Origin of the sequence: Priestia sp. SIMBA_032 (genome assembly GCF_046535215.1) — a bacterium.
Classification (GTDB): domain Bacteria; phylum Bacillota; class Bacilli; order Bacillales; family Bacillaceae_H; genus Priestia; species Priestia aryabhattai.
On the sequence record NZ_JAWRXD010000007.1, the window covers coordinates 57,672 to 151,465 of the forward strand.

The 93,794-nt window shown below is 38.2% G+C and carries 92 protein-coding genes and 3 riboswitches; of the genes, 65 read left to right on the plus strand and 27 right to left on the minus strand.

Annotated elements, in window-relative coordinates; genetic code table 11:
• Positions 1–17: 17 nt before the first annotated feature.
• Positions 18–200: riboswitch (cobalamin riboswitch) on the plus strand.
• Between the two features lie 133 nt (positions 201–333).
• Complete coding sequence (locus tag SB717_RS21195) at positions 334–1,131, plus strand: HoxN/HupN/NixA family nickel/cobalt transporter (protein ID WP_098622146.1); 798 nt, start codon at positions 334–336, stop codon at positions 1,129–1,131.
• Positions 1,132–1,393: 262 nt separating this feature from the next.
• Entirely contained in the window at positions 1,394–2,524 is a 1,131-nt protein-coding gene (locus SB717_RS21200) for a M20 family metallopeptidase (RefSeq protein ID WP_074682705.1), read from the plus strand.
• A 68-nt stretch (positions 2,525–2,592) separates the two neighbouring features.
• Here the strand turns inward: SB717_RS21200 and SB717_RS21205 are convergent, their stop codons facing one another.
• The gene (locus tag SB717_RS21205) at positions 2,593–3,015 is read right to left on the minus strand and encodes a DoxX family protein (RefSeq protein ID WP_045292014.1); all 423 of its coding nucleotides are present in this window, start codon (positions 3,013–3,015) and stop codon (positions 2,593–2,595) included.
• Between the two features lie 306 nt (positions 3,016–3,321).
• On the opposite strand from SB717_RS21205, the gene SB717_RS21210 reads away from it, so the two are divergent.
• Both SB717_RS21210 and SB717_RS21215 read left to right on the plus strand, forming a co-directional pair.
• The gene (locus SB717_RS21210; protein WP_410904623.1) at positions 3,322–3,846 is read left to right on the plus strand and encodes a type 1 glutamine amidotransferase domain-containing protein; all 525 of its coding nucleotides are present in this window, start codon (positions 3,322–3,324) and stop codon (positions 3,844–3,846) included.
• Positions 3,847–4,481: 635 nt separating this feature from the next.
• On the plus strand, positions 4,482–4,970 hold the full coding sequence (locus SB717_RS21215) for a DinB family protein (protein ID WP_410904624.1): 489 nt from the start codon (positions 4,482–4,484) through the stop codon (positions 4,968–4,970).
• Positions 4,971–4,995: 25 nt separating this feature from the next.
• Here SB717_RS21215 and SB717_RS21220 read toward each other — a convergent pair whose 3' ends face one another.
• Positions 4,996–5,748 carry a lipase family protein gene (locus SB717_RS21220; RefSeq protein ID WP_035335829.1) on the minus strand — a complete coding sequence of 251 codons (753 nt, stop codon included), beginning with the start codon at positions 5,746–5,748 and terminating at the stop codon, positions 4,996–4,998.
• A 254-nt stretch (positions 5,749–6,002) separates the two neighbouring features.
• Between SB717_RS21220 and SB717_RS21225 the strand changes: the two genes are divergently transcribed.
• On the plus strand, positions 6,003–7,457 hold the full coding sequence (locus SB717_RS21225; RefSeq protein WP_025752843.1) for an alanine/glycine:cation symporter family protein: 1,455 nt from the start codon (positions 6,003–6,005) through the stop codon (positions 7,455–7,457).
• Between the two features lie 32 nt (positions 7,458–7,489).
• Here the strand turns inward: SB717_RS21225 and SB717_RS21230 are convergent, their stop codons facing one another.
• Complete coding sequence (locus SB717_RS21230) at positions 7,490–8,545, minus strand: aromatic acid exporter family protein (protein ID WP_410904625.1); 1,056 nt, start codon at positions 8,543–8,545, stop codon at positions 7,490–7,492.
• A 143-nt stretch (positions 8,546–8,688) separates the two neighbouring features.
• On the opposite strand from SB717_RS21230, the gene SB717_RS21235 reads away from it, so the two are divergent.
• A complete protein-coding gene (locus tag SB717_RS21235; RefSeq protein ID WP_410904626.1) occupies positions 8,689–9,855 on the plus strand; it encodes a M20 family metallopeptidase in 1,167 nt (388 codons plus the stop codon).
• A gap of 48 nt (positions 9,856–9,903) precedes the next feature.
• Here SB717_RS21235 and SB717_RS21240 read toward each other — a convergent pair whose 3' ends face one another.
• Complete coding sequence (locus SB717_RS21240) at positions 9,904–10,359, minus strand: ferritin-like domain-containing protein (protein WP_410904627.1); 456 nt, start codon at positions 10,357–10,359, stop codon at positions 9,904–9,906.
• A gap of 151 nt (positions 10,360–10,510) precedes the next feature.
• Between SB717_RS21240 and corA the strand changes: the two genes are divergently transcribed.
• The 16 genes from corA to essA all read left to right on the plus strand — a co-directional run bounded on the left by corA (position 10,511) and on the right by essA (position 30,624).
• A complete protein-coding gene (corA, locus tag SB717_RS21245) occupies positions 10,511–11,476 on the plus strand; it encodes a magnesium/cobalt transporter CorA (protein ID WP_013055095.1) in 966 nt (321 codons plus the stop codon).
• A 154-nt stretch (positions 11,477–11,630) separates the two neighbouring features.
• Complete coding sequence (dcuS, locus tag SB717_RS21250) at positions 11,631–13,217, plus strand: DcuS/MalK family sensor histidine kinase (protein ID WP_410904653.1); 1,587 nt, start codon at positions 11,631–11,633, stop codon at positions 13,215–13,217.
• Positions 13,210–13,935 (plus strand): response regulator, encoded by a 726-nt coding sequence (locus tag SB717_RS21255; RefSeq protein ID WP_074682611.1) that lies wholly within the window; start codon positions 13,210–13,212, stop codon positions 13,933–13,935. The genes dcuS and SB717_RS21255 overlap by 8 nt, the downstream gene beginning before the upstream one ends.
• Before the next feature lie 141 nt (positions 13,936–14,076).
• Positions 14,077–14,736, plus strand: coding sequence for a cobalamin B12-binding domain-containing protein (locus tag SB717_RS21260; RefSeq protein WP_410904628.1), 660 nt, complete (start codon positions 14,077–14,079; stop codon positions 14,734–14,736).
• Positions 14,723–15,475 (plus strand): STAS domain-containing protein, encoded by a 753-nt coding sequence (locus SB717_RS21265; RefSeq protein WP_074682615.1) that lies wholly within the window; start codon positions 14,723–14,725, stop codon positions 15,473–15,475. Before SB717_RS21260 ends, SB717_RS21265 begins: the two co-directional genes overlap by 14 nt.
• A gap of 80 nt (positions 15,476–15,555) precedes the next feature.
• A complete protein-coding gene (locus SB717_RS21270) occupies positions 15,556–16,863 on the plus strand; it encodes an ATP-binding protein (RefSeq protein WP_410904654.1) in 1,308 nt (435 codons plus the stop codon).
• Positions 16,864–17,227: 364 nt separating this feature from the next.
• Entirely contained in the window at positions 17,228–18,433 is a 1,206-nt protein-coding gene (locus tag SB717_RS21275; RefSeq protein WP_074682619.1) for a DEAD/DEAH box helicase, read from the plus strand.
• 252 nt (positions 18,434–18,685) lie between these two features.
• On the plus strand, positions 18,686–19,003 hold the full coding sequence (locus SB717_RS21280; protein WP_013055102.1) for a hypothetical protein: 318 nt from the start codon (positions 18,686–18,688) through the stop codon (positions 19,001–19,003).
• 108 nt (positions 19,004–19,111) lie between these two features.
• Positions 19,112–19,711, plus strand: a complete 600-nt coding sequence (locus SB717_RS21285; protein ID WP_045292001.1) for a WXG100 family type VII secretion target — start codon at positions 19,112–19,114, stop codon at positions 19,709–19,711.
• Between the two features lie 61 nt (positions 19,712–19,772).
• The gene (locus SB717_RS21290; protein ID WP_033580724.1) at positions 19,773–20,165 is read left to right on the plus strand and encodes an SseB family protein; all 393 of its coding nucleotides are present in this window, start codon (positions 19,773–19,775) and stop codon (positions 20,163–20,165) included.
• A gap of 368 nt (positions 20,166–20,533) precedes the next feature.
• Positions 20,534–20,827 (plus strand): WXG100 family type VII secretion target, encoded by a 294-nt coding sequence (locus SB717_RS21295; protein ID WP_013055105.1) that lies wholly within the window; start codon positions 20,534–20,536, stop codon positions 20,825–20,827.
• Between the two features lie 93 nt (positions 20,828–20,920).
• Positions 20,921–21,160 carry an ESX secretion system protein YukD gene (yukD, locus tag SB717_RS21300; RefSeq protein ID WP_410904630.1) on the plus strand — a complete coding sequence of 80 codons (240 nt, stop codon included), beginning with the start codon at positions 20,921–20,923 and terminating at the stop codon, positions 21,158–21,160.
• 14 nt (positions 21,161–21,174) lie between these two features.
• The gene (essB, locus tag SB717_RS21305; RefSeq protein ID WP_410904631.1) at positions 21,175–22,479 is read left to right on the plus strand and encodes a type VII secretion protein EssB; all 1,305 of its coding nucleotides are present in this window, start codon (positions 21,175–21,177) and stop codon (positions 22,477–22,479) included.
• Positions 22,480–22,491: 12 nt separating this feature from the next.
• The gene (gene essC, locus SB717_RS21310; RefSeq protein WP_410904632.1) at positions 22,492–26,970 is read left to right on the plus strand and encodes a type VII secretion protein EssC; all 4,479 of its coding nucleotides are present in this window, start codon (positions 22,492–22,494) and stop codon (positions 26,968–26,970) included.
• On the plus strand, positions 26,967–30,149 hold the full coding sequence (gene esaA, locus SB717_RS21315) for a type VII secretion protein EsaA (RefSeq protein WP_410904633.1): 3,183 nt from the start codon (positions 26,967–26,969) through the stop codon (positions 30,147–30,149). Before essC ends, esaA begins: the two co-directional genes overlap by 4 nt.
• A complete protein-coding gene (gene essA / locus SB717_RS21320; RefSeq protein WP_074682627.1) occupies positions 30,127–30,624 on the plus strand; it encodes a type VII secretion protein EssA in 498 nt (165 codons plus the stop codon). The genes esaA and essA overlap by 23 nt, the downstream gene beginning before the upstream one ends.
• Positions 30,625–30,674: 50 nt before the next feature.
• Here essA and SB717_RS21325 read toward each other — a convergent pair whose 3' ends face one another.
• Positions 30,675–31,151 (minus strand): hypothetical protein, encoded by a 477-nt coding sequence (locus tag SB717_RS21325; RefSeq protein ID WP_013055111.1) that lies wholly within the window; start codon positions 31,149–31,151, stop codon positions 30,675–30,677.
• A gap of 287 nt (positions 31,152–31,438) precedes the next feature.
• Between SB717_RS21325 and SB717_RS21330 the strand changes: the two genes are divergently transcribed.
• Both SB717_RS21330 and SB717_RS21335 read left to right on the plus strand, forming a co-directional pair.
• Positions 31,439–32,593, plus strand: coding sequence for an endonuclease (locus SB717_RS21330; protein WP_074682629.1), 1,155 nt, complete (start codon positions 31,439–31,441; stop codon positions 32,591–32,593).
• 103 nt (positions 32,594–32,696) lie between these two features.
• Positions 32,697–34,334: a family 14 glycosylhydrolase gene (locus SB717_RS21335; RefSeq protein WP_410904634.1), complete on the plus strand. Its 1,638-nt coding sequence runs from the start codon at positions 32,697–32,699 to the stop codon at positions 34,332–34,334.
• A gap of 49 nt (positions 34,335–34,383) precedes the next feature.
• Here the strand turns inward: SB717_RS21335 and msrA are convergent, their stop codons facing one another.
• Entirely contained in the window at positions 34,384–34,899 is a 516-nt protein-coding gene (gene msrA, locus SB717_RS21340; protein ID WP_016762833.1) for a peptide-methionine (S)-S-oxide reductase MsrA, read from the minus strand.
• A 368-nt stretch (positions 34,900–35,267) separates the two neighbouring features.
• On the opposite strand from msrA, the gene SB717_RS21345 reads away from it, so the two are divergent.
• A complete protein-coding gene (locus tag SB717_RS21345) occupies positions 35,268–36,605 on the plus strand; it encodes an ATP-binding protein (RefSeq protein ID WP_410904635.1) in 1,338 nt (445 codons plus the stop codon).
• Between the two features lie 160 nt (positions 36,606–36,765).
• Complete coding sequence (locus SB717_RS21350; protein WP_410904636.1) at positions 36,766–37,662, plus strand: amidase; 897 nt, start codon at positions 36,766–36,768, stop codon at positions 37,660–37,662.
• 194 nt (positions 37,663–37,856) lie between these two features.
• Here the strand turns inward: SB717_RS21350 and SB717_RS21355 are convergent, their stop codons facing one another.
• Positions 37,857–39,413, minus strand: a complete 1,557-nt coding sequence (locus tag SB717_RS21355; protein WP_045291989.1) for an ABC-F family ATP-binding cassette domain-containing protein — start codon at positions 39,411–39,413, stop codon at positions 37,857–37,859.
• Between the two features lie 260 nt (positions 39,414–39,673).
• On the opposite strand from SB717_RS21355, the gene SB717_RS21360 reads away from it, so the two are divergent.
• Both SB717_RS21360 and SB717_RS21365 read left to right on the plus strand, forming a co-directional pair.
• A complete protein-coding gene (locus SB717_RS21360; RefSeq protein WP_410904637.1) occupies positions 39,674–40,606 on the plus strand; it encodes a D-2-hydroxyacid dehydrogenase in 933 nt (310 codons plus the stop codon).
• Positions 40,607–40,705: 99 nt separating this feature from the next.
• Entirely contained in the window at positions 40,706–41,791 is a 1,086-nt protein-coding gene (locus tag SB717_RS21365) for a nitric oxide synthase oxygenase (protein ID WP_045291987.1), read from the plus strand.
• Between the two features lie 48 nt (positions 41,792–41,839).
• On the opposite strand, the gene SB717_RS21370 is transcribed toward SB717_RS21365, so the two are convergent.
• Together SB717_RS21370 and SB717_RS21375 are read right to left on the minus strand one after the other, a co-directional pair.
• Complete coding sequence (locus tag SB717_RS21370; RefSeq protein WP_016762840.1) at positions 41,840–41,971, minus strand: YflJ family protein; 132 nt, start codon at positions 41,969–41,971, stop codon at positions 41,840–41,842.
• Positions 41,972–42,144: 173 nt separating this feature from the next.
• A complete protein-coding gene (locus SB717_RS21375) occupies positions 42,145–42,594 on the minus strand; it encodes an Rrf2 family transcriptional regulator (RefSeq protein WP_410904638.1) in 450 nt (149 codons plus the stop codon).
• 216 nt (positions 42,595–42,810) lie between these two features.
• On the opposite strand from SB717_RS21375, the gene hmpA reads away from it, so the two are divergent.
• The 4 genes from hmpA to SB717_RS21395 all read left to right on the plus strand — a co-directional run bounded on the left by hmpA (position 42,811) and on the right by SB717_RS21395 (position 47,115).
• Positions 42,811–43,992 (plus strand): NO-inducible flavohemoprotein, encoded by a 1,182-nt coding sequence (gene hmpA, locus SB717_RS21380; protein WP_410904639.1) that lies wholly within the window; start codon positions 42,811–42,813, stop codon positions 43,990–43,992.
• A gap of 71 nt (positions 43,993–44,063) precedes the next feature.
• Positions 44,064–45,353 carry a lysine N(6)-hydroxylase/L-ornithine N(5)-oxygenase family protein gene (locus SB717_RS21385; protein WP_098622123.1) on the plus strand — a complete coding sequence of 430 codons (1,290 nt, stop codon included), beginning with the start codon at positions 44,064–44,066 and terminating at the stop codon, positions 45,351–45,353.
• 143 nt (positions 45,354–45,496) lie between these two features.
• A complete protein-coding gene (locus SB717_RS21390; protein WP_013081517.1) occupies positions 45,497–46,009 on the plus strand; it encodes a type 1 glutamine amidotransferase domain-containing protein in 513 nt (170 codons plus the stop codon).
• 359 nt (positions 46,010–46,368) lie between these two features.
• Positions 46,369–47,115, plus strand: coding sequence for a CAP domain-containing protein (locus SB717_RS21395; protein ID WP_074682647.1), 747 nt, complete (start codon positions 46,369–46,371; stop codon positions 47,113–47,115).
• A gap of 238 nt (positions 47,116–47,353) precedes the next feature.
• Here the strand turns inward: SB717_RS21395 and ade are convergent, their stop codons facing one another.
• Together ade and SB717_RS21405 are read right to left on the minus strand one after the other, a co-directional pair.
• Positions 47,354–49,090, minus strand: a complete 1,737-nt coding sequence (gene ade, locus SB717_RS21400) for an adenine deaminase (RefSeq protein WP_410904640.1) — start codon at positions 49,088–49,090, stop codon at positions 47,354–47,356.
• A gap of 83 nt (positions 49,091–49,173) precedes the next feature.
• Positions 49,174–49,275, minus strand: a riboswitch (purine riboswitch).
• A gap of 182 nt (positions 49,276–49,457) precedes the next feature.
• Complete coding sequence (locus SB717_RS21405; protein WP_013055127.1) at positions 49,458–49,685, minus strand: DUF1128 domain-containing protein; 228 nt, start codon at positions 49,683–49,685, stop codon at positions 49,458–49,460.
• Positions 49,686–49,861: 176 nt separating this feature from the next.
• On the opposite strand from SB717_RS21405, the gene SB717_RS21410 reads away from it, so the two are divergent.
• The 4 genes from SB717_RS21410 (at position 49,862) to SB717_RS21425 (ending at position 52,027) form a co-directional block, all read left to right on the plus strand.
• Positions 49,862–50,335: a low molecular weight protein-tyrosine-phosphatase gene (locus tag SB717_RS21410; RefSeq protein ID WP_074682651.1), complete on the plus strand. Its 474-nt coding sequence runs from the start codon at positions 49,862–49,864 to the stop codon at positions 50,333–50,335.
• Between the two features lie 39 nt (positions 50,336–50,374).
• Positions 50,375–50,713, plus strand: a complete 339-nt coding sequence (locus SB717_RS21415) for a hypothetical protein (protein ID WP_045291981.1) — start codon at positions 50,375–50,377, stop codon at positions 50,711–50,713.
• A gap of 14 nt (positions 50,714–50,727) precedes the next feature.
• Positions 50,728–51,567 (plus strand): YihY/virulence factor BrkB family protein, encoded by an 840-nt coding sequence (locus SB717_RS21420; protein WP_045291980.1) that lies wholly within the window; start codon positions 50,728–50,730, stop codon positions 51,565–51,567.
• 322 nt (positions 51,568–51,889) lie between these two features.
• Complete coding sequence (locus SB717_RS21425; protein WP_410904641.1) at positions 51,890–52,027, plus strand: hypothetical protein; 138 nt, start codon at positions 51,890–51,892, stop codon at positions 52,025–52,027.
• Positions 52,028–52,103: 76 nt separating this feature from the next.
• Here SB717_RS21425 and SB717_RS21430 read toward each other — a convergent pair whose 3' ends face one another.
• Together SB717_RS21430 and SB717_RS21435 are read right to left on the minus strand one after the other, a co-directional pair.
• A complete protein-coding gene (locus SB717_RS21430; protein ID WP_335442783.1) occupies positions 52,104–54,023 on the minus strand; it encodes a heavy metal translocating P-type ATPase in 1,920 nt (639 codons plus the stop codon).
• 226 nt (positions 54,024–54,249) lie between these two features.
• Positions 54,250–54,399 carry a BH0509 family protein gene (locus SB717_RS21435; protein ID WP_013055132.1) on the minus strand — a complete coding sequence of 50 codons (150 nt, stop codon included), beginning with the start codon at positions 54,397–54,399 and terminating at the stop codon, positions 54,250–54,252.
• 208 nt (positions 54,400–54,607) lie between these two features.
• On the opposite strand from SB717_RS21435, the gene SB717_RS21440 reads away from it, so the two are divergent.
• Together SB717_RS21440 and SB717_RS21445 are read left to right on the plus strand one after the other, a co-directional pair.
• Positions 54,608–54,925 (plus strand): ArsR/SmtB family transcription factor, encoded by a 318-nt coding sequence (locus tag SB717_RS21440; protein WP_013081523.1) that lies wholly within the window; start codon positions 54,608–54,610, stop codon positions 54,923–54,925.
• A 15-nt stretch (positions 54,926–54,940) separates the two neighbouring features.
• Complete coding sequence (locus SB717_RS21445) at positions 54,941–55,867, plus strand: cation diffusion facilitator family transporter (protein WP_074682655.1); 927 nt, start codon at positions 54,941–54,943, stop codon at positions 55,865–55,867.
• Between the two features lie 15 nt (positions 55,868–55,882).
• Here SB717_RS21445 and SB717_RS21450 read toward each other — a convergent pair whose 3' ends face one another.
• Entirely contained in the window at positions 55,883–57,067 is a 1,185-nt protein-coding gene (locus SB717_RS21450) for an MFS transporter (protein WP_410904642.1), read from the minus strand.
• Between the two features lie 183 nt (positions 57,068–57,250).
• Here SB717_RS21450 and SB717_RS21455 point away from each other — a divergent pair, with 183 nt between their 5' ends.
• The 3 genes from SB717_RS21455 (at position 57,251) to SB717_RS21465 (ending at position 58,810) form a co-directional block, all read left to right on the plus strand.
• Positions 57,251–57,706 carry a DUF3237 domain-containing protein gene (locus SB717_RS21455; RefSeq protein ID WP_410904643.1) on the plus strand — a complete coding sequence of 152 codons (456 nt, stop codon included), beginning with the start codon at positions 57,251–57,253 and terminating at the stop codon, positions 57,704–57,706.
• Between the two features lie 25 nt (positions 57,707–57,731).
• A complete protein-coding gene (locus SB717_RS21460) occupies positions 57,732–58,220 on the plus strand; it encodes a phenolic acid decarboxylase (RefSeq protein WP_045291975.1) in 489 nt (162 codons plus the stop codon).
• A gap of 206 nt (positions 58,221–58,426) precedes the next feature.
• Positions 58,427–58,810 (plus strand): OsmC family protein, encoded by a 384-nt coding sequence (locus SB717_RS21465; protein WP_410904644.1) that lies wholly within the window; start codon positions 58,427–58,429, stop codon positions 58,808–58,810.
• 19 nt (positions 58,811–58,829) lie between these two features.
• Here the strand turns inward: SB717_RS21465 and SB717_RS21470 are convergent, their stop codons facing one another.
• Positions 58,830–59,246, minus strand: a complete 417-nt coding sequence (locus tag SB717_RS21470; RefSeq protein ID WP_074682663.1) for a pyridoxamine 5'-phosphate oxidase family protein — start codon at positions 59,244–59,246, stop codon at positions 58,830–58,832.
• A 200-nt stretch (positions 59,247–59,446) separates the two neighbouring features.
• Here SB717_RS21470 and cax point away from each other — a divergent pair, with 200 nt between their 5' ends.
• Both cax and SB717_RS21480 read left to right on the plus strand, forming a co-directional pair.
• On the plus strand, positions 59,447–60,502 hold the full coding sequence (gene cax / locus SB717_RS21475) for a calcium/proton exchanger (protein WP_074682665.1): 1,056 nt from the start codon (positions 59,447–59,449) through the stop codon (positions 60,500–60,502).
• Positions 60,503–60,642: 140 nt separating this feature from the next.
• Positions 60,643–61,443, plus strand: a complete 801-nt coding sequence (locus tag SB717_RS21480) for a YfkD famly protein (RefSeq protein WP_028412446.1) — start codon at positions 60,643–60,645, stop codon at positions 61,441–61,443.
• Between the two features lie 39 nt (positions 61,444–61,482).
• On the opposite strand, the gene yfkAB is transcribed toward SB717_RS21480, so the two are convergent.
• Positions 61,483–62,601, minus strand: a complete 1,119-nt coding sequence (gene yfkAB / locus SB717_RS21485; RefSeq protein WP_410904645.1) for a radical SAM/CxCxxxxC motif protein YfkAB — start codon at positions 62,599–62,601, stop codon at positions 61,483–61,485.
• 203 nt (positions 62,602–62,804) lie between these two features.
• Here yfkAB and SB717_RS21490 point away from each other — a divergent pair, with 203 nt between their 5' ends.
• The 6 genes from SB717_RS21490 (at position 62,805) to SB717_RS21515 (ending at position 71,399) form a co-directional block, all read left to right on the plus strand.
• On the plus strand, positions 62,805–62,990 hold the full coding sequence (locus tag SB717_RS21490; protein ID WP_013081532.1) for an SE1561 family protein: 186 nt from the start codon (positions 62,805–62,807) through the stop codon (positions 62,988–62,990).
• A 163-nt stretch (positions 62,991–63,153) separates the two neighbouring features.
• Positions 63,154–64,695: a fumarate hydratase gene (locus SB717_RS21495; RefSeq protein WP_410904646.1), complete on the plus strand. Its 1,542-nt coding sequence runs from the start codon at positions 63,154–63,156 to the stop codon at positions 64,693–64,695.
• Positions 64,696–64,789: 94 nt separating this feature from the next.
• Positions 64,790–65,599, plus strand: a complete 810-nt coding sequence (gene pdaA / locus SB717_RS21500; RefSeq protein ID WP_410904647.1) for a delta-lactam-biosynthetic de-N-acetylase — start codon at positions 64,790–64,792, stop codon at positions 65,597–65,599.
• Between the two features lie 162 nt (positions 65,600–65,761).
• Entirely contained in the window at positions 65,762–67,147 is a 1,386-nt protein-coding gene (rlmD, locus tag SB717_RS21505; RefSeq protein ID WP_098622114.1) for a 23S rRNA (uracil(1939)-C(5))-methyltransferase RlmD, read from the plus strand.
• A 252-nt stretch (positions 67,148–67,399) separates the two neighbouring features.
• Positions 67,400–67,480: riboswitch (glycine riboswitch) on the plus strand.
• A gap of 158 nt (positions 67,481–67,638) precedes the next feature.
• Positions 67,639–68,982, plus strand: a complete 1,344-nt coding sequence (locus tag SB717_RS21510) for an amino acid permease (RefSeq protein WP_410904648.1) — start codon at positions 67,639–67,641, stop codon at positions 68,980–68,982.
• A 275-nt stretch (positions 68,983–69,257) separates the two neighbouring features.
• Positions 69,258–71,399: a cache domain-containing protein gene (locus SB717_RS21515; RefSeq protein ID WP_410904649.1), complete on the plus strand. Its 2,142-nt coding sequence runs from the start codon at positions 69,258–69,260 to the stop codon at positions 71,397–71,399.
• 427 nt (positions 71,400–71,826) lie between these two features.
• Here the strand turns inward: SB717_RS21515 and SB717_RS21520 are convergent, their stop codons facing one another.
• The 4 genes from SB717_RS21520 to SB717_RS21535 form a co-directional block, all read right to left on the minus strand.
• Positions 71,827–71,943, minus strand: coding sequence for a YfhE family protein (locus SB717_RS21520; RefSeq protein WP_013055148.1), 117 nt, complete (start codon positions 71,941–71,943; stop codon positions 71,827–71,829).
• Positions 71,944–72,044: 101 nt separating this feature from the next.
• Positions 72,045–72,605: a GNAT family N-acetyltransferase gene (locus SB717_RS21525; protein WP_410904650.1), complete on the minus strand. Its 561-nt coding sequence runs from the start codon at positions 72,603–72,605 to the stop codon at positions 72,045–72,047.
• Positions 72,606–72,860: 255 nt separating this feature from the next.
• Complete coding sequence (locus tag SB717_RS21530; RefSeq protein ID WP_074682679.1) at positions 72,861–73,988, minus strand: amidohydrolase; 1,128 nt, start codon at positions 73,986–73,988, stop codon at positions 72,861–72,863.
• Between the two features lie 60 nt (positions 73,989–74,048).
• A complete protein-coding gene (locus tag SB717_RS21535) occupies positions 74,049–74,951 on the minus strand; it encodes a TIGR01777 family oxidoreductase (protein ID WP_410904651.1) in 903 nt (300 codons plus the stop codon).
• A 98-nt stretch (positions 74,952–75,049) separates the two neighbouring features.
• Between SB717_RS21535 and recX the strand changes: the two genes are divergently transcribed.
• On the plus strand, positions 75,050–75,859 hold the full coding sequence (gene recX / locus SB717_RS21540; RefSeq protein WP_144646508.1) for a recombination regulator RecX: 810 nt from the start codon (positions 75,050–75,052) through the stop codon (positions 75,857–75,859).
• 121 nt (positions 75,860–75,980) lie between these two features.
• Here recX and SB717_RS21545 read toward each other — a convergent pair whose 3' ends face one another.
• Positions 75,981–76,634, minus strand: coding sequence for an SDR family NAD(P)-dependent oxidoreductase (locus tag SB717_RS21545; protein ID WP_182007015.1), 654 nt, complete (start codon positions 76,632–76,634; stop codon positions 75,981–75,983).
• Positions 76,635–76,716: 82 nt separating this feature from the next.
• On the opposite strand from SB717_RS21545, the gene SB717_RS21550 reads away from it, so the two are divergent.
• Positions 76,717–77,031: a YfhH family protein gene (locus SB717_RS21550; RefSeq protein WP_013055154.1), complete on the plus strand. Its 315-nt coding sequence runs from the start codon at positions 76,717–76,719 to the stop codon at positions 77,029–77,031.
• Between the two features lie 83 nt (positions 77,032–77,114).
• Here the strand turns inward: SB717_RS21550 and SB717_RS21555 are convergent, their stop codons facing one another.
• Positions 77,115–77,270: a small, acid-soluble spore protein K gene (locus SB717_RS21555; RefSeq protein WP_013055155.1), complete on the minus strand. Its 156-nt coding sequence runs from the start codon at positions 77,268–77,270 to the stop codon at positions 77,115–77,117.
• Between the two features lie 135 nt (positions 77,271–77,405).
• Here SB717_RS21555 and SB717_RS21560 point away from each other — a divergent pair, with 135 nt between their 5' ends.
• Positions 77,406–77,675, plus strand: a complete 270-nt coding sequence (locus tag SB717_RS21560; RefSeq protein WP_028412432.1) for a YfhJ family protein — start codon at positions 77,406–77,408, stop codon at positions 77,673–77,675.
• A gap of 63 nt (positions 77,676–77,738) precedes the next feature.
• Here the strand turns inward: SB717_RS21560 and SB717_RS21565 are convergent, their stop codons facing one another.
• Positions 77,739–78,719, minus strand: a complete 981-nt coding sequence (locus SB717_RS21565; RefSeq protein WP_074682687.1) for a metal-dependent hydrolase — start codon at positions 78,717–78,719, stop codon at positions 77,739–77,741.
• A gap of 239 nt (positions 78,720–78,958) precedes the next feature.
• Here SB717_RS21565 and mutY point away from each other — a divergent pair, with 239 nt between their 5' ends.
• Positions 78,959–80,053: an A/G-specific adenine glycosylase gene (gene mutY, locus SB717_RS21570; RefSeq protein ID WP_074682689.1), complete on the plus strand. Its 1,095-nt coding sequence runs from the start codon at positions 78,959–78,961 to the stop codon at positions 80,051–80,053.
• Between the two features lie 33 nt (positions 80,054–80,086).
• On the opposite strand, the gene SB717_RS21575 is transcribed toward mutY, so the two are convergent.
• On the minus strand, positions 80,087–80,311 hold the full coding sequence (locus tag SB717_RS21575; protein ID WP_014461827.1) for a hypothetical protein: 225 nt from the start codon (positions 80,309–80,311) through the stop codon (positions 80,087–80,089).
• Between the two features lie 116 nt (positions 80,312–80,427).
• Here SB717_RS21575 and fabL point away from each other — a divergent pair, with 116 nt between their 5' ends.
• The 5 genes from fabL (at position 80,428) to SB717_RS21600 (ending at position 84,671) form a co-directional block, all read left to right on the plus strand.
• On the plus strand, positions 80,428–81,177 hold the full coding sequence (gene fabL, locus SB717_RS21580) for an enoyl-[acyl-carrier-protein] reductase FabL (RefSeq protein WP_016762867.1): 750 nt from the start codon (positions 80,428–80,430) through the stop codon (positions 81,175–81,177).
• Positions 81,178–81,274: 97 nt separating this feature from the next.
• Positions 81,275–81,568 (plus strand): gamma-type small acid-soluble spore protein, encoded by a 294-nt coding sequence (locus tag SB717_RS21585; RefSeq protein ID WP_074682691.1) that lies wholly within the window; start codon positions 81,275–81,277, stop codon positions 81,566–81,568.
• Between the two features lie 189 nt (positions 81,569–81,757).
• The gene (locus SB717_RS21590; RefSeq protein WP_013081548.1) at positions 81,758–82,018 is read left to right on the plus strand and encodes a YgaB family protein; all 261 of its coding nucleotides are present in this window, start codon (positions 81,758–81,760) and stop codon (positions 82,016–82,018) included.
• 195 nt (positions 82,019–82,213) lie between these two features.
• Entirely contained in the window at positions 82,214–82,750 is a 537-nt protein-coding gene (ntdP, locus tag SB717_RS21595; RefSeq protein ID WP_013055163.1) for a nucleoside tri-diphosphate phosphatase, read from the plus strand.
• Between the two features lie 169 nt (positions 82,751–82,919).
• On the plus strand, positions 82,920–84,671 hold the full coding sequence (locus SB717_RS21600) for an ABC transporter ATP-binding protein (RefSeq protein ID WP_074682693.1): 1,752 nt from the start codon (positions 82,920–82,922) through the stop codon (positions 84,669–84,671).
• A 35-nt stretch (positions 84,672–84,706) separates the two neighbouring features.
• Here the strand turns inward: SB717_RS21600 and SB717_RS21605 are convergent, their stop codons facing one another.
• Together SB717_RS21605 and SB717_RS21610 are read right to left on the minus strand one after the other, a co-directional pair.
• Positions 84,707–85,795 (minus strand): FUSC family protein, encoded by a 1,089-nt coding sequence (locus tag SB717_RS21605; protein ID WP_074682695.1) that lies wholly within the window; start codon positions 85,793–85,795, stop codon positions 84,707–84,709.
• 327 nt (positions 85,796–86,122) lie between these two features.
• Positions 86,123–87,421 carry a glutamate-1-semialdehyde 2,1-aminomutase gene (locus SB717_RS21610; protein WP_074682697.1) on the minus strand — a complete coding sequence of 433 codons (1,299 nt, stop codon included), beginning with the start codon at positions 87,419–87,421 and terminating at the stop codon, positions 86,123–86,125.
• A gap of 202 nt (positions 87,422–87,623) precedes the next feature.
• Between SB717_RS21610 and SB717_RS21615 the strand changes: the two genes are divergently transcribed.
• The 6 genes from SB717_RS21615 (at position 87,624) to perR (ending at position 91,930) form a co-directional block, all read left to right on the plus strand.
• Entirely contained in the window at positions 87,624–88,637 is a 1,014-nt protein-coding gene (locus SB717_RS21615) for an ABC transporter ATP-binding protein (protein WP_074682699.1), read from the plus strand.
• Positions 88,630–89,421, plus strand: coding sequence for an ABC transporter permease (locus SB717_RS21620; protein WP_043977886.1), 792 nt, complete (start codon positions 88,630–88,632; stop codon positions 89,419–89,421). Before SB717_RS21615 ends, SB717_RS21620 begins: the two co-directional genes overlap by 8 nt.
• Positions 89,422–89,430: 9 nt before the next feature.
• Positions 89,431–90,216: an ABC transporter permease gene (locus SB717_RS21625; protein ID WP_074682709.1), complete on the plus strand. Its 786-nt coding sequence runs from the start codon at positions 89,431–89,433 to the stop codon at positions 90,214–90,216.
• 92 nt (positions 90,217–90,308) lie between these two features.
• Positions 90,309–90,701 carry an ion channel gene (locus SB717_RS21630; RefSeq protein WP_013081554.1) on the plus strand — a complete coding sequence of 131 codons (393 nt, stop codon included), beginning with the start codon at positions 90,309–90,311 and terminating at the stop codon, positions 90,699–90,701.
• Positions 90,702–90,770: 69 nt separating this feature from the next.
• Entirely contained in the window at positions 90,771–91,241 is a 471-nt protein-coding gene (bcp, locus tag SB717_RS21635) for a thioredoxin-dependent thiol peroxidase (RefSeq protein WP_410904652.1), read from the plus strand.
• 254 nt (positions 91,242–91,495) lie between these two features.
• Entirely contained in the window at positions 91,496–91,930 is a 435-nt protein-coding gene (perR, locus tag SB717_RS21640) for a peroxide-responsive transcriptional repressor PerR (protein WP_013055172.1), read from the plus strand.
• A gap of 22 nt (positions 91,931–91,952) precedes the next feature.
• Here the strand turns inward: perR and SB717_RS21645 are convergent, their stop codons facing one another.
• Positions 91,953–92,312 carry a YgzB family protein gene (locus SB717_RS21645; RefSeq protein ID WP_014461817.1) on the minus strand — a complete coding sequence of 120 codons (360 nt, stop codon included), beginning with the start codon at positions 92,310–92,312 and terminating at the stop codon, positions 91,953–91,955.
• A gap of 222 nt (positions 92,313–92,534) precedes the next feature.
• Here SB717_RS21645 and SB717_RS21650 point away from each other — a divergent pair, with 222 nt between their 5' ends.
• Positions 92,535–93,401, plus strand: coding sequence for a nucleotidyltransferase-like protein (locus tag SB717_RS21650; protein WP_074682701.1), 867 nt, complete (start codon positions 92,535–92,537; stop codon positions 93,399–93,401).
• The last annotated feature ends 393 nt before the right edge of the window (positions 93,402–93,794 follow it).

Here is a 93,794-nt window from a genome sequence, read left to right on the forward strand (position 1 = left end):
TAATGAGGAAGAAAATGAATCATTCGCACAGTTTAGGTGCTCTTACATAGCGTAAGAGGTAACAGGGAATCGAGTGCAAATCTCGAGCGGTCCAGCCACTGTAAGCAGGGAGTTTTCTATCTTATCGTCACTCAAAATGGGGAAGGCGGTAGAAAATGATGATCTCAAGCCAGGAGACCTACCTATTCTGTACACTTGACTCTTCTAGGAAAGAGGCGGTGTATCAAGGTACGCAGTGAGCAATTGCTGTTTATTTTCATATGCCGACACATCCTCAATTTCTATAGAATTGAGGCTTTTTTACGTTTTATTTTAAAAAAAGGAGTGTAGGAAATGGAAGGTTTATCAGTTTTTTTACTTGTCTTTTTATTAGGAATCAGGCACGGATTGGATGCAGATCACTTAGCTTTTATTGATGGCCAGACCCGATATAATTGGCGAATGGGGAGCCGTTTTGCCCCGTGGGTCGGCACGCTGTTTTCACTAGGTCACGGAGGAATGGTGGCCGTCACGGCCGGGGTGCTGGGCGTGGTGATGAAGAATTTTACGTTTCCATCATATTTCGATCATTTTGCATCTTGGGTATCTATTCTCTCTCTCTTTCTGATTGGAACATTAAACACATATCATTTGCTTCGAACTAAAAATAAAGAGGAAGAGTTTCAGCTGAGCGGGTTAAAAGGGAAGTTTATTCCGAAAATAGCAAAAGGAACAACGAATCCTTTTTTAATTATTCTTGTAGGAGCGTTGTTCGCTTTAGCAGCCGAAACAGTCAGTCAAACGGCCGTGTGGTCTCTAGCTGTAGGAAACGCAGGCAAGTATACGCCGCTTTTATTAGGACTAGTATTTATGTTTGGTATGATGCTGACAGATACAATCGATTCACTGATTGTACATAAAATGGTGAATGAATCGAGTAAGTTTGGGCAATCTGCTTCCCGCTTGATGGGCTGGGTTATTGTTGTTCTCGCGTATGGTGTGTCATTCTATTTAGCATTCACTTTCTTTAACCCATGGGCCGAAGTAAACTTTGAAATGGTTGGTGTTATTCTATTTATTTTTTTAGTGTCTATGTTTGTTTTTGTGAGTGTGAAGTCGAAAGGGAAGAATATTAAAATAAATGTCAATTAGTCAAACGAAAGCTTTAATCTGTTGAAGATTGAAGCTTTTTTGTATGAATTTGTTGAAGTTTATGGCTATTTTCGGTCGGTTATGAATAAGTTAAAGTATTATCTGTATTTAAAGGATGGAAAATTGTCTGAAAACCATTATAATTAAGGATAATTTAAGATCGTTATGTGAAACGTAGAACATAGTTATACGTACAATAAATAAAAGCATTTGATGCAAGCAGCAGGGGTTTTCTAGAGGAGGAATTGATTTGAGTCAGGTAATGGTAGAACAAAGTGTATTTAGTTATTTAAAAGAACACGAACAAGAGATGCTCGAAGATCTAGTGGGATTTGTGAAAAAAGAATCACCGTCCTATAGTAAAGATTTAGTAGATCAGTGTGGAATGTATTTAACAGAGCTATTTCAAAAGCGTTTAGGGGTAGGGTATGAAATTATAGAAGAAAAAGAAGTCGGAAACCACTTAAAATTTACGATTGGAGAAGGAGAGAAGCAGCTTTTAATCATCGGTCACTTTGACACGGTATGGGAAAAGGGAAGGCTGAGTCTAAGAACAGAGGGAAACAAGCTGTATGGTCCGGGAATTTTAGATATGAAAGGCGGCATTGTGCAATCTATATGGGCGATCAAAGCGATTCAAGAGCTTGGCTTAGCGCTCGATAAAAAAATTGTGTTTTTCTGCAATTCGGATGAAGAGATTGGGTCAATTTCTTCTAAAAAATATATAGAAGAAGAAGCACAAAGAAGCGAAGCGGTGCTAGTAGCGGAACCGGCGGTGGCGGGTTCAGGTGCGTTAAAAACGTCGCGCAAAGGAGCGGGGATCTTCACCGTAAAAGTATGGGGACGAGCAGCACATGCGGGTAATCATCACAAAGAAGGAATCAATGCGATTGAAGAACTGGCGCGCCAAGTGATTTTTCTGCAGAGCTTAACTGATTATGAAAAAGGTACAACGGTGAACGTTGGGACGTTTACCGGAGGCAGCGGTACAAATGTAGTGCCGGAATATGCAGAAGCGCACGTGGATTTACGTGTTTCTACAGAAGAAGAAGCGGAGCGCATGACGGGTATTATTTTGAATTTAACACCCATTTTAAAAGGGGTTAAGCTAGAAGTAACGGGAGGCATGAACCGTCCTCCAATGGTGAAGTCTAAACAAACGGAAGAGCTATTTGAATGCGCTCAGTCAATCGCAGCCAAACTGGGAATGAAATTAGAAGAAGCAGCTGTTGGCGGGGGAAGCGACGGCAATTTTACAGCGGCCATCGGCGTTCCTACATTAGATGGATTAGGAGCATGCGGAAAAGGAATACATGCGGAGTATGAACATATTCAAATTGATACGTTGTCCGAGCGTTCTTCTTTATTTGCGAATTTGCTGCTGCAAATATAAAAAAAGCCCGCCTCAAAAGGCGGGGACTAATCTGAAAGCTTATATTGGGAGAGTATAAGCTTTCTTTTTTATTTACTGCTTTCTTCTTGAAGAGAAAAGGCAGTTTCTTTCTTTTTGAATACCACTCCATCAAGAGCAAGGAACTGGCTTCCTGCAAGAAATAAGTGAGCAGACATGGCAATTAAAGCGATATCAAACTCAAATCCGCCTACAAATCCGCTTTTAAGCTTGGCTGTGAAAATAGCGCCAAGCATAACGGCCACAAATAAAGCAGCTACAACTCTTGTTGCTAGACCAAGAATAATAAGAACCCCACCTACAAGTTCAATCGTTGCAACAATGTAGGCCATAAAACCAGGGATTCCTAAGCTATCGAAGAATCCTACTGTATTTTCAATCCCGCCTTGCCATTTTTGAAAGCCGTGTACTAAAAATGTAAAACCTAATACTAAACGAATAATAAGTGAACCAATTTCGACGTTTTTATTCACTTTACGTCCTCCTTTAAATGTATTTGAAAAACACTACATTATGTAGTGTGAAAGCCCGAAAAAAGAAATGTAGCAAGTAAATCAGAAACTTTTTCTTATTTGGATAATTTTACAACATTATGAACATCACACTACACATTGTAGTGTGATGTTTGTCCCCAGTCAAGTAAAAATATGAAATTAGATCATTTGGCATACAAAAGATTCCTGAAGAGCACTTGAAAAATCCTTTAATTATGTACAAATTAATCACTCTATTTTCATTCTTATTCTTCAGCGTGCTATACTGATGGCGGAGGTGTTACGATGCGCTTAGAAAACAAAAGAGTTATTGCGCTTGTTAGTGCAGACTTTGAAGATCTAGAACTATGGTATCCAGTGATGCGTCTTCGAGAAGAAGGAGCAGAAGTACATTTAGTTGGAGAAAAAGCAAACGAAACGTACATGGGGAAATACGGTGTTCCAGCCGTATCGGACTACGCGTTTAAAGATGTTGATCCAGCTGAATATGACGCTATTTTAGTACCTGGAGGCTGGGCGCCGGATAAGCTGCGCCGCTACCCTGAAGTAATTGAAATGGTTCGTCATATGGACGAGCAGCAAAAGCCAATCGGCCAAATCTGCCATGCAGGATGGGTATTAATTTCTGCAAAAATCTTAGATGGTCGAAACGTAACAAGTACGCCAGGAATCAAAGATGATATGGAAAACGCGGGAGCTATTTGGCATGATGAAGCAGTCGTAACCGACGGCCACATCATTTCAAGCCGCCGTCCGCCAGACCTTCCTCCTTATGCGAAAGCATTTGCTGATGTACTAGCAGAACAATAAGAAAAAAGCCGAAACCACATTGGTTTTGGCTTTTTTTATAAGATCCGCTAAAAAAAGAAATGATAAAGTAAATAAAAAAGTATCATTAAAAAAGCGAGCAGATGCATCTGCTCGCTTTTGTTCGTGTTTCTTATCAGTAACTTGCTTTTTGCAAGTGTAAAAACAAAATGATTACTTTCTTTATAAAATCCATGATTACGGTTTTTGTATGTTACGTTGTTGTTAGGGCACAATTAGCATTGATTGTGCTTGCATGGATTTCATCCATTGCCGCGGTTTGTTTTTCCACATGATCGATTAACCTAAACGACGCAAGCCCTACCTCTCTTGCATCCTTACGGCTCCGAAGCCGATCCAGTGTGAATAAGTTTTGTTCAAAGACATGTGTCGAATGCCAGTATTTTTACCTTGCATTGTACGATACATCCTTTCAAGTTACTTTCACTATGTCCAGCTCTTAAAGAAAAGCCAGAAATATAAATATAACACCTCAGTTGATCTATGTCAAATAGAAAATGTGATTTTTTCACGTGAAACAATTGCAGCTAAAACATGCTTAAGTAAAGGGATATCTTTTTTATATGGAAGAGTTTTTTGATACGATGAGTTAGAGGAATCCTAGAGGAGGATGAAAAATGAACAAAAACGAACAGTTTCGAAATGATGTATTGAGCAGTGTAGAATCATTAACATATGAGCAATTAAATCAGCAGCCAGCATCTAATACATGGAGTGTTATGCAAGTATTGGAACATTTATATTTAATGGAGCGCATGATTGTTTCACGTGTAAAGGATCAGTTAGAAAACGGTGTAGATCAGCCGACTGAAGATAAGCCGTTTCATTTAGCGGTAGACCGTTCGCGAAAAGTAGATGCACCAGCTCAAGTTACGCCTTCAAATGGAAAGCAGACATTAGAAGAAATGAAGAGTAAGCTGGCGGAATCAAGAGCGGTTTTAGTAGAGTTAGAAAAAACAGCAAGTGAAGACAAGCTAAAGCAAAAATCGTTTCCACATCCTGTGTTTGGGTTAATGGATTTAAAGCAGTGGATTGATTTTATTGGCTATCATGAAAAGCGTCATCAAGAACAAATAGAAGAAATTAAAACAGCAATTGGTGCATAAAAAAACAGGCATTCCGCCTGTTTTTTTATTTTTGGACCAAAATAGGATAGTCCGACATCATCCAAATACCAACACTGTATGTTTGGGGATTATGATTCCCCACGGTAGAGCCTGTTTGAATCGTAAATGAGAGTTGCAGAGGGTCTTGATCGTAATAAATCGTTTGCTTGGTGGAAGGGGAATAAAGTCGTTTCGGAGGGATTTTAGGAACCGTATCGGTCGTATTAACAAAACAGCGGCTATTTGAAACAAGATTTGTGTATGTTTGAACGAATTGAGGATCACCTACTCGGGGAGCTCCGTAGTTGTACATTGTAACTTCCGGAAAGGATGCGTTTGTGGCAACATCTAAGGCATGAAGAGCAGCGAGTGCGCCACCTAGGCTATGCCCTGTTATATAAAGTGGCTTGGGGGTAAGGGACTGATACGTTTCAAAAATTTCATCACGGCATGATTCGTAAACGGCTAAAAAACCTTCGTGGACGAGACCGGCTTGTTGATTGTAGGGGTAAGGGCGCTGCTTAATGCGAGCATCAGCAATCCAATCTGCCTCAGATTGAGTTCCGCGAAAGGCAATGACGATGGAGTCATCAGATTCTAAAATAAAACCAAACCATTCTTGCACCCCTACGGCAGAAGCTTTAAACGATTTAATAAGCCGGTAGCCTTCAGGTACATCAAATGTGCCTCCCTGTGCATATTGCTTATAAGCTAAAACACACGCATAAAGAAGGTCTAGAGCTAAAGAACGATAAAATAAAGGCTCTATTCTCATCATTGTTTTCACACCTTCTAATAGAAAATAACTTCTATAGCCTATGTGTTCGTGAGAAGAAAGGTGCAAATATCTCTTTTTTGAAAACTATAATTATAGAATGTAAACGGTTTATCTTTGGATGTTTTTGAAGATTTTATAACCTTTTTTGTGTATTTTAACTAAAAATAAAGTTTTAATTTAGAGTTTTATTGTTAAAATTTATAATTTAACTTATAATTTAAAATAGTCTGAATGAAAAAAAAGGGGGTTATCGTTTGGAGCAATTTGTAACGAGTTTGAATAATGTGTTATGGAGCACACCTGTTATTTATGGGTGTCTTGCGATTGGCTTGTTTTTCTCAATTTTAACGAGGTTTTTACAGGTGAGACACTTAAAAGACATGATCATGCTGATGTTTCAAGGTAAAAGTTCAGAAGCAGGAGTTTCTTCCTTTCAAGCTTTGTCTTTAGCACTGTCAGGACGAGTTGGAACAGGAAATATTGCTGGAGTTGCGACAGCTATCGCTTTTGGAGGTCCAGGGGCTGTATTTTGGATGTGGGCAGTTGCTTTTATTGGTGCTTCTAGTGCATTCATCGAATCAACACTTGCTCAAATTTATAAAGTTAAGCAAGATGGCCAATATCGAGGTGGTCCAGCGTACTACATTGAAAAAGGAACAGGTATGAAATGGTATGGCATTTTATTTGCTATTGCAGCACTTGTTGCGATGAGTATCTTAATGCCGGGCGTTCAGTCCAATTCCATCGCGCTTGGCATAGACAATGCATTTGGTGTTAGTCCAACGGTTACAGCTGTAGGATTAGTTATTATTCTTGCTTTTATTATTTTTGGAGGCGTTAAGCGTATTGCAGGAGTAGCCCAATTCGTTGTACCTTTTATGGCACTTGGGTATATTATTTTAGCTCTTATTATTATTGCCATGAACATTTCCGAGCTGCCGGGAGTTATCGCTCTTATTTTTAAAAGTGCTTTTGCATTAGATTCTGCGTTTGGAGGAATTGTTGGGTTGGCTGTTTCTTGGGGAGTTAAGCGCGGCATTTATTCAAACGAAGCAGGACAAGGAACAGGCCCTCATGCAGCAGCTGCAGCAGAAGTTTCACATCCGGCGAAACAAGGCCTTGTACAAGCTTTTTCAGTTTATATTGATACATTATTCGTTTGTTCAGCAACAGCATTTATGATTTTATTCACAGGCATGTACAACACGGAAGGACCGGGAGGTTCATTTATTATTTCAAATTTACCGGGTGTAGAAGCAGGGCCTGGATTTACACAAGCTGCTATTGAAACAGTGTTGCCGGGATTTGGAGCTGGCTTCGTGGCAGTTGCTCTATTCTTCTTCGCGTTTACAACAATCATGGCTTATTATTACATTGCTGAAACAAATATTGCTTACCTAACTCGCGGAAAGAATGGAAAGTGGGCTATGTTTGCATTAAAGCTTGTCCTGCTGGGAGCTACGTTCTACGGGTCAGTTAAACAAGCATCATTAGCTTGGGCGTTAGGCGATGCTGGACTTGGTATTATGGTATGGCTAAATTTAATTGCTATCCTAATTTTAGCAAAGCCTGCATTAGTCGCATTAAAAGACTATGAAGCCCAAAAGAAACAGGGAATAGATCCTGTATTTGATCCTGTTAAACTAGGAATTAAAAATGCAGATTACTGGGAGAAAGAATATAAGAAAGATGAGTCACAGGTTTCATAAACAAGAAAATCCTCACATATGTGAGGATTTTTTTATGAAGAAAGCGAGACAGACGAATTGTTTAAGTTATAGCGTTCCTTCAAAAGATAAATACGGTGTAGTTCTTCAAGCAGGTGGTGAATTGCAAGCAGTTCGTAAAGCATTGTTGTTTCCGTTGAAAAAGGGTGATCCACTCTGTTTTCTTCCTGCTTATGTGCCCAAAACCTTTGTTTTAAAGTCAAAACAAGCGTTTGATGCTGCAAAGAGCTTTTATATTGTTCATTTTGTAAGACGTTATGAAAGGAAGTGAATGTATCCCATATTACTTGATGTCTTGCACTTTGCAGCTGATGAGCAGGCAAGTAAATTAAATTACCAATATGGTAGACAAGCTGCCTCATAAGAGAAAGTTTCTTATATTCATAGTGGAATTTTCTCATAGCTGTACGAGTGAAATGATGAAACTTCCATTCTTTTCGCTGATACTCACAAAGCGTTTCAATTTTTTCAATTTCAGCGGAAAGCTGCTGAAATTGAAGCTTTGTTTGTTTATGACAAGCATGTACTTGGGAAAGTTCGCTTCCTCTTTGCTGTAGAACGCTGCTCATTTGTTTTGAGAGATTTTGAATTTTCCTCGTAATAATCGGTGTATAATTAGGAGGAAGAACGATGATATTCACAAGTGAAGAAGTAAGCAGCCCAATACTGGTGGTCGCTAAGCGAATTAAAAACGAGATAAAATAATGATCGTGCACAATCGTCAGCATAGCCACTCCTGTTAGCGTGGCAACGAGTGTTCCTGCATGCAAACGCAATTTAGAACAGGATATAATTGTAGAAACAGCAACAAGCATATAGGTAAACGGCGTCACTCCTAATAGAAATGTGTAAAGCATGGCAAAAGCAGCTCCGATTGCTGAAGCAGGAAAGCGGATGAACGCTTTTTTAATAGAATCGGCAGCTGTTGGTTCAATCGTAACAATAGCTGTAATAACAGCGAGCATATATGGCCAGCCGATAGACTGGCAAATGAGTGCAGTCAAAAAAACGGCAATGCCTGTTTTAATAATACGACCGCCTAAAAAATTGAATTTTTTTATGTAAATCATTATGCATACCTTCTTTAAAACAGTTAGTAGTTTAATTATAAGGCATATTAAGGTGATAGGAAAACACGTCTTAAAAACTAGCTTTTAAAAAACGAATAAATATACTATAATTTGTTTAAATATTTAAAAGAGGAGTAAGACTAATGAAACAATTAATAAATGAAGCAATTAATAAATTACAGGATACATTTTATGATGTAAGCAAATATATTGGACAAAACCCTGAGCTTGGTCACGAAGAATTCAAAGCGTGCAAAGTATTAACAGATGTTTTAAAAGAACAAGGGTTCACAGTTGAAATTGGTACATGTGACTTGCCAACGGCTTTTACCGCTGTTTATGACAGTCAAAAGCCAGGTCCGTCGATTGGGTTTATGGCTGAGTACGATGCTTTGCCGGGTCTCGGACATGCATGCGGACATAACTTAATTGGAACCATGTCGATTGCAGCTGGTATTGGTCTTAGTAAAGCAGTTGCAGAAACAGGCGGTAAAGTATACGTATATGGAACGCCTGCAGAGGAAACACGAGGCGGCAAAGTAACGATGGCCGAGCAAGGCATTTTTAATCATTTAGACGTAGCTATGATGGTACATCCTTATTACTGTCACCAAAAAAGCGGACGTTCTCTTGCCATGGATGCCATTCAGTTTGAGTTCTTCGGAAAATCCGCGCACGCAGCTGCTGCTCCTCATGAAGGAATCAATGCGCTAGACGGTGTATTGCAAACGTTCAATAGCATTAATGCGCTTCGCCAGCATGTGAAGCCGGATGTACGTATTCATGGAGTGATTACCGAGGGCGGCAAGGCGGCCAACGTTGTACCGGATTATGCAGTAGCGCAATTTTATGTCCGCGCTTCAACTCGTGCATATGTAGATGAAGTAACAGATAAGGTAAAAGCATGTGCAAATGGTGCTGCTTTAGCCACAGGAACAAAATTAAAAATCTCAAACTATGAGTTTTCTTATGATGATATGCAAACGAATCAAACATTATCCGAGGTCTATACAAATAATCTCGTCTCATTAGGTGTGAGCGAGCAAAGCATTACAGAAGACCAAGGCGATCATGGATCTTTAGATATGGGGAATGTGAGTCAGGTTGTTCCGGCTATTCATCCGTATATTCAAATTTGTGATGATTATTTTGTTTGTCATACGCACGAATTTAGAGAAGCAGCTTTAAGTGAGCAAGGAAGAGAAGCAATGATACTCGGGGCACAAACAATGGCATTAACAGGGTATGACGTATTAACAAATCCAACGCTGCTCCAAAAAATCAAAGAAGAATTTAATGCTACAAAGTAAGAGATAAAACCATACTAAATAATACGCTTGCGACTGCAAGCGTATTATTTAGTATGAGAAGCGGGACTGAATGGTTCGAAAAATTTGACCGTGGCGCTGTTCATCGCTCGCAGCTCGAACAATGCGGCCTTGAATTCGAGCATTTGTGATTCTTCTAGCGATTGATTGATAAAATGGAACGGTTTCTACTTCATCTTTAATGGATTCAGAGACCCCTTCTTGAAAAGTATTTGGCAGTTTTATGTTTAATGAAATTTGTGGGTAGCTGCCTGATAAATCATAATAGGCTTTAGAAAACCAGTCAAAGTGTTTAATTTCATCCTGCCGAATACCTAATATAGCTTGTTGAAATTGATTATTAGGAGCCAGCTCTGCTAGGCGTGTATAGTAGTGAATAGCGGAAAACTCATCGTTTACAGCTTTGTTTATATCTGTTAGAAGCTGTTCGTCTAGTCTTGTATCATCTTCCCAATATTCTTCATGCCGGGAGTAAAATTCATACATATGGATATACCTCCTCATCGTTTTGTTCTCTTGTTGTCACCATCATCGTATGTATAGACAAGAAAAGGCGTACATTAAAAGAAAAAAGTTTAACAAAATGGTAAAAAGGGTATGTGCAGAGAATAGTATCAAAAAAGACAGAGGTTATCTTATGATTAAAATTGTAGCTAAAACCAAAGAAGGAGCTATTAAAGAAATAGAAATGAATGAGATTCGTTCAAGCCATGACTTTCAATGGTATTGGGTTGATTTTTACAATCCCACCGAGGAAGAAAAAAAGCAGCTTGAACAATTCAATTTTCACCCCTTAGCAGTTGAGGACTGTTTGAATCAAGGTCAGCGGGCTAAATTTGAGTTATATGATGAGCATTATTTTTTAGTCTATTATGCACTTCATAAAGAAGAGCTTGAGCACTTAGAAGTATCTGCGTTTGTAGGAGATAACTTTTTAGTCACTTACCATATGGATAAGCTAACGAGCGTGGCTAGAGTGTGGGAGCTTATTAAAAAAGACCCTGAGGCTACCGAAGATGGAACATGGGATATCATGTATGAACTCTTAGATCATACCGTTGATGAATATTTCCCTGTGCTTTATAAATTTGAAGATCACATAGATGACATTGAAGACAATGCAAAAGACGAACCTATGGATGAATTAATGAGGCAGCTTTATGACATCCGAAGCGATTTATCACGAATGCGCCGCATTTTAAACCCCATGAGAGATTTAATGTATCGTATTATGTCAACTAATGCGTTAAAAGCAAAAGAGCAGGTTCGTTATTTTAATGATATTTATGACCACCTATTAAATATGATTGAAATTATGCAGGCAAGCAGGGATTTGTCAAATGATATTCGAGAAAGTTTTATGTCTATTAACTCGGATCGTATGAATTCAATCATGTTTACGCTAACGCTTATGTCAGCTATTTTCTTACCGTTGACGTTTATTGCTGGCCTCTATGGCATGAACTTTTCATATATGCCGGAACTGACGGGGAAATATAATTATTTTATTGTACTGGGCATTATGATTGGGCTTGTGGGCGTAATGGTCTTTGCCTTTTATAAAATGGGATGGTTCAAATACCGAAAAGGTCCTAAACTATAAAGTAGATTGTTAACCTTCCTGTATAAATGTTAATCAACTCAGTAAAAATGAAATTAAATAAGCGAAGATCTTATCTGGCTCTAGATAAGATCTTTTTCTTGTGCTATAAACAAGAAAAGCAGGGAAGCGAGGGAAGAATGTGAAACACGGAAGAATGGGGCTGCGAAGCATCACGGTGCTGCTTGTATGCATGGTGGTGATTCTATCGCTATTGTTAACGGATTTATTAGTTAGCAATTCAATTGGAAAAAATATTCGAGATCAACAGGCTGAAAAAGCTCGGACTATTGCTACAATTATTTCAGAATCAACGAACGTGAAAGAAGGACTAGAGACAAAAACACCTCAGTCAATTCAGGAATTTACTAAACGAATTCGTAAAAAATCAAGCGTCTTGTTTATCGTTGTTATAGATATGAATGGAATTCGCCAATCTCACCCAGATCCTAAAAAGATAGGAAAGAGGTTTGCCGGAGGCGATGAGCAAAAATCATTGCACGGGAAATCTTATGTATCTGTATCAAAAGGAACGCTTGATAAATCTCTGCGCGCTTTTGCACCTATTTATAATGAAAAAAATCAACAAATTGGCGCAGTAGCTGTGGGGATTTCTTTGAATAATGTAAATGAAGCCATTAGAGATGGGCATCGCCGAATTGTTTTAGGTTCATTAATTGGCTTACTTGTAGGCATTCTTGGTGCTATTTTATTAGCGAATTACATAAAGAAAATTTTATTTGGCTTGGAACCTTCTGAAATTGCTAAAATTCTAGAAGAGAGAAGCACCATGCTACAGTCGGTTCGTGAAGGAGTGATAGCTGTTGATAAAGAAGGTAATATTACACTTGCTAATCGTTCTGCACGCCGCTTATTTGTTAAAGCAGGATTAGCACCAGAGCCAATCGGTTTGTCTATTCGAGAATATATGCCCACCTCCAGGCTGGACGACGTTTTGTCTACGGGGGAATCTCATTATGATGAAGAGCAAGTCATAAATGGAGTAGCCATTGTAGTTAATAGGGTTCCGCTAGTGGTAAACGAAGAGATTGTAGGGGCACTTTCTACGTTTCGGGACAAGACAGAAGTTAATATCTTAGCAGAACAGCTAACAGGTGTTAAAATGTATGTGGAAGCGCTTCGAGCACAATCGCATGAATTTATGAATAAACTTCATGTGATTTTAGGAATGGTCCAGATGAATTATTATGATGAGCTAAAAAAGTATATTCATCAGCTTGTTAATCACCGTGTCGATGAATCTAGTTCAGTGACTAAATCTATTAAAGATCATGCGTTGGCAGGGTTCCTCATGGGCAAAATGAGTTATGCTAGAGAGGAAAGGGTAGAACTGACGTTTTCCGCTGATGAAGTTATTCCAGAACCTTCAGATCCACACGTTACTCATCATCTCATTACCATTATTGGAAATTTAATTGATAATGCAATTGATTCAGTTTGTCATCAAGCCTCTAAAAAAGTGTCCGTTATGCTTGTGTATAAAAACAATAAGCTTACGATTCAAGTCACGGATACAGGCTGCGGCATTCCTTCCGATACAATGAATCAGATTTTCAAAAAAGGCTTTTCTACAAAAGGAACGAGCAGAGGGTTTGGGCTGCATTTAGTGAAGCAAACGATTGATGAACTAGGTGGCCAAATCGTCATTGACTCATTTATAAATAGTGGTACCACATTCTATATTGATATTCCGTACGAAACAAGGAGAGATCAAGTTGATTAAAGTATTAATTGTCGAAGATGACCCAATGGTTGCTCAGTTTAATCAAAAGTACATTGAAGAGATAGAGGGGTTTACAGTAGTCGCTGTTGCTCATTCGGGTCATGAAGCCTTAGTGAAGGTAAATGAATATCAAGTTGATTTAGTGCTGCTTGATATCTTTATGCCTGGGCAAAATGGTTTGAGAGTCTTACAAGAGATTCGAACAAAACAAGAGGAAATAGACGTCATTTTTATCACCGCTGCTTCGGATGCCCAAACGATTCAGCAAGCTCTACGCTACGGAGCGATTGATTATTTGATTAAGCCTTTTACATTTGAACGCTTTTATCAAGCACTTTCGGCTTACAAACAAACATTTCGTACGTTAAAACAGCAACCTCAGCTTAATCAACAGGAATTAGACAGGCTGCTGTCTAATAAAAAAATAAAAGAAGCTTCGGTAGAGCCGTTGCCTAAGGGTCTAACGACAGGAACATTAGAAGTCATCGTAGAAGCCATTGTGAAGCTTAAAGATCACCCTTTTTCGACCGATGATGTAGCTGAAAAAACGGGAATTTCAAGAGTGTCTATTCGAAAATATTTAAAATTTCTAACAGATATAGGCCTTCTTGGAGAAAGAATGACTTACGGCACAATAGGACGTCCTGTGTATGCGTACTTATACAATGAACAAAACCGTCACTTGCTGCATCACTACCTCGTTGACTTTAAAAAATAAAAAGATCGACCTGTCAGAGACGTACGCTGCTATTTTGTCGGTGTGAGAATATTTTACCGTAGAGTGCCAGTGCTTTAAGTGGTATGGTTGGTAATAACAGAGTAAAAAAACAAGTCGTTTGACTGAAAAAGAGGTGGTTTCTTGATCGAAAGTATAGAACGCTTGACTGAACTATTGTTATCAGGGAATCAAGATGAAGCTTGGAATATTGTGTGGAAAAAAAGACAGCAGGGTTTCGACACATTTTATATTTTTCAGCAATTCATTTCAGTATCAATGGCTCAAATCGGTATGATGTGGGAAGAGGATGAAATTTCAGTGGCTGATGAACATTTAGCTACTACTACCTGTGACTATGTTTTGTCACGCTATCAATTGTGTATAAGACAAGAAGTTATTAAAAATGAAAAAAAAGGTCTGTTTTTGTGTATAGAAAATGAACAGCATTTTTTAGGTTTAAAAATGATTTCCATTCTCTTTGAAGAGCACGGATGGCAGACGAAATTTTTAGGAGCAGATTCTCCGCTTTTACATGCAACGCACGCTGTTGAACAATGGAAACCTGATTTAGTAGGAATATCGTTCAGTTTAACTCATCATATAGAAAAAGCAAACGAATATATAGAAGGACTACAAAAGACAAAACATCAGCCGCTTATTTTAGTTGGAGGCCGAGTAGTTTCAAACTATAAGTTTCCTCTTGTTCAAACAAATCAAGTTCGATTTATTGCACAGCTAGAGGAGTTGAAAGAGCTTTTTCATTATCAATCAATTAGGGGGATTAAGGTTGTCGACTATTAAATATGCTCCGCTTCCTGTTTTTATTATGGATGAGGAAATGAATATTCTAGCGCAATCGGATGAAGCGGCCGCTTTATTCGGAGAGGTTCAACATTTTTTAGAAATTGTTGACGAAGATAGTCAGAACAAAGCTAGAAAACGATTAGGGAAGAAGGAAAAAATAAAAACAGAATTAGTCATGCATTCGCGTAAAGCTAAGATATCTCTTTATACAGTGAATTGCAAATGGGAGCAAGATAAGGCGCATGTAATATGTGTAGAGGAAGATTCTCAAATTAAAATTCTCTCAGAAAAAATCGAACAACATACAGCGCGTTTATCTGAAACAGACTTGGAACTGCTGCTGCAAAAAGAACGATTAGAAAAGGCCATGAACCGAGTTATAGAGCTGTCGGGACCGTTTATTCATTTATCGAACAACATGGTGCTTATACCTCTGTTTGGCGATTTGTTTGAGGAAGTCATCATGAAAAATGAACATCGGCTGCTCAGACAAATAGATGAGGAAATGATTGATCGAGTTATCATTGACTTTAATGGAATAGGTCAAATTGATGAACGCGGTGTTGCAGCCCTAGAGCATTTAATACGGGAATTTCAGCTAATGGGCGTACAGATTTATTTAACAGGTGTGACACCCGATCATAGTCAATGGCTTCATCAGTATCATTTTCAAGCAAATGTAAAATCTATTAGTAACCTAGGTCAGGCCATTCATCAATTTTTTACAACGGCATGAAATGGCTACAAAAAGTGAACACTTCATATAAAGGCAATAAGACAGGGGATCAATACTGATAAACAGGTGATTAAAATTTGGTGAAACACGCGCGTAAAGTAGCTTTAAGAATTTCAATTATATATATCATTATTGGCGCTGTATGGATCTTGATATCTGATAATATATCTAGAACATTAGCGCAAGGTCGTTTTGAAGTATATATTTTTTTTCAACAATACAAAGGTTGGTTTTTTATTTTAGCTACGGGGATTACTTTGTATGGGTTGGTATATAGGAGAGCTTATAAACTAGTGGAGTCCCAGCAAGAGCTCGTAGTGAAAGAACATGAACTTCAAACGAGCAATCAGCACTATCAATCTTTGTTCAAACATAATCCGGATGGCGTTTTTGAAATAAGTAAAACGGGTGAAGTTCTTCTTGCTAATCCAGAAGGTGAAGCAATCGTTGGATACTCCAGTGAAGAATTGCAAAAGATGAAACCTTCAGCTCTTATCGCAGCTGAAGAGTTTGATATGTGTAAAGAGTATTTTAAAGAAGTGCTGAATGGAAAAAGTGCTAAGTTCGAAATGAATGTTATCAATAGAAAGCGAGAAAGACGGTTGCTTAGGTGTTCTTTGCTTCCCATTATCGTTCATAAGCAGGTAGTAGGTGTATTTATGATTGCACGCGATATTACTACATACCGTCAAGATGAAGAGCTTATGATAACCTCGGAAAAAATGTCGGTTATTGGACAAATGGCAGGTGCCGTCGCACATGAAATTAGAAACCCGCTTACTTCTTTAAAAGGTTTTGTACAGGTTATGCAAGCCTCTAAGGAAACAAATGACACATATTTAGATATCATGATGTCTGAAATCGACCGCATCAACTTAATCTCCAGTGAAATGCTCATTCTTGGAAAAAAGCAGCATGTATCTTTCGAAAAGACCAATTTATGCGAGATTTTAAAACAAGTTATTACGCTAATGGAAGCGCAGGCCAATTTAAATAATGTTTCTATTTTATTAAAAGAAACAGCAAAAAGGCCTATTTATGTTTCGGCTGATGCAAATCAGTTGAAACAAGTGTTCATCAATGTGATCAAAAACGGTGTAGAAGCTATTATTGAGAAAGGTCATATTACAATAATAGTTGAAGAAAAAGATACACGAGCATTGATTCACTTTGAAGACAATGGGATCGGAATGAGTCAAGAGAGGATTGAACAAGTAGGGACGCCGTTTTATTCTACAAAAGAAGCTGGCACTGGCTTAGGGCTGGCCGTGTGTTACAAAATCATGGAGCGTCATCAAGGTACCATGCATTTTAAAAGCGGTAAAGGAAAAGGGACAACTGTTACTATTGATATGCCAATTATAGAACGAAACGGCCGCCTCTCGTAGTTCAGAGAGGCGGCTGTTTTCTTGAAAAAGAGGAAGTAAGCAGCTGAGCGCTTTGCTTCCGGATCCATATAGGACATAAAACCTCCTTCTTATACAAGTTTTCGCCCATAATAAAGAGGATCATATTGTTTTCTATAGAAGCAATAGTGTATCATAGTTGAAGCTATGTATATTGATGTAGAAAAGTTAAGGCCACAACCGATTTTTCTACTGACGGATTGACAGGGTCCCTTGGGATAAGGAAGGTTTATTTATAAATAGAAATTAAGGTCAGTATTAACGCACATGGCCACTGATACATTCGTTTAATTGAAATGAAAAAATCGTTTATAATATCGAGAAAAGCATGGAAAAGGAGATAGATATGAGTCAGTTTATAGAGACTTTACAGCCTTTTTTACAAGAGGCGTGGAAAAAAGCAGGGTTCAATGAGCCTACTGCCATTCAAACGAAAGCTATTTCAGAGATTTTAGCTAATAAAGATGTAATAGGAGAATCCCCAACGGGAACAGGAAAGACACTGGCATATTTGCTGCCTGTCTTACATCGCATTCAGCCGGGACCATCTCATATTCAAGCGGTTATTTTAGCATCTTCCCATGAATTAGTTATGCAAATTCACGGTGAAATTCAAACTTGGTCGCAGGGAAGCGGTATTTCAAGCGCTGCGTTTATTGGTGGAGCAAATATGAAACGGCAATTAGAAAAACTCAAAAAACGTCCTAATATCATTGTTGGTACGCCAGGACGTTTGAACGAATTAATTAAAATGAAGAAATTAAAAATGCACGAAGTCAAAACAATTGTGATTGATGAAGCGGATCAATTGTTTGTACCTGAGCATGTTCAAACGGTTCAACAGATTGTAAAAATGGCGTTAAGTGATCGTCAAATCCTAGTCTTCTCAGCTACTGTATCAGAACGTACCAAATCGCTGGCGAAAGACATGATGAACCACCCTCTTGAAATAGAGGTAGGAAGAGATGAACTCCCAGCTTCGAAGGTAGAGCATGTATACATTAAAAGTGAAGCTCGAGATAAAGTGGACGTGCTTAGAAAACTAGTTCGTCAAGAACAAATGAAAGCTTTAGCCTTTTTTAAAGGGATCGATACTCTGATCGAGTTTGAAGAAAAATTAACATTTAAGCGTGTAGAAGCAGGCTCTTTACACAGTGAAACGAAAAAAGAAGATCGTGCTACGACGATTAAAGGGTTTCGAAAAGGAGATTTCCCTGTCTTATTAGCAACGGATGTCGCAGCTAGAGGATTGGACATTAAGGGATTGACGCATGTAATTCACATCGATGTTCCTCAAGATGCAGATCAATACGTACATCGCTCAGGTAGAACAGGAAGATCGGGAGCAGAAGGTACAGTCATTTCTCTTGTGACTGAACGGGAAGAACGAAACTTAAAACAAATCGCACGTGAACTTCAACTTACATTAGCGAAAAAAGAGCTTTATATGGGCGAAATCGTCGATGAAGGAACAAAAGAGCAGTCTCGTACAGCTAAAAAACCTTCAAAAAAGCCATTTAACAAGAAAAAGAAACAAAAAGGTCGAATGTAAACTAGGTATTCTGCCTTTTTACAACAGCAGTGTCACACCCTAAAAAGCAACGTCTACTGCTTTATTACAGCAGCCTGGCGTTGTTTATTTTCTCTATTTCACCTGTATAAATAAGTAAAAAAAGAGAAATGTAGATATTTTTTCCTAGGTATGAAAATAGTTTGAATGATGGATTTTGTTTTTTGTAACCTTATTTTAACATTACTTTAAGAGACTTCTAATAAAAGAGGAAGAAGGACGTGGGGACATTTTATGGATGCAATTGATGATCTCTTTGACGACATAGAGCGAAGAAGAAAAAGCAAAGAATATAGTCGAGATGCAGATCAATTAGAATCATATTTACATGAAGTTCAACGTATCATGGAATTTCTTGAAGAAGGTATCTATCTGTTTCAAAATTCGCACCAACAATATGCGTCAGATTGGTCAGGGCGTTCTAAGAGCTCATATGAGGATATTTATAATGATATTACGCAATCCACTTTTCATCTGTACGACGTAAGGGATGAATTGTTTCAAACTTTACGCTTAGAAATTTCACGGTTAAGAGAGTTAGCATCGGCGTAATAAATAACATTATCGACTCACTCCTTTAGAAAGTGAGTCTTTCCGTATAGGCTTAAAAATGTTTGGATGATGACTGAAGGCTTACAAGAGATAGGGGGACGGACATACATGGAGATAAAAGTAAATCCAGAAGTGCTGCAGACATTTGCAGAGCGAATTCAGCAGTCTCACTCACAGACCGCTGATGCACTTCAAAAACTAAGCTGGGAAGCTACAAATCTACATTTCTTGTCTGTTGCAGATATTGATAAAGTGCTGGACTTGCAGGAAGAGTTACAGCATATGATTCGCAAACTTGATTCGCTAACGGAAAATGCACATTTATTAGTAAAAGACACTGCAGAGCAAATGAGAAAAGCAGATGGAGAGCTAGAAGGCTCTTCAGGCTGGACGGAGTTTTGGTCGAGCGTATGGAGTGATGGGAGCGCCCATTCGCAAGATACGTGGAATGACATAAAGAACTTAAAAGAATGGAATACGTATGATAATATGCATAGAACGATTGAAAAACCTCTAGGTACTCTTAATGTTATGTGGAATTCGCTTTCTATGTCTTGGGAAGAAAAAGTAGTGAATGGTTCTACATGCAGTCGAACGGAATTTTTTACTTATGGCGTTATTCAAATGGGATTGGGCATTTTAAGTCAGGAGATGAATTCTTCAAACATTATGTTTAGTGACAGCACAGAGGAAGTGAAGAGAGAATGAATGAAGTATATGATGGCGCTGGAAGTGAAATGGTACAGTTCCTTACAGGGTTGTCTCAGCAATGAAGTATACATTTAACTTATTAGAAAAATCGTTAATTGAAGCAATGAAAGATAATAAAAAAATTGCTCAATTTTATAAAACTTTAATGAATAGCAATTTATGGCTAGTTGTTAGCTCAGAGCATGTAGCATCAGATATATTAATTGCTGAGCACTACGTTCAGACGATGAAAAGTGCAGCGTATCGATATTTACCTGTTTTTTCGTCAAAATATCCGATTGAACAGATGCTAAAAGATGAAAAGACCGTATGCGTATCATTTAAGGATATGCTGCCTGTATTAAATGAAGAAATAGCGATATTACTTAATCCTGACACGCCTCTCTCAAAATTATTCATCCCGGAAGAAATAAGAATGTTAAAAGAAGATCAAAATTATTTTAAGCAGTAGCCAAGGCGATAACAAGCGCATGTGCTTGTTCCAAGCATGTCTAAATCTTAAATAAGTAGGATATATATAGGCAGGGCCTTAAACAGGCTGCTGCTTTTTTATTACTAGTAAATAGTTCTATAGATAATGAGAGTAAATGTAATTTAATAGTCTTATAGTTTTTATTTTCCTTTAAATAGGTACCTATAGATCAGATGGAAAAGATTTAAATGAGAACAAAATCTTGGTTGTACAGGTTTTATTTGCATTTTTAGGGGTATTTGTAGATACATATTCTCATTTTTGGAGGCTTTTGCAAGTAACCTTTGACCTTGTCACTAGAGTTTCTTACAATAATAGTAAATATATAAACCGAAGGAGAGATATGTATGTCAGGAATTATTCGCGTAACACCAGCAGAGCTTCGCGACATGGCAGGACGCTATACTAACGAAAGCGGCCAAGTTCAAGAATTAGTAAGCCGTCTTGATACAATGAAAAATCAACTTCAAGATATGTGGGAAGGTGCTTCAAGCGAAGCGTTTGCTGCTCAATACGAAGAATTAAAACCTTCTTTCGTTGAAATGTCTAACCTACTTACAAAAATCGCTAAGCAATTAGACGACTCTGCAAATGTTCTTGAAGATACAGATAACCAAATCGCTAGCCAAATCCGCGGTTAACTTCATCTAATAATCTAAGTGAAGTAATAAAAGGAGCGCCCCATTCTCAAAAGATGAAGGCGCTTTTTCTATGTTTTGAGGTGATGAAACCCTATGTATATAGAAGTAACAGTAGACTTAAAGCACTATACAGGTGAGCGGTTCAATTTGCGACTATCAAACTATCATTCAATCAAAAAAGTAGTCGAGATCGTTTGGCAAGCTAAAAAGATTACTCAATCACCAAAGGACGGTGCGTGGATACGTATTTCAAATAAAAATCTTATTTTCTCGGGAAATGAGACGATGATTAACTGCGGCATTACCACAGGTGATTGTATCGAAATTCTCTAAAGGAGTCTATTAGAATGTCAGAGAAGAAACCGACTTACTTAGAAGAACAGCTCGAAGCTGTAATGACACGTCATAATAATGAATATACGTTTGTTTTTCAAAAAGAAAAAATTAGACTTGATCGTTCTATTGAAATTGAAATGTTAAAGGATGTAAACACGGCTTTTCAAAAAGAAATCATGATGAGCGATGATGAACTTAAAATAACAATTAAGCCTACCTCTGAATTTCAACCTTTTACAGCATTAAGGGGAAAAGAAGAACAGCAAAAGTGGCTGTTTGCAGATCAGCTTATCAAAAAAGTAAAGCAGCATTCTTTTTCAAGGCTGCATTTGTTGATTTGTCCAGAAAATATCATTTTTGATAAAAGTTTAAGTTCTGCTTTTTTACATTATGGAGTGAAAGAAAGTTTACCTCCTTATGAGCCTAACGAGGAACAAAGCTTTCAGGAGTTAAAGGCTACGATAGCGGCCGCCGTTGACTCATCGCATACATTTGAACAGTATTTTAAGTTATATGAGACCTTGCAATTAAAAGAAGACGCTAAAAAAATAATGCATATCAGCAATGAGGAAGAGTTGAGTCAATTTGTTCAGCATAAGCTAACCCAAATTGAAAAACATCAAAAGACACTTGTTCAACTTCCTCAAAAGCGCTGGACCATTTTTAAGTTTTCGTCTGTCGGTATACTTGTCTTATTAATTCCAGCTCTTATTTATACTTTTTATTCTTACTTTTTTGCTCAGCCGAAACAAGAAGCATTTGTAGAAAGCAACGAATATTTTCTTGAAAAAAACTACAGCAAAGTAGTCGATACACTTGAAGATTACGATATCGAAAGCATGCCTAAAATTGTGCAATACGAAATAGCAACTTCCTATCTTGTTAATGAAAAGTTAGGAGAGGAGCAAAAAGCAAATGCTTTAAAGACTATTACGCTTCAGTCAGATCCTCAGTACTTTGCCTATTGGTTTTACATTGGCCGAGGAGACAACAAAAAAGCGCTAGAAGTTAGCAGGTTGTTAGAAGAACGCTCGTTAATTATTTATGCACTAATGAAATACGAAGGTCAGCTAAAGACAGACAACGATTTAGCGGCTGATAAAAAGCAAGAAGAGCTTGATAAAGTAGCGAATGAACTTGAAGAATTTAAGAAGGAAAATGATCAGCAAGAAGCGGAAGCAGCCAAGCAGCAAGAAGAGAAACAGACTGAGGAAGCACAGGCGGCCAAGCAGGAGGAAGAAGAACAGAAAGCTGCAGAAGCTGAGAAAAAGAAACAAGAAGAGCAAAAAAAACAGCAGGAAAATCAATCGAAGTAGGGAGGTAGTTGTATGAATATGCTTTGGATAGTTAGTGGGCAAACGTATCAGCAGCTGCCTATAGATTTTAAAACCTTTCGCCAAGCAACGGTTGGAAACACTCAGCATCAAAATTTTACTTTTTCCTATCCGTTTGAGAAAGGGCAAATGACGCTGTCATCTGAAAAGAACGGCCGGCTCTTGATTTCTTACGGAGAAGAAAGGATAGCAGAGCTATCTGTTTCTGAGTCGCTTGTATGGCGAGAACAAGGACAGGTTTTAACCTTTGCCCTTACAGAGACGGCTGTTAAAGAAGCTGTCTATTATATTGATTACGGATCAGAAGTCTCGTTTTCCACAAGTGATGAAGCAGCTGATGTGTATCAGCAGAAAGAAAAGTGTGTAGTAGAGCCAAAAGAAGGATTTTACTTATCAAGGATAAATGGAAAGTGGAAGGTCTTTTATAATCAAGAACCGCTTTATCTTAATGGGCACCGACTAAAAGAGAATAAGAACCTTCAGCCCGGAGATCTTATTTTATGGTCTTCTATGACGATTCAATTGATCGAAAAAGATTTGCTGAAGATTCAAAGCTACTATGATTATGCATCTAAGCTTCCAGCTACGGCACAACCTATTTCTGAAATGAAAAAGAAGTACCCGATTTATAGACGGACACCCCGCATGATATATGATTTGCCTAATGATAAGGTGAGCTTGTCCTTTCCGTCCCAAGACAATGATGAAAATAACCGAAGCTTATGGCTTACCATTTTACCGCCATTAGTCATGCTTTTAGTCATGGGTACGGTATCGATTATTCAGCCCAGGGGAATTTTTATTATTATATCTGTCATGATGTTTACGACCACGCTGATTGTATCTACCGTTCAATATTTCAAAGATAAAAAACAGCGCAAGAAGCGCCAAGAGCGTCGTCGTCGAATTTATACAAAGTACTTAGAGAATAAGCGTGAGGAATTACAAGAACTAGTATCAGTTCAACGAGATGTATTATCTTATCATTTTCCAACGTTTGAACGAATGAAATATTTAACAGAACAGATTTCCGATCGAATTTGGGAACGAACTGTTGAAAGCAGTGATTTCTTACAGGTGCGTCTTGGAAAAGGAACAGTTCCTGGAAGCTACCAAATTTCTTTGAATAGCGGAGATATGGCTAATCGAGAAATTGATGATTTGTTGGAGCAGTCTCAGCACATGGAAAAGGTCTATCGAGAAGTCAAAAATGCCCCTGTTACCGCTCATTTAGGTTTAGGCTCTATTGGTCTGGTAGGAAAGATGAAAACGGTGAAGAATGAACTGCACCAGCTTGTAGGACAGCTGGCATTCTCCCACAGTTATCATGATGTGAGATTCGTATTCATTTTTGATGAAGAAGAATATAAAGAGTGGGAATGGATGAAATGGCTTCCTCATTTTCAGCTGCCGCATTCTTTTGCAAAAGGTTTCATTTATAATGAACAAACGAGAGATCAGCTTTTATCTTCTATTTATGAAATGCTGAGAGAACGCGACTTAGATGAAGCAAAAGGGGAAGGGGTTTTCCTGCCTCACTTTGTTTTTATTATTACAAATCAGCAGTTAATCGCAGATCACGTTATCTTAGAGTATTTAGAAGGGTATCACCCTCATCTTGGGTTCTCTACGATATTTGCGGCAGAGACGAAAGAAAGCTTAACGGAGCACGTTCACACACTCGTTCGTTATATTAACGAATCTGAGGGGGATATATTAATTCAAAAGCAAAAAGCTGTGAATATTCCATTTCAGCTTGATAAACACACGCTTGATTATAATGAAAGATTTGCAAGGATGCTGCGGACATTGGATCACCAAGTTGGCATGACCAACTCAATTCCGAATAGCGTTTCATTCTTAGAATTATTTAAAGCAAGAGAAATTGGTGAGCTGGATATCGTGCAAAGGTGGCACAGCAATGAATCAGCTAAGTCGCTAGCCGTTCCAATTGGTTTAAAAGGAAAAGAAGATATTGTTGAACTAAATCTTCACGAAAAAGCTCATGGCCCTCATGGGTTACTTGCAGGTACGACGGGGTCAGGGAAAAGTGAATTTTTACAAACGTACATTCTTTCTCTAGCGGTGAATTTCCACCCCCATGAAGTCGCATTTTTATTGATTGACTATAAGGGCGGAGGAATGGCTCAGCCGTTTAAAAACATGCCTCACCTGCTTGGAACCATTACAAACATTGAAGGAAGTAAGAATTTTAGTACAAGAGCCTTAGCTTCTATTAAAAGTGAATTAAAGCGACGCCAACGCTTGTTTGATAGATATGAAGTCAATCATATTAATGACTATACAGATTTATATAAGCAAGGTATGGCAGAAGAACCTCTGCCTCACTTATTCTTAATCTCGGATGAATTTGCTGAGTTAAAAAGTGAAGAACCAGAGTTCATTCGCGAATTAGTCAGCGCGGCGCGCATTGGACGTAGTCTAGGCGTTCATTTAATTTTAGCAACACAAAAGCCAGGCGGTGTTATTGACGATCAAATTTGGAGTAATGCGCGCTTTAAAGTAGCGTTAAAAGTCCAAGATGCCGCTGATAGTAAAGAAATCTTAAAAAATGCGGACGCTGCTTCCATTACGGTGACGGGTCGAGGCTATCTGCAGGTTGGAAATAATGAAGTGTATGAACTGTTTCAGTCAGCTTGGAGCGGCGCGCCGTACATGGAAGATACGTATGGGGCTGAAGATGAAGTAGCCATTGTAACAGATCTCGGGTTGATTCCTTTATCTGATGTATCTACTCAGCAGACGTCATCTAAACAAGCGGAAGCAGAAATTGATGTTGTGGTGCAAAAAATCGAACAAACGCAGCAGGAATTAGGTATCAAAAAACTAAATAGTCCATGGCTGCCGCCTCTTAAAGAGAGATTGCTTCGCAGTGAGTACAAAGAGAAGCGAGACGGCGTATTCCCAATAGGCTTGATTGATGAACCTGAAAAGCAAAGTCAAACGGTATATAACTATCAGCTGATGGACGATGGAAACATTGGTATATTTGGTTCGTCAGGATACGGTAAATCGTTTACAGTCATGATGTTGCTTCTTAGTCTAGCTGAAAGACAGAGCCCGGAGCAGCTTCATTATTACATTTTTGACTTTGGAAACGGCACGCTGCTGCCGCTTCGTCAGCTGCCTCATACGGCAGAGTATTTCTTAATGGATCAAATACGTAAAATTGAAAAATTCATGACGATTATCAAACAAGAAATCGCAAGGCGAAAGCAGTTATTTCAGCAGCAGGAAGTTAGCAATATCAAAATGTATAATGCTCTAAGTTCAGAAGAGCTTCCTCTAATTTTTATCACGATTGATAATTTTGATCTGGTCAAAGAAGAAATGCAAGATCTAGAAATGCAGTTCACACAGCTTGTGCGTGACGGCCAGTCGTTAGGAATTTATATGATCTTTACCGCGACGCGCGTGAATTCTATTCGTCAGTCACTTATGAATAACTTGAAAACGAAAGTTGTTCATTATTTAATGGATCATTCAGAAGCGTATTCTATTTTAGGACGTACGCCGTATGCGCTAGAGTCTATTCCAGGCCGGGCTATTATCAAAACGGATCAACCTTATTTTGCGCAGCTGTTTTTACCTGCGGAAGGAAAAGATGATTTTGAAATTTTTGATGCAGTTAAGCTGCACATTCAACGATTAAAGAATCAATATGCTGATGCTATTCTTCCGGAGCCGGTGCCAATGCTGTCATCGAAACTTGTACTTGCCGAGTTTATGACGGACAGAAAAGTTATTCGGGAAAAAGGAGTTATTCCTCTTGGGTTAGATGAAGAGTTTGTTCGACCGGTGCATATGAATTTTACGAAAAATAAGCATTGTATCGTCATGGGGCAGACGCAAAAAGGAAAGACAAATGTAGTGAAAGTCATACTGCAAACAGCGCTTGAACAAGGCGTGAAGCAAATCGGACTATTTGATTCGGTTGACCGTGGTTTATCAAGCTATGCAGCTGAAGAGCAAGTCGTTTACATGGAAACAAAAGAACAGATCGTCGACTGGCTTGACCTAACCGAAGAGCGATTGCAGCGACGTGAAAATAAGTATTTGGAAGCGGTGCAGGAAGGAACAGTACACAGCCTTTCATTTGCCCCGATCATGCTTGTAGTAGACGGATTTGTACGATTCCAGCAAAACTTAGACAGTGTCTTGCAAGATCGCATTACAAAATTGATGAAAAATTATAGCCACCTGGGCTTTAACTTGATTGTTGCTGGGAACAACAATGAGTTTTCAAAAGGATTTGACGCGTTAACAACAGAAGTGAAGCAAATTGGCCAAGCCGTGTTGTTGATGAAGAAAACAGAGCAAAGCTTATTTACACTTCCTTATGACCGAAAAGAAGCCGACGTTAATCCTGGCTTCGGTTATTATATTAAAAGTGGAAAAGAAATAAGAATTCAAATCCCGCTATGTGTAAGTGAAAGGAAGATCTTAACATGACCGAACAGCGTAAGTATACACTTAAAGTCATATTAGCTGTTGTTTTAATTTTGGCTCTTCCTTCTTTCTTTTTCCAGTATATTGGAGACAACCCGCTGCAAGTCACAGAAAACTCAACAAGAACGATTGCGGTTGTTAACGAAGATAATGGAGTAAAAGAAAATAGTGAAAAAGCGATAGAATTTGGGGAAAAAGTGACTCCTCTTTTACAGGAGGGGTCGGATTATCAATGGACCGTACTTGGACGAAGCGCAGCTACAAGCGGTTTACAGAATGGGAAATATGATGCGGTTATCTATATTCCCTCGACTTTCTCACAAAATATTTTATCGTATCAGGAAAAAAAGCCAGAAAAAGCTACTTTAGAATATAAAGTTCAAAGTCAGCTTAACGCAGTTAATAAGGAAAAAGTAGTAGGGGAATTAGAAGATGCTACTACAAAGGTTAATAATGAAATGTCCTCTTTGTACTGGAGTTATGTATCACAGGAAGTGGATAAGGTACGCGGACAGTTCGATAAAATTCTAAATAAAGAAATCGCCTTTCAAAAAACAATGGTCGCTTTTTATAAACCGAATTCAAAAGATTTAGCAGGCGAATTAAATGATCAAAAGAAAATTCTTCAGCAAATCCAAGATAATGTAAATAAAGCAGAAAAAGGTTCTAGCGACAGACAAGGTGATGTAGAACAGGTCGAAAAGAATTTAAACAGCTTCATTGAATATGTAAATCAATATCAAACATATCAAGAAACACAGAAACAAATGCTTGAAAAAACGCAGGCTCAAAGCGTTGCTGCGATTCAACAAGAGTTGTCTTCCCTTGAATCTAATCAGCCAAGCTCTAAGCAAAATTTTAATGAGCAGGCCAATCAAGTGTTTAGTGGCTTATCTTCCATTCAACAGCAGCTGGATCAAAATCAAAAAGCCGTTGGAGAACTTGGAGATCAACAAGCAGATAACGTCAGTGAACAAGAAAAAGCTCTGCAAGATTTGAACGGCCAAATAGTCAGTTCATACAAACAGCAGTCTGAGCAAACAACCCTAAACCAAATTGAAAGTAAGCTAAAGCCGCTTCGTGCACAGCTAGAGACAGCTTCATCAAATGAAGGTGGCGGAGGCTCAACGGATTCAGGGGAAAGTGATGGAGCTCAGCCAGACCCTAATCAAGGCGGAGAGACGCCAACAGACCCTGGAGAAGGTGGCGGAACTCAGCCAGATCCTAATCAAGGTGGAGAGACGCCGACGGATCCTGGAGAAGATGATGGAACTCAGCCAGATTCCGGTCAAGGCGAAGGAACGTCAGAACCAATTCAAGTGGATTTATCTCAGCAAACAGCAAAGCTTGATGATATATCAAAAGGGCTTGAAGACCTAGAACAGCAGCTCCAAGGAATGGTAAATGAAACACCTGAAACACCTGAAGCGCCTGAAGCATCTGAAGCACCTGAGGGAACAGAAACGACTGAAACACCGGACACACCGGACACATCAGGTACATCCGATGCTGTGAAAAGCGCGCTTGAAAAAGTGGCTAATCTGAAAACACAGGTACAAGCAGTCAAAGATGAGCTGCAAAATGTAACCGTTCAGCCTGAAACTTCAGGAGAAAATACGGATGCGCTGAAGCAGAAAATTGCCAGCTTGGAAGCAGACATTGAGTCTTTGACAGCACAGAAAAACAAAGCAGAGAAAGACTTAGAAGAAGCAACCAAGTCGTCGAGCAGTCAGATTGCTAAGCTTCAAGAAGAAAATGAACGATTAAAAAAAGAGAATGAAAAGTTGAAAGAAGACGGCAAAAAGCCTTCTAAAGGTAGTGTGGATGTAGAGAATCTCATTACGATGATTAAAAACAAAGAAGATAAAATCTTATCTTCTCCAAACCTTTCAGCTTCTCGAAAGGAAAAGCTGAGCAATACATTCTCAGGTAAGATTCAAAGCAGCAGTGCCGAAGATCTGCTAAAGTACTACGGTGATTTATCGCAGTATGATTTGACTTTAGCTCAAGTAGGAAATACAGACATACAGAACAGCGTCCTTAACAATGACTCTATTAAAGGAAGTTTGCAGCAGGCGTTAGCTGGAACCGTCTCTTCTCAAGACGCGCGTAAGCAAATCCAACAAAACCTGTCTCTAACAAAAGAAGAGTTAGCACAGTTCCAAAATTCAGTGAAAGATTTTGCTGATCAATATGGACAAACAGTTGATGCTGAACAAGCATCTATTATGGAAGAGCTGTCAGCTATTCAAGAAAAAGCAAATGCAATGAATCAAGAGCTTCAATCTAGCGCAGGTGAAGATCAAGCATTAGAAAAGAAAGAAGCTCCGGACGTAACAGGCTTAATGACGCTGCAGCAAAGCATGGGTCAAGAGTTGAAGGGAATGAACGAACTCATTTCATCTTTAGGTGAAAGACAAGCTAATGTTGTCACATACACAGATGAATTGCAGAAGCGTGTAAATGAAGTCCAGGATAAAGCTGACACGCTTAACAGCAAGTGGGCCCAAAACGTGGATTCAACGAAGTTGGTTCGCGGCCAGGTATACCGTTTGTTAAATAATACATTAGTAGATGGACAGAATAATGATTACGTTTATCATTATTTAGCGAATCCTCTTCAAGTAAGCGGTGAAGTGCCGGCTGAAAAAGTAAAAGAGGTTCCACCGGTTGTCATTTTAGTTATTATCTTAATCAGCAGCTTACTAATTGGCTATTTCAGTCAATACTACCGACACGCACCTATGCTTGTAAAAGGTACGCTGTTTGGGTTATTAAATTTGATTGTGGGATTAATGGTAAGTATTTTTAGCCTTAATATTTATTCATTATCGGGAGACCGGGCAATGGAATGGTCAATCTTTACGATCGTCTTATTGCTTGCTTCATCTACACTCGTACGCATTGCTTTCTTATTAGGAAGCTTCGCTGGATGGGTGACGACAGTAGGGTTGATTTTATTTTATATTACCCCGCTTCTTAACTTATCTATGCCAAACTTTAATTACGAAGATCCAGTATCTAAGGTATATATGTCAATTCAATATGATACGCAGTCTCTATTTGGACAGGCGCTTATTGTATTACTGGGGATGACTGCCGTTTTAAGTGTTCTACCATCTATTATTCGTGCTTTAAAGACGACTAAAGAGGTTGAAAATGATGAAACCTATAGTGCTTAATAAGAAGATTGGAAGTATTGTTCTTATTTTTTCACTTCTTTGTTTCCCTATAGCAGCAGCGGCCGAAGCTGATGACGGAAACGTTGAAGAGATTAAACCAAATGTATATAAAGATGATCCGATTAACTTGGACCCCGAATCTTTGCTGGAAAACAAAAAAGAAGTAGGAAATATTCCGGAGGAAATAAAGGATCTTACATTTGAAAAAGAGGAAGATGCAGAGAAAGAGAGCTTAAAAGAAAGTCTTTTTGCGAACGCATCAGCTGAAGATAATACAATTTCTGCGAAAGCAAAAGAATATAACTTGTTTTCTTCTAAAAACACTTCTTACAAGAAAGATCGAACAGAACAAACTGCTCCTGAAAAGTCATCAGACCTACAATGGTTTTATTTATTATTGATTGGTGTGGGGGTTGTTGTATTATTTGCGGTTTTAATACCGCGCATTAGTCCTCAGCCTTCTGTAAAAAAATGAAAAAACCTCGCTGTTAATCAACAGCGAGGTTTTTGCGTATAGACGTAAATTTACAGGCGGCGGAAGCCTTCTTCAAACAAATAATCTTCTGCTTCTTCGTAAGATAGAAATGCTGCCTCTAAATTCAAGCCAGAATAAACATTCCACAGGTCATCTTCATGAACAAGTAAAAGCGTTGCATTGTCTGGGCCGTTCCAGCGCTGTTCATTTCCATTCCCTACAATAGCTTCTTCTCTAGCGGTATCAGGAAGGGTAGACAAAGATTCAATAGAAGCTTCAATAATTGAGCGAAGCTCTTCTTCAGTATAATCACGGATATTCACAAGACCTTTGTCATTTGTTTCATATCCTTTTAAAAACCCTGCATATACAAATCCATTTCCGTTAGGGTGCAGATGATGCACAACAACCGTTTTATCGTACACGCTTTCTTCATAATGAAAATTCACGCGTCCTAAAGATACATCTTTTCGATGCAGCTCTGGAAACGATGAAATAATAGCTAATTTTTCGTCAAAACTAAGCATAGACAATCCTCATTTCTATTTAAATCATTTCATTTTCTGAAATGGTATAAGCTCTTTTACGATTCGGTTGATTATACCATATATAAAGAAAGACACATAATGCTTTTTCCAGTGTGGACTTTTAAAAATATAACCCTTCGCATAAAGTGGTCGTCACTGTAAAGAAGAACACATCTTTTTCACTATAAAACTTAACAAAAAACAGGCAGGGAATTCACAGTGAAAAAATAATATAAAGAGGTGGAAGGAAACGAGTTTTCAAACCTATCATTAGGAGGAATAAAAAAGTGAGATTATATGCTCTGTGTAAAAAAACATGGGTAATGTCCCTGCTTGTTTTTGCTCTTGTAGTGAGCTTAACTCCTGTTAGTCAAGCAGCTGCATCTTTATCTGTGTCACAAGCTCTTGAAAATCAAAACAATAGTGTACAAGCTGTTAAAGGATATGTAGTAGGTCAACCTACAGGCACATCTACAGTTATTACGAGCAATTACCCAAACGATTATGCACTTGCTCTTGCTGACAGTTCAAATGAAACCAATACAGACAAAATGGTATACGTTCAAATTCCTTCGAATTTGCGAAGTACATTTGGACTTCAAAGTCACTCGGAGTTAAAAGGGAAAATTCTTACTGTTACGGGCACACTCACTCCTTATTTTTCACACCCAGGAATAAAATCAGTTACTTCTATCAGTACAGAAACAGGAGGGACTGATCCTACTCCAGACCCCACAGAGCCAACCGTTCCAGTCGAAGACTATTATCGTACCGCAGCTGGAAAAACAGGAAACACCTTAAAAACAGAGCTTCATAACATTATTGATCATCACACAGAACTGTCGTATTCAGCCGTATGGGAAGCGTTAAAGAAAACGGATGAAGATCCAGCTAACGCAAATAACGTTATTTTGCTCTACACGGGGCGTTCACAGGCTAAGAGTACAAATGGAGGCGGAGTGGACGATTGGAATCGTGAGCACGTCTGGGCAAAGTCTCACGGGGATTTTGGAACAGCTATGGGACCTGGAACAGATCTTCATCATTTACGTCCAACCGATGTATCTGTAAATAGTACGAGAGGAAACTTAGATTTTGATAACGGAGGGACGGAACATAGCGAAGCACTCGGAAATTATTTTGACAGTGATTCATGGGAACCTCGAGATGAAGTAAAAGGTGATGTGGCTCGTATGCTGTTTTATATGGCCGTGCGCTATGAAGGTGATGTAAGTGATGAGCCTGACTTAGAACTTAATAACGCGGTGAATAATGGCACTGCTCCTTATCATGGGAAATTATCTGTGCTTCTTCAATGGAACGCCCAAGACCCAGTAGATGATCGAGAACGACGCAGAAATGATATTATTTATTCAGACTATCAGCATAACCGCAATCCATTTATTGATCACCCTGAATGGGTAAACGAGATTTGGAACTAATAAAGATGGCGTCCTGGCAGGGCGTCTTTTTTTATAAAAGAAAAAGGAAAAACCCAAGATCCGCCGAATACCTATAGGTGATTTTGAAAAATGGAGGGAAGATATGAAACAGCTATGTAAAAAAGGATTGGCTTTCGTTTTGATGCTTATTTTTGTTAACGCTTTCATTTTGAATCCGATTAACGGAGCGGCTGCCGTAGATGGTAAATCAATGAATGCGGGTTATAAAACTTACTTAATGGCGCCGTTGAAAAAAGTAACAGACTATACAACATGGGAAGCGTTTGAGAACGATTTGCGCAAAGCGAAACAAAATGGATTTTATGCGGTGACAGTAGACTTCTGGTGGGGAGATATGGAGAAAAACGGCGATCAGCAGTTCGATTTTTCCTATGCTCAGCGCTTTGCTCAAGCTGCTCGTAATGCAGGTATAAAGATTGTTCCAATTATTTCCACTCATCAGTGCGGCGGTAATGTTGGAGATGATTGTAACGTTCCGCTTCCGTCTTGGGTATGGAACTTAAAAAGTGATGACAGCCTTTACTTCAAATCTGAAACAGATACGATAAATAAAGAAACGCTAAGCCCGCTTGCAACCGACGTTATTTCTAAACAATATGGAGAGCTTTATACGGCATTTGCGCAAGCGTTAGCACCTTATAAAGACGTGATTGCTAAAATCTATTTATCCGGAGGCCCTGCAGGTGAAATTCGTTATCCGTCCTATACAGCAGCAGACGGAACCGGCTATCCGTCTAGAGGGAAATTTCAAGTGTATACGAACTTTGCCAAAAGCAAGTTTCAATCATATGCTTTGACAAAATACGGTTCACTCGCCAGCGTTAATCAAGCATGGGGCACCAATTTAACCTCTGCATCGCAAATTTTACCGCCATCAGATGGCTATCAGTTCTTAAAAGATGGTTATTCAACAGTTTATGGAAAAGATTTCTTAGCATGGTATCAAGGGGCTTTGGAAGATCACACAAAACGTATTGGACAGTTAGCTCATCAGGCTTTTGATGCCACCTTTAACGTACCAATCGGTGCAAAAGTGGCGGGAATTCATTGGCAGTATAATAATCCCACGATTCCTCATGCTGCAGAAAAACCTGCTGGATATAATGATTACAACGCGCTTTTAGAAGCGTTTAAAACAGCTAAATTAGATATAACGTTTACGTGCTTAGAAATGACGGATAGCGGAAGTTATCCGGAATATTCTATGCCAAAGACGCTTGTACGCCAAGTAGCGGGTATTGCGAATGCAAAAGGAATTGTTTTAAACGGGGAAAATGCTTTAACTATAGGCAGTGAAGATCAATATAAAAAAGCAGCTGAAATGGCCTTTAACTATAATTTTGCAGGATTTACTTTGCTTCGTTTCTACGATGTCATTAACAATGATACGCTGATGGGGCAATTTAAAAATACGCTGGGCGTTACACCAGTTGCGCAAACGGTTGTAGTAAAAAATGCGCCAACTACGGTAGGAGAAACGGTTTATATTGTTGGAGACAGAGCTGAGCTAGGTCAGTGGGATACGTCCCTTTATCCAATTAAATTAACATACAATTCATCTACAGCTGATTGGAGAGGCACCGTTTATTTTCCTGCCAGTCAAAGTGTTCAATTTAAAGCAATCGTGAAGAGAGCTGATGGCTCGTTAAAAGCATGGCAGCCTGTACAGCAATATTGGAGCGTGCCGTCGGCAACAACGACTTATACAGATAATTGGTAAAACAAAGCCGCATAGCATTTGTTATGCGGCTTTGTTTTGAACATAAAAATTATTTCCAGTTAGTTTCAATAAATTCATCTCGGCCGGACTTAGCGCGGTCTTCTTTATAGTGCTTTGGATTTTTCTTGTGGAAATCTTGATGATACTCTTCAGCTTCATAAAACGTAGAGGCAGGAAGAATGCTTGTCACGATTGGTTTTTTAAAACGTCCGCTTTCCGCGACCTCTAGCTTCGTCTCTTCAGCTGCTTGTTTTTGACTATCGTTATGGTAAAAAATTGCTGTTCGATACTGCGAGCCGCGATCTTGGAATTGACCTCCATCATCTGTTGGATCGATTTGTGGCCAATAAAGATCTAATAAACGTTTGTAGGGAAACACTTCAGGATCAAATGTGATTTGAACCACTTCGTAGTAACCGCTTGTTCCAGATTTTACTTGCTCATAAGTAGGGTTATCCACAGTTCCCCCCATATATCCTGACACAATGCCGTGAATACCTTCTAGCTCTTCAAAAGGTGTAACCATACACCAGAAACATCCACCTGCAAATGTAGCTTTTTCCATACGTAATCCCTCACTTAATCCGTTGTTATGAATGGTATTATAACAAATTTATATTGAAACAGCTAGAAAAGGGTTTGTAGGTTGTGTAAAAGCTGTGGATAAAGATAAATATCCACAGCTTTTACACAATCAACTAGGCTGTTTTGAAGATTGAAAAATGAAGGAGAGAATAAAGAAAAAATGATAGAATAGATGAGGTGTATATATCGATGTAGAAGAGATTGGGCGACAGAATTACAATTTACACGCAGTACTTTAGAATGCTGATAGCATCTGGATAAATAAAATTAGTATGTGAGTAATAAGAGGTAAGAAGCAGCATATTCATGCTGTTAAATAAATATACAAAGATAATAGGAGAGTTGAATATGTTACAAGATAATCTCATCCTAGAGCACTATGGATTAAATGAATTAAATTTTGATACGATCAAAAGCTACCGGGATCGATTTGCTGAAGTAAAACCAGCCCATCCTTGGAATGCGCTTGAAACAAAAGAGTTTTTATACAAAGTAGGAGCATGGGGAAAGGTTAGAGATACCCATAAAGAAGGAGTTACGCTCGCAGGCCTGCTTTTATTCAGTGAAGAACGGATTATCACAGAAGTTTTACCACAATACTTTTTAGAATACCGGGAAAGTAAAGGGGATGAAGAATGGACAGAGCGTTTTACCTCTCAAGACGGGACGTGGTCAGGAAATATTTTTGATTTTTATTTCCATATTCATGAAATTGTTCGTAATAACGAACCGCAGCCGACAATCGCTTCCTCTTTAACAGAAGCTTTAATCAATATGCTTATTCATGCGGATTATAATGGCGAGGGCGGCGTTATTTTAGAAAAGCAACCTTCACATTACGTTTTTTCTAATCCAGGTCTTTTGTTAGTACCTGCAGATTCCGTTTTTAGCAACACCGTTAGTCAGCTTCGAAACCCAAATATCGTTAAGTTATTCAGTTTACTAGGGCTATGTGAACGTTCGGGCTCAGGCTTGAAAAAAGTAAAGCAAAATTGGAGTTTACATCATTATAAAAAGCCTTCTATTGATCAAGATGTTTCTATGCATCGTACGGTGGTCACGCTATCCGTGTCCGCTCAAGAAAGACAGGTAAGTTCTTCTGAAAAAGACACTTATACCACGTCTGTAACTGATTCGGGAAATAATTTTAAAAGTGTCGAAAAATATCAAAACATACCTGAAAACAATGTCGAAATTAACTCCTGTAATAAAAATGAAGACTCCTATAATAAAGGTTTAGTAGAGGAGTTAAACTCATATAATAACGATAATAACTCCTATAATAAAGAAGGAAACTACTATAATAGTAAGTTAAACTCATACAATAACGATAATATCTCCTATAATAATTATCAAAGCTCCTATAATAAAGAACCTGAAGATGATTCTTCTAATTCAGTTAATGGTGAGGATATTGATACGAAGCTATGGGATATTGCAGCGCTGGCTCGTGAAAAAAAACGGCTTTCGCCGAATCAGATGGAACATATTATTCTTGAGTTATGTAAAGAAAAACCGCTAATGCTTAAAGAGTTTGCTTATTTACTAGAAAGAACGCCGGATGGAGTACGTAATAATTATTTAACAAAGCTATTACGAAAAGGACAATTACAGTTGAAATATCCAAATCAGCCAAACCATCCAAAGCAGGCATATTTATTCCATAAGAAAGATATAGAGAAGTAAATGAAGCAGCCGCTAGAACAAATAAAGATTAGGCTTAAAAAATTGATGAGGGCGAGTTTGCTGAAGGCTACAGATCCAAGTGAGAAATTCACCATAAAGTTGCCAAGCTGCCAGACTCTCTTTATATGAGTTCTGGCTCGTATAAAGGAGGAAGAAGAGTGTGAAAAGCAAGTGCGTTCTTATTTTTCTGGTGGTTGTATGGCTGTTTAATATGGGGAAAGGAATAGGGTGTGAATCAAAGGTGAATGCAGAGATGAATATATCGCTGTCGACGTGGGTGTGGGATACAAAGAAATGGATGCTGAACCAAGAAGCTATCCTCGAAAAGCTTCAAGAAAAAAAGGTGACAAAGGTTTATTTACAAATTGATAGTGATCTTTTACCTTCCATATATAGGCATTTTATCCAACAAGCACGAGCCAAGGGCATAAATGTTTACGCACTTGACGGTGCTCCTTATTGGATAGGGCCTTCTGGTATAGAAGAGCAGGAAGCATTTTTTAATTGGATAACAGCTTACCAAGCAGAAGCAGACGATCAACAGCAATTTTCAGGGATTCATTTGGATGTAGAGCCTTATTTGTATGAAAATTGGAAAAATAATCGAGCGAAAAGTATTCTGCATTATCAATATGTTATTTCTCAAGCCGCTGTACATTCTCATGAGTTACACTTGCCGCTTGCTGTAGATATACCGTTTTGGTTTGACGAAGTTCCCTTCAAAAATAGCAACGGTTCTGGTTCGCTGGGGCGATGGGTTATTCAATACGCTGATGAAGTCACAATTATGGCGTACCGAAACCATGCAGATAAAGAAAACGGTATTGCTGAAATAACGGAAAATGAACGCAAGTGGGGACGTGTACTATCCACTCCGATTGAAATAGGGGTAGAAACGATGGCTTCAGATGAAGGCGAATACATTTCTTTTTCTGCTAAAGGAGAAGAAAAGATGATGCAAGAGCTGGATATGTTGCTTACAGAGTGTCAAGTTGAGAATCCTCCAAGCAGTATAGCTGTTCATCATTTTGATAGCTGGCTACAGATGAAGCCATGACAACGAAAAGACCGCTGCATCGCTGCAGCGGCCTTTTTGGGTTTAGGGAGTATAGATACAATATAGCCATTTTATTAAAGGACTATACATAAAAAAAGTAACCATTTAAAAAATGGCTACTCACACAAAGGGGGGGAACTTAATCTTATCATTCCCACTTTTTATAAAAGATATGCCTCTTTTAACCCGTTTTTTTAAAATAATTTAGTCGTCCAAGATTCGCAGTTCCACACGTCTGTGACCACATCTTGATAAAATTCAGGTTCGTGGCAAATAATTAAGATACTTCCTTTGTATTCTTTTAAAGCTCGTTTTAATTCATCTTTCGCATCTACATCCAAGTGGTTTGTAGGCTCATCCAGTACAAGAATGTTGGTTTCATTGTTAATCAGCTTACATAGACGGACTTTTGCTTTTTCTCCACCGCTTAGAACTTCTACTTTACTTTCAATATGTTTGGTTGTTAAGCCGCATTTAGCTAAAGCTGCACGAATTTCATATTGGGTAAAGTGAGGAAACTCATTCCATGCTTCTTCAATACACGTATTGTAATTAGCCGATTTGACTTCTTGTTCGAAATAGCCAATATGCTGGTAATCGCCTTTTTCTACAGAGCCTGAAATCGGTTTGATTTCTCCTAGAATACTTTTTAAAAGAGTTGTTTTCCCGATTCCATTTGCTCCTACAAGGGCAATCTTTTGACCTCGCTCCATTTTTAAATTCAGTGGCTTAGAAAGCGGCTCTTCGTATCCAATGACTAAATCAGATGTTTCAAAAATTAATTTGCTTGAAGTACGAGCACTCTTAAAGTTAAACTCTGGTTTTGGACGCTCTTGAGCTAGTTCAATTACTTCCATTTTATCGAGCTTTTTTTGACGAGACATGGCCATATTTCGTGTCGACACGCGCGCTTTGTTTCTCGCTACGAAATCTTTTAAATCTGCCATTTCTTGCTGTTGTTTTTTATAAGCTGCTTCAAGCTGCTGCTTTTTCATTTCATATACTTTCATAAAATCGTCGTAGTCTCCTACATAGCGATTTAACTCTTGGTTTTCCATATGATAAATTAAATTGATCACGCTATTTAAAAATGGAAGATCATGAGAAATTAAAATAAAGGCATTTTCATATTCTTGCAAGTAGCGTCGTAGCCACTCAATATGCTGTTCATCCAAGTAGTTTGTAGGCTCATCAAGTAAGAGAATTTCTGGTTTTTCAAGCAATAATTTGGCCAGCAATACTTTTGTACGCTGTCCGCCACTTAAATCCTGTACATCACGGTCTAAGCCGATATCTTCTAATCCTAATCCGCGTGCAATTTCTTCGACTTTTGCATCGATAATGTAAAAGTCATTATTTGTTAAGAGGTCTTGAAGCGTACCGACTTCTTCTAATAGTTTTTCAAGTTCTTCTGGTGATACATCCGCCATTTTCTCATAGAGGCCATTCATTTGAGCTTCTAAATCAAATAAATATTGAAAAGCACTTTTTAGTACATCACGAATAGAAAGCCCGCGCTCTAATGCCGTGTGCTGATCTAAATAGCCAACGCGCACTTTTTTGGACCATTCTACTTTTCCAGCATCCGGTTCTAGCTTGCCTGTAATGATGTTCATAAATGTTGATTTACCTTCGCCGTTTGCTCCAATTAAGCCGACGTGTTCACCTTTTAACAATCGAAATGATACATCGTTAAAAATCGCACGGTCACCAAAACCATGGCTTAGATTTTTTACGTTTAATACACTCATGCTGACACACCTTTTCTTTTAAAATATCTATCGTACGTTTCGTTATAAACAAATTGATTCATAACGATTATAGCGAACTTATATACATAAATCCATATGAGTTTTCTAGCCTTGAACGTCATATAAAATTCACTCGCGTCTTCCTTTCTCTTCATTCATACTATATATATCAATGTAAAAATCCTTCATGACGAAGGGACGGTCATATCGAATTATTCAAATAGAGTATATAGAAGAATAAAAAGGCAGGGGGAAAAGAAATGAACATTCATACCATACTAGTGGCAGGAAGAATGCATAAAGAGTTGCAGGAGATAATCAAACAAAAGCAGCTGTCTCAGACGTTTCGATTTATGGAAGAGAAAGACGTTACAATGGAAGATTTAAACTGGGCTGACGCGCTTTTATCCTTCGGTCCAACGGATTACTTTGAAGGCCATAGCTTCAAATGGATTCATTCTCTCGGTGCAGGAGTCGATCGGTTCTTAGAAAGTGGGAATTGGAAAAAGAGTGTGATGTTAACACGTACGGTTTGTTCATTTGGTCAGCGAATCAGTGAATATTGTCTTAGCTATATGCTAGCTGAACTTCAGCACCACGCACAGTTTCAGCATCAGCAAAAACAAAAGCAGTGGAAAGTGGTGGAGCCTCAGCAGCTTTCTGCTCAAACGGTCATAATTTACGGAACAGGTGAAATCGGCGGACGTCTTGCAGCCATTTTAAAATCTTTTGGTGTACGAGTGATAGGAGTATCTAAAAGTGGAAATGAAAAGCCGTCATTTGATCAAGTGGTCTCGATTTCAAATGAGAGAGACTTGCTAAAAGAAGCTGATTGGATTATTAGTACAATGCCGCTAACGAATGAAACAAAAAGCTACTTTGATCAAAAATGGATGAATTTAGTTGAGAATGCATATTTTATAAATGTTGGACGAGGTGCAACTGTAGATGAAAATGCTTTAGTAGGGGCTATTGAGCAAAAGCGTATTCGAAAAGCGTACATAGACGTGTTTGAGCATGAGCCGTTAACGAAAGAAGCTTTTTGGTGGAATCATTCACATATCATCATAACACCTCATATTTCAGCGGTGACTACGCCTGAAGAAGCCGTAGAGTGCTTTGTTGAAACGCTGCAAAAAGTTGAGCAAGGCGAATTGCCTTCCAACTTGGTTAATATTGAAAGAGGTTATTAAAGCATTATGATGCGCGTTTCCGCTATGAGAATGGTATACTGAAACTTGCTTTTCTTGGACGAAAAGAATGAAATCTGTTCTTCTAGGGGGGAACAAACGTTGAAGCAAGAAGAATTATTTGAACAAGCACGTGTATTTATAGAGACGTGTTACGCTGAACTTGAAAAAAGCGAAGCGGACAAAAACAAGCGATTAAAAGAAATTCATCAGCAAATTATGTCACTCGGACATTATGATCATACATTTGAAGAGTTAGAGCATGGAGCTCGTATGGCTTGGAGAAACAGCAATAAATGTATCGGACGACTATTTTGGCAATCGCTCAATGTATTTGATAAGCGAGAGGCAAGCACAGTTGAAGAGGTAAGAGACGCCTTGTTTCACCATATTGAATATGCAACAAATGATGGGAAAATCCGGCCTACTATTACGGTGTTTAAACCGAAAATGAAAGCAAAAGAGCCGGTTAGAATATGGAATCATCAGCTAATCCGCTATGCGGGGTACGAGACGGAATATGGTGTGATAGGAGATCCTGATTCTGTTGCGTTCACGGTGGTTTGCCAAAAGCTGGGGTGGGAAGGTGAGAAAACTCACTTCGATGTTCTTCCTTTGGTTCTGCAAGTTAATGAAGCATCACCTCGATGTTTTGAGATTCCAAAACATTTAGTGAAAGAAGTAGCTATTACGCATCCAGAACTTCCCGAATTTGAAGACTTACAGTTAAAATGGTACGCTGTCCCGATGATTTCAGATATGAAGCTAGAAATTGGAGGGATTGATTACGTTGCAGCACCATTTAATGGATGGTACATGGGGACTGAGATCGGTGCCCGAAATTTAGCGGATACGTATCGCTATAATCAACTTCCAAAAATAGCTTCTATGATGGGATTGAACATGGATTACAACGCTATGCTTTGGAAGGACAAAGCCCTTGTCGAATTAAACGTTGCGGTGCTTTCTTCTTTCAAACGAGAAGGTGTTAGCATTGTAGATCATCATACGGCTGCTCAGCAATTTCACTTGTTTGAAGAAAGAGAGCAAAAAAATGGCCGGGAAGTGACTGGGAACTGGACGTGGTTAATCCCACCGGTTTCGCCAGCAACCACGCATATTTTTCATAAGCCTTATAAAAATAAAGTATTATCACCAAATTATTTTTATCAAGACGCTGCTTATTAAATGAACAAAAAAGAGAGTACAAATTTGTACTCTCTTATTACAAGTTAATTAATTTTTGTGTTTATCAAGCAAGTTAGCAAGTACATATGTTTTGTACTTTTCCACTTTGCGGCCTTCATGGTTGCGAACTCCCCGTTTTTTAAGTTCCTCAACATACCAGCCTTTGCTTCCTACGTGCATACTCAAACACCCTTTCGTCATTTTTTTAGGATGAACAGAATGAGGTTCATTGTCTGCTCGAATGGAGACATCTTGTCTTTCCAATACGTGCCTCATTGTAACATCTTTTATTTTATGATGAAAGGGAAAAAGGTCGAAAAAACGAGAATGATTTCAGGTGAATTTTAGTTTGTTCATTCCTCGTTTTTTTGAGATAGAAGGAGGAGGTTTAATTCGTCTTTATTTTGGATTAGATCTTCTAATGTATACTGATCTAAAACCTTAATGAAGGCTTGCATGGCTTCATGCAAAACACTTTTTAACTTGCATACGGGGCTAATAATGCAGAAGTTTCCTTCACGGTCAAAACATTCAACAATATGAAAATCTTCTTCTGTTTGACGTACCACTTTTCCAATATTAATGTCTTTTGGAAGTTGAGATAAACGAATACCGCCGTTTCGTCCTCGGATTGTTTCAATTAAGCCAAGCTTCCCAAGCTCGTGAATGATTTTCATAAGGTGGTTTTTTGAAATATTATACGCTTCAGCAATTTCCTTTATATTGCTTAGTTTATTATTATCGCGAACGCCTAAGTATAATAAAACTCGCAGTGAGTAATCTGTATATTGTGTGAGCCTCATCTTTTTACCTCTTCTCTTATCAGCAGCTGATATATCTATAATAGCATGTCTATATCTAAGAAATACAGAAAGAATGCTCTCATTTTTGCAGGAGTGAATTTGTGAACATTTTTTTAAATATGTATATGAAATATATCTTTTTAAGTTGAATATGAGTATTATAAAGATGTATTAAAAATATATCTTTTAAAAATGAATCTTTCGGAGGCGAAAGTTATGAAACAAACAACTATTTCTATTGTAAAAAGTACAGTTCCTGTTTTAGAAAAGCATGGTCAAGCAATCACAACTCGTTTTTATGAAATGCTTTTTGAACAGTATCCTTCTTTAAAAAATGTATTCAACCAAACAAATCAAAAAACAGGACGTCAGCAAATGGCGTTAGCTAATACAGTTTATGCTGCTGCGCAGTACATCGATCGGCTTGAAACGCTGCTTCCAGTTGTGAAGCAAATCGCCCATAAACATCGCAGTATCGGCGTGAAAGCAGAGCACTATCCAATTGTTGGCGAGTTCTTATTAAAGGCAATTAAAGATGTTTTAAAAGAAGCTGCGACCGATGAGATTATGGAAGCTTGGAAAGAAGCTTACGGTGCCATTGCAGACGTATTCATAAGTGTGGAGCAAGAGTTATATGAAGAAACCGAAGAAAAAGGATGGAAAGATTATAAAAAATTAATGGTTCATAAAAAAGTAAAAGAAGCAGAAGACGTGTACTCGTTTTATTTAGTATCACCTGATCAAAAAGCGCTGCCAGCTTTTCTACCAGGTCAGTATGTGAGTGTACGAATTCCTGGTCAAGAGTATTTATCTATTCGCCAGTACAGCTTATCTGGCTATTCAAACCAGCCATACTATAAAATTACGGTAAAACGAGAAAAACAAATGGAAGACGGGGTCGTGTCAACTTATTTACATGATCAATTGAAAGAAGGAGACTTGCTTGAAGTCAGCGTTCCAGCAGGAGACTTTGTCTTAAAAGAAAATAACAAATCAGTATTTATCAGCGGAGGTGTAGGGATTACTCCAATGATGTCAATGCTTCATCAAGCATTGGAAAACAATCAAGAAGTAACATTTATTCACAGTGCTAAAAATGAGCAGTTTCATGCAATGAAACGAGAGCTTCAATCGTTGTCAGAGACATATACGTTTGAACAACACGTTTTCTATAGTCAAGCGCAAACAGATCAGCATGATGAAAACATAACGTATGGTCACTTAACTAAAAAAGAGCTAGCTAAATATGCCGGCGATAAACATGCATATTATTATGTTTGTGGATCCTCTTCATTTACGCAAATGGTGTTAGAAGGCTTAGCAGAAATGGGTATTTCCCAAGAAAATATCATGTATGAATCCTTTGGCCCGAAAATGAGTATGACTCCTTCCGCATAAATGTATGGAAAAAGGGTAAAAAGCTAACAGTAGACAATACTGTTAGCTTTTTTATGGAAGGGAGTTTAAAGATGACAAATAAGCAGTATGACATGGTGGGAATAGGAATAGGACCGTTTAACTTAGGCTTAGCGGCCCTTGCTGAGCCTCTTGATGAAATTGATGCCGTCTTCTTTGATAAAGAAGAGAAATTTGAATGGCATCCGGGCATGTTAATTGACGGCACGGACTTGCAGATTCCGTTTCTAGCAGACTTAGTTACATTTGCGGATCCAACAAGCCCCTATTCGTTTCTAAATTATATTCACAAGCAAAAACGCTTGTATCCGTTCTTTTTCTTTAATCGTTTTGACATTCCGCGTCAAGAATACAACGAGTACGCAAAATGGGTAGCGGAGCAGCTATCTTCCTGCCACTTTTCTTCAAAAGTTGTGGACGTGATACCGAAAAATGAAGAAGAGTATTATGAAGTAAAGGTAGAAACACCTGAGGGAATTCAAACAGTAAATGCTAAACACGTTGTAATGGGAACAGGAAGCATTCCACTTGTGCCTCCGGCTTTTGAAGAAAAGCTGAATGAGCATATTTTACACAGCAGCGGCTATTTACATAAAAAAGAAGAGATGCAAAAAGGAAAGCATGTAACGATCGTTGGGTCAGGACAAAGTGCTGCCGAGATTTTTCTTGATTTACTAGAAGAACAGACTGAACATGATTACCACCTTACGTGGTTTACAAGATCCTCTAATTTTTTTCAGCTTGATCAATCCAAGCTTGCTCAAGAGTTATTTTCGCCAGACTATGTAGATTACTTTCATTCGCTAGCTTTTGAGGAACGTACAAGCACGGTAGAAGATTTAAATCCTTTACGTCACGGAATTGAATCTTCTACCTTAACGAAAATCTATGATTTACTCTATCATCGTTCACTTAAAGGAAGAGTACCCGTTACGATTCAAGCTTCGACTGAAGTAAGTGACATTCATAAAAAAGGCAATGGATATGAGCTGGAATGCAAAGAATTAAAGGCTGAACGCTCTTTTCAATACGAAGCGGATCGTTTGATATTATCCACGGGCTATAAGCCAAAGATTTCGCCGTTCATCGAACGGATAAAAGATGATATCGAATGGGAAGATGACAAGCGTTTCAAAGTCACAAAAGATTACCGGCTTGTCTTTAAACGCCCCCGTCACCACCACTTTTTTACGTTAACTAATATCGAACATTCACATGGATCTGGGGCAACGAATCTTGGTTTATCCGTTCAGCGCAATCAGCGTATTCTGAACGTAATTGCAGGTAGAGATGTGTACCCAGTTCCAGAAGAGACGACCTTCCAGACATTTAATTTGTTTTGAATTTCTGATTTGTAAAAACCTTCAATGTGGTTTTTGATTATTGTAGAAAAGTTTTTTACTCATAAACTATGTTTAAAAGAACAGTGCACGGGTATTTTATTTATAGAACATTAGTACACAAATCAATTAAGGAGTTGCTTAGAATGAGTAAGAAAATTGCAGTATTAGTAACAGATTTATTTGAAGATGTGGAATATACAGATCCAGCCAAAGCCTTTGAAGAAGAAGGCCATACGCTAACAAAAATCGATGTTAAAACAGGTGAAGTAACAGGTAAACAAGGCGAAACAACATTAACAATTGATAAAGCAATTGCGGATGTAAAACCAGAAGATTTTGACGCATTGTTTTTACCGGGAGGTTTCTCACCAGATATCTTGCGTGCGGACGATCAAGTCGTAGCTTTCACAAAATCATTTATGGACGAAGGCAAACCGGTTATGGCTATCTGTCACGGACCACAGCTGCTAATCAATGCTGAAACATTAAAAGGACGTGACGTAACTGGTTTCAAATCAATTGCTATTGATTTGAAAAATGCAGGCGCAAACTTCCATGATAAAGAAGTGGTGGTATGCGGTAATCAACTAGTTACAAGCCGTACACCAGACGATATGGAAGCATTCGTACGTGAATCAGTAAACGTCTTAAAATAAGTAAATAATATTAGTAAAACTTTCTGTAAAAGGCGATAACAGGGTGATTTATCACTCCGTTGTCGCCTTTTTTGTGTGTAACGATTTTGACGAGGAATTTACAGTTATATTACTGCATTAGATGAAGCGGTTTCTAAAAGAATATGAAAACCTTTTACTATCAATAGATAGAAGCCACGTAACACAATTGAAATATTTTTCACATAAATGAAAGTATAATTTTGGTAGCTTAAAAGACGTTGCGAGTTTCATAGTTTTCATGCAACAATGAGGGTGCATCACGAGATTGGCTTGCTACAAGCTTGGATGCGTTGCGGTTTTACAAAAAAACTTTATTATCACATAGGAGGATTTCAAACATGAAGAAAAGGTTTCGTATTGCCACTGTCGCAGGTGCCGTATCATTAGGATTACTAACAGCAGGACAAGCAAATGCAGCAGCTCCTGATTGCAACACTCCAAAACAAATTAATATTAAAGATGCTCAAGCAGCACAAAATATAAATGTAGATGAGCTATTAAAGAAATTTAACGCTCAAGGACAATCTGCTCAAGCAGCAGCTCCACAACAAGAAACACAAGCACCAGATCAAGCTGAAGCAGCTCCACAGGAACAAGCACAAGCACCAGAACAAAGTGAAGAAGCAAAAGCTCCAGAGCAAACACAGCAAAACACAAAAGCTCAACAATCAGAAAATACTGACAAAACAGAACAAACAAAAGATGCTAGTCAATTCGAACAAAAGGTAGTAGATTTAGTGAACCAAGAGCGTGAAAAACAAGGTTTAAAACCTCTAACACTTAATAAAAAATTAAGTGACGTTGCACGTACTAAATCAAAAGATATGATGGACAAAGGGTACTTTGACCACAATTCACCAACATATGGTTCACCATTTGATATGATGAAGCAATTCGGCATTGAATATACAACTGCAGGTGAAAACATTGCAAAAGGTCAGCAATCTCCTGAAGATGTAATGAATGCTTGGATGAATAGTGACGGTCACCGCAAAAACATTCTAAACCCTGATTTCACTGAAATTGGTGTTGGATACGTAAAAGGCGATACTACGTACTGGACTCAACAATTTATCGGTAAGTAATACAAAAAGAGCAGGATATACCTGCTCTTTTTTGCGTTTTTAGCTGTCCAATTTGGGTATAGTAAAGTAAGAACACGTAAAGGAGTGCCTTAAATTGGGACGTATATTAAAAAAAATTTTAGTCGCTGTTTTTCCTATCCTTCTAAAAGAAGGATATCGTCATTATAAAAATCGTAAAGCTCGAACTACGCCGTCTAAAGGGTATAAATAAAAAGGACTCGAAAGAGTCCTTTTTATTTTATGCTTGAACGGGGATATGCTTGAATTCTTTTACGTTAAATAATCCTTTGTCGGTTAATTTTAGACAGGGGATAACAGGTAAGCTTAAGAAAGATAATGTCAGCAGCGGATTGAATTTCTGTGAAATATCAAGCTCATGAAGAGCCCCGTGAAGCTGCTTAAGTAAGCTGTTTACTTCATTGTAAGGGTGAGGTGACATTAATCCTCCGATGGAAAGAGGGAGGGAGCCAATCACTTCATTGCCTTTTACAATAACAATACCTCCGCCGATTTCTTCAATTGCCGCAATTGCTTTTGCTAAATCCTCATCATTTGTTCCTACGGCTACGATATTATGTGAATCGTGAGCAATCGTAGTAGCAATCGCTCCGTTTTTTAACTGAAAGCCTTTTACGATCCCAAGACCAATATTCCCTGTCAGCTGATGGCGCTCAACAACAGCCATTTTCAGCTGATCGTTTTCTACAGAAGACTGAAATTCGTTTTGCTTCACTTGAACTTCTTCGACAATATGATTTGTAAGCAGGCTGTTTGGATTAATTTCAATAATATTAGCCCGATTGTGCTGAAGTGGTATCGTAAGTTTGTTAATAGAGAACTCTTTCAGATGAACAGAATTCATTAGTTCTGTCGGAAGATCAATTTGTTCTTCTTGAACAAACAGCATCTCTCCATTTTCAGCAATGAGCTCTCCGTTTTGATAAACATGTGCTGCAGATATATCAGTTAAGTCGTCCAATAGAATAAAATCGGCCTTGTAACCAGGAGCAACTGCACCTCTATCTTTTAATCCGTAGCATTCAGCGGCATTTAATGAGGCCATTTGAATCGCAATTAACGGATCCAGCCCGAGTTCAATAGCAAAACGAACATTGTAATCAATAGAACCTTCCGTTAATAAATCATCTAGATGTTTGTCATCGGTACAGAATAAAAATCTGCGCGCGTTACGTTCATTTACAGCAGGTAATAATTGTTTCAAATCTTTAGCAACAGAACCTTGGCGGATCAGAACATACATCCCGCGCTGAATACGTTCAATTGCTTCTTCTGCTGTTACGCATTCATGATCTGTTGAAATGTTAGCGGTACGATAAATATTAACGCCCGTGGCATCTAGCCCTGAGCCGTGCCCATCAATTACGCCGTTTGCATCGTTAGCTGCTTGCAATTTATCGAGCATATCGTCATCTCCATCTCGAACGGCAGGGAAATCCATCACTTCTGCTAATCCAAGCACGCGAGGGTGAGAGAAAAATGGCGCTAAGTCAGCTGCTTTTAAGACGGCTCCAGAGCTTTCAAAAGGAGTTGCTGGCACGCTTGAAGGTAAGTTCACAAATACGTCTAAAGGAATGGAATCCGAGTTTTGAAGCATAAACTCAATGCCAGATTTCCCTGAAACATTCGCAATTTCATGAGGATCCGTTACGACAGTTGTGACGCCTCTAGGTACAAGAAGTTTTGAGAACTCTTTAGGTGTAACCATTGATGATTCAATGTGAACGTGTCCATCAATGAACGTAGGAGAAATGTATTTTCCTTTTGCATCAACGACGTTATTCCCATCGTATTGACCTATTCCAACAATCACTCCATCAGCAATCGCAATATCAGCTTCAATGATGGAAAGCGTAAAGACATCGATAATTTTCCCGTTTTTCACTACAAGATCTGCAGGTATTTTTTTATTGGCAACAGCAAGCTGTTTTTTTAATGTTGTTTTTGTATTTGACATGAATGTGACTCCTCTCATTGTATAACTGAATAACAATGAAGGACTATGTAAGGGAGAACATAAAGAAGAATAAAAATGCAGTATGAATGATGTTCAACCCTCGTAGTCCAACTATTTACGGTAGTTCGGTAGAAACTCTTGGACCCTATTTCCAAGACTATACGAGCTTTAGGTATTTCGATACATTCTATAGACAAATAATAAAAACGTCAATTCCTAATAAAAAAGAAAGATTTTTGGGAATATTTCATCTATGTGTATGTAAACGATTTAACTCTTATTTGCTCGCTAAAAGGTGCAGCATTCATGTATAGAAAAAAATGTAGAAAAAACCGTCAATGGCTATTAGTCATTGACGGAGTTGTCATTAAGCTTGTTTACGCAGTGTACCTAATTCTTCCGCGATCGCTTGCATTTCACTTGGGCTAAAAGAATCTTTTCTCATTACCATATCGTATAAGTACTTTAAGTCTTCATACATTTCTTCGTCAAAAGCTTCAGCTTTAATTGCTCCGATATTTAGCATGCGCAATTTTTCACTAATGCTATCGACCATATGTTTAATATTCTCTGGAGATTTTACTGATAAATCCACTTTGTTCATCCTTCCAGTTGCGTTTTTTTTATTGTAACATGTTTTTATCGTGTGAACACTTTTATGTCAGGTTCTTATCCACAGAAGAGTGGAAACGATATAAATAAAAGAAAACTATTTTTTAGTTTAAAAATGATTGTATATAATGTTTGTAATAAGGGAAAGGAGTCGAGACTATGATTAACGTATTATTCGTTTGTTTGGGAAATATTTGTCGTTCACCCATGGCAGAAGCGGTCTTTAAAGATATGGTGAAGAAAAAAGGACTAGAAGGACAAATTCACGTAGATTCTGCAGGCACAGGAGGCTGGCATAAAGGAAATCCTCCTCATGAAGGGACGCAATCTATTTTAACGAAAAACAACATTAATTTTAAAGGGCAAACAGCAAGACAAGTGATTCAAGAGGATGTAGCTAAATTCCATTATATTATTGGAATGGATGTCGAAAATGTAGGAAATCTGAGAAGGATGGCTGGACATACTAAAACAGGTTATATTGCAAGACTTTTGGATTTTGTGCCCGATTTACATATTGAAGATGTGCCTGATCCTTATTTCACGGGAAATTTTGACGAAGTATATGACTTAGTTCAAGAAGGATGCAAGGCTCTTTTAGACGAAATTATAGAGAAGCATTTCTCAGAGTAAGTGATACTTAAAAAATAAAAAACGGAGGAGAAACGACAAATGGGTAAACGAAATAAGCTAGTAGAAGGTATTGTCATTGGAGCAATTATAGGAGGAGCTGTTTCTTTATTTGATAAAGAAACCAGAAGTTCCGTCATTCAAGGAAGTAAAAAACTGAAAGACAAAACAAAAACTCTTATTCAGCACCCTGAACTTGTGACGGATACTGTGAAAGAGAAATATGAAACGATCCGTACGACCATTGAGCAAGTTTCTGAAGATGTATCATTTGTAGCAGGAAAAGTAGAAAAGTTAAAAGAAACAACGCCTCAGGTGATGGAAATTGTAAACGATACAAAAGAAGCATTTGTGGAGAAGTATGGTGATGAACAAAAATAAATAAGGAGGCACATATGGCTGGAATATATATAAATAACATCGTAAGGTTTGGCAAAGAACTGATGGGCCGCATTCATCGAGATGAGCTGCCCAGCTTATCAGCTGAATTGGCTTATTATTTGCTGCTCTCGCTATTTCCTTTTTTAATTTTCTTAATTACGCTGATTGGATTTTTGCCATTGGAATCAACAGATCTGCTTGACTTGGTCGAAAATGTAGCGCCCCAGCAAACGCTCCACATGATTGAAAGCAACGTTTCTCATATCATTGGTTCTCATAATGAAAAACTATTGTCCTTTGGTATCATTGCCACGATGTGGTCTGCTTCAAATGGAATCAATGCGATTGTAAGAGCATTTAACCGAGCGTATCACGTACAAGAAAATCGGCCTTTTTTAGTGGCAAGAGGTATGGCAGTTCTCCTTACTTTTGCGATGATATTTGTTATTATTGTAGCGCTTTTACTTCCGGTTTTCGGCCATATGATTGGTCTTTATTTATCGTCTACGTTTGGGTTCTCAGAAACTTTTCTCGCTTTATGGTCTGCTTCCCGCTGGATTATCAGCGGTCTCATTTTGTTTACTGTTTTTACGGGGTTATATTACTTTGCTCCTAATAAAAAGCTGCTGATTAGAAATGTGGTAAAAGGAGCGGCTTTTGCTACGGTCGGATGGACAGTGGTATCGATGCTGTTTGCGTATTATGTAAATCATTTCAATAACTATACAGCTACATATGGAAGCTTGGGCGGAATTATTATCTTGCTTATTTGGCTGTACCTATCGGGGATGATTATCGTTATTGGAGGAGAAATTAACGCTATTTTCTACGACCGTCGAGTTAAATCTTCATAGTCACAAATTGGCATGAAATCATTCGCAAGATATGAGCATACTAACAAAGTGAAAGGGAGGTTTTACATCATGACAAAGCATACAAAAAAAGACGGAAGCAATACAAAGCAAAATAAAAAGAGCCAACCAAAGCATAAAACAAGCAACAGCCAAAATGGACAAAACGGTTACCATTAAGGCATGGGTTTTCATAATAAAGAGGCTGGGACAAAAGTAGTTGAGTCCAAGTAAAAAACGAACCATTCATCGACCTGTTTGATGAGTGGTTCGTTTTTTTTTGTGATGGTGCATATCGTTTTATTTGTTTCGTTCCTTCTAGCAGTTGATTGGAGGGCGAGGCGAAGACTCCTACGGGAAAAGCGGAACAGGTGAGACCCCGCAGGAGCGAAAGCGACGAGGAGGCTCAGCGGCCGCCCGCGGAAAGCGAAGCCTTGCACGGAAATCAATTGCGGTGTCATAAGCAGTCCAGCTCATGTATCTCATTTGTTCGTCTTTCGATTGGATTTATTTCGTTATGTCTCAACCTCTTTTTTGCGTTAAGATTTTAACAAACGCAGGCCGTTTAAGATAACTAAAATGGTGCTGCCTTCGTGACCAATAACACCAAATGGCATATCAAGCACTTGGAAAAAATTCGAACAAATCAATAAAAAGATGACGGCAATAGAAAAAATAACGTTTTGCTTCACAATTGAGTTCATTCGTCTAGAAAGAGCTACTGCATCCGAAATTTTTGATAAATCATTTTTCATTAAAACGATATCTGCCGTTTCAAGTGCCACATCCGTTCCTTCTCCCATGGCTACTCCAACGTTAGCAGTAGCGAGAGCAGGTGCATCGTTAATGCCATCTCCCACCATTGAAACGGTAGGGAATTTTTCTTTTAACGCTTTAATTTTATCTACTTTCGCTTCGGGCAAACATTCTGCAATATATTCATCGACGGCACATTCTTTTGAAATGGCCTCGGCTGTTTTTTCACTGTCTCCTGTAATCATGACGGTATGAATACCTTGTTCTTTAAGAGATTTAACAGCGTCTACAGCTTCTTTTCGTACCACGTCTTTGAGCGCAAGCAATCCCACAATACCCTGCTGGTCTTTTGCGTACACAATCGTTTTTCCTTCACTGGCAAGCGTAGATGAAATCCCATTTTCAAATTCAACTGCTTCTGCTTTACCTACAAAATCTGCTTTTCCTATCTTCCACATATCTCCTTGAAGAGACCCAATGACACCGTATCCGGGAACGTCTTCAAGTGAATCTGGCTGAACGAGCGTCAATTCCTGCTTGTTTTTCACATAGTCAACAATGGATTGAGCAAGCGGGTGATTGGACTGACGTTCAATTGATGCGATTTTAATAAGGAATTTCTGTTCGTTTATATCAGAACGTACAATAACATTTGTCACTTCTGGCTTTCCTTTTGTTAACGTTCCTGTTTTGTCAAAAGCAATTGCGCTTAAATGGCTTAACCTTTCTAAATGCACACCGCCTTTGAATAAAATTCCTTTTTTTGCTCCGTTTGAAATAGCAGACAGCGAAGCAGGGGTGATAGATGCAACTAGGGCGCAAGGAGACGCTACAACTAAGAGAATCATTGCTCGGTAAAATGTCTCGGTCCAGCTCCATCCAAGCACATAGTGTGGGAGAAAAAGCATAACTGCCACAACCGATAGAACAATTTTTACGTATGTGCCTTCAAATCGTTCGATAAATAATTGAGAAGGAGACTTTTCACTTTGAGCCGTTTGAACAAGTTGAATGATCTTTTGAAACAGCGTCTCAGCACTTGGCTTTGTCATTTTAATGGTAATGGCGCCTTTCACATTCACCGTGCCCGCAAATACTTCATCATCGAGCTGTTTTAGTACAGGAACAGATTCACCCGTAATAGCAGCCTGATCAATCGTTGTTTGACCCGAGACAACAATACCATCGGATGGCACTCGTTCACCCGGCTTAACTAGCAGCAAGTCACCGATTTGTAAATCCGAAATCGATACAATTTCTTCTTGATCTCCAATCAGACGTGTTGCTTCTTGCGGCTGTAAATTCATCAAGGCGCTAATTTCTCGGTTGCTTTTATTCATGGTGTACGTTTCTAATGCACCGCTTAATGCAAAAATGAAAATAAGCATAGCACCTTCTGTCCAGTAGCCAATTACAGCTGCTCCAATGGCGGCAATAATCATTAACATTTCGACGTTTAATTCTTGATTTTCGATCGTTTCTTCAATTCCTTCTTTTGCCTTAGCAAATCCGCCTATCACATAAGCTAATACAAAGAGCGTAATAGATACAGCTGTATCCTGCTGTTTTGAAAGCAGCCAGCCGGCTAAAATAAGCACTCCGCTCAACAGTGCAGCAATGAGTTCACCATGTGTTTTTAATACGTTGACAGCAGAAGACGTTTGCGGCGTTTGTTCTTGTTTTTTAGGTAACGCATTTTCCATACAAATCCTCCTTGAACGATAATTGAGAAGAATAATCACAATCATTACCCCTAAAAAAGCACGAAAGCTGCCATCTCAGCGATAGCAGCACACTTTTTCCATTTATTATCTTTTGAATTGGGATATTTAGTATAGTATAGCACGGAACAAGCAAGGAGGTAACGACTAATGCTTAAAAAAATAAAAACAGAATGCAGCTGGACGTCTGCATTCTGTAAAAAACGTACTACATATCTAAATGCTCTTCATAATATTTATAAGCGGAAGTGTAAATGTGCTCGATATCGGCATCCGTCATGTACATTAAGGTTTCACGGTCAATCCCCTTCATTGTTTCAATAAATGTAATCATGTTTTTACGTTCTTGTCTGCTCATTTATTATTCTCCTCTCCATCTGTTTTAATACAGTTTATTATATTTAATTGTATTATATAACAGAAAAAGTATTTTGTGTGGATTTTTTTTAAAAATAGGCAAAAAAATTTTGAAAGACGTAAATAATTGACTATATAGAAAAATGTGTTTTATAATTTATATATGAACATATGCTCATATACTTGCATATAATGAACGGAGAGATGGTATGAAAAAAGATGAACATTCGTTTTTATCGCCTCAAACAGTAGAAGAAGCATCAAGAATACTAAAAGCTATTTCAGATCCTACGAGAATGAAAATTCTTTATTTGCTATTTCAAGAAGAGTGTTCAGTCGGTCATATGGTTGAAGTGCTTGGTGTTTCACAATCAGCTATTTCACATCAGTTAACTCACTTGCGTCATTTACGTTTAGTAAAATATCGCCGTGAAGGGAATACGTATTTCTATACGTACGATGATGAACACGTGGTTGGAATTTTACATCAAGTGATTCAGCACGTAGAATGCGCACATAACGAATAGGAGGAGGGGCTTTGCATGAGTCATGATCATCACCACCATCATCATGGTCACCATCACCATTTTGATACACAGCGTGAAGGCAACAAAAAAGGTCTGTTAATTGCACTAATTATCACCGCGGGTATTATGGTTCTTGAGTTTGTTGGAGGGCTTTTTACAAATAGCTTAGCGTTATTATCCGATAGCGGACACATGCTGTCTGATACAAGCTCACTTGCTCTTAGCCTAGTAGCGATATGGTTTGCTAACCGAGCTGCATCGGCTAAAAAAACGTACGGTTATTATCGTTTTGAAATATTAGTGGCTCTTTTTAACGGAGTGGCACTGTTTGTAATAGCAGGGTTTATCATTTATGAAGCCTATCAGCGCGTACTAGAGCCGCAGTCTGTAGCAAGCGGCAGCATGATGCTGATTGCTGCTGTTGGTTTACTTGCTAATTTAATCAGCGCCTGGTCACTTATGAGACAAGGCGATGTAAAAGGAAATGTAAATTTACGCAGTGCTTACTTACACGTATTGGGAGATGCTCTAGGGTCTATTGGTGCTATTGTAGCGGGACTTCTTATGATGCTGTTTGGATGGTATATTGCTGACCCGATTATTTCTGTAGTTGTGTCTGTATTAATTTTAAAAAGCGCTTGGGGCGTGCTTGCTCATAGTGTTCATATTTTGATGGAAGGCTCTCCTGAAGGAGTGGATCATAGTGAAATCAAAAACCTTCTTGAAAACATTGAAGGAGTCAAAGATGTGCATGATTTACACATTTGGACGATTACTTCAGGACTGGACTCATTGAGCTGTCATATGCGCGTAGAAGATGAAAAAGATTGTCAGCAAATTTTGCAAAAAGCCATTGATTTAGTACACGATCACTGCGGCATTGAGCATACGACGATACAAGTTGAAAAGTCAGCTCTTCAGCATCGAACGCTAAAAGTTTAAAAAACAAGCGAGGACCTATAGGTTCTCGCTTGTTTTTTGCTGCATAGGCATTTTTTGTCCGAATACAAAAAGAATGATAAAAATAAAGCCAAGCATCCCGCTAATAATATTAAAAAAGCTGACATGATGAAAGAACTGAATAAAAGTACCGCCTATGTAAGGACCGGCCAGGCTTCCGATACTAAAAGCAATGCCGCATAGTAAATTACCTGTAGGAAGCAGACGAGCAGGAATCAAATCCGTCATATAGCTGATTCCTAAACTAAACGTAGAACCTACAACCATGCCTGCTATAAATAAACAAGCTACTAATGGAATAGCGGTGTCTTCCAAGAGACTTGCTGTAAAAAAAGTCACGGCTCCAATTGATAAAATCCATCCTAATACCAATTTCCGTCCGAATTTATCGCTCAGTATGCCAAGAGGAAGCTGAAACACAATAGCTCCAACTGCAAAAGAAGTCAGCAGAAGTGAAATAAACTCTACTTGCAAACCAATTCGCAAACCATATACAGGAAAGCTTCCGTTCAGTGATGATTCTAAAAACCCATATCCAAAAGGCGGTAAAAAAGCAATCCAAGCATATTTAGTCGCTTTAGAAAATCGTTTAGCCGTTTCTTTTAATGAATTAACTTCAACTTCCTGTAGGGGAATTTCATTTTTTATCAAAAATAAAAATACCCACGTTAGAAGACATAGAGCGGATGAAATCATAAAAGGCAGCGCTTGATTAATTTCAATTAACGGCGTCATTAAAGGCCCAACAGCAAAACCAATACCGAAAAAAAGTCCGTACAATGAAATATTTCGCCCTCGTTTATCAGCAGGGGAAGACGATGTAATCCACGTTTGAGTTCCAAAGTGCAGCGCGTGATCTCCTATTCCAATAAATAAACGGAGCACAAACCAAAATACAACAGATTTCCATAGGGGAAACAAAGCTAAAGATACAATAACTAAAAGTCCGCCTGCTGCGATAATTGGCTTGTATCCGTATCTGCGAAGCGGTGCTTCCATGAAAGGAGAAATAAATAAGATCCCCAGATACAATCCAGTTGCATTTAATCCGTTTATAGTAGAAGAAAGACCGTCTTTCTCAAAAATAATAGCAATTAAAGGCAGCAGCATGCCTTGGCTGAATCCAGAAATGGCGACAAGGCTAACTAAAATCCAGAAACGTTGTTGATGAGTAGCACTCATAGCATTTATAACCTCTTTTTATCTATATTTTGTCAATCCAACTGTTTAATCGTACAAGGAAAACGCTTTATTGACAAGGATATAAACAGGCTGAGCTGTCCATTTGACATCTTTATATAAGAAGAGTAGAATAAAACATGTAAATAGTTACATGTTTTTATTTACAATTAAGAGGTGATTGCTATGATAGAACCAGGGTTAAAGAAAATAGCGACATTCACAATTAATGTTGGTACCCCGATTGTCATTGGTCATACAGGGGTAGGGAAAAAACAGTTTATCCCCATTAAGTCAGGTACTGCAAATGGAAAGATAAAAGGCTTAATCCTTCCAAGCGGAGCAGATTCTCAAATTATTCGTTGGGATGGCCGCGTCGATTTATCTGCTCGTTATGTAATTCAAACAGAAGATGATGAACTTATCTACATTGAAAACAATGGAATACGTCAGGTTAGTAAAGAATTTAGAGAACAGGCTGCTGAAGGTAAAATTGTACCTCCAGAGCATGTTTACTTTCGTACGATTCCTGTCTTTGAAACTGGAAGTGCAAAGTATAAGTGGTTACAGGACCGCATTTTTATAGGCGCTGCTGTAAGAAACCGAGACAGCGTTGTGCTAGACATATATGAAGTTTTATAAATCAAATTAAAGGAGAGGTATAAACATGGAAAAATTTATTGGGAATCATATGATTTACACATACGAAAATGGATGGGAATATGAAATCTATATTAAAAACGAAAATACAATCGATTACCGTATTCATAGCGGAATGGTGGCAGGACGATGGGTTCGTGACCAGAAAGTAGATATTGTGAAATTAACAGAAGGGGTATATAAAGTATCTTGGACTGAACCAACGGGAACAGATGTATCTTTGAACTTTATGCCTGATGAAAAACGCATGCACGGCATTATTTTCTTCCCAAAATGGGTACATGAACATCCTGAAATTACCGTGTGCTATCAAAATGATTATCTTGATTTAATGCATGAATCCCGTGAAAAATATGAAACATATCCAAAATACGTTGTTCCGGAATTTGCTGATATTACGTTCATCAAAAATGTCGGAGCGAACAATGAAGAAGTTATCGCTCAAGCGCCTTACGAAGGAATGACGGATGATATTCGCGCTGGAAAATTAATTTAATATGGCGGCATAAAAAAGGCTAAGACAAAAGTATGTTAGTTGAAGGGAAATCCGAACGAATTTGATTCTTAATCAAGAATCAAATTCGTTCGGATTTTTTTATTGTGATGGTGCCCGGAAATTAACCGCAGTGTAACAAGTAATCCATAGTGAGAGTAGTTGGTTATATAAAAAGCGGTTTATAATGAAGTAAAGGAGTGAAGAAAATGAAATTTAACATGAAAAAAGAAGCGGGTTTTACGACAAATCTTCCTTACGGAGAGCTGCATATCGCCGGAGATGAAGAGCATGGCTTTCGTCCGTATCAGCTAATGACATCCTCCATTGCCGTGTGTAGCGGAGGCGTGTTAAGAAAGATTCTAGAGAAAAAAAGAATCTCTTTTTCAGATTTACGTATCCAAGCTGATGTGACGCGCAATGATGAAAAAGCGGGGCGAATCGAAAAAATTCATTTGCACTATACCATTACAGGAGAAGACCTCCCATTAGACAAAATTGAAAAATCGATTGAGCTAGCTCGAAAAAATTGTTCGATGCTACAGTCGGTTATTGACAGTATAGAAGTGACAGAAACCTTCGAAATAAAATAAAAGTGGACATTGTCCACTTTTATATTTCTTTTGGTTTGCTTCCGGCTTTATCAAAATAGCGCATGCGTTCAGGGGTCAGCTGAAGAAGCAAATAATTTGTGTCATCTGGACTTTTAATCCACTCTTTTAACTTTTCATTCCAAAATTTCTTTTTTAACTCTTCGTTTGTTTCTACATTTACTTTGGCTTCTACCTCTACATACGGATCACTCCAACCTTGCCCATCATAGCCTAACAAAATATGAACGTAAGGGTTTTTTTCTAGTTCTTCGACTTTATGGGTATCTTTATTGGTAGCGGTGTAGAGCACAAGATCTTCATGAAAAAACATCATAAAGCGTGAATAAGGTTTTCCATCTTGAATCGTAGCTAACGTTCCGATTGTATAGTCATCCAGTACGGATAAAATTTGATTTTTCACATCATTATTGCTCATTTTTTCACTCCTTATTATATCTTTTTACCCTTGGTAGTTTGGCTGATTTTTAACTATCTTAATCAAAAATCAATTAAGGGTTTATCATTTATAAAATTAGGTTAAAAATACTAACATTGATGGTGAGTCTATACAAATTCCATTAATTTGATATGATTGATTTTGTTGTCAAAAAATGAATAAGGTAGGTGTACATATCGATGATCAATCGGGTTTTTCTGATAGCGGTTATTCTTGGGGTGCCGCTATCTGTTATTGGGCACATGATGCACTGGTCAGATGTTCTTATGTTTATTATTTACTGTTTAACAATCATTGCCCTCGCAGCTTTTATGGGAAGAGCAACAGAGAGCTTAGCTGTTGTAGCTGGTCCTCGAATAGGCGGTCTATTAAATGCTACGTTTGGTAACGCTGTAGAATTAATTATTTCTATTTTTGCTCTAAAAGAAGGCCTTACAGCTGTGGTGCTTGCATCGTTAACCGGTTCTGTATTAGGAAATCTCCTTCTTGTAGGCGGTCTTTCATTCTTCATCGGGGGATTAAAATTTAAGCGCCAAGAATTTAATGTCTATGATGCAAGGCATAATTCTGGATTATTGATCTTCGCCGTTATCGTTGCGTTTGTTATTCCTGAAGTGTTTGCTAGCGAAATGGACGAAGCGAAGACTATGTCCCTAAGTGTCGGAATCTCCATTATTCTTATCATCTTGTACTTAGCGGCGTTATTTTTTAAGCTGGTAACGCATCGAGGCGTGTATCAGCATAAAAGTGAAGAAGTGGAAGAACATGAGAAGCCAGAGTGGTCAATGTGGAAAGCGATTGCGGTTCTCTTTTTGTCTACGTTAGCTGTAGCTTACGTATCGGAAAGCTTGGTTAGTACAATCGAAGTTGTATCCGAAAGTTTTGGGTGGAGTGAGCTGTTCATCGGGGTCATCATTGTAGCGATTGTTGGGAACGCGGCAGAGCATGCTTCCGCTATTATTATGGCCGTTAAAAATCGCATGGGTGTAGCTGTTGAAATTGCTGTCGGCTCAACTTTACAAGTAGCGATGTTTGTAGCACCGATACTAGTGTTAGTTTCGCTGATGTTCGAAAACCAAATGTCTCTTGTCTTTACTTGGCCTGAGTTGATTGCGATGGTAACGGCCGTGTTTTTAACTATTGCTATTTCTAATGACGGAGATACAAACTGGTTTGAAGGTGCAACTCTTTTAGGTGCTTATATTATTATGGGAATTGGTTTTTATCTTATTTAAAAAAGAAACGTTCGCTTTATGTGGACGTTTCTTTTTTGTGGGTGAATAGAAGAATTTCCCTTTTAGTATTCAGGATAAAACAGGGGATGTTTGAAAAAACTATGGTTGCATTCATTAACGATGTTGAAAGGAGTTTCTAGATGTTACGTAAATTGCTTTTATTTGTGTTTACCATCATTATTTCATTTTCATGTTCGACGAAGATCGCCATTGCGAAAACAGCTCAGCCTACCATCAACGTGCCTTCTTCAGCCTTAAATATTTCAAAAGAAAATACGTATCCAAATGCTAGTCAAGATACACCATATTTGCAGCCGAGTGAGTTCACAAAAGAGCTCATTGAAACGTCAAATGTAAAAATTGAAAACCCTGATTTAATTCGTATATTAAATGAATCAAACATTTCTAAAACTCCATGGGCAATTGGGTTCAGAGCAACCATTTTTTTAGGACAGTGGCCGTTAAATTATGAATCAACAGAAACAAACGTTAACTGGCAGCACCAGCGAATCAATACGAATCATTATGATAACAGAGCAGGAAAAACTCAGTACAAAATGATGTACAGTCAGGAAAATCAAAGCCATGTAAAAGGCGGATTAACAGCAAAAGTGCCCCAGCCTGATCATGTTAAACAAATGATGCTAATTGAAGCAGCTAAAAAAACAAAGCTCACTTTATCATTTCAAACGTTTGTAGGTGCCGGAACGAAAAAAGACCAGGTGTATAACGTAGCTCCCAAAAAAGTAGGTTATCTCTATGCGTACACGCCTGCCGTAAGTGAAAAGGGAAAAGTTACGTATGGAGAAGTGTATGTAACGGTAAAAGGCAGCAAGCGTTCAATTGTGGTGAGAAATGTAACGTCTCAAGGAATTGGAGCATGGATTCCAGTACAAGATTATGTCTCCTTAAGTTTTGGGGCTTATGACCAGCCGAGATAACAACAAAAAGAGATTCCCATTATGGAATCTCTTTTTTTGTTATTTTGTAATGTTCGCTTGGAGTTTGCTGAAATCAGTATCTTGATAATAGCTGTTTTTCACCAAAATATTAGGTCCCAAACACGACACTGTTGAACAATGGCAGCTAAGTTCTTTAGAAATCGTGCTTTGTTGCCACGTATCAAAAGCGTCTGTAAGTTTTGTATCTTGAATGTTGCCAAGAGGAGGCGTATCACCAAAATCAGTTACGATGATATCTCCGTCGAAAATATTTACATTTAGGCGAGAACGCCCGTCTGGATCGTTTCGAACGGTTACATTTTTACTGCTATACAAGCGCTGTAAAAGCGTTAAGTCTTCCTCGTTATTACTGCATGCATAAAACGGTAACGTGCCGAATAGCATCCACACATTTTCATCTCGAATATCAAGAAGGTGATGAATAGCTTGACGCATTTCAGGAAGAGATAATGTTTCTAGAGTGCTAGCAAAGTCACTTGGATACATAGGGTGTACTTCGTGGCGCTGACAAAGCATTTCATCAACAATTTGACGATGAATCTTTTCCATATGAGGAAGCGTACGTTTATTTAACATCGTTTCAGCTGATACCGTTACACCTGCTTTTACAAGCGCGCGGCTGTTTTCAATCATACGGTCGAAATATTTGGCGCGCTGCTCATAGGTAGGCTTTCGTTCCATCATTGCAAAGCCAGCTTCAACAAAGTCGTCCATCGTTCCCCAGTTGTGAGAAATATGTAAAACATCTAAATAAGGAATGATTTGTTCGTAACGGGCAAGATCTAATGTTAAATTTGAATTAATCTGTGTACGGACACCTCGTTCATGTGCATACTTTAATAAAGGCACCACATAATTTTTCACAGAAGATAGAGACATCATAGGCTCTCCGCCCGTGATGCTTAACGCCCGAAGTGTTGGAATTTCATCGAGACGTTTTAAAATTAAATCAAGAGGCAGTGCGTTTGGGTCTTTTGGCTGCAGCGTATATCCAACTGCGCAGTGCTCACATCGCATATTACAAAGCGTCGTTGTTGTAAATTCAACGTTTGTGAGCATCGGTTTGCCATATTGTTTCATATCTAAATACGCTTCCCACGGATCGAACTCCGGGGTAATTCGTTGTAAAGTGGCCATAAAAAAACTCCTTTTATTTTTCCGTAAAGTGAAATGATGATGAAAACATCTCACGGTCCGTCCTGCTAGACTAAATTATACGTCCCATTCAAAACGGACACCAGTGACTATTATGGATTTTATTGCTTTTAGTTGTCAAATATGAAGGTATTCGTTAGGATATAAGGAAATACGAATGAAAAGCTATATCAGGAGGGTTTAAAATGGGAAACGCCGTTCGAGATAAAGATTCACAAGTACGTTATTTAAAAGATCGTTTAAATATGTTTGTACACGTATTAGACTCTATGGAGCCTGAAAACACAGATCTAGAAGACATTGACCGTTTGATCACAATGATTGATGACTTAGAAGCAAAATGTGAGCAGTTTAAAAAAGATAAAGAATGAACAAAGAAAAAAGCGCTAGAAAAACTAGCGCTTTTTTGCTTGAAGTGGAAATCCTCCTATAAAGGTCTTTCGAAACAATTTTTGAAGGAGTATAATAAATTTTGAAAGTTGTACGACAGATAGATAAATACATACATTAGCGGGATATGGGAGGAATTAAGTGATGATTGAAGCTTTAAAACAAAGCATGTACGATTTAATTGTTGAAACATCTACAAAATTGCCAAAAGACGTTCGACGTGCTATCGCAAAGGCAAAAGCGCGTGAGAATGCAGGAACGCGTGCCGCAATGTCTTTAGCGACCATTACCAATAATATTAAAATGGCGGATGATAATTTATCACCAATTTGTCAAGATACAGGTATGCCAACATTTAAAATTAAAACCCCTGTAGGAGTGAATCAACTTCAAATTAAAGAAGCGATTTATTGGGCAATTGAAGAAGCAACAAAGCACGGAAAGCTTCGCCCTAACTCTGTAGATTCGTTAACGGGAGAAAACAGCGGTAATAATTTAGGCGGAGGCACGCCGGTTATTAAGTTTGAACAGTGGGAAAATGACTATATTGATGCGCGTCTCATTTTAAAAGGCGGCGGCTGTGAAAACAAAAACATTCAGTATAGCCTGCCTTGTGAAGTAGAAGGATTAGGTCGAGCTGGCCGTGATTTAGACGGCATTCGTAAATGTGTGATGCACTCAGTATACCAAGCGCAAGGCCAAGGCTGTAGCGCCGGCGTCATTGGTGTTGGAATCGGTGGCGACCGTACAACAGGCTATGAATTAGCAAAAGAGCAGCTGTTCCGAAACTTAGATGACGAAAATCCAAACGCTCAGCTTAAAGAATTAGAAGAGTATGTAATGGAAAATGCCAATAAGTTAGGAATCGGTACAATGGGCTTTGGCGGAGAAACGACATTACTTGGCTGTAAAGTCGGCGTAATCAATCGTATTCCTGCTAGCTTCTATGTGTCAGTTGCGTATAACTGCTGGGCTTACCGTCGCTTAGGTATTAAAATCAATGCTGATACAGGAAGCGTTCAAGAGTGGCTGTATCAAGAAGGCGAAGAAGTAGATTTTAATAACAATGCAGGTGCAGAAGAGAAACAAAATGCGGATGAAACAAAAGAAGTTGTATTACAAGCACCTATTACAGAAGAGCAAATTCGTGAATTAAAAGTGGGCGACGTGGTGCGCATCAACGGTATAATGTACACAGGGCGCGACGCCATTCACAAACATTTAACAGATCACGATGCGCCAATTGATTTAAATGGACAAATCATTTATCACTGTGGTCCGGTTATGTTGAAAGATGAAGATGAAAAATGGCACGTAACCGCTGCAGGACCAACAACAAGTATCCGTGAAGAACCTTACCAAGGAGATATTATGAAGAAATTTGGTATCCGCGCGGTTATCGGTAAAGGCGGTATGGGGCCTAAAACGCTTGCTGCTCTTCAAGAGCACGGCGGTGTGTACTTAAATGCTATAGGCGGAGCTGCACAGTACTATGCTGATTGTATCAAGAGTGTAGAAGGCGTTGATTTGATGCAGTTCGGTATTCCTGAAGCAATGTGGCATTTAAAAGTAGAAGGCTTTACAGCTGTAGTGACGATGGATTCACACGGAAACAGCTTGCATGCAGATGTCGACAAGTCTTCATTTGAAAAGCTTGAGCAATTTAAAGAACCGGTATTTAAATAAACATACGTCCAAAGCGTATGGTAAAAAGTAACGTTCATGAACGAGAAAATTGAGTGGATACTAAGCGTAAAATGACTTCCGAAAGGAGCTTCTTATGCGCCGGTTCACCTTTTTTCTCGTTTTTTTATTCGTAATGTCAACAGGCATAGCATCTGTTGAAGCACAAATGTATCCAAACACTCCGATCAGCTGGGGGTTTCAAAAAAGTAAAAATCACAAGCCCGCATCCGCAGGTACAGCTTATGAACAAATTCTTGCTAAGTATGATGCGTTTTATCTCGGAGATACAAATAAAAAAGATATTTATTTAACGTTTGATAACGGTTATGAAAATGGTTATACACCGCAGGTATTAGACGTGCTCAAAAAAAGAAAGGTTCCTGCCACGTTCTTTGTAACAGGACACTATTTAAAAGAAGAGCCCAAGCTAATTAAACGAATGGTAAAAGAAGGGCATATTGTCGGCAATCATTCATGGCATCACCCTGACTTAACTCAAGTTGATGATGGACGCTTTAAAGAGGAACTGCAAAAAGTAAAAGATGAATACAAGAATATTACTGGTCGTGATGAAATGAAGTATCTTCGCTCACCTAGAGGTGTATTTAGCGAGCGAACGCTAGCTCTTTCAAAGCAAGAAGGCTATACGAATGTATTTTGGTCACTTGCATTCGTTGACTGGAAAGTAAATGAACAAAAAGGCTGGCGCTATTCATACGACAATATGATGGCTCAAATACATCCAGGTGCGATCATGCTTTTGCATACCGTTTCAAAGGATAACGCAGATGCGTTAGATCAAGCGATTGTGGATTTAAAAAAGAAGGGCTATACGTTTAAAAGCATTGATGATTTAATGAACGAACGCAAACAAATGAAGAAAAGTCCTTCTAAAACGAAATAAGGATAAAAACCGACGGAAATATTTCTTCTGTCGGTTTTTTGCTGTTGAAGTGTTATAATATGCGTTGATGTCTTTTTTAAAGCGATACGGTCTAATAGGTTTTAAGCAGCTAAAGACCGTTAATAACTATATAAAGAATTTAAACTAATCGGAGTTGGTCTCATGAATAAACCAAAAACTGAAATGAAAGTTCAAAAAGGACAAACGTTTCCGTTGACTATAAAAAGACTCGGTATTAATGGAGAAGGCGTAGGATATTTTAAGCGCCAGGTCGTCTTCGTGCCGGGAGCATTGCCGAATGAAGAAGTGGTTGTAGAAGCAACAAATGTTCAGCATAAGTTTGCCGAAGGGAAAATTAAGCGAATTCGCAAAAAATCTCCTCAGCGCGTAGAAGCACCTTGTCCGATTTACGACCAGTGCGGAGGCTGCCAGCTTCAGCACTTATCTTATGAAGGTCAGCTAGAATCTAAGCGCGATATTGTTCTGCAAGCGTTCGAACGTCACAGTTCATTAAAAAAAGTAGAAGAAAAAACACGCCAAACGATTGGTATGGAAGATCCTTGGCGCTATCGTAATAAATCTCAGTTTCAAGTAGGTGTGGATAAACAAAAAGTTATCGCCGGTTTGTACGGATTGAATTCTCACCGCTTGATTGACATTGAAAACTGTCCGATTCAGCATGGAGCCACGAATCACGTGACAAAAGAAATAAAACGAATTTTACAAGATCTTCAAATTCCTATCTACAATGAACGCAAACGCCGTGGTATTGTACGTACCATCGTATCTCGAGTAGGATTTGAAACGGGTGAAGTGCAAGTTGTCTTGATCACGGCTAAACAAGAAATTCCGAAAAAAGAGCTGTTGACTAAAGAAATTCAGCGCCGCCTGCCGGAAGTAAAATCGCTCGTACAAAACGTAAACGGCCAAAAAACATCGCTTATCTTTGGAGACGAAACGTTTACCCTGGCTGGGAAATCGGTGATTCAAGAAACGTTAGGAGATATCTCGTTCGAACTTTCAGCGCGTGCATTTTTCCAGCTGAATCCTCTTCAAACCGTGAAGCTATATGACGAAGTGAAAAAAGCAGCTGCGCTAACGGGAAGTGAAAAAATTGTAGATGCTTACTGCGGAGTAGGGACAATTGGCTTATGGCTTGCTAAAGATGCCAAAGAAATTCGCGGAATGGACACGATTGAAGAATCCATTGTAGACGCGCGAAAAAATGCCCAAGATCATGGGTTTGAGCATGCCACATATGTGACGGGTCCAGCTGAAAAATGGATGCCGCAGTGGGTAAAAGAAGGCTGGAAGCCAGACGTTATCGTTGTTGACCCGCCGCGAACAGGCTGTGATGATAAGCTTCTAAAAACGATTTTACAAGTGAAGCCAAAGAAAATGGTTTACGTTTCTTGTAATCCATCCACACTAGCAAAAGATGTGCAGCAGCTGTCGAAGGCTTATCATGTGGATTACATTCAGCCTGTGGATATGTTCCCTCATACCGCACATGTGGAGAATGTGGTAAGTTTGACGTTAAAGAAATAAATAGATAAAGAGTAAAGGGCAGATTTGATTCTGCTCTTTTTTGTTTGTAATAAGGTGATCTTTGTCACAAGTAAAGAAACAAGATTTTTATGTAGTGTCTTCTTTTAAAGAAGGTAAATAAATGAAAATGCTCTTTCTTGTTGACAAAGCATCAAACTGGTATTAGAATAAACAACTATTCGACAGTCATTATATTGATCGGAAAAATTTAATACGTAGAAAGCTATGATTGCTGTGGGTCACACTATAGCAGGAGCAGCTTCTGGAGAGATCGCGATAGTTTCGCGACGCCGAAGGGTTCACAATCTCAGGCAAAAGGACAGAAGAGTACCGGATATTTATTTGGCATGTTACTAATTGGTAGCATGTACCTTAATATTTGTTATTCTTATGACCATGAGATTGGAGCGCATCCAATCTCTTTTTTTATTGGACTTTATTTGTAGTCCGTACGATGGCATCAAAGGTATTATTGTTAGGAGGAGTTAGAGTTGGAACAACGAGAATTAAAGAGGGATTTATCCAATCGTCATGTTCAGCTAATCGCGATTGGGGGAACCATTGGGACGGGCTTGTTTTTAGGTTCTGGTAAAGCAATACAGCTTGCAGGTCCCTCTATCATCTTTGCTTATGTAATTGTGGGTATTGCGCTTTTCTTTGTGATGAGAGCGCTAGGAGAACTACTGCTATCTAAAGCAGGTTATCAATCATTAACTGATGTTGCTGAAGAGTATCTTGGACCATGGGCGTCATTTGTAACGGGATGGACCTACTGGTTTTGCTGGATCATGACAGCTATGGCTGATGTGATTGCCGTTGGCGTATATGTGAAATATTGGTTCAATATCCCTCAGTGGATTCCTGCACTTATTTGTGTGATTATTTTATTAGGGCTTAACTTATTAACCGTAAAATTATTTGGAGAATTAGAGTTTTGGTTTGCTTTAATAAAGGTTATTACGATTCTTGCATTAATTATTATTGGCGTTATTTTGCTGGTAATGGGATTTAAAACAGACGCGGGATCCGTTACTGTTCAAAACCTTTGGAATCATGGAGGACTGTTTCCAAATGGGGTTTCAGGTTTCTTACTTTCGTTCCAAATGGTTATATTCGCATACGTGGGAGTTGAATTGGTAGGGGTATCCGCAGCAGAAACATCAAATCCCCAAAAAAATATTCCATCGGCCATTAATAAAATTCCGCTGCGAATCTTATTTTTCTATGTTGGAGCGCTTATCGTCCTTTTATTTATTAACCCGTGGATGGAATTAAATGCAGCAGAAAGCCCATTTGTTAAAACCTTTAGTTTAGTCGGAATTCCGCTTGCTGCTGGAATTATCAATTTTGTTGTATTAACTTCAGCTGCTTCTGCTTGTAATAGCGGAATGTTTTCAACAAGCCGTATCTTATATAATTTAAGTAAAAATGACCAAGGGCCATCTAAGTTTGCAAAACTGAATAAAAACCACGTACCAAGCAACGGATTATTTGTATCTACGCTGGTCATCTCAGCGGGAGCTCTTTTAAGCAAACTTATACCAGACCAAGCTTTCGGCATCGTAACGACCATTAGCGCTATTTGTTTTATTTGGGTGTGGAGTATCATTTTGATTTGTCATCTAAGATATAAAAAAACGCGTCCGCAGCTACATGCAGCATCAACATTCAAAGCACCGTTAACACCATTTATAAACTATATTGTGCTAGCGTTGTTTGCAGTGATTCTTATTATTATGCTGTTTTCTGATGCGACGCGCCCAGCCTTATTGTTGACACCCGTTTGGTTTATTCTCTTATTTGGTTTTTACTGGGCTAGAAGGAAAAAGAAATAGTAAATTGGTGACCTCATCATTTCGTGATGGGGTCTTTTTATCGGAGGATAAATAATGGATTTCTACTGCATGAAGAAAATGCAGGAAGCAAAGTTTATATAAGAACCCTAAAAAAATGTTTAAAACACAGTGAAAAAGCTCATAGTTTTCTGGTCGTAATGTAGAACCCAATGCTTTTCTTCTATGTCTAAAGGTGGAATTCTATCATTTACATGGAAAAGTTTTCATTTTGCAGTACAATGGAGATAGACTTCATTAGATTAAGGTGAACAAACATGAAATGGTTTAAATCTCATACGTTTTGGAAAATCTTCATGATTAATGTGCTTCTTATTTGTACCGTATTAACGCTAATGTTTATTGTTTCAAGAGTGATGCTGCCTAATATTTCTCAAGATCAATATCGGCAGGTAACTGATAAAACCGTCAAGAGAATGAAAGAGCAAATTAACGTCGTCATTAAAGATATTTGGAGCCTGGGCGACGAGGTACAGCAAGATCCTATTTTTTTATCGGATGATGAACAAGAGATAGACAAAGAACTGCAGAAAATAGTTAATATTTCACCGTATATCGATAGCGGAACCATTTTTAATACAAAAGGGTATGTGGAGCATTATTACCCGAATGATTTAAAGAATATGAAGCACGTGAACTTAAGTAAAAGAAAATATTTTCAAGAAGCGCTGCGCACCAAAAAAATATATTTAAGCGATGTCGTTTCAGCAGACACAAAGCATTACATTGTGGTGATGGCGATTCCTATTTTGGATGGGCAGCAAAATGTAAAAAAGGTCGTAAATTTAGCGCTGAGAATTGAAGAAAATGAAAGTTTTCAATCCATCTTTCAAACGTTCGATATAGGAGAGAACGGCTATACATTTATTGTAGACCGCAATGGTAGAATTATTTCCCACCCAGAGAAACAGAGAATCGGTGAAAATGCTAAGAAAAACGAAATCGTTCAGAAAACGATGAATCATAAATCAGGATATCGGCGCGTTGTGAACACCGAAGGTAAGTATTTCTTTGCGTCTTTCGAATATATTCCTGTTTTAGATTGGGGAATTGTCGCTGAATTACCTGTTGAAGAAATTTACAGGCCTTATGAAATGTTTGAAAAAACGCTTTGGATCGTTTCAGGTGTTACGATTTTACTGCTTTCTTTTTTTACCGCGTTATATGCAAGGCAAATTGTGAATCCAATTCATAAACTATATGAATTGGCGGGACAAGTAGCGCGCGGGAATTTTAATCAAAAAATTCCGGAACGAGAAATTGAGCGGGGCGAAATCGGTATTTTATCTAAACAGTTTAATGAAATGATTAGCTATATACGCCATTCTAAAGCGAATTTACAGCAAAAAGAAAATCAGCTGCAGGAACAAAAAACGTTTTTAAGACAAGTTATTGACATTAATCCAAGCTATATTTATGCTATCAATCAAAAAAGGGAATTCATTCTCGTTAATGAATCTTTTGCGATGCTCTTAGGTGAAAAATCTGATGACTTAATTGGACAATCAATTGATAAATATCAGTTCAACCTTCAATCAGATCTTTTATATAAAGGGGCGTTTTCAAACTGTACCCAAAAAGGGATGGTATTAGAAGAACAGTTTAAAGATTCGAAAGGAAACCGGCGCTGGGTCGAAACAGCAAAACTTCCTATTATGAATGAAAAACAGGAAATGATTCAAATGCTGTGCGTATCGACAGATATTACGGAGCGTAAAAAGGCAGAAGAGAAGCTTAGAACTTCTGAGAAGCTTGCCGTGGTAGGAGAACTTGCAGCTGGAGTAGCTCATGAAATCAAAAATCCTTTAACTTCTTTAAAAGGTTTTGTTCACTTATTAAAAGAACAACATCCTAAAGATGCTTTGTATATAGATATCATGGAAACGGAATTAGAACGAATGAATGGAATCGTAGAAGAATTTTTGATGTTAGGAAAACCTCAGGTAATGAAGGTTGAATCTTTGAATATGCAAGCGCTTGTTCAAGAAGTGTGCTCACTTCTTGAACCTGAAGCAGTAAAAAAGGAAGTAGCTTTCATATTTGAAAGAGACGACCAGTTACCAAAGGTGTATGGAGATAAAAATCAGTTAAAACAAGTATTCATTAATATTATTAAAAATTCTATCGAAGCAATGCCTGAAGGAGGAGCTATTCATATCATGATTAAAGTAAAAGAAAACCATCTTTGGCTGCAGCTTGCTGATGAAGGACAGGGTATTCCTCCTGAACGGTTAGCGAAGATAGGTGAGCCTTTTTATAGTACAAAAGAAAAAGGTACAGGTTTAGGACTGATGGTCAGCTATCGGATTATTAAAGCTCACCACGCGCAGATGACGTTTTCTAGTGAGTTAGATAAAGGAACAAGTGTGGATATATTGTTTCCAATAATAAAAAAGTAGGGGGAAGTTCCCCCTACTTTTTTATTATTATACTTATAATATATCGAAAGCCTTAATGTTACTAAAATAAATGAAAGTACTAAAGAAGATATCCACAGGTTAACAAGAAGTTAACTGCTGAATTATATAGGATATTCACAACTTTATCCACACTATTCACATTTTTTCAGAAAATTTACATAAAAATTACCCACTGTTATTTCAAGTTATGAAAGCGGTAATATGCATATTCAATAAAGTTATGCACATTATCCACATAATTGTGGGTAAACTTTGTGGATATAGTAGAGTAGTAAAAAAACCTCAATAACATCTATAAAATCTTCGTATTATTATGTCTACATAATATAAAAACGTCCTTCCGATACAAACTGTACAAAAAGGACGTTGAGATGATCAAGCGTTGGATAGAGATGTTTTGCCTCACTTATTTTTTCGTGTAGCCGCCTGCACGGTCTGCTTTTTTAAACTCACGGCCGTAATAGATTTCTTGAGCGCTACTTAACGTATTTTTTGCGTTTTCTTTTCGTTTTTTTTCAGACATAAAAAAACCTCCAATTAACGTTTTTCGATCATGCTACTTATTTTTTCCAGAATCTCTCGTTTTTAATCATAAAAAAAGCTCTCCGTTACACGGAGAGACTCTTACGCTTCTTTAAGCTGGTGATCTTCTTGAACGTCTTGTTCGTGACGCAAGTAGTATAATGTATACAAATCTTTTGGGATTTCGTATAAATCATATACGTCTTCATGTTGATTAATTTCATCGTACAAAGCTTTGTGTGTTTCATTCGCAAGTACTGCATAAGGCAGTTTTTCTGCAGCCTTAATAGACCTAATATTAATTTTGCGAATTCGCATAAAAATTCGCTCTATATTTAACTCAAAGAACAGTTCATTAAAGAACGCTTCTTTTGCAATTTGATTATATCCTTTTCCATGAAACGGTTTGCCAAGCCAAGTGCCTAAAAAGCCAGCTTGGTCCTGTACATCAAATAAATTAATGGTGCCTATAGGGTTACCCCATTCGTCTAAAATCGTGCGAGAAATGATTTCTCCATGATCTTCTGCTTCCATCGTTTGTTTAGTCACAAATAAAAATTCTTCATAGGAACGGGCTTTATGACGAACAAAAGGGAAGACATCAGGATGTACCATGAGTTCGTATAGAGATTGACAGTCATTTAGGTCACGTTTTTTTAACATAACTTTTCCCTCCTGATCGAGGGTATATACAGACTCCAATCAAGTCCCCACCCTCGAAATTTTTTAATAATTAAAAAAATTTCGGGGTGGGAATCGAACCCACTAGAACCAGTTACCTGGTGGCGCACCATTTGCCTTCCCATTACAAGTCAACAAACATAAAAAGTCAACGTGTGATGTTTATGCTTTTGTGAAATTCACATGCTTCTAAACGTATCATACTAAAAAAAATTAAAAAAGAAAATAGGTAAAATGTTAATTTTTTTTAAATAATATTTTACCATTTATCATGGTAAAAATAGGCTTTGCTAAGTAGTGAAAAGGATGATGGCTCCATAGCACCAAATCAGCGTCTTTTCCTGCTTCGATACTGCCGATTCGCTGATCAATACGGAGATTTCGAGCAGCAGCAATCGTGATGCCTTCTAATGCTTTTTGTTCTTCGAGCCCTTCACGTACGGCAATGGATGCACAAATATTTAAGTACTGAATGGGCGTATAAGGATGGTCTGTTGTAATGGAAACTTCTACTCCTTCATTGCAAAGAGCTTGATAGGTTTTCCACGTTTTATTCTTAAGTTCAACCTTTGAGCGGCGTGTTAAAGTTGGTCCCACGCTTACTTTTAAGTTTCTTCCACCCAGCTCTTTAGCAATTAAATGGCCTTCTGTACAGTGCTCAATACGAACGTCTAAATGAAATTCATCTGCTAAGCGCAGAGCTGACAGAATATCATCGGCTCGGTGAGCATGAATTCGAACGGGGATTTCTCTATTCAGTGCTTGAATGAGTGGTTTAATTCGCAAATCATCTTTATTGTCACTGCTTTTTGCATGATAAAAGGCTTCTCTCAGCATCCCCATAATACCCATTCGTGTAATGGATTCTTTATTGCCGTGGCTGTGGATTCGTTTTGGATTTTCTCCTAGCGCAATCTTAAGTCCAGCTGTCTCTTGAATTAACATTTGAGAAATGCTTGTTCCAGCTGTTTTAATAACAGACGTTGTGCCTCCGATCACATTTGCACTTCCAGGCATAATGTGTACAGACGTAATACCCGCTTCAATGGCATCTTTAAACCCAGGATCTAAAGGATGTACACTGTCAAAAGCTCGGATATGTGGAGTCATAGGTTCAATGGTTTCGTTAGCATCATTCCCGGCCCAGCCGGTTCCTTCATCATATAATCCTAGATGTGTATGAACATCAATAAATCCAGGGAATAAATAACGCTGTTTGCAGTCAATGACTTCTACTCGAAGAGGTGGCTGCAAGTTTGGCCCAATTAAAACAATTTTTCCATCTTGAATGAGCGCATCACTATTATAAATAGGTTTTGACGTAATAGGATAGAGCGTTGCATTTTTCAAGAGAATGGTTTTCATAAAGTTACTCCTATCTATCGGCAGCTTAGTCACCTGTTTTAGGGAAATAACAGAAAATAACTAGAGTAAATCTCGCAATGCATCTTCTAATACAGTATATGTAAAAATGTAATTCTGTTGAATCAATTTTTCAGATAAAACGCGCTGTCCTTTCAAAATAATCATACTCATTTCTCCCATCAGCAGCTGAAGGCCAAAGCTAGGTACGGGCATCCAGTGAGGACGATTCAATACTTTTCCAATCGTCTTTCCAAACTCTTTCATTTGAACGGGATTGGGAGCAGTTACATTAATAGGTCCCTCTATTTGTTCGGTATGAATACAATAATCAATGATCTTCACGACGTCTTGAAGATGTACCCAAGACATCCACTGTTCTCCAGAACCGACTGTTCCTCCTGCAAATAATTTATAAGGAAGGGCTGTAGAAGGAAGTGCTCCGCCATCTTTCCCTAATATAACGCCGAATCTTGTTAAGACAGTACGAATATTGAGTTCCATAGCTTTTAGAGCCTCGTTTTCCCACTTTTTTACCGTTTCAGCTAAAAAGTCTGTGCCAATGGATGGAGAAGCTTCTGTGAACGTTTCTTTCGTTGATGTCCCGTAATAACCAACGGCGCTTGCATTTACGTAAAGTGACGGCTTTGCGGGTAAGGCAGCCATAATGCGAAGGATTTCTTGAGTAGAAGAAAGGCGGCTTTCCACGATGGCTTTTTTACGCTCGTCCGTCCAGCGGCCGCTGTTAAGTGAAACGCCAGCTAAATTAATAAAAACGTCTGCTCCTTCTACATGCTCTTCAGGTTGGCTGTTTTCTTGCATCCACTCTACATATTTAAGTTTCGGATCTCTTGCAGCTTTATCTGCATTGCGTGTTAAAATATATACATAATGTTTTTGTGTTAAAAAATGTTTTGTTAAAGCTTTACCTACGAATCCAGTTCCTCCAGCAATAACAATTTTCATACGAACTTCCTCCTTTATTGAGATAAATAAAAATGTGTATGATACGTTTTGCGGTTCTTCAGCCATCAATTTAAATAAGAAATATGAGGTGAAGGTTAATGCCTGTTATCACAAAGATCACAACGCAAAAGAATAGCGGTGAACGTTATAATGTGTATTTAGATTACGGTAAAGGTGAAGAGTTTGGCTTTGGTGTTGACGAAAATGTCCTCATCAAATATGACTTAAAAAAAGGTCGTCAGCTTGATGAATTTGAATTAACCGAAATTCAGTACGCAGATGATGAGAAAAAAGCTTATAATTTAGCGATCACTTACTTATCTTATCGAATGCGCTCTGAAAAAGAGGTACATGATTATTTAAAGAAAAAAGAAATTAACTCTACTATTATTCAACAAGTTATTCAGAAACTAGTCAGCCACCGTTATTTAAATGATGAAGAGTTTGCAAAAGCATTTGTGTTAACTCAGATGAACACAACACCAAAAGGACCAAATGTGATTCAAAGAGAATTAAAAGAAAAGGGGATTTCTGATTCCATTATTACCCTTAGTTTATGTGAATACCCTGAAGAACAGCAAATTCAAACTGCTGTAAAATTAATTGAAAAGTTAAAAGGAAAATATAAAAAATTATCTCAAGTAATGATGAAACAAAAAATGGAACAAGCATTGGCAGTGAAGGGCTATTCGTTTTCTGTTATTCAAGAAGCATTTCAGCGCACGAATACAGAAAAAGAAAGCGATGAGGCATGGGAAGCTCTGCAATACCAAGGAATGAAAGCTCATCGTCGTTTTTCAAAGTATGAAGGCTGGGAATATCAGCAAAAAATGAAGCAGGCTCTTTATAGAAAAGGATTCTCTATTGACCAAATTCAATCATTTCTAGATTCCATTGAAGAAGAATAAAGGCGGGACAAAAGTATGTTAGGTGAAGGAAAATCCGAACGGTGAATCGAGATTCTTGATGGAGAATCCAACTCGTTCGGATTTTTTCATGGTTAACGTTAACGTAGGTTTCACTCTTTCTTTAAAACAAAATGTCTTCTGAATCATTCTGCTGTTTATAAATAATCTCAGCGATTTCTGAAGCTGAGCGCAAGCGGCTTTTATCTTTAATGTGGTTGTTGTGATCCCAAAAAGGGGTATTCATGCCCCCCATATAAGCTGCAATCACATGAAGGCTGGTATTTTGATACTCCACTTTTAAACTTTCTGTAAATCCTCTTACGCCAAATTTGCTTGCCACATAGACGCTTTCATTAGCTTTTCCGCGAAGTCCTGCAGTTGAAATGATATTCATAACTTTAGGTTCAGGTCTCGTCAAGAGATGAGGCATAAGCGCTTGTGTTAAAAAAATAGTTCCTTTTACATTTGTATCGATGACTTCATCGATTGCTTGTTTTGTATAATCCGTCAAAGGACCAAAATGTCCAATACCTGCATTGTTGATAAGGATATCTACTGAATGCTGCATCAGCAGTTTTTCTACAGATTTTCCTACTTCTTCATACTGTGTAATATCTACAAACATCGTATATACGTTGTCTCCTAGCTCATGCTGCGCCTCAGTTAATTTCTGTTGATTGCGTCCAGCTAGAATGACGTTGTAGTCTTTTGCGTAAAGTTTTGCGAGTTCTTTTCCAAGACCCGTCGCACCGCCTGTGATTAGTACTGTTTTCATTCCCAAAACTCCCTTTTCATAGTCTCCCTTTAGTTATACCTTTTGTTATAATAAAATGAAAGCAAACAAGGGGGAAAACAGCATGTCTGAAAAACGTTACAGCGATATGACAACGTATGAACTTCAACAAGAAATTGGGTCTCTTCAAGAAAAAGCACGAAAAGCTGAACAGCTTGGCATGGTCAATGAGTATGCAGTATTAGAAAGAAAAGTAACAATGGCTAGATCGTATTTATTAGATCCTGAAACGTTTAAAGCAGGGGAAGTATATGAAATTCAAGGAGATCCGGGTTCATATTTTAAAATTGATTATATGAACGGAGTTTTTGCGTGGGGGTTTAGGCTTGGTTCACCGCAAAACGAAGAGGCATTGCCTATTTCTATGTTGAAAAAATAAAGGGACGAACAAGCAGCACGAAGTGTGCTGCTTGTTTGATTTCTATATCACTTTATTTTTAAACAAATAAGCAAAGCAAGCGGTTATTCTTCGCGCTCATTAGAAGCATGCATACGTTCTTGCGGATGCGTGTTAATTGTTCCATTTGCCCGTTTTGAAGCGTATTCAGCTTTTGCTCGAGGTTCGCCTTCAAACTTAGTATGATGTTGGTTTGGAAAATCTTTTGCTTTATTGCGCATCGATACCTCTCCTTTTACAACAGAAAGCGTTGCGGTTATGATATAGTACATGAGGGAGTGAATAACTCCGCATTTATAGTGTAAGTTAAAAGTGCAAACATACTCATAAAGAATTTTGGTAATCGAGGTGTTCTTATGAACGATATATTCGAAAGATTAACGAATCAGCTATTAAGCAAAAACAGTTCGCTTTCATATGCTCAAGCCCGTACGTGGGTCGAACTTTTCTGGGAAGATTTTGAGTCATCTTACGCAAAAGCAGGATATGATTATAAAGGGAAAGAAGCGACGGAAAAGGTTGTTACGATGTACATCAACAGCTACGGTGACAAACTTCATGAAATCGCGGTTAAAAACCCTAAATATCAGCATTTATTAAATAACGATGACTATTTAAAACATTAAATAAAAACGAACCGTCTTCTCAAGACGGTTCGTTTTTGGGTTTCATATTTGTTCTTGTTATGATTAGTGCGGGAGATAATCAAGCTTTTTACGCAATTTTTTCTCACTAAAAATCCAACCAGTGTACGAACAAATAATATTTAAGTCGTAATCAAGCTGGACTACGGCTACAAATGGATAGTAATCTTTGCTGCGGTAGCGTAAATCAATAAAGCGCACTTCAATGTGGTCGTTATATTCGTCCAGTTCCCATCTATAAATAGGTGAAAAGGAAAGAAACGCAGATAAATTTTCATCTTTTTTCGCTACTTCAATTACGGCCGATTCGGGAATTGGAACTTTATCAAACGTATCATAAATGAAAATTTCTTCTCCGATTGCTCTTCCTACATGAAAATACTTTTCGGTTGTCACGGCTAAATGCCAGTGAGTGAAACGAAGCGTAGGAGAGATATTGAGCTTGATTACATCAGGAAACTGTTTTCGAAGCTTCTTGGCGATCTGATGGCGCATATAAAAGCGCAGTCCATAGTAAAACGCCAATAACACATAGAGCGTAATAAATGTTGGTCCCGGCTCTGCTCCGATAAACCAAATTAAAATCGCAAGTACGTGGGCTGAGAAAATCACGTAATCAAACGTGTTGATTACCCCAAGCGCAATCCATTTATTTGTGAAAGGCCTTAAAGCCTGCGTGCCATACGCGTTAAAGATATCAACAAAAACGTGAATAATGACGCCTGCAAAGGTCCACATCCATAGATGCAGCAAGTTAGCTCCTGGCAGCAGAAGCGAAAGAATGAGCACGATAAGCAAAGGCCATAAAATAACAGCCGGGATAGAATGTGTAATTCCACGGTGATTGCGGATATACTGTGCATTGTTTCGCAGCTTTAAAACAGTGTCTAAATCAGGTGCTAATGACCCGGCCATTACGCCAATCATCACAGCATCCATTGTGGCTGTATTCGCAGATACAGTGGGGTCTAATGTTGCAAGGCCGCCCAGAGCGATTCCCATTGCAATGTGTGTACCAGTATCCAGAGCGAACTCCTCCTTTGTAAGATGACGATCTTAGATTATTCTAATTCAACATAAAAGCTTGATTTAAAGCAAAAAATCTTGTTTTATTATTAACGTAGCAAATTGGCTGTTTTTATTCATTATTTGAACAATTCATTTTACTATTCATATTTGTAGTTGTTATAAGGTTATCATAAAGTTACTAAGATTCAAAAAGCAACACATTGTATATGTATAGTTAATACCTCGGAGGCTATGACGTGAAACAAAGTAAAGATATTGTACAAAATTTTGATATTCGAGCATTTCAAAATGACTTAATCTCTTGGTTTGAACAGGAACAGCGCATTTTACCTTGGCGTCAAGATCAGGACCCTTATAAGGTGTGGGTATCTGAAATTATGCTTCAACAAACGAGAGTGGATACGGTTATTCCTTATTTTAATAATTTTATTAGCAAATTTCCCACTATCAAAGACTTAGCTTATGCGAATGAAGATGATGTGTTAAAAGCGTGGGAAGGATTAGGCTATTATTCCCGTGCCCGTAATTTGCAAACCGCGGTTCGAGAAGTTCACGAACAATACGGGGGAGAAGTTCCAAATACGCCAGCAGAAATCTCCAAACTAAAAGGAGTGGGTCCTTATACAACAGGGGCCATTTTAAGTATTGCATACGGAGTGCCGCAGCCTGCTGTAGATGGAAATGTCATGCGTGTGCTATCGCGCATTTTATCCGTTTGGGATGATATTGCAAAACCGAAAACAAGAAAGCTGTTTGAAGAAATCGTGCATGAAATTATTTCAAAAGATAATCCTTCCTATTTCAATCAAGGCATGATGGAGCTTGGTGCCATTGTCTGTACACCAACTTCTCCTTCCTGTTTGTTATGTCCAGTTCGCGAACATTGCCGCGCTTTCGAAGAAGGGGTGCAGAATGAGCTTCCTGTTAAATCAAAGAAAAAAGCGCCGCGTGCTCTTCAGCTTGCTGCAGCGGTGGTTAAAGACGGTGAAGGAAATTATCTGATTCATAAGCGTCCAAGCAAAGGACTTTTAGCTAACCTATGGGAATTTCCAAATATAGAAGTAGATCTTAGTATAGCGCCAGATCATCAGCAGCTTCAGGCATTTATTCAAAATGAGTACGGAGCTGATATTAAAATTAATGCGCCGTTTACCACAATTCAGCACGTGTTTTCTCATATCGTCTGGAACATCACAGTATATGAAGCAGAGCTGGTAAGTGATATCGGTGCATTAAAAAACTTGAAAGTAGTTTCTGAAAAAGATTTAGAACAATATGCATTTCCTGTTTCCCATCAAAAAATCTTAAAAGAATATTTGCTTGTTAAATAAAAGAAGCGTGGATAAACTCCGCGCTTCTTTTATTTAATCATATGATACATGCGTGCCGTGTGTATAATCTGCTTCGTGGCGCTGTAACCCGCCACGTGCTTCAATTTCTTTAATAATTTGCTGATGAATACTTTGTCCCTCAGCATTTAAATACGGCGTCATTTGCTGTAAAGAGTGATGGAAAAACGCAAGCTCGCTGTCTTTCCACTCGCTTTTAGAAATCATTGAAAGAGCCGTCATGTCTCTACCTACATACATTCTATTCACCTCGTTCATTTTATCAAGTTTTATCTATTTTCCCTATATTACTTGTTTCTTATGCGATAAAATCAGTACAATGTAAAGATAATATGATACATAAGGGAGATGACATCATGTCACAAAAGGTAGCACTAGTTACGGGAAGCAGCAGAGGTATTGGTAAAGAGATTGCCTTACGTCTTGCTAAAGAAGGATACGATATTGTATTAAACTATGCACGAAGCAAAAGTGCAGCGCAGGAAGTAGCGGAAGAAATCAAAGCATTAGGCAGAGAAGCATTAGTTGTTAAAGCAAACGTAGGAAAAGTAGAGAAAATTAAAGAAATGTTTGAGCAAATTGATGAAGCATTTGGTCGCTTAGATGTATTTGTAAGTAATGCGGCTTCAGGGGTTTTACGTCCTATTATGGAATTAGAAGAAACTCACTGGAATTGGACAATGGACATCAATAGTAAAGGGTATTTATTCTGTGCACAAGAAGCGGCTAAACGTATGGAAAAAGTAGGCGGAGGAAAGATTGTTACCATCAGTTCGCTTGGTTCTATTCGCTATTTAGAAAATTATACAACAGTAGGCGTGTCAAAAGCTGCTGTAGAAGCATTGACTCGCTATTTAGCAGTGGAGCTTGCTCCAAAGAATATTGTGGTAAATGCTGTATCCGGAGGTGCTGTGGATACAGAAGCATTAAAACACTTCCCAAATCGTGATGAACTGTTAGATGATGCGCGCAAACATACTCCAGCTGGTCGTATGGTGGAGCCAAAAGACATGGTAGATGCAGTGATGTTCTTAGTCTCCGATCAAGCAAATATGATTTGCGGTCAAACGCTTATTATTGACGGAGGGCGTTCACTTTTAATGTAAGGTAAATGTATTTTGTGCTTGCGCCTTAAAATACTGAAAAAAGTTTGCATACCCTATTTACCTCCCGGGCATATTAATTTTCGTGGAGGTGATTACAATGGCAAAACAAACAAACAAAACAGCATCTGGTACAAGCACACAACACGTGAAACAACAAAATGCTCAAGCATCTAAAAACAACTTCGGTACTGAATTTGGTAGCGAAACAAATGTACAAGAAGTGAAACAACAAAATGCACAAGCAGCGGCAAACAAAAGCCAAAATGCTCAAGCATCTAAAAACAACTTCGGTACTGAATTTGCTAGCGAAACAAGTGCTCAAGAAGTGAGACAACAAAACGCACAAGCTGAAGCAAAGAAAAACCAAAACGCTGGTAAATACCAAGGTTAATATCAAAAGCGAACTTAACGTCTTTCATACGGCGATGTTAAGTTCGCTTTTTCTTATATAAAAAGCAACAAAGTATGACAAAACTTCTTGAAACTTTACACAGCTCGTCAAAGGAATCTGGATCACCTAAACAGAATGTTAACAGAAGTGCCGCGTGTATGGTTAAAGCAAATAGGGAGGAGCTGTCGTATGAAAAAATTTGATCAGCTAGTGACTCAACAATTGGAGACCATGGATCAACTTCTGTTTTTGCAGTCTGAGATTGAGCGCTGTCAGGAAATTGAAGGTGAACTAATAAAACTTCATGAAGAAGCAAAACTTCATTCTGTGCAAGATGAAATTAGTGAAATGAAACTGAAATTAAAAGAGATTCAATTGACGTTTGAAGCACAAACCGAAGACATTATTCGTACATATAAAAGTGAAGGGGCTTGCTCTACACTTGCTTAATGAACATTGATGTGTCATTTCCTCTCTTTTTTAAGGCTGCCAAGCAAAGGAAAAGTAGGGGGAGTGACTTTTTTGAACTCAAGAAGGTCAGCACATTTGTGTTAAAATGAGAGAGAAACCGTTATAATAAACATAAGACAAATCGAGACGTTATATGAATTTTTTTAAGTGCTAAAATGAAAGTAGGTATTGGAGATGGGAATTCCGGTGGAAGGAGAAACAATTCAAATACACAGCTACAAGCATAATGGACATATTCATCGCGTGTGGGATCGGACAACCGTATTAAAAGCAACCAATAACTTAGTGATTGGAGGAAATGATCGTACGGTCGTTACAGAATCAGATGGACGAACATGGGTCACAAGAGAGCCGGCAATTTGTTATTTTCATGCTCAGCAGTGGTTTAATGTCATTGGGATGATCCGTGAAGATGGAATTTATTATTACTGCAATATCAGTTCGCCGTTCATTTATGATGACAATGAAGCGCTCAAATATATTGATTATGATTTAGATATCAAAGTCTATCCAGATATGACATACACCCTTCTTGATGAAGATGAATATGAGAAGCATCGAAAAGAAATGAATTATCCAGAAGTGATTGACCGTATTTTACATAATCATGTAGAGGAGTTAAAAGGTTGGATTCGACAGCGAAAAGGCCCGTTTGCTCCAGATTTCATTGACATTTGGTATGAGCGCTTTTTAACATATCGGCATTCTTGATGAATGATCTAGAGAACATTATGTTAGGCCGTCTAAAGCTGACTGTTTGATATAATGTTCTTTTTGGCGTTATGCTCACCATCTTTTAGAAGAGATAAAAGCACTAAAAAATCGACGCGTGTACATATACTAAGAAAGCTTGCCCTCATAGATAGAAAGGGGAGATTTTATGGGAAGTATAAGACGCTACATGAAGTTTGTACAGCCATACAAATGGCAAATTGTCGGCACTGTATTAATTGGTATTATTAAATTTGCTATTCCTTTATTAATTCCGCTGCTTTTGAAATATGTTTTGGACGATATCGTAAATGGACATGGCATGTCTTCCTCTGAAAAAGTTCATAAAATGGTGACGATTATGGGGATTTCGTTTGTTATATTTTTAGTGTTAAGACCTCCCATTGAATATTACAGGCAGTATTATGCTCAGTGGGTATCGAGCAAAGTATTATATGATATTCGGGACCAGCTGTTTAGCCATATTCAAAAGCTTAGCTTACGTTATTATGCAAATACTCGAGCGGGTGAAGTGATTTCACGAGTCATCAATGATGTAGAGCAAACAAAAAACTTTGTTATCACAGGCTTAATGAATGTATGGCTTGATATGATGACGATTGTAATAGCCATTGTGATTATGTTTACGATGAATGTACCTTTAACACTGGTATCGATTATTTTGCTGCCGGTTTATGCGTTCTCTGTAAAATATTTTTACAGTCGTCTTCGTCATTTAACAAGAGTCCGTTCGCAGGCTTTAGCGGAAGTGCAGGGGCACTTACATGAAAGAGTTCAAGGGATCTCTGTTATTCGCAGCTTTGCTATTGAGCCTCATGAGCAGAAACAATTTGATAAGCAAAATTCGAATTTCTTACAAAAAGCAATCAATCATACGAATTGGAATGCAAAAACATTTGCAGTAGTGAATACCATTACCGATTTGGCGCCTTTAATCGTGATTACATTTGCTGGATATCAAGTCATCACGGAAAGTCTTAGCGTAGGAACGATGGTAGCATTTGTGGCCTACATTGACCGCTTGTATAATCCGCTTCGTCGCTTGGTCAATTCATCGACTACGCTCACGCAGTCTGTTGCATCTATGGACCGGGTGTTTGAGTTCATTGATGAAGAATATGATATTACAGATAAAAAAGATGCAAAAGAATGCACTGAGCTTCATGGAAAAGTTCAGTTTGAGCACGTTTCATTTGCTTATGAAGAAGAAGAAAAACCTGTGATTCATGATATTAATTTAGATGTAGAAAAAGGAAAATCCGTCGCGTTTGTTGGAATGAGCGGAGGAGGGAAATCCACGCTTATCAGCTTAATTCCGCGCTTTTATGATGTGACAGAGGGTAAAATTCTCATTGATGACATTGATATCAAAACCTATAAAGTACGCAGCCTGCGAGATAAGATTGGAATCGTCCTGCAGGATACGGTGTTGTTTAGTGACACGGTTAAAAACAATATACTGCTTGGAAAGCCAGAAGCGACAGATGAAGAAGTAATTGCTGCAGCAAAAGCCGCAAATGCCCACGATTTTATTATGAATTTGCCCGAAGGATATGATACAAAAGTGGGAGAGCGGGGAATGAAGCTGTCAGGGGGACAGAAGCAGCGTATTTCCATTTCGCGCGTATTTTTAAAAAATCCAGCTATTCTTATTTTTGATGAAGCCACTTCAGCTCTAGATTTGGAAAGTGAGCACTATATTCAAGAAGCGTTAGCTGAACTAGCAAAAGACCGTACGACTTTCATTGTAGCCCATCGTTTATCTACAATTACTCATGTTGATGAAATTGTACTTTTAGAAAATGGAAGAGTAGTCGAACGAGGTTCTCATGAGGAGTTAATTAAGAAAAAAGGTCATTACTATCAGCTCTTTAACGTTCAGCAGCTTGATACAATTTAAAAACACCACCTATTGGCTAACAATAGGTGGTGTTTTTAATCTTCTTGTCGCTGATGATTAATATCAAATGAGTTAGCATCTTTGTGATAGTTTTGGAACGTATCAATCAGCTTATCAAGATGCTCTAACTCTTCACTATACTCAATGATGACGGAAATTAAAGGGAAGATATGATAAATAACCTTATTCTCTTCATCATTATCGTATATTTTGTACTGCATAAATTTATCGATTAAAGCTCGTTTTCCAACGCAGGCTTCGTTTGGTACAGTAGTGGTTGGCTGTACGCGTAATTTCCCAATGAATTTTAATAATACTTGCTCATGATACATTAACAGGCACTCAACTTCAGATTTGATTAAATCTTGAAATTGCTGCGGCATGACTTGAAGGTCATTTTCTACTCGGTGAAGTAGTTTCAGGGTTGTAAGAGCGCGTGTTGTAGCGGTAATCATTTGACGAAATAAAACGAGCTTGCGTGACTTAACAAAACGTTTTTTGGTTGAATAAGTGCGTTCTTCTTTGTAGAAATCAAAGATTTGATTCATTTTAGCCACATTGTCTTTCATTTTTTCTATGTCTTCTTTTAACAATGTGTGCTCAGATGCGTGATAAAGATTCATACGAATCCATTTAATAATTTCTTCCGTTGTGCTTACAATTTTATAATACAATCTTGTTTCATACTTTGGCGGAATAAAAATAAGATTGACAATAAATGCTGAGAATACCCCAAGTAACACTGTACCAAAGCGTATAAGCGCATATTCAACGAAATTATCTCCTGGATTTTCCATGATTGCAATTACTGTCACAAGCGCAAGCCCAATTGTATTATTAATACGTAATTTTAAGTTGACTGCGATGACAACAACAGCGGTAAAACCAATAATGATGGGATGGGTACCAAAAATAAGTCCAAAACAAACTGCAGAAGCAGCTCCAATCACATTCGCCTGTATTTGCTCCAATATTGTTAAATAAGATCTGTAAATAGACGGTTGAATTGCAAAAACTGCCGCAATTGCCGCAAATATTGGAGATGGTAAACTTAGAAATTCACCTAATAACAATGAAAGTGTAATGGCAATTCCCGTTTTTAAGATGCGGGCACCAAGTTTCATGTGCGTTCGTAGTTCCTTTCTGTAAAAAAGTTTTTTCGTTATGAAGAATGTTCCCCAAAACAAATGATAAATTGCAAAAATCAATCCTTCTTTATTACATAACCTGTTGGAAATAATATAAACAATAACATACTATACAAGGTTTAAGAATGGATATCAAGAGAAAACAAGCAGAAAAATAAGGGTATTTCTCGGGATTTTTCGACAGGCTGACAAAAAAAAGATGACGCGTAAGAAATGGTTATGAAGGGCGAGGAAGTTCTATAAGAAAACTCAAAGATAAGACAAAAAAGCACTCATTTGAAAATGAGTGCTTTAGCTTAAAAATTAGCGTTCTTCACTTAATTGTTTAAATGCTTTTTCCACGGCTTCTAATGTGTCGGTAATATCTTGTTCTGTATGAGCTGTAGTAAGGAACCAGGCTTCATATTTCGAAGGAGCTAAATTGACACCTTGGTGGAGCATTAGTTTAAAGAAGCGTGCGAATAATTCGCCGTCTGTATTTTCTGCTTGTTCATAGTTTTTGACCGTTTCTGTTGTAAAGTAGAGGGTAAGAGCGCCTTTTAATCGATTGATTGTAATAGGCATGTTATATGTACGAGCATGTTTTAAAATACCTTCTTCGAGCATCGCCCCTAGCTTATCCAGCTGTTCATAAACGCCTTCTTGCTTTAGTACTTCCAGACAAGCAATCCCAGAAAGAATAGAAGCTGGGTTTCCTGCCATTGTACCTGCTTGATAAGCGGGTCCAAGCGGCGCCACTTTTTCCATGATTTCTTTCTTACCGCCGTAGGCTCCGATTGGAAGACCGCCGCCAATGATTTTTCCAAATGCAGTTAGATCGGGCTTTACACCAAGTAAATCTTGAGCTCCGCCGTACATAAAGCGAAACGCTGTAATAACTTCATCATAAATAACAAGCGCTCCAGCTTCGTGAGTTAATTCGTTGACTTGTTCTAAAAAGCCAGGTTCTGGCTCAACAATTCCAAAGTTTCCAACGATTGGTTCTACTAAAACAGCCGCAATTTGATCGCCCCATTTTTCTAATGCTTCCTTGTAAGGCTCGATGTCGTTAAAAGGAACTGTGATGACTTCGTTAGCGATACTTTTTGGTACACCAGCAGAGTCAGGAGTGCCGAGTGTAGAAGGACCAGATCCAGCTGCCACCAATACAAGATCGGAATGACCGTGATAGCAACCTGCAAATTTAATAATTTTATCGCGTCCAGTATAAGCGCGTGCTACACGGATCGTTGTCATAACGGCTTCTGTTCCAGAGTTGACGAAGCGCACTTTATCTAATGCGGGCATCGCTTCTTTAAGCATTTTAGCAAATGTGACTTCATGAACAGTTGGAGTACCGTAAAGAACCCCCGTTTCAGCTGCTTTTGTAATAGCTTTCGTGATATGAGGATGAGCGTGCCCCGTAATAATAGGACCGTAAGCTGCTAAATAGTCAATATATTTATTTCCATCGACGTCCCAGAAATAAGCCCCGCTTGCCTTTTCCATTGCAACAGGTGCTCCGCCTCCTACGGCTTTATATGAACGTGAAGGGCTGTTAACGCCGCCTACAATATGTTCGAGCGCTTCAGCGTGTAATTGTTCTGATTTTGTAAATTGCATGTTATGCCTCCTAATGAAAAATTCAACTTCTTTATTCTATCAAACTTATTTGTTTCTTGAAAAACATTCGAGAACGTGTATGATAGAAATTTGTGAGCTAACTGCTAGAAAATAGTTCCTCGTCTCTTAGAGGAGTTGCTAGCAAGGGCACCGGAAACAATAAAAGAAACCACTAATACGTCGACGTAACGGAGGGAATACAATGAAAAATGCTATTGAGGTGAATCAACTTCGGAAAGAATTTAAAGCTTATTCTAGCCGCTCTGGCCTTAAAGGGGCATTCAGGGATTTATTTACCCGTAATTATAGAGTTATGAAAGCTGTGAACGATATTTCGTTTACCGTAAAACAAGGGGAAATGGTAGGTTATATAGGAGAAAACGGAGCGGGGAAATCGACCACAATCAAAATGCTGACAGGAATCTTAACTCCTACTTCAGGCGAGATTACCGTAAATGGAATGAACCCTCATAAAGAAAGGGAGAAGTTTGCCCAAACGATTGGAGTTGTTTTTGGTCAACGTTCTCAGCTGTGGTGGGATATTGCCGTACAAGAATCTTTCCGCTTGTTAAAAAAAGTATACAAAGTGTCAGATGAAGATTATAACGCTCATATGGAGCACGTTATTCAAACTTTGGATATTGGACCGCTGCTAGATAAGCCGGTGCGAAAGCTTTCTCTAGGTCAAAGAATGCGGTGCGAGCTGGCTGCTGCTCTTATTCATAATCCGCCGCTTCTATTTCTAGATGAACCGACGATCGGTTTAGATGTACTAGTTAAATTAAAAATCCGCCAATTTTTAAAAGAAATTAATGAAAAATATAATACGACGATTTTGCTTACGACACATGATTTAGCAGATATTGAAGCTTTATGTGAACGCGTTGTAATGCTCGATGAAGGCAGTATTATTTATGACGGTTCGCTGCAAAAGCTGCGTTCGAATTGGGGAGACCTTAAACAAGTTACGTTTGAATTTGGAACCGCGCCAAATACAGAGCAGTTGAAGCTATTGACGCAAGGGATGCCTGTTAACTGGATTGAAGGTGATCAAAAATATTTGTGGACAGCGCAGCTTCAAAATAAAGGGGACTTAATGTCTCAGCTGATTGCTAAAGTGGTGGCAAAGCATGAAATCAGTGATATTAATATTGAAGAAATTTCAACGGAAGAAATCATCCGCAACATTTATGAAGAAGGTGTTGTGAATGGATAAATATATAGAGATGATACGCATTCGCTTTTTAATGATGCTGGCGTATCGGACGAATTATTACAGCGGAATATTGATTTATGCGATTAATATTGGTGCTTACTACTTTTTATGGTCCGCTATTTATGGAGGAAAAGAGAATATTCAAGGGTTATCCATTACCCAAATGACAACGTATGTAGCAGTTTCATGGATGGCAAGAGCCTTTTATTTTAATAACATTGACCGTGAAATGGCAATGGAAATTAAAGATGGCAAAGTGGCAGTAGAGTTAATTAAGCCTTATAGCTACCTTGGTATGAAAACGATGCAAGGACTGGGAGAAGGGATTTTTCGGCTGCTGTTTTTCTCAGTGCCCGGTATGATTATTGTTGCGTTTTTATTTCCAGTACAGTTCTCAGCAAATGCAGCAACATGGCTTTATTTTGGACTGTCTTTAATTTTTAGTTTCATTATTAATACCCAAATTAATTTATTAACGGGTATTACGACTTTCTTTCTCTTTAACAACGATGGACTCATTCGAGCGAAGCGCGTTGTTATTGATTTGTTTTCAGGACTTCTCCTGCCGATCAGTTTCTATCCTTTCTGGGCGCAACATATTATGAGCTATTTCCCTTTTCAGGCCATTAGTTATATTCCGAGCATGATTTTCACAAATGGATTTAAAGGGCAGGAAGTAATAAATGCTCTTATCACACAAGCAGTTTGGTCCGGACTTCTATTTATCCCTATTGCATGTTTGTGGAACATAGCGAAGAAAAAAATGGTTATTCAAGGAGGGTAGTCTATGAAAATGTTTTATTTTTCGATTTTCTTTCAGTACATTAGTCAATATATGAAAACAAGGCTTCAGTACCGTACCGACATGGTAGTTGAAGTCATATCGGACTTATTATTTCAAACGGTTAACTTAATTTTTATTTTAGTCGTATTTGGACATACTCAATCGCTGCACGGATGGTCACGAGAGGAAATTATCTTTATTTATGGTTTCTTTTTGGTCCCTTTTGCTATTTTTTCGTCTTTCTTTAACATTTGGGATTTCAACGAGCGCTACATTGTTAAAGGAGAAATGGACCGAATTTTAACGAGGCCTATTCACAGTTTGTTTCAAGTTATTTTAGAGCGGATGGAACTAGAATCATTGTTTGGTGGTGTCACAGGGATTGCCGTCATGGCTTACGCTGCGTCTTCTTTACATCTTCATTTCCAGTGGTATGATGTTTTTATTTTTCTATTATTTATTCTAGGAGGAGCGCTTGTATACGCAGGGATTTTCATCGCCTTAGCAAGCATCGGCTTCTGGTCGGATGCCAGAACCTCTATTATGCCTACTATTTATAATATTGGAAACTACGGAAGGTATCCTGTAGATATTTATAACAATGTCATCCGATATGTTTTAACGTGGATTCTTCCTTTTGCATTTGTAGGCGTATATCCAGCTGCTTATTTCTTAGGAAGGTCAGAATGGTACGGATATGCATTTTTAACCCCAGTGATGGGAATCGTCTTTTTTACAATCTCTATCTTCTTATGGAATACAGGTGTCAAAAAATACAGAGGAGCAGGCAATTAAATGCCTGCTCTTTTTCGTGGCTTCGGAGTAGTAATGAATGGACAAGAACACGCGTATAGTGGTAGTAGAGTATAAATTAAAGGAGTAGAATGATGGTTATTTTTCTAATCCTCGTTATCATTGTTTTTGTAATTGGTAGTATGAAGTTTCTCTTTGAAAAAGAACTTGGAGAATTTCATTTTTTCTCAATTGGTCATTTCTTTGTCTTGTTTTATTCATATATTACAGTTTTATTGGGATTCAGCCTTATTTATACAGTGTGTGAGATGGGGAGTATTCCAGTGTTAAGCGGAGGGTTTGAACATGAAGGTCATTATTTTTATACGCTGTTTAACAGCATGTATTTCAGCGCAGCGACGTTATTTTCAGTAGGATACGGAGATATGTATCCGGTTGGAATTGGGAAATTATTTGCAACTTTTGAAGCGTTTATCGGCTATATTATGCCTGCAATCTTTGTGATGCGAACTGTTACCCGCACTTAAACTTGTCATCTTATCTAATATTGGGTACGCTATTCAAAGAAAATGAAAAGCGTAAAGGAGAAGATAAATATGACAGCTGTAGTTGGAGAAAAAGCACCCGATTTTGTATTGATGTCTACAAATGGAGAGCAAGTATCACTAGCGTCGATGAAAGGGAAAAACGTTGTGCTGTATTTTTATCCGAAAGATATGACGCCAGGCTGTACAACAGAAGCCTGTGATTTCAGAGATCAGCATGAAAATTTTGAAGAGCTAGATGCGGTGATTCTAGGGGTGAGCCCGGATCCAATCGACAAACACCATAAGTTTATTGATAAGCACGGCCTTCCGTTCTTACTTTTAGCTGACGAAGATCACAGCGTAGCTGGAGAGTATGGAGTATGGAAACTGAAAAAAAACTTTGGAAAAGAATATATGGGCATTGAACGCTCCACTTTTATCATTAATAAAGAAGGAACGCTCGTAAAAGAGTATCGCAAGGTTCGAGTGAAAGGGCATGTGGAAGAAGCTTTATCATTTATTAAAGAAAAAATGGCATAAAAACAGGCAGATAACTAGAGCAGTTTTAGTCTTTGAACATACAATATCAGTGTAGGGCATACCTCCTCAGATGTTAATATATTTAAAAGTGTGGATTAATTTCCACACTTCTTTTTTTTCATAAAATATATGAATAGTTTTTACTTATTACATAAAATAGGAATAGGCATCAAGTTGACAAAACGTGGGTAAAACATGTAGACTAATTATAAGAATTATAAAGTAATAATACTTACAGAAGAGGGGTGCATGACGTGTCAAATCATTTACAAGAAGCCCTTGAAACGTTAAAAGGTACTGGCGTTCGTATTACACCACAACGTCATGCTATTTTAGAGTATTTAATCAATTCCATGACACATCCAACAGCAGATGATATTTATAAAGCGCTGGAAGGTAAGTTTCCAAATATGAGTGTAGCAACCGTTTACAATAATTTAAGAGTATTTCGCGAAGTAGGTATTGTAAAGGAACTAACATACGGTGATGCATCAAGCCGGTTTGATTATGTTACAACAGAGCATTACCATGTGATTTGCGAAAGCTGCGGAAAAATTGTGGATTTTCATTATCCTGGTTTAGACGAAGTAGAAAAGCTGGCTGCTCATATTACTGACTTTGATATTAGTCACCACCGAATGGAAATTTACGGAACGTGTCCTGATTGTACGGCTAAAAAAGCGCATTAATAAGCTGATAGTAGTGATACTATCAGCTTTCTTTTTGTTTTTTTCTATTATACTTCTCATCGAATTGTTTTCCTTCAAGAGACCGGTCAAGCGTAAGCGGCTCGTTGCAATACATACACATATCTACGCGCCCTAGCATTTTTGTTTGCTTTTGACATGTAGGGCAGGTTACTTGAACCGCTTTTGTAGAAAGCATGCCAATCCAGAAATAAACGCCGGTACTGGCTACGATACACAGCAACCCCAGAAGCATAAAAATAGTCATTAGCCAGACTGAAGACCGAAAGAAAATTCCCCCATACATAACAATGAAACCAACAAAGATCAGGCTGAGTGCAAACGTGCGAATCTTGTTAATTTTATTTGAATACTTTATCCCCATCAGTATCCCCCCTGTTACCAATATATCACAGAGTGAGACAGTGAATCATAATAAAAATTGAATCTTCGGAAAATTATCGTTGGTTTTTGAGCTTTCTGAATGATTTCCATAATTCTGAGTGGGATATCCGTTATACATCGTATATAATATAAAAAGAAATCTTAGTCCATAGCCTTTAAAATTTTGAAAAATATTTGTTTATTACAGTTAGGAGAGCTCAAAATGGAAGATGTTTTACGGCCAATATATCAAGAAAGAGCTAGCAATAAAGACACACTAGGTATTTTACTGATTGAAAAAAAGAAATCAGAATCTCCAGTGACGGATAATTTGGACGCTATTTTATTTATTGTGACCAAAACCACAGAAACTTCTCTTTTTATTAAACAATACGAATATGAAAATGAGCGTGCGGCACTTTATATGGCTTCTGAACAGCAAATGAGTGAATGGATTATGAATGGGACGAACCGCCGTATTATTGATTGGATCTTAAATGGTAAAGTGCTATTTGATCGAAATGAATATATGGAAAACTTAAAGAAACGCTTAATTGATTTCCCTAGAGAAGATCGGACAAAGAGAATAGGTGTCGAGTTTGCTAAGTTGATTCGCCGATTTAAAGAAGGAAAAGACTTCTATACGTCTAATCATTATTTAGATGCATTCAATCATGTCATTCATGCTCTTCATCATTTAGCACGACTGTCTGTGCTGGAAAATGGATTTCACCCAGAAGTGACAGTATGGAACCAAGTGAAAAAAATAGAACCTGAAATTCATCGCCTTTACGAAGAGCTAATTATTAGTCAAGAAGAGGTTAGCAAGCGTTTAGAGCTGCTTTTCTTAGCAAGTGAATTTCTAGTAAATAAAAAAACTGAATTGGGTGCGAAGCATCTTATTCATATTATGAAAAGTGAAAAGCAGGAATGGACGTTTAATGAACTTGTTCATCATCCCGAAATACGCCCTTATGCTATTGATTTAGGAATACTCCTTGAGTTTTTAATTGAAAAAGATATCATTATGGTAAAAAAAGTAGAAACCAAAGGAAAGAGTTTGTACCATAGACACTATGTGGCGAAATGATAGAGAGATAAAGGGTATCTGATACGGTATGGTTATCACGTATAGATACCCTGACGTATGACTTTAAAGCCTAGATAAAAGGTTTTTCTAAAAAAACACGATTTATTTTAAAAAATCTATTGACGCTTTAAAATATCCGTGGTAAATTTATATACGTCGCCAATGAGCGATACTAAATTTATCAAAAACTTGAAAAAACTTCTTAAAAAAGTTGTTGACAAGAAAGAGGTAAACTGGTAAGATTAAAAAGTCGCTTAAGAGCGGCGGTTGAACTTTGAAAACTGAACAAAGCGACAAACGTCAACGTTAATTTTTGTTTTTAAATTGAGCAAGTCAAACATTTCTTCGGAGAGTTTGATCCTGGCTCAGGATGAACGCTGGCGGCGTGCCTAA

Excerpts from the sequence above, each read along its gene's own strand:
- yukD (WP_410904630.1), top strand. The coding sequence starts at position 20,921 with ATGTATATAGAAGTAACAGTAGACTTAAAGCACTATACAGGTGAGCGG.
- SB717_RS21625 (WP_074682709.1), top strand. The coding sequence starts at position 89,431 with ATGTTTTATTTTTCGATTTTCTTTCAGTACATTAGTCAATATATGAAA.
- SB717_RS21385 (WP_098622123.1), top strand. The coding sequence starts at position 44,064 with ATGACAAATAAGCAGTATGACATGGTGGGAATAGGAATAGGACCGTTT.
- SB717_RS21480 (WP_028412446.1), top strand. The coding sequence starts at position 60,643 with ATGTTACGTAAATTGCTTTTATTTGTGTTTACCATCATTATTTCATTT.
- SB717_RS21590 (WP_013081548.1), top strand. The coding sequence starts at position 81,758 with ATGAAAAAATTTGATCAGCTAGTGACTCAACAATTGGAGACCATGGAT.
- yfkAB (WP_410904645.1), bottom strand. The coding sequence starts at position 62,601 with ATGGCCACTTTACAACGAATTACCCCGGAGTTCGATCCGTGGGAAGCG.
- SB717_RS21535 (WP_410904651.1), bottom strand. The coding sequence starts at position 74,951 with ATGAAAATTGTTATTGCTGGAGGAACTGGATTCGTAGGTAAAGCTTTA.
- SB717_RS21290 (WP_033580724.1), top strand. The coding sequence starts at position 19,773 with ATGAAGTATACATTTAACTTATTAGAAAAATCGTTAATTGAAGCAATG.
- SB717_RS21525 (WP_410904650.1), bottom strand. The coding sequence starts at position 72,605 with ATGTTAAAAAAACGTGACCTAAATGACTGTCAATCTCTATACGAACTC.
- SB717_RS21530 (WP_074682679.1), bottom strand. The coding sequence starts at position 73,988 with ATGAAAACCATTCTCTTGAAAAATGCAACGCTCTATCCTATTACGTCA.
- SB717_RS21195 (WP_098622146.1), top strand. The coding sequence starts at position 334 with ATGGAAGGTTTATCAGTTTTTTTACTTGTCTTTTTATTAGGAATCAGG.
- SB717_RS21215 (WP_410904624.1), top strand. The coding sequence starts at position 4,482 with ATGAACAAAAACGAACAGTTTCGAAATGATGTATTGAGCAGTGTAGAA.
- SB717_RS21415 (WP_045291981.1), top strand. The coding sequence starts at position 50,375 with ATGGGTAAACGAAATAAGCTAGTAGAAGGTATTGTCATTGGAGCAATT.
- SB717_RS21355 (WP_045291989.1), bottom strand. The coding sequence starts at position 39,413 with ATGAGTGTATTAAACGTAAAAAATCTAAGCCATGGTTTTGGTGACCGT.
- dcuS (WP_410904653.1), top strand. The coding sequence starts at position 11,631 with ATGGGGCTGCGAAGCATCACGGTGCTGCTTGTATGCATGGTGGTGATT.
- SB717_RS21520 (WP_013055148.1), bottom strand. The coding sequence starts at position 71,943 with ATGTCTGAAAAAAAACGAAAAGAAAACGCAAAAAATACGTTAAGTAGC.
- SB717_RS21455 (WP_410904643.1), top strand. The coding sequence starts at position 57,251 with ATGATAGAACCAGGGTTAAAGAAAATAGCGACATTCACAATTAATGTT.
- SB717_RS21445 (WP_074682655.1), top strand. The coding sequence starts at position 54,941 with ATGAGTCATGATCATCACCACCATCATCATGGTCACCATCACCATTTT.
- SB717_RS21230 (WP_410904625.1), bottom strand. The coding sequence starts at position 8,545 with ATGATTTACATAAAAAAATTCAATTTTTTAGGCGGTCGTATTATTAAA.
- recX (WP_144646508.1), top strand. The coding sequence starts at position 75,050 with ATGCCTGTTATCACAAAGATCACAACGCAAAAGAATAGCGGTGAACGT.
- SB717_RS21620 (WP_043977886.1), top strand. The coding sequence starts at position 88,630 with ATGGATAAATATATAGAGATGATACGCATTCGCTTTTTAATGATGCTG.
- SB717_RS21545 (WP_182007015.1), bottom strand. The coding sequence starts at position 76,634 with ATGAAAACAGTACTAATCACAGGCGGTGCGACGGGTCTTGGAAAAGAA.
- SB717_RS21375 (WP_410904638.1), bottom strand. The coding sequence starts at position 42,594 with ATGAGGCTCACACAATATACAGATTACTCACTGCGAGTTTTATTATAC.
- essC (WP_410904632.1), top strand. The coding sequence starts at position 22,492 with ATGAATATGCTTTGGATAGTTAGTGGGCAAACGTATCAGCAGCTGCCT.
- SB717_RS21220 (WP_035335829.1), bottom strand. The coding sequence starts at position 5,748 with ATGATGAGAATAGAGCCTTTATTTTATCGTTCTTTAGCTCTAGACCTT.
- SB717_RS21645 (WP_014461817.1), bottom strand. The coding sequence starts at position 92,312 with ATGGGGATAAAGTATTCAAATAAAATTAACAAGATTCGCACGTTTGCA.
- SB717_RS21585 (WP_074682691.1), top strand. The coding sequence starts at position 81,275 with ATGGCAAAACAAACAAACAAAACAGCATCTGGTACAAGCACACAACAC.
- SB717_RS21605 (WP_074682695.1), bottom strand. The coding sequence starts at position 85,795 with ATGAAACTTGGTGCCCGCATCTTAAAAACGGGAATTGCCATTACACTT.
- SB717_RS21410 (WP_074682651.1), top strand. The coding sequence starts at position 49,862 with ATGATTAACGTATTATTCGTTTGTTTGGGAAATATTTGTCGTTCACCC.
- pdaA (WP_410904647.1), top strand. The coding sequence starts at position 64,790 with ATGCGCCGGTTCACCTTTTTTCTCGTTTTTTTATTCGTAATGTCAACA.
- msrA (WP_016762833.1), bottom strand. The coding sequence starts at position 34,899 with ATGGAAAAAGCTACATTTGCAGGTGGATGTTTCTGGTGTATGGTTACA.
- SB717_RS21285 (WP_045292001.1), top strand. The coding sequence starts at position 19,112 with ATGGAGATAAAAGTAAATCCAGAAGTGCTGCAGACATTTGCAGAGCGA.
- corA (WP_013055095.1), top strand. The coding sequence starts at position 10,511 with ATGATTAAAATTGTAGCTAAAACCAAAGAAGGAGCTATTAAAGAAATA.
- SB717_RS21630 (WP_013081554.1), top strand. The coding sequence starts at position 90,309 with ATGGTTATTTTTCTAATCCTCGTTATCATTGTTTTTGTAATTGGTAGT.
- SB717_RS21560 (WP_028412432.1), top strand. The coding sequence starts at position 77,406 with ATGAACGATATATTCGAAAGATTAACGAATCAGCTATTAAGCAAAAAC.
- SB717_RS21390 (WP_013081517.1), top strand. The coding sequence starts at position 45,497 with ATGAGTAAGAAAATTGCAGTATTAGTAACAGATTTATTTGAAGATGTG.
- SB717_RS21345 (WP_410904635.1), top strand. The coding sequence starts at position 35,268 with ATGTTACAAGATAATCTCATCCTAGAGCACTATGGATTAAATGAATTA.
- SB717_RS21610 (WP_074682697.1), bottom strand. The coding sequence starts at position 87,421 with ATGCAATTTACAAAATCAGAACAATTACACGCTGAAGCGCTCGAACAT.
- SB717_RS21450 (WP_410904642.1), bottom strand. The coding sequence starts at position 57,067 with ATGAGTGCTACTCATCAACAACGTTTCTGGATTTTAGTTAGCCTTGTC.
- SB717_RS21275 (WP_074682619.1), top strand. The coding sequence starts at position 17,228 with ATGAGTCAGTTTATAGAGACTTTACAGCCTTTTTTACAAGAGGCGTGG.
- SB717_RS21495 (WP_410904646.1), top strand. The coding sequence starts at position 63,154 with ATGATTGAAGCTTTAAAACAAAGCATGTACGATTTAATTGTTGAAACA.
- essA (WP_074682627.1), top strand. The coding sequence starts at position 30,127 with ATGATGAAACCTATAGTGCTTAATAAGAAGATTGGAAGTATTGTTCTT.
- SB717_RS21280 (WP_013055102.1), top strand. The coding sequence starts at position 18,686 with ATGGATGCAATTGATGATCTCTTTGACGACATAGAGCGAAGAAGAAAA.
- bcp (WP_410904652.1), top strand. The coding sequence starts at position 90,771 with ATGACAGCTGTAGTTGGAGAAAAAGCACCCGATTTTGTATTGATGTCT.
- SB717_RS21200 (WP_074682705.1), top strand. The coding sequence starts at position 1,394 with ATGGTAGAACAAAGTGTATTTAGTTATTTAAAAGAACACGAACAAGAG.
- SB717_RS21460 (WP_045291975.1), top strand. The coding sequence starts at position 57,732 with ATGGAAAAATTTATTGGGAATCATATGATTTACACATACGAAAATGGA.
- esaA (WP_410904633.1), top strand. The coding sequence starts at position 26,967 with ATGACCGAACAGCGTAAGTATACACTTAAAGTCATATTAGCTGTTGTT.
- SB717_RS21470 (WP_074682663.1), bottom strand. The coding sequence starts at position 59,246 with ATGAGCAATAATGATGTGAAAAATCAAATTTTATCCGTACTGGATGAC.
- SB717_RS21235 (WP_410904626.1), top strand. The coding sequence starts at position 8,689 with ATGAAACAATTAATAAATGAAGCAATTAATAAATTACAGGATACATTT.
- SB717_RS21240 (WP_410904627.1), bottom strand. The coding sequence starts at position 10,359 with ATGTATGAATTTTACTCCCGGCATGAAGAATATTGGGAAGATGATACA.
- SB717_RS21575 (WP_014461827.1), bottom strand. The coding sequence starts at position 80,311 with ATGTATGTAGGTAGAGACATGACGGCTCTTTCAATGATTTCTAAAAGC.
- SB717_RS21465 (WP_410904644.1), top strand. The coding sequence starts at position 58,427 with ATGAAATTTAACATGAAAAAAGAAGCGGGTTTTACGACAAATCTTCCT.
- SB717_RS21335 (WP_410904634.1), top strand. The coding sequence starts at position 32,697 with ATGAAACAGCTATGTAAAAAAGGATTGGCTTTCGTTTTGATGCTTATT.
- ntdP (WP_013055163.1), top strand. The coding sequence starts at position 82,214 with ATGGGAATTCCGGTGGAAGGAGAAACAATTCAAATACACAGCTACAAG.
- hmpA (WP_410904639.1), top strand. The coding sequence starts at position 42,811 with ATGAAACAAACAACTATTTCTATTGTAAAAAGTACAGTTCCTGTTTTA.
- SB717_RS21440 (WP_013081523.1), top strand. The coding sequence starts at position 54,608 with ATGAAAAAAGATGAACATTCGTTTTTATCGCCTCAAACAGTAGAAGAA.
- SB717_RS21615 (WP_074682699.1), top strand. The coding sequence starts at position 87,624 with ATGAAAAATGCTATTGAGGTGAATCAACTTCGGAAAGAATTTAAAGCT.
- ade (WP_410904640.1), bottom strand. The coding sequence starts at position 49,090 with ATGTCAAATACAAAAACAACATTAAAAAAACAGCTTGCTGTTGCCAAT.
- SB717_RS21435 (WP_013055132.1), bottom strand. The coding sequence starts at position 54,399 with ATGAGCAGACAAGAACGTAAAAACATGATTACATTTATTGAAACAATG.
- essB (WP_410904631.1), top strand. The coding sequence starts at position 21,175 with ATGTCAGAGAAGAAACCGACTTACTTAGAAGAACAGCTCGAAGCTGTA.
- SB717_RS21650 (WP_074682701.1), top strand. The coding sequence starts at position 92,535 with ATGGAAGATGTTTTACGGCCAATATATCAAGAAAGAGCTAGCAATAAA.
- SB717_RS21550 (WP_013055154.1), top strand. The coding sequence starts at position 76,717 with ATGTCTGAAAAACGTTACAGCGATATGACAACGTATGAACTTCAACAA.
- SB717_RS21360 (WP_410904637.1), top strand. The coding sequence starts at position 39,674 with ATGAACATTCATACCATACTAGTGGCAGGAAGAATGCATAAAGAGTTG.
- rlmD (WP_098622114.1), top strand. The coding sequence starts at position 65,762 with ATGAATAAACCAAAAACTGAAATGAAAGTTCAAAAAGGACAAACGTTT.
- SB717_RS21370 (WP_016762840.1), bottom strand. The coding sequence starts at position 41,971 with ATGCACGTAGGAAGCAAAGGCTGGTATGTTGAGGAACTTAAAAAACGG.
- fabL (WP_016762867.1), top strand. The coding sequence starts at position 80,428 with ATGTCACAAAAGGTAGCACTAGTTACGGGAAGCAGCAGAGGTATTGGT.
- SB717_RS21490 (WP_013081532.1), top strand. The coding sequence starts at position 62,805 with ATGGGAAACGCCGTTCGAGATAAAGATTCACAAGTACGTTATTTAAAA.
- SB717_RS21430 (WP_335442783.1), bottom strand. The coding sequence starts at position 54,023 with ATGGAAAATGCGTTACCTAAAAAACAAGAACAAACGCCGCAAACGTCT.
- SB717_RS21420 (WP_045291980.1), top strand. The coding sequence starts at position 50,728 with ATGGCTGGAATATATATAAATAACATCGTAAGGTTTGGCAAAGAACTG.
- SB717_RS21515 (WP_410904649.1), top strand. The coding sequence starts at position 69,258 with ATGAAATGGTTTAAATCTCATACGTTTTGGAAAATCTTCATGATTAAT.
- SB717_RS21210 (WP_410904623.1), top strand. The coding sequence starts at position 3,322 with ATGCGCTTAGAAAACAAAAGAGTTATTGCGCTTGTTAGTGCAGACTTT.
- SB717_RS21600 (WP_074682693.1), top strand. The coding sequence starts at position 82,920 with ATGGGAAGTATAAGACGCTACATGAAGTTTGTACAGCCATACAAATGG.
- SB717_RS21325 (WP_013055111.1), bottom strand. The coding sequence starts at position 31,151 with ATGCTTAGTTTTGACGAAAAATTAGCTATTATTTCATCGTTTCCAGAG.
- SB717_RS21395 (WP_074682647.1), top strand. The coding sequence starts at position 46,369 with ATGAAGAAAAGGTTTCGTATTGCCACTGTCGCAGGTGCCGTATCATTA.
- SB717_RS21295 (WP_013055105.1), top strand. The coding sequence starts at position 20,534 with ATGTCAGGAATTATTCGCGTAACACCAGCAGAGCTTCGCGACATGGCA.
- cax (WP_074682665.1), top strand. The coding sequence starts at position 59,447 with ATGATCAATCGGGTTTTTCTGATAGCGGTTATTCTTGGGGTGCCGCTA.
- SB717_RS21555 (WP_013055155.1), bottom strand. The coding sequence starts at position 77,270 with ATGCGCAATAAAGCAAAAGATTTTCCAAACCAACATCATACTAAGTTT.